The sequence below is a fragment of the Pseudorhizobium tarimense genome, from assembly GCF_022968135.1.
Classification (GTDB): Bacteria; Pseudomonadota; Alphaproteobacteria; order Rhizobiales; family Rhizobiaceae; genus Neorhizobium; species Neorhizobium tarimense.
Window position 1 is genome coordinate 1 of the sequence record NZ_JALJRA010000017.1, and the last position, 106,277, is coordinate 106,277.

General features: G+C 58.5%; 88 protein-coding genes, 1 tRNA gene and 6 pseudogenes. 47 read left to right on the forward strand and 48 right to left on the reverse strand.

Features of this window, described 5'->3' with window-relative positions:
* Positions 1-387 precede the first annotated feature (387 nt).
* From tcuA to MUU54_RS19085, 7 genes are all read left to right on the forward strand, one after another.
* On the forward strand, positions 388-1,827 hold the full coding sequence (gene tcuA, locus MUU54_RS19055; RefSeq protein WP_247245684.1) for an FAD-dependent tricarballylate dehydrogenase TcuA: 1,440 nt from the start codon (positions 388-390) through the stop codon (positions 1,825-1,827).
* Positions 1,824-2,960, forward strand: coding sequence for a tricarballylate utilization 4Fe-4S protein TcuB (tcuB, locus tag MUU54_RS19060; RefSeq protein ID WP_247245598.1), 1,137 nt, complete (start codon positions 1,824-1,826; stop codon positions 2,958-2,960). Before tcuA ends, tcuB begins: the two co-directional genes overlap by 4 nt.
* A gap of 238 nt (positions 2,961-3,198) precedes the next feature.
* Positions 3,199-4,332 (forward strand): AbrB family protein, encoded by a 1,134-nt coding sequence (locus tag MUU54_RS19065; RefSeq protein WP_247245599.1) that lies wholly within the window; start codon positions 3,199-3,201, stop codon positions 4,330-4,332.
* Positions 4,333-4,511: 179 nt separating this feature from the next.
* A complete protein-coding gene (locus MUU54_RS19070) occupies positions 4,512-5,567 on the forward strand; it encodes a type 2 periplasmic-binding domain-containing protein (protein ID WP_247245600.1) in 1,056 nt (351 codons plus the stop codon).
* Positions 5,568-5,642: 75 nt separating this feature from the next.
* Entirely contained in the window at positions 5,643-7,655 is a 2,013-nt protein-coding gene (locus MUU54_RS19075; RefSeq protein WP_247245601.1) for a tripartite tricarboxylate transporter permease, read from the forward strand.
* 12 nt (positions 7,656-7,667) lie between these two features.
* A complete protein-coding gene (locus MUU54_RS19080; protein ID WP_247245602.1) occupies positions 7,668-8,768 on the forward strand; it encodes a 4-oxalomesaconate tautomerase in 1,101 nt (366 codons plus the stop codon).
* Between the two features lie 49 nt (positions 8,769-8,817).
* Complete coding sequence (locus tag MUU54_RS19085; protein WP_247245603.1) at positions 8,818-10,500, forward strand: thiamine pyrophosphate-binding protein; 1,683 nt, start codon at positions 8,818-8,820, stop codon at positions 10,498-10,500.
* A 51-nt stretch (positions 10,501-10,551) separates the two neighbouring features.
* On the opposite strand, the gene MUU54_RS19090 is transcribed toward MUU54_RS19085, so the two are convergent.
* Positions 10,552-11,493 (reverse strand): LysR family transcriptional regulator, encoded by a 942-nt coding sequence (locus MUU54_RS19090; protein WP_247245604.1) that lies wholly within the window; start codon positions 11,491-11,493, stop codon positions 10,552-10,554.
* A 65-nt stretch (positions 11,494-11,558) separates the two neighbouring features.
* Here MUU54_RS19090 and MUU54_RS19095 point away from each other — a divergent pair, with 65 nt between their 5' ends.
* From MUU54_RS19095 to MUU54_RS19115, 5 genes are all read left to right on the forward strand, one after another.
* Complete coding sequence (locus MUU54_RS19095) at positions 11,559-12,311, forward strand: sulfite exporter TauE/SafE family protein (protein WP_247245605.1); 753 nt, start codon at positions 11,559-11,561, stop codon at positions 12,309-12,311.
* A gap of 421 nt (positions 12,312-12,732) precedes the next feature.
* Positions 12,733-13,407 (forward strand): TetR/AcrR family transcriptional regulator, encoded by a 675-nt coding sequence (locus MUU54_RS19100; RefSeq protein ID WP_247245606.1) that lies wholly within the window; start codon positions 12,733-12,735, stop codon positions 13,405-13,407.
* Between the two features lie 22 nt (positions 13,408-13,429).
* On the forward strand, positions 13,430-14,359 hold the full coding sequence (locus MUU54_RS19105) for a TAXI family TRAP transporter solute-binding subunit (protein WP_247245607.1): 930 nt from the start codon (positions 13,430-13,432) through the stop codon (positions 14,357-14,359).
* Between the two features lie 27 nt (positions 14,360-14,386).
* A complete protein-coding gene (locus MUU54_RS19110; protein WP_247245608.1) occupies positions 14,387-16,327 on the forward strand; it encodes a TRAP transporter permease in 1,941 nt (646 codons plus the stop codon).
* Between the two features lie 12 nt (positions 16,328-16,339).
* The gene (locus tag MUU54_RS19115) at positions 16,340-17,212 is read left to right on the forward strand and encodes an amidohydrolase family protein (protein ID WP_247245609.1); all 873 of its coding nucleotides are present in this window, start codon (positions 16,340-16,342) and stop codon (positions 17,210-17,212) included.
* 144 nt (positions 17,213-17,356) lie between these two features.
* Here MUU54_RS19115 and MUU54_RS19120 read toward each other — a convergent pair whose 3' ends face one another.
* From MUU54_RS19120 to MUU54_RS19140, 5 genes are all read right to left on the reverse strand, one after another.
* Positions 17,357-18,661, reverse strand: coding sequence for a TRAP transporter large permease (locus tag MUU54_RS19120; protein WP_247245610.1), 1,305 nt, complete (start codon positions 18,659-18,661; stop codon positions 17,357-17,359).
* Positions 18,658-19,158, reverse strand: coding sequence for a TRAP transporter small permease (locus MUU54_RS19125; protein ID WP_247245611.1), 501 nt, complete (start codon positions 19,156-19,158; stop codon positions 18,658-18,660). Before MUU54_RS19125 ends, MUU54_RS19120 begins: the two co-directional genes overlap by 4 nt.
* Before the next feature lie 6 nt (positions 19,159-19,164).
* Positions 19,165-20,145 carry a TRAP transporter substrate-binding protein gene (locus tag MUU54_RS19130; protein ID WP_247245612.1) on the reverse strand — a complete coding sequence of 327 codons (981 nt, stop codon included), beginning with the start codon at positions 20,143-20,145 and terminating at the stop codon, positions 19,165-19,167.
* Positions 20,146-20,228: 83 nt separating this feature from the next.
* Entirely contained in the window at positions 20,229-21,425 is a 1,197-nt protein-coding gene (locus MUU54_RS19135; RefSeq protein ID WP_247245613.1) for a LysR family transcriptional regulator, read from the reverse strand.
* On the reverse strand, positions 21,410-22,315 hold the full coding sequence (locus MUU54_RS19140) for an NAD(P)-dependent oxidoreductase (RefSeq protein WP_247245614.1): 906 nt from the start codon (positions 22,313-22,315) through the stop codon (positions 21,410-21,412). The genes MUU54_RS19135 and MUU54_RS19140 overlap by 16 nt, the downstream gene beginning before the upstream one ends.
* A gap of 152 nt (positions 22,316-22,467) precedes the next feature.
* Here MUU54_RS19140 and MUU54_RS19145 point away from each other — a divergent pair, with 152 nt between their 5' ends.
* Genes MUU54_RS19145 through MUU54_RS19160 form a run of 4 tightly spaced genes read left to right on the forward strand, consistent with a single transcriptional unit; the run spans position 22,468 to position 25,933 of the window.
* Positions 22,468-23,217: a PIG-L deacetylase family protein gene (locus MUU54_RS19145; protein WP_247245615.1), complete on the forward strand. Its 750-nt coding sequence runs from the start codon at positions 22,468-22,470 to the stop codon at positions 23,215-23,217.
* A gap of 11 nt (positions 23,218-23,228) precedes the next feature.
* Complete coding sequence (locus tag MUU54_RS19150) at positions 23,229-24,185, forward strand: VOC family protein (RefSeq protein ID WP_247245616.1); 957 nt, start codon at positions 23,229-23,231, stop codon at positions 24,183-24,185.
* A 1-nt stretch (position 24,186) separates the two neighbouring features.
* Positions 24,187-24,858 carry a 4-carboxy-4-hydroxy-2-oxoadipate aldolase/oxaloacetate decarboxylase gene (locus MUU54_RS19155; protein ID WP_247245617.1) on the forward strand — a complete coding sequence of 224 codons (672 nt, stop codon included), beginning with the start codon at positions 24,187-24,189 and terminating at the stop codon, positions 24,856-24,858.
* The gene (locus MUU54_RS19160) at positions 24,851-25,933 is read left to right on the forward strand and encodes a 4-oxalomesaconate tautomerase (RefSeq protein ID WP_247245618.1); all 1,083 of its coding nucleotides are present in this window, start codon (positions 24,851-24,853) and stop codon (positions 25,931-25,933) included. Before MUU54_RS19155 ends, MUU54_RS19160 begins: the two co-directional genes overlap by 8 nt.
* A gap of 365 nt (positions 25,934-26,298) precedes the next feature.
* Here the strand turns inward: MUU54_RS19160 and MUU54_RS19165 are convergent.
* Positions 26,299-27,255, reverse strand: a pseudogene (locus tag MUU54_RS19165) (IS630 family transposase).
* 479 nt (positions 27,256-27,734) lie between these two features.
* On the opposite strand from MUU54_RS19165, the gene MUU54_RS19170 reads away from it, so the two are divergent.
* Positions 27,735-29,405 (forward strand): carboxylesterase family protein, encoded by a 1,671-nt coding sequence (locus tag MUU54_RS19170; protein ID WP_247245619.1) that lies wholly within the window; start codon positions 27,735-27,737, stop codon positions 29,403-29,405.
* Positions 29,406-29,565: 160 nt separating this feature from the next.
* A complete protein-coding gene (locus tag MUU54_RS19175) occupies positions 29,566-31,218 on the forward strand; it encodes a carboxylesterase/lipase family protein (RefSeq protein ID WP_247245620.1) in 1,653 nt (550 codons plus the stop codon).
* A 272-nt stretch (positions 31,219-31,490) separates the two neighbouring features.
* Here MUU54_RS19175 and MUU54_RS19180 read toward each other — a convergent pair whose 3' ends face one another.
* The 5 genes from MUU54_RS19180 to MUU54_RS19200 form a co-directional block, all read right to left on the reverse strand.
* The gene (locus MUU54_RS19180) at positions 31,491-32,621 is read right to left on the reverse strand and encodes an SMP-30/gluconolactonase/LRE family protein (RefSeq protein WP_247245621.1); all 1,131 of its coding nucleotides are present in this window, start codon (positions 32,619-32,621) and stop codon (positions 31,491-31,493) included.
* A 171-nt stretch (positions 32,622-32,792) separates the two neighbouring features.
* On the reverse strand, positions 32,793-33,533 hold the full coding sequence (locus MUU54_RS19185) for a transporter substrate-binding domain-containing protein (protein WP_247245622.1): 741 nt from the start codon (positions 33,531-33,533) through the stop codon (positions 32,793-32,795).
* Positions 33,530-34,282 carry a hypothetical protein gene (locus MUU54_RS19190; RefSeq protein ID WP_247245623.1) on the reverse strand — a complete coding sequence of 251 codons (753 nt, stop codon included), beginning with the start codon at positions 34,280-34,282 and terminating at the stop codon, positions 33,530-33,532. The genes MUU54_RS19185 and MUU54_RS19190 overlap by 4 nt, the downstream gene beginning before the upstream one ends.
* A gap of 11 nt (positions 34,283-34,293) precedes the next feature.
* Positions 34,294-35,478, reverse strand: coding sequence for an NAD(P)/FAD-dependent oxidoreductase (locus MUU54_RS19195; RefSeq protein WP_247245624.1), 1,185 nt, complete (start codon positions 35,476-35,478; stop codon positions 34,294-34,296).
* Entirely contained in the window at positions 35,475-35,666 is a 192-nt protein-coding gene (locus MUU54_RS19200) for a rubredoxin (protein WP_247245625.1), read from the reverse strand. The genes MUU54_RS19195 and MUU54_RS19200 overlap by 4 nt, the downstream gene beginning before the upstream one ends.
* A 113-nt stretch (positions 35,667-35,779) precedes the next feature.
* On the opposite strand from MUU54_RS19200, the gene MUU54_RS19205 reads away from it, so the two are divergent.
* Positions 35,780-36,688, forward strand: a complete 909-nt coding sequence (locus MUU54_RS19205; protein ID WP_247245626.1) for a LysR substrate-binding domain-containing protein — start codon at positions 35,780-35,782, stop codon at positions 36,686-36,688.
* 28 nt (positions 36,689-36,716) lie between these two features.
* On the opposite strand, the gene MUU54_RS19210 is transcribed toward MUU54_RS19205, so the two are convergent.
* From MUU54_RS19210 to MUU54_RS19245, 8 genes are all read right to left on the reverse strand, one after another.
* Positions 36,717-37,892, reverse strand: coding sequence for an MFS transporter (locus MUU54_RS19210; protein ID WP_247245627.1), 1,176 nt, complete (start codon positions 37,890-37,892; stop codon positions 36,717-36,719).
* A 37-nt stretch (positions 37,893-37,929) separates the two neighbouring features.
* A complete protein-coding gene (locus MUU54_RS19215) occupies positions 37,930-38,886 on the reverse strand; it encodes a D-2-hydroxyacid dehydrogenase family protein (protein WP_247245628.1) in 957 nt (318 codons plus the stop codon).
* 75 nt (positions 38,887-38,961) lie between these two features.
* Positions 38,962-40,632: a peptide ABC transporter substrate-binding protein gene (locus tag MUU54_RS19220; RefSeq protein WP_247245629.1), complete on the reverse strand. Its 1,671-nt coding sequence runs from the start codon at positions 40,630-40,632 to the stop codon at positions 38,962-38,964.
* Positions 40,633-40,656: 24 nt separating this feature from the next.
* Positions 40,657-41,616: an ABC transporter permease gene (locus tag MUU54_RS19225; RefSeq protein ID WP_247245630.1), complete on the reverse strand. Its 960-nt coding sequence runs from the start codon at positions 41,614-41,616 to the stop codon at positions 40,657-40,659.
* On the reverse strand, positions 41,613-42,563 hold the full coding sequence (locus tag MUU54_RS19230) for an ABC transporter permease (protein WP_247245631.1): 951 nt from the start codon (positions 42,561-42,563) through the stop codon (positions 41,613-41,615). Before MUU54_RS19230 ends, MUU54_RS19225 begins: the two co-directional genes overlap by 4 nt.
* 4 nt (positions 42,564-42,567) lie before the next feature.
* Entirely contained in the window at positions 42,568-43,518 is a 951-nt protein-coding gene (locus MUU54_RS19235) for an ABC transporter ATP-binding protein (protein WP_247245632.1), read from the reverse strand.
* Positions 43,518-44,519 carry an ABC transporter ATP-binding protein gene (locus MUU54_RS19240; protein WP_247245633.1) on the reverse strand — a complete coding sequence of 334 codons (1,002 nt, stop codon included), beginning with the start codon at positions 44,517-44,519 and terminating at the stop codon, positions 43,518-43,520. Before MUU54_RS19240 ends, MUU54_RS19235 begins: the two co-directional genes overlap by 1 nt.
* 78 nt (positions 44,520-44,597) lie before the next feature.
* Entirely contained in the window at positions 44,598-45,962 is a 1,365-nt protein-coding gene (locus tag MUU54_RS19245; RefSeq protein WP_281433400.1) for a CapA family protein, read from the reverse strand.
* Between the two features lie 835 nt (positions 45,963-46,797).
* Here MUU54_RS19245 and MUU54_RS19250 point away from each other — a divergent pair.
* The 8 genes from MUU54_RS19250 to MUU54_RS19285 all read left to right on the forward strand — a co-directional run bounded on the left by MUU54_RS19250 (position 46,798) and on the right by MUU54_RS19285 (position 53,593).
* A complete protein-coding gene (locus MUU54_RS19250; RefSeq protein ID WP_247245635.1) occupies positions 46,798-47,514 on the forward strand; it encodes a FadR/GntR family transcriptional regulator in 717 nt (238 codons plus the stop codon).
* Between the two features lie 22 nt (positions 47,515-47,536).
* Positions 47,537-48,511, forward strand: coding sequence for a tripartite tricarboxylate transporter substrate binding protein (locus MUU54_RS19255; protein WP_247245636.1), 975 nt, complete (start codon positions 47,537-47,539; stop codon positions 48,509-48,511).
* A gap of 4 nt (positions 48,512-48,515) precedes the next feature.
* On the forward strand, positions 48,516-48,977 hold the full coding sequence (locus MUU54_RS19260; protein WP_247245637.1) for a tripartite tricarboxylate transporter TctB family protein: 462 nt from the start codon (positions 48,516-48,518) through the stop codon (positions 48,975-48,977).
* A gap of 8 nt (positions 48,978-48,985) precedes the next feature.
* A complete protein-coding gene (locus MUU54_RS19265) occupies positions 48,986-50,482 on the forward strand; it encodes a tripartite tricarboxylate transporter permease (protein WP_247245638.1) in 1,497 nt (498 codons plus the stop codon).
* Positions 50,483-50,494: 12 nt separating this feature from the next.
* Positions 50,495-50,992, forward strand: coding sequence for a 2,4'-dihydroxyacetophenone dioxygenase family protein (locus MUU54_RS19270; protein WP_247245639.1), 498 nt, complete (start codon positions 50,495-50,497; stop codon positions 50,990-50,992).
* Positions 50,970-51,734: an SDR family NAD(P)-dependent oxidoreductase gene (locus tag MUU54_RS19275; protein WP_247245640.1), complete on the forward strand. Its 765-nt coding sequence runs from the start codon at positions 50,970-50,972 to the stop codon at positions 51,732-51,734. The genes MUU54_RS19270 and MUU54_RS19275 overlap by 23 nt, the downstream gene beginning before the upstream one ends.
* 49 nt (positions 51,735-51,783) lie before the next feature.
* The gene (locus tag MUU54_RS19280) at positions 51,784-52,815 is read left to right on the forward strand and encodes a zinc-dependent alcohol dehydrogenase (RefSeq protein WP_247245641.1); all 1,032 of its coding nucleotides are present in this window, start codon (positions 51,784-51,786) and stop codon (positions 52,813-52,815) included.
* Between the two features lie 106 nt (positions 52,816-52,921).
* Entirely contained in the window at positions 52,922-53,593 is a 672-nt protein-coding gene (locus tag MUU54_RS19285) for an RraA family protein (protein ID WP_247245642.1), read from the forward strand.
* Between the two features lie 108 nt (positions 53,594-53,701).
* Here the strand turns inward: MUU54_RS19285 and MUU54_RS19290 are convergent, their stop codons facing one another.
* The 8 genes from MUU54_RS19290 to MUU54_RS19325 all read right to left on the reverse strand — a co-directional run bounded on the left by MUU54_RS19290 (position 53,702) and on the right by MUU54_RS19325 (position 62,035).
* A complete protein-coding gene (locus MUU54_RS19290; RefSeq protein ID WP_247245643.1) occupies positions 53,702-54,187 on the reverse strand; it encodes a Rossmann-fold NAD(P)-binding domain-containing protein in 486 nt (161 codons plus the stop codon).
* A gap of 15 nt (positions 54,188-54,202) precedes the next feature.
* Entirely contained in the window at positions 54,203-55,216 is a 1,014-nt protein-coding gene (locus MUU54_RS19295) for a DctP family TRAP transporter solute-binding subunit (RefSeq protein WP_247245644.1), read from the reverse strand.
* Between the two features lie 32 nt (positions 55,217-55,248).
* Positions 55,249-56,538 (reverse strand): TRAP transporter large permease, encoded by a 1,290-nt coding sequence (locus MUU54_RS19300; RefSeq protein WP_247245645.1) that lies wholly within the window; start codon positions 56,536-56,538, stop codon positions 55,249-55,251.
* The gene (locus MUU54_RS19305) at positions 56,535-57,065 is read right to left on the reverse strand and encodes a TRAP transporter small permease (RefSeq protein ID WP_247245646.1); all 531 of its coding nucleotides are present in this window, start codon (positions 57,063-57,065) and stop codon (positions 56,535-56,537) included. Before MUU54_RS19305 ends, MUU54_RS19300 begins: the two co-directional genes overlap by 4 nt.
* 54 nt (positions 57,066-57,119) lie before the next feature.
* Positions 57,120-58,133, reverse strand: a complete 1,014-nt coding sequence (locus tag MUU54_RS19310) for an L-dopachrome tautomerase-related protein (protein ID WP_247245647.1) — start codon at positions 58,131-58,133, stop codon at positions 57,120-57,122.
* A 134-nt stretch (positions 58,134-58,267) separates the two neighbouring features.
* Complete coding sequence (locus MUU54_RS19315; RefSeq protein WP_247245648.1) at positions 58,268-59,776, reverse strand: tripartite tricarboxylate transporter permease; 1,509 nt, start codon at positions 59,774-59,776, stop codon at positions 58,268-58,270.
* Positions 59,773-60,222 (reverse strand): tripartite tricarboxylate transporter TctB family protein, encoded by a 450-nt coding sequence (locus tag MUU54_RS19320; protein WP_247245649.1) that lies wholly within the window; start codon positions 60,220-60,222, stop codon positions 59,773-59,775. Before MUU54_RS19320 ends, MUU54_RS19315 begins: the two co-directional genes overlap by 4 nt.
* A 28-nt stretch (positions 60,223-60,250) precedes the next feature.
* A complete protein-coding gene (locus MUU54_RS19325) occupies positions 60,251-62,035 on the reverse strand; it encodes a thiamine pyrophosphate-binding protein (RefSeq protein WP_247245650.1) in 1,785 nt (594 codons plus the stop codon).
* Positions 62,036-62,282: 247 nt separating this feature from the next.
* On the opposite strand from MUU54_RS19325, the gene MUU54_RS19330 reads away from it, so the two are divergent.
* Complete coding sequence (locus MUU54_RS19330; RefSeq protein ID WP_247245651.1) at positions 62,283-63,755, forward strand: aldehyde dehydrogenase family protein; 1,473 nt, start codon at positions 62,283-62,285, stop codon at positions 63,753-63,755.
* A gap of 89 nt (positions 63,756-63,844) precedes the next feature.
* A complete protein-coding gene (locus MUU54_RS19335) occupies positions 63,845-65,125 on the forward strand; it encodes a LysR substrate-binding domain-containing protein (protein ID WP_247245652.1) in 1,281 nt (426 codons plus the stop codon).
* On the opposite strand, the gene MUU54_RS19340 is transcribed toward MUU54_RS19335, so the two are convergent.
* Entirely contained in the window at positions 65,085-66,092 is a 1,008-nt protein-coding gene (locus MUU54_RS19340) for an NAD(P)-dependent oxidoreductase (protein ID WP_247245653.1), read from the reverse strand. The genes MUU54_RS19335 and MUU54_RS19340 overlap by 41 nt on opposite strands.
* A gap of 184 nt (positions 66,093-66,276) precedes the next feature.
* Here MUU54_RS19340 and MUU54_RS19345 point away from each other — a divergent pair, with 184 nt between their 5' ends.
* From MUU54_RS19345 to MUU54_RS19355, 3 genes are all read left to right on the forward strand, one after another.
* Positions 66,277-66,918, forward strand: a complete 642-nt coding sequence (locus MUU54_RS19345) for a glutathione S-transferase family protein (protein ID WP_247245654.1) — start codon at positions 66,277-66,279, stop codon at positions 66,916-66,918.
* 24 nt (positions 66,919-66,942) lie between these two features.
* The gene (locus MUU54_RS19350) at positions 66,943-67,926 is read left to right on the forward strand and encodes a Bug family tripartite tricarboxylate transporter substrate binding protein (protein ID WP_247245655.1); all 984 of its coding nucleotides are present in this window, start codon (positions 66,943-66,945) and stop codon (positions 67,924-67,926) included.
* A 78-nt stretch (positions 67,927-68,004) separates the two neighbouring features.
* On the forward strand, positions 68,005-68,751 hold the full coding sequence (locus tag MUU54_RS19355; protein ID WP_247245656.1) for a class II aldolase/adducin family protein: 747 nt from the start codon (positions 68,005-68,007) through the stop codon (positions 68,749-68,751).
* A 437-nt stretch (positions 68,752-69,188) separates the two neighbouring features.
* Here MUU54_RS19355 and MUU54_RS19360 read toward each other — a convergent pair whose 3' ends face one another.
* Complete coding sequence (locus tag MUU54_RS19360; RefSeq protein WP_247245657.1) at positions 69,189-70,640, reverse strand: glycosyl transferase family protein; 1,452 nt, start codon at positions 70,638-70,640, stop codon at positions 69,189-69,191.
* A 263-nt stretch (positions 70,641-70,903) separates the two neighbouring features.
* Between MUU54_RS19360 and MUU54_RS19365 the strand changes: the two genes are divergently transcribed.
* From MUU54_RS19365 to MUU54_RS19385, 5 genes are all read left to right on the forward strand, one after another.
* Positions 70,904-71,824 carry a siderophore ABC transporter substrate-binding protein gene (locus MUU54_RS19365; protein ID WP_376742216.1) on the forward strand — a complete coding sequence of 307 codons (921 nt, stop codon included), beginning with the start codon at positions 70,904-70,906 and terminating at the stop codon, positions 71,822-71,824.
* A gap of 74 nt (positions 71,825-71,898) precedes the next feature.
* On the forward strand, positions 71,899-72,861 hold the full coding sequence (locus tag MUU54_RS19370) for an ABC transporter permease (RefSeq protein WP_247245659.1): 963 nt from the start codon (positions 71,899-71,901) through the stop codon (positions 72,859-72,861).
* A 28-nt stretch (positions 72,862-72,889) separates the two neighbouring features.
* Positions 72,890-73,816 carry an iron chelate uptake ABC transporter family permease subunit gene (locus MUU54_RS19375; protein ID WP_247245685.1) on the forward strand — a complete coding sequence of 309 codons (927 nt, stop codon included), beginning with the start codon at positions 72,890-72,892 and terminating at the stop codon, positions 73,814-73,816.
* Complete coding sequence (locus MUU54_RS19380) at positions 73,813-74,571, forward strand: iron ABC transporter ATP-binding protein (RefSeq protein WP_247245660.1); 759 nt, start codon at positions 73,813-73,815, stop codon at positions 74,569-74,571. Before MUU54_RS19375 ends, MUU54_RS19380 begins: the two co-directional genes overlap by 4 nt.
* Positions 74,572-74,621: 50 nt before the next feature.
* A complete protein-coding gene (locus MUU54_RS19385; protein WP_247245661.1) occupies positions 74,622-74,927 on the forward strand; it encodes a DUF2218 domain-containing protein in 306 nt (101 codons plus the stop codon).
* A 127-nt stretch (positions 74,928-75,054) separates the two neighbouring features.
* Here MUU54_RS19385 and MUU54_RS19390 read toward each other — a convergent pair whose 3' ends face one another.
* The gene (locus tag MUU54_RS19390; protein WP_247245662.1) at positions 75,055-77,166 is read right to left on the reverse strand and encodes a TonB-dependent receptor domain-containing protein; all 2,112 of its coding nucleotides are present in this window, start codon (positions 77,164-77,166) and stop codon (positions 75,055-75,057) included.
* Between the two features lie 494 nt (positions 77,167-77,660).
* On the opposite strand from MUU54_RS19390, the gene MUU54_RS19395 reads away from it, so the two are divergent.
* Together MUU54_RS19395 and MUU54_RS19400 are read left to right on the forward strand one after the other, a co-directional pair.
* On the forward strand, positions 77,661-77,909 hold the full coding sequence (locus MUU54_RS19395; RefSeq protein ID WP_247245663.1) for a hypothetical protein: 249 nt from the start codon (positions 77,661-77,663) through the stop codon (positions 77,907-77,909).
* A 321-nt stretch (positions 77,910-78,230) separates the two neighbouring features.
* Positions 78,231-78,774, forward strand: a pseudogene (locus MUU54_RS19400) (polysaccharide biosynthesis/export family protein).
* Positions 78,775-78,958: 184 nt separating this feature from the next.
* On the opposite strand, the gene MUU54_RS19405 reads toward MUU54_RS19400, so the two are convergent.
* On the reverse strand, positions 78,959-80,185 hold the full coding sequence (locus MUU54_RS19405) for a GNAT family N-acetyltransferase (protein WP_247245664.1): 1,227 nt from the start codon (positions 80,183-80,185) through the stop codon (positions 78,959-78,961).
* An 873-nt stretch (positions 80,186-81,058) separates the two neighbouring features.
* Between MUU54_RS19405 and MUU54_RS19410 the strand changes: the two genes are divergently transcribed.
* A complete protein-coding gene (locus tag MUU54_RS19410; RefSeq protein WP_247245665.1) occupies positions 81,059-82,489 on the forward strand; it encodes a hypothetical protein in 1,431 nt (476 codons plus the stop codon).
* A gap of 38 nt (positions 82,490-82,527) precedes the next feature.
* On the forward strand, positions 82,528-83,967 hold the full coding sequence (locus tag MUU54_RS19415; RefSeq protein ID WP_247245666.1) for an oligosaccharide flippase family protein: 1,440 nt from the start codon (positions 82,528-82,530) through the stop codon (positions 83,965-83,967).
* Between the two features lie 375 nt (positions 83,968-84,342).
* Here the strand turns inward: MUU54_RS19415 and MUU54_RS19420 are convergent, their stop codons facing one another.
* The 3 genes from MUU54_RS19420 to MUU54_RS19430 form a co-directional block, all read right to left on the reverse strand.
* On the reverse strand, positions 84,343-85,284 hold the full coding sequence (locus MUU54_RS19420) for a glycosyltransferase family 2 protein (protein WP_247245667.1): 942 nt from the start codon (positions 85,282-85,284) through the stop codon (positions 84,343-84,345).
* 24 nt (positions 85,285-85,308) lie between these two features.
* Positions 85,309-86,277 (reverse strand): NAD-dependent epimerase/dehydratase family protein, encoded by a 969-nt coding sequence (locus tag MUU54_RS19425; RefSeq protein ID WP_247245668.1) that lies wholly within the window; start codon positions 86,275-86,277, stop codon positions 85,309-85,311.
* 75 nt (positions 86,278-86,352) lie between these two features.
* On the reverse strand, positions 86,353-87,528 hold the full coding sequence (locus MUU54_RS19430) for a glycosyltransferase (RefSeq protein WP_247245669.1): 1,176 nt from the start codon (positions 87,526-87,528) through the stop codon (positions 86,353-86,355).
* Between the two features lie 246 nt (positions 87,529-87,774).
* On the opposite strand from MUU54_RS19430, the gene MUU54_RS19435 reads away from it, so the two are divergent.
* Positions 87,775-88,575, forward strand: a complete 801-nt coding sequence (locus MUU54_RS19435; protein ID WP_247245670.1) for a hypothetical protein — start codon at positions 87,775-87,777, stop codon at positions 88,573-88,575.
* A gap of 24 nt (positions 88,576-88,599) precedes the next feature.
* Here MUU54_RS19435 and MUU54_RS19440 read toward each other — a convergent pair whose 3' ends face one another.
* On the reverse strand, positions 88,600-89,967 hold the full coding sequence (locus MUU54_RS19440) for a glycosyltransferase family 4 protein (RefSeq protein WP_247245671.1): 1,368 nt from the start codon (positions 89,965-89,967) through the stop codon (positions 88,600-88,602).
* A gap of 224 nt (positions 89,968-90,191) precedes the next feature.
* Positions 90,192-92,483, reverse strand: a complete 2,292-nt coding sequence (locus MUU54_RS19445; RefSeq protein ID WP_247245672.1) for a GumC family protein — start codon at positions 92,481-92,483, stop codon at positions 90,192-90,194.
* Between the two features lie 338 nt (positions 92,484-92,821).
* On the opposite strand from MUU54_RS19445, the gene MUU54_RS19450 reads away from it, so the two are divergent.
* Positions 92,822-94,021, forward strand: coding sequence for a GNAT family N-acetyltransferase (locus tag MUU54_RS19450; protein WP_247245673.1), 1,200 nt, complete (start codon positions 92,822-92,824; stop codon positions 94,019-94,021).
* A 126-nt stretch (positions 94,022-94,147) separates the two neighbouring features.
* Here the strand turns inward: MUU54_RS19450 and MUU54_RS19455 are convergent, their stop codons facing one another.
* Positions 94,148-94,507, reverse strand: coding sequence for a VanZ family protein (locus tag MUU54_RS19455; protein ID WP_247245674.1), 360 nt, complete (start codon positions 94,505-94,507; stop codon positions 94,148-94,150).
* A 156-nt stretch (positions 94,508-94,663) separates the two neighbouring features.
* Here MUU54_RS19455 and MUU54_RS19460 point away from each other — a divergent pair.
* Positions 94,664-95,858: pseudogene (locus tag MUU54_RS19460) on the forward strand (GGDEF domain-containing protein).
* An 87-nt stretch (positions 95,859-95,945) separates the two neighbouring features.
* Here MUU54_RS19460 and MUU54_RS19465 read toward each other — a convergent pair.
* Positions 95,946-96,737, reverse strand: coding sequence for an alpha/beta fold hydrolase (locus tag MUU54_RS19465; RefSeq protein WP_247245675.1), 792 nt, complete (start codon positions 96,735-96,737; stop codon positions 95,946-95,948).
* A gap of 144 nt (positions 96,738-96,881) precedes the next feature.
* Here MUU54_RS19465 and MUU54_RS19470 point away from each other — a divergent pair, with 144 nt between their 5' ends.
* The gene (locus tag MUU54_RS19470) at positions 96,882-97,349 is read left to right on the forward strand and encodes a MarR family winged helix-turn-helix transcriptional regulator (RefSeq protein ID WP_247245676.1); all 468 of its coding nucleotides are present in this window, start codon (positions 96,882-96,884) and stop codon (positions 97,347-97,349) included.
* 17 nt (positions 97,350-97,366) lie between these two features.
* Here MUU54_RS19470 and MUU54_RS19475 read toward each other — a convergent pair whose 3' ends face one another.
* Together MUU54_RS19475 and MUU54_RS19480 are read right to left on the reverse strand one after the other, a co-directional pair.
* Complete coding sequence (locus tag MUU54_RS19475) at positions 97,367-98,155, reverse strand: SDR family oxidoreductase (RefSeq protein ID WP_247245677.1); 789 nt, start codon at positions 98,153-98,155, stop codon at positions 97,367-97,369.
* Positions 98,152-98,481, reverse strand: a complete 330-nt coding sequence (locus MUU54_RS19480) for a nuclear transport factor 2 family protein (protein ID WP_247245678.1) — start codon at positions 98,479-98,481, stop codon at positions 98,152-98,154. The genes MUU54_RS19475 and MUU54_RS19480 overlap by 4 nt, the downstream gene beginning before the upstream one ends.
* A gap of 93 nt (positions 98,482-98,574) precedes the next feature.
* Between MUU54_RS19480 and MUU54_RS19485 the strand changes: the two genes are divergently transcribed.
* Positions 98,575-99,483: a LysR family transcriptional regulator gene (locus MUU54_RS19485; protein WP_247245679.1), complete on the forward strand. Its 909-nt coding sequence runs from the start codon at positions 98,575-98,577 to the stop codon at positions 99,481-99,483.
* Between the two features lie 431 nt (positions 99,484-99,914).
* On the opposite strand, the gene MUU54_RS19490 is transcribed toward MUU54_RS19485, so the two are convergent.
* Positions 99,915-99,989: transfer RNA gene (locus MUU54_RS19490), tRNA-Thr, on the reverse strand.
* Positions 99,990-100,491: 502 nt separating this feature from the next.
* Between MUU54_RS19490 and MUU54_RS19495 the strand changes: the two genes are divergently transcribed.
* On the forward strand, positions 100,492-101,103 hold the full coding sequence (locus MUU54_RS19495) for a sensor histidine kinase (protein ID WP_247245680.1): 612 nt from the start codon (positions 100,492-100,494) through the stop codon (positions 101,101-101,103).
* Positions 101,104-101,165: 62 nt separating this feature from the next.
* Here MUU54_RS19495 and yghX read toward each other — a convergent pair whose 3' ends face one another.
* From yghX to MUU54_RS19520, 6 genes and pseudogenes are all read right to left on the reverse strand, one after another.
* Positions 101,166-102,053, reverse strand: coding sequence for a YghX family hydrolase (gene yghX, locus MUU54_RS19500; protein ID WP_247245681.1), 888 nt, complete (start codon positions 102,051-102,053; stop codon positions 101,166-101,168).
* 278 nt (positions 102,054-102,331) lie between these two features.
* A pseudogene (locus MUU54_RS25080) lies at positions 102,332-102,451 on the reverse strand (DoxX family protein); the annotation flags it as partial.
* 146 nt (positions 102,452-102,597) lie between these two features.
* Positions 102,598-102,816 (reverse strand): annotated as a pseudogene (locus MUU54_RS19505) (antitoxin VbhA family protein); the annotation flags it as partial.
* A 198-nt stretch (positions 102,817-103,014) separates the two neighbouring features.
* On the reverse strand, positions 103,015-105,672 hold the full coding sequence (locus MUU54_RS19510; RefSeq protein ID WP_247245682.1) for a nitrate reductase: 2,658 nt from the start codon (positions 105,670-105,672) through the stop codon (positions 103,015-103,017).
* 1 nt (position 105,673) lies between these two features.
* The gene (nirD, locus tag MUU54_RS19515; protein ID WP_247245683.1) at positions 105,674-106,003 is read right to left on the reverse strand and encodes a nitrite reductase small subunit NirD; all 330 of its coding nucleotides are present in this window, start codon (positions 106,001-106,003) and stop codon (positions 105,674-105,676) included.
* Between the two features lie 10 nt (positions 106,004-106,013).
* Positions 106,014-106,277 (reverse strand): annotated as a pseudogene (locus MUU54_RS19520) (hypothetical protein); the annotation flags it as partial.

A 106,277-nucleotide genomic window follows, 5' to 3' on the forward strand; every position in this document is an offset into this window, starting at 1 on the left:
TGAAGCTGTCGAGAGATTTGGTCACGGAAAACCCCGCTGATATTAAGAGCCAACACGCGCGTGCGGACGCCTATGCATACTGCACATCAGGATGCGCGTACGACCATTTCCGCTGTCCGCACGAGAAGACATTGCCTTCAGGTTGGGCGCAAAATGATAATCACGCCGGCCGCTGGCGTGGTTGCGAACATATAGTCCATTGCCGGATTTTTCGCCAGTGCGAAGCATCCAGTTGCATACTGCTCCCTGACGAGGGCTGCTTCGTAGCTGGAGACGTCCACCACTGCGTTCCCCCACCCGTCTGCTGCCTTTCCTAGTTGACTTCGGAAGCATCAGAACCTAATCACTGTATACAAATGGATGCAATACAAGTTGGCTGGTCACGTCATGATCGACACCTCGAAGCACTATGATATTTTAATCGTTGGCGGCGGTAATGCGGCGCTATGTGCCGCCATCAGCGCCCGGCGCGGCGGTGCTTCGGTGCTTGTCGTGGAAGCTGCGCCGAGATTTTATCGCGGCGGCAATACCCGCCACACGCGCAACATGCGCTGTGCCCATGATAGCGCGACCGAAACACTCTCCGGTCCTTATTATGAAGATGAGTTCTTTGAGGACCTGCTGCGCGTGACTGGCGGAAAGACCGACGAAAAGCTTGCGCGAATGATGATCGCGGAATCGAAGGATATGCTAGGGTGGATCGTCGAGCAGGGAGTGCGATTTCAGCCCTCGCTTGGCGGAACTCTCAGCCTCGGGCGCACCAACTCCTTCTTCCTCGGTGGCGGTCGGGCGATGCTGAACGCTCTTTACCGCACTGCTGAAGCGCTCGGGGTTGACGTGGCCTATGACGCCGAGGTCGTCGGACTCGATATTCAGGGAGGGCGGTTCAAGTCGGCCAAGGTTCGGCACGAGGGCCAGGAGTTTGTCATCCGGGCCAAGGCCTTGATAGCTGCCTCCGGTGGCTTTGAAGCGAATATCGAATGGCTCAAAGAAGGCTGGGGAGAGATCGCTGAGAACTTCCTCATCCGAGGCACGCCCTATAACCGCGGCACCGTCTTGAAGATGCTAATCGACCAGGGCGTACAGCAGATCGGCGACCCTACTCAGTGTCATGCGGTTGCTATCGACGCGCGCGCTCCTAAGTTCGACGGTGGGATCATCACTCGTCTCGACTGCGTCGTCTTTGGGGTGGTGGTCAACAAGCATGCTGAACGCTTCTATGACGAAGGCGAGGAAGTCTGGCCCAAGCGCTATGCAATCTGGGGGCGTCTTGTCGCGGCACAACCTGACCAGATCGCGTACATCATTTTTGATTCCCGCTCGCTGGATTTATTCATGCCCTCACTCTTCCCGCCGGTTAGAGCCGATAGCCTCTCTGACCTAGCGCACAAACTTGGTCTCGAGGAAGGGACCCTCAGCCGCACTTTGAGCGACTTCAACGCCGCGGTTCAACCGGGGACCTTCGATCCCGCTATTCTGGATGATTGTCGCACGCAGGGTCTGGCGCCGCCAAAATCCCACTGGGCGCGCAGGATCGAGTCAGCTCCCTTCTACGCCTATCCTGTCCGGCCTGGCATCACGTTCACCTATCTTGGGGTCCGAGTAAACGAGCAGTCACGAATGGTAATGGCCGACGGCACAGCAGCCGATAACATGTTCGCCGCGGGCGAAATCATGGCCGGTAACGTGCTCGGCCAAGGCTATGCTGCTGGCATCGGCATGACGATCGGCAGCGTGTTCGGCCGCATCGCAGGCCGTGAAGCGGCCATCGAAGTTCAGTCCCCCTCGTCGTCCTCCCTGCAGACCGCATCCCTGGAGTTCGCATGAACATTCACGCTCTCGTTGAACCCCGTCACTCCAGTGCCACACTGGAGGAAGCCGACAGGCTGATGACTGTATGCAACTCCTGTCGCTACTGCGAAGGCCTGTGTGCCGTCTTCCCGGCCATGGAAATGCGCCGTTCGTTTCTTGATGGGGACCTTAATTATCTGGCAAATCTCTGTCATGGCTGCGGCGCCTGCCTGGCAGACTGCCAGTTCGCACCACCCCACGAGTTCAATGTCAATGTGCCGCGAACTCTGGCGAAACTGCGCGGCGATACCTACCAGGCATACGCTTGGCCGCGGCAGTTCTCCGGCCTGTTTGAGCGAAATGGCCTCGCAATCAGTTTAATCGCAGCGCTGTCGGTAGCAGCGTTCATTGCAGGATTTGTTGCCTGGACCGACCCGGCTGTATTGTTTGGCGTTCATGTGGGCCCCGGTGCATTCTATCGGCTGATGCCGCACAACTTGATGGTACTGATCTTCGCGGCAGCGTCACTCTACGCCGTAGTGTCCATTGCGATGGGGATTAGGTTGTTCTGGACGGATATTGGCGAGCCCGCTTCCACCCTGCGGCAGGGGAGTTCGATCTGGCAAGCGGTAAAAGACGCATCGACCTTGCGTTATTTGGATGGCGGTGGCGTCGGCTGCATGAACGAAGATGACAGGCCGACAGACAAACGCCGCCTGTACCATCACCTGACGTTCTACGGTTTCCTCCTCTGCTTTGCAGCGACCTCTGTAGCAACGGTCTATCATTATCTCGTCGGCCGTGAGGCGCCCTATTTCTGGTACGACTTGCCGGTCATCCTAGGTACGATCGGGGGAGTTGGCCTCATCATTGGACCGGCTGGTCTGCTTGCGACAAAATGGCAGCGCGATCCCCTACTTCTCGATCAGTCACGGATGGGAATGGATGTTGCCTTCCTGGTCATGCTCTTCCTGACGAGTGCGACCGGACTGCTGCTATTGTTCTTGCGTGCGACGCCGGCAATGGGACTGCTTCTGGCGGTCCACCTGGGTGTGGTCTTTAGTCTCTTCATCACCATGCCCTATGGCAAGTTTATGCATGGGATCTATCGGTTCCTGGCACTGGTGCGTTATGCAAAGGAAAGGCATCAGATGGAGGCGGGGAGCTGAGGAGGCGTACGCCCTGGTCTGCAGTTAATGCGGCCAGACCCGTACTCAATCGGGCGCCAGCCAGCATCAAGACGCGGCGGCCTGAGCGTTGCAACCAGGCGGTTCTAATCCCCTGATCATGCATCGGCGTGGGCAGACCTGGGTCGCCTGCGATCTTGTGATGCGTCAGTCTTGCCCGCCTTCATTGCGTACGCATCGTACGCATCGCGGTCAGCAGGCATGGCACAGCTGCCTGGAGATGAATCCCGAGGTCAGTTTTCTACTTCTCGCCGTGCATCCAGTCGTATACGCTCGGATACATATGACTCATAAATCTGCAATCTTCCCTCCGCGTCTCTGGCTACGTCGTTTGTTCACTCTCGGACTGGCGCTAATCGGCACAGGCGTTTTCTGGAGCCTTTGCCTGCCGCTGCCGTTCCTGTTCGGCCCAATGTGCGCTTGCCTCGTGGGCGCCTTGTTGGGCGTACCAATGAAGGGAGTAAAGCCAGTCTCGGATGCGGCGCGCACCGTGTTGGGGGTCGCGGTCGGTGCTTCGCTGACGCCTGCGGTGATTGATCAGATCCCGCAGATGCTGGGTTCAGTCGCCTTTATCCCGCTGTACATCGCGCTGATAGGTGTGGTTGGTGTGCCCTATTTCCATAAGATCTGTGGCTTCGACCTTCCAACCTCGTATTTCGCCGCCATGCCTGGCGGGCTGCAGGACATGGTATTGCTCGGACAGGAGGCAGGCGGGAACGTGCGGGTCTTGTCGTTGATCCACGCTACGCGTGTCCTAATTATCGTCAGCTTGGTGCCTCCCATCCTGCTTTATCTCTTCGACCGGCCCTTGTCGCATCCGATCGGCGTGCCGGCCGCTGATCTGCCGCTGCGAGAGCTGGCATTTATGGGATTGGCCGGTCTGGGTGGCTGGAAGCTGGCGGAACGGGTAGGACTGTTCGGCGCAGCTATTCTGGGCCCGATGATCGCGACGGCCGTGCTGTCGCTGACAGGCATCATCGCCCATCGCCCCCCCGCTGAAGCGATCCTTGTTGCCCAGTTTTTTATCGGCGCAGGCATTGGTGTGGGCTATGTCGGCGTCACCCTGCTCGAACTGCGCAAGATCGTGCTTTCTGGTGTCGTCTTCGTGGTGATTCTAGCCTTTCTTGCCGCCGGCGTAACCGAGGCCGTCGTTTATCTCGGCATTGCCAATCCCGTCGAAGGGTTTCTTGCCTTCGCACCGGGCGGACAGGCAGAAATGACGGTCCTCGCCATCGTCGCCGGCGCGGATCTAGGCTTCGTGGTGGTGCACCATCTCCTGCGTATCACGTTGGTGATCCTGGGCGCTCCGATATTTGCGGCTGTCCTCGGCTTGCGCGAAAAGCGCGTTAATTAGCCGCAAATTTCGAATTCGAAAAATGCATCTGATGTTTCTTTAAATGCATTTGAGTTATTACCAAACCCTTGTCATGCTTCCCTGACCGGTTGGAGGATGAACCGGAAACCCTTGCGGCTCAACCTCGCAAGTATCCATCCAGGGAGGATTAAATGACAAGATCATCATTCACCGCACTTATGGCCGCAGGCATCGTCGCGGCGGCAACCCAAGTTGCCACTGCTCAGGACTTCGCGGGTAAAACCATTGACTTCACGATCCCGTTCTCCGAATCCGGCGGCTCTGCCCAGTGGGCCAACTTCTTTGCGCCCTTGCTGTCGAAGGCCCTGCCCGGCGGACCGACAGTCGTGGTGCGATATCGACCCGGTGCCGGATCCACCGCAGGCGCGAATTGGTTCCAGGGAGAACAGGACAACGCCAGTGGACTGTCGATCTTCGGGGACTCCGGCTCGACGAAGTTCCCATACCTCTTGGGAGATCCACGGGTGCGTTACGAGTATGCTGATTGGCAGCCGGTTCTGGCCTCTGCAACCGGCGGCGTCGTTTACTTGCCGCCCGCTCTAGGTGAGCGCTTCGATGGGGACATGGATGACCTCAAGGACGAAGCCTATCTCTATGGTAGTCAGGGCGCCACGACACTTGACCTCGTGCCGCTTCTGGCCTTCCGTATGCTGGGTTTGAAGGTCGATCCGGTCTTCGGCGTCGAAGGTCGTGGCGATGGCCGTCTGATGTTCGAACGCGGCGAAGCCAACATCGATTATCAGACATCCTCAGCGTATATCGCCAACGTGCAGCCACTTGTTGATAACGGGTCCGCCGTACCGATCTTCACGTGGGGCGCGCTTAACGAAGCCGGCGAGATCGTACGTGATCCGACCTTCCCAGATATGCCAAGCTTCAAAGAAGTTTGCGAAGCCACAGAAGGCTGCGAAACCTCTGGTGTTGCATGGGACGCATACAAAGCGTTCTTCGTCGCAGGCTTCGCAAACCAGAAGACCATCTTCCTGCCCAAATCCGCCCCTGCAGAGGTGGTGAATGCCTATACCGCCGCTCTGAACGACATCGTGACGGCCGACGGTTTCAAAGAGTCCGCGAACGAGGTGTTGGGAGCTTATCCCCAGCTGACGGGAGCCGCCGCCGTCGAGGCGACGAAGCAGGCAACTGCCATTACTCCGGAAGCCAAGCAGTATGTCCTGGACTGGCTGAAAGAGGATTACGGCATCACGATGGAATAAGCTTCCGCGCGTTCAGAACCTGCCTCGCCCACGCTTTGGGCGGGGCTTTTTCCCAGATGGCAGGCGGAGACCGTCGTGAGCACTTTTACCGATGCACTGGCCAATTTGGGTCAGGCCTTTTCCCTTATCACCCAGCCGATGCAGATGCTCTACTTGACCGCTGGCGTCTTACTAGGGCTGACAATTGGTGTGCTGCCCGGCCTGGGTGGTATCGCCGGTCTCGCGCTGCTTTTGCCGTTCCTCTATGGTATGGACCCGGTCGCCGGCTTGGCGATGATGGTCGGCTTGTTGGCCGTTATTCCCACGTCCGACACATTTTCGTCTGTGCTCCTGGGCATTCCAGGCTCCTCGGCCAGTCAGGCGACGGTGCTGGATGGCTTTCCACTAGCCAAGCAAGGTCATGCGGCGCGGGCCTTGGCCGCCGCATTTGCGTCCTCTCTATTTGGGGGATTGTTCGGGGCTTTGATCCTGACATTCTTTATCCTGATCGCTCGACCCTTGATCTTGATGTTCGGCCTTCCGGAAATGCTGATGATCACCATCCTCGGCTTGTCGATGGTCGCCATCCTGGCGGGACGCATCCCACTGAAAGGGATCGTTGCAGCCGGACTGGGATTGATGTTTGGTACGATCGGTGCCGCTCCTGCTGGCGGTAGCCTGCGCATGTCAACCTATGATCTGCCTTATCTTGTCGACGGCTTCCAATTGGTGATCGTGGGCCTTGGTATCTATGCGGTACCTGAAATCGTCTCACTGTTGCGACAGGACCGGGCGATCTCTGAGGGTGGAACCCTTGGTGATGGCTGGGCCCAAGGGGTGAGGGACTGGTGGAAGCATCGTTATCTTTCTGCTCGCTGTGCCGTGATCGGCGTGATGGTTGGCGTCATACCCGGTCTCGGCGGTTCTGTCGTTGATTGGCTTGCTTATGGCTCTGCGGTGCAAACCGCCAAGGATCGCTCAAAGTTCGGCCAAGGCGACATCCGTGGCGTCATTGCCCCCGAAAGCGCCAACAACGCCAAGGAAGGTGGAGGCCTGGTACCGACATTGATCTTTGGCATACCTGGTTCTGGCTCGATGGCGGTGTTTCTAGGTGGTTTGGCGCTGCTCAATATGACGCCAGGCCCACAGATGATCCGCAACGATCTCAACATTACCTATACGATCGTCTGGTCCCTTGCCCTGGCCAACGTGATCGGTGCCGGTCTGTGCATATTTCTGTCCAAGCCCATTGCTCGCATGACCACGGTGCGATTCACCATTATCGCGCCGTATCTCTTCATGATCATCGCCTTTGCCGCTTTCCAATCCCGCCAGTCGGCGTTGGACCTCGCGGCCCTCGTTGGCATTGGGTTTCTCGGCATCCTCCTACGGCGTTTCGACTTCTCGCGCCCAGCATTCCTAATCGGCTTCGTGCTTTCAACACAGGCGGAAATCTTCGTCAATCAAGCGTATCAGGTTGCTGGCGCGAGGTTCCGCCGCGGCTTTGCAGATGGCATGGATTACATTCTGTCGCCGATCACCATCTCCTTGCTCCTGTTGACTGTGGTGTCCGTGGTCGTCGGTATCCGTGCCTCTAAAAATATTCGCGAAAATCTTGAAGCCCCCACCACGACCAAGACCGCACCGGCAATATTTCTAGGCGCGGTCATTATCTACCTGGTCGCCTCGACCATTGACGCCTGGAACGTGAGCCGCCTACAGGACAAGATATTCCCATTGACGATCGGCCTGGTGTCTCTGGCCGGCGCATTGGCATTGGCAATCCGCATGTGGCTCAGGCCGGCTAACGACGATGTCTTCATCGACATCGAACGCGGCGAGGACGGACAAGCGCCGAAGGATCTCTGGTCGACCTTGGCTTGGTTCGCGGCATTGGTTGCGTTGACCTTTGTTTTCGGACTGTTCATCGCACTCACGATGTTCCTTCTCGCCTTTTTCCGCACCCGTTGCCGCTTCGATTGGGGTCGCACGACATTTGCGTCGGCAATGGGTCTGGCCTTTATCACCGGGCTGGCGTGGGTGCTGGGCCGTGATCTGCCGCCCGGCTTGCTGCAATCTATGTACGACCTCCCTTGGCCCCTTCTGTAAGGCACCTACCCTATGACCCAGACTGCAATTCCTTATCTTTTCTTACGCGGCGGCACATCACGCGGGCCCTACTTCCGGCGAAGTGATCTGCCGCAGGATCAAGAACACTTGGCAGAGGTACTGATGGCCGTGGTCGGCGCAGGACATCCTCTGAACATCGATGGCATAGGCGGCGGCAACGCCGTCACCACCAAGGTCGCGATGCTTTCAATTTCCGCTCGCGACGATTGCGACGTCGACTACTTCTTTGCTCAGGTTGCCGTTGAGAAGCGGGAGGTCGATTTTCGCCCGACCTGCGGCAATATCCTTGTCGGCGTGGGTCCCGCGGCGATTGAGATGGGACTTGTCCCGGCGCAGGATGGGGAAACCACCGTGCGCATTCATGCGGTTAATACCGGTGCCGTGGTCGAGGCCCGCGTCAGAACCCCGGCCGGGCGTGTCTCCTACGACGGCGATCTAGCGATTGCTGGCGTGCCCGGCACCGCGGCCCCGATTCCATTGGGGTTTATGGAAACCGTGGGCTCTGTCACTGGGGCGCTGCTGCCCTCAGGCAACCTTCGCGACACCATCGAAGGGATCGAGGTCACCTGCATGGATGTTGCGATGCCCGTCATGATGGCCCGCGCTGACGCGTTCGGCTTGACCGGCTATGAAAGCCAGGCCGAGCTCGACGAGAACCGAGAATTCTACTCCCGCGTGGAGGCGATCCGCATTCGGGCCGGCCAGCTGATGGGCCTGGGCGACGTAACCAAGTCTGTGACCCCTAAGGTCACCCTGCTTGCCTTGCCGCGAAATGGCGGATCGATCACCGCACGGTATTTCATGCCGTGGTCCTGCCATCCCTCCATGGCAGTCACCGGCGCACAGTGCATCGCCACCTGCGCGATCCTGCCCGGCACGGTTGCCGAAGGACTGACATTGGGTCTTGAGGGTCGCGGAAGCCCTGTCACCGTCGGGATCGAGCACCCCTCCGGCACCTTCGATGTGCGGGTCGATTTCAAGAGTAAGGATCAGGGAATCGAGATTCTCTCCGCCGGAGTGGTGCGCACTGCCCGCCTATTGGCGCGCGGCGAGGTCATGGTGCCCGAAGCCGTGTGGTCTGGCGCTGCTTGATCCCGATAGCTCTCGCCGGGTCGTCACATTCAAAGGATCTTTTTTGCCAATGACGCATCATGTGTTTGAATCCCTCGCCGACAGTTTTCTAGCGGAAGGCATCGACACCTGCTTTGCCCTGTTGGGCGATGCCAACATGAATTGGGCCACCGCACTTGCCGACAAGGGCGTGCGGATGATTTACGTTCGTCACGAACATTGCGCGGTGGCCGCCGCGACCGCATATGCCCGCAAATCGGGCGGCGTCGGGATCGCCACAGTGACCTGCGGCCCCGGCCTGACGCAGGTGCTGACCGCCCTTCCCGCAGCCGTGCGCGCGCGCATCCCGTTGGTGATCTTCGCCGGCGAGTCACCGCTGGGTGTGGCATGGTATAATCAGGCAATTGATCAGGCCCCCTTCATTGTTGCAACAGGCGCCCGCTATCGTCCGCTGCACCACGTCCCGCGCATGGCAGAGGCAATCCGCGATGCCTTCGCCGAAGCCAAGCAAAGCCGCTGTCCGGTGGTGGTTGGTGTGCCCTTTGATCTGCAGGCCAAAGTTCTGAGTGAGCCGATGGCGTTGCCGGCCCCGTCGGATGAAATACTGCCGCGCCCAGGTCCAATCGTACCGCATCCTGACGATCTCGCTGCCGTCGTAGCCCGGATCGATGCGGCGCAGCGCGTTGTGATCATGGGTGGACTAGGTGCCGCCGCCGCCTCGGCCGCCCCCGCCTGTCAGGCCCTCGGAGAGCGGCTCGGCGCATTGATGGCCACTACCCTACCTGCGCGGGGGCTATTCCACGGTGACCCCTTTTGCATCGGCATTGCGGGAGGCTTCTCATCGACCCTTGCCCGTGCCCTTCTGGAAGAGGCGGACCTGGTGCTGGCGTTTGGTTGTGGCCTTACTCAGCACACTCTGGACAAAGGCAAGCTGTTTCCAAAAGCGCAGATCTTGCAGATCGACATCGACCCACAGGCGATTAGCCAAGGAATGGTGCCCGCTACGGCCTACCTGCGTGGTGATGCACGCCTGTGCGCCGAGGCCTTGACGGAGGCGGTGCAAGTCAAGCCAGGTTGGCGCAATCCGCGGTTGGGCAGGGCAATTGCAACCGCCCCATCAGACACGGCGACCTTCCCGCCGGAACCAGATGCGCTTGACCCGCGTGATGTTGTGAAAGCCCTTGATGCGACTCTGCCTCAAGACTGGCAGATGGTGAATTCTTCGGGCCATTGCTCGTTCTTCTTCGCGCATATGAACCGGCCTTACGAAACCTTTCTGACAATTCGGGAATTCGGCGCGATCGGTAACGGTGTATCCTATGCCATGGGCGTCGCTGCCGCCCGGCCTGGCGATACCGTGGTACTGTTTGATGGCGACGGTTCCTTGCTGATGCACATGCAGGAACTGGAAACATACAACCGCCACGGCCTAAACATCCTAATCTGCGTTTTGAACGACGGCGCTTACGGGTCCGAAATCCACAAGCTGCGCGACGAGGGCTTATCGGAGGCCGGCGCCGTTTTTGGCCGAACCGATTTGGCCGCCATCGCGCGCGGCTTTGGCATCAGCGGCATCCGGATAACCGATCTTACTGACATTCCAGAACGCGTCGCCGAATTTGCCCGCACCGGCGGGGCGGCGGTGTGGGATTTTCCAGTATCAGACCGAGTCGCTTCACCAGTGATCCGACGCGCCCATCCTAATGGCCATAAGGGGATCGAGAAGCCCGTGATAGTGGACGCGCTGCTGTGACCACATCTGCCGCGACAGCAGTCGGACCGGCCGGGTCCCGCCTCGACCACTTCAATCACGAGGCCGACGCAATCGATCGGCGCTGAGATTGACATGGCCGCGAAACCGCTCCAGCATCTCGGCCTCGACCTGGGTCATCAGGTCGTTGGCCAATACCGGCAACGGCACGCCTCGACGGGTAATAATTCCCAACTTGCGCCGCAGCTGCACACCCTTGAAAGGGCGCGATACCAACTTCGGAGGCGCCATAGCGATGGCACTTTCGGGCAGGATCGTCACGGCCATTCCCGCCCGCACCAGTTGCAGCGCCATGACGCCGTTCTGCACCTCGAATTGCCAGTTGATCTTTTCGCCCAGCGCCCCGAAGGTCGCATCCAGCAGTTGGCGGTTTTTCGACTGGGACCGAATCCGCGCCAACCGCAATCCGACGATGTCATTTACCGTCACATACGCGCGCTGCGCCAACGGATGATCGTCACGCACGAAAAGATGGTAATCCTCCTCGACCAACGGCCAGAGGCGCAGGTCCGGCAGTTCAGCGGCGACGATGGTGACGCCAAATGCGGCCGCGCCGCTGCGCACCGCCTCGGAAATCTGGTTTACCGGGATGTCCAACAGTTCGAAGGTGCTATCCGGCAACCGCGACGCCATGGCGGTCAGCACCTGCGGCAACAGCACGTTGGCGATCGACGGCAGGCAGGCGAAGGTCAGCTGCCGCGCCTGCCGATGCGCGCCTGTTCGCACCGATTGATACACGTCCTGAAGCGAAGTCAACAGGGTACGCGCCTCAGGCAGCAGACCCTGTCCGATGGCGGTCAACGACACCTCCCGGCTCGACCGAATGAGCAGCGGCGATCCGATGTCTTCCTCAATCTTGCGCAGCCGGTGCGACAGGGCAGCCTGCGACAGGTGCAGCGCATCGGCCGCCCGCTGAAACGAGCCGTACTCGGCGATGGCCACGAAAGCCTCCAGCCCCAGATAATCAACACGCATGGCCCATCCCCCAGATCTCCGCTGAAGGTTTAAATTATGTGTTCGATGGTCAGGAGCAAGGCGCGATGATCCCTTCGCTGTTTCTACCCGATGGTATGACCGAGACAGTTTTTGGCATCCTCGTCGGATCGAGCTTCATATCATCGCTTATTACCGTCGCCTTCGGGATCGGGGGCGGTGGTATCTTGCTAGCGGTGATGGCTACCCTCGTTCCTCCCGCCGCTCTTATCCCGACCCATGGGGTCATTCAAGTTGGCTCAAACCTTGGCCGTGCCATAATCGTATTCAAGCACATCTTCTGGCCAGCCATACCGGCCTTTGCTGTCGGATCTATAATCGGAGCCGCTATCGGTGGCTCAATCGTCGTCAACTTGCCTCCCGCCTTGGTACAAATTGGCGTCGGTTCATTTGTTATATGGTCAGTGTTCGCCCGTCCGCCAGAAGGGTTGCGGAACTGGCCCCTGTTGGTTGGCGGCATTTCAAGCTTCCTGACGATGTTCTTTGGCGCAACGGGGCTGTTTGTGGCAACGTTCACGAAATCGCATAAGCTTCCGCGCCATTCTCATGTCGCCACCCATGCGACGCTGATGACTGTGCAGCATGGGGTGAAGTCGATGGTCTTCGGCCTTCTCGGTTTCACGTTTGCCCATTGGTGGGCTTTCATCATCTCCATGATGTTTGCCGGCCTGGCGGGGACCTTGGTAGGCAAAAGCCTTCTCAATAAGATCGACGATCGCCGCTTTCGGTTCATGCTCGATGCCGTCTTGGTCATTTTGTCGGCACGCTTGATCTATGCTGGCTTCAATGGATTATCCTGAACGTCCCCGCGCCGCACCGCATTGATACCAAGCAACGTTAACGCGAACGATGACTTTTTGTTCAAGATCCTCGGGGAGCCGGCTAGTTGCGATTGCTTTATCGGCGGTCATGAACTTATCAACTCTAACAATTATCCTATCACAGCTTCTCCGCCGCCCTTCTTCCTGCACTTAGTATGATGCGCAACATCTTAAATTTGGAGGGCTCATCTCGAGTGGCAACAAACGGGTTCCGCTGGGGGAAGCCGATCAGCGGCAATCAAACTTCCGGTTCCCCCTGGCCTCGTCTCAAACGAACGTCGTTGCCTGCCTCGCCCAGTCGCCTTTCATTAGAAACGCAGCTTTTCGACAACAGACCGGTTGACACCTTTCCCCACTTACACAAATGTACAAGAAGCAGGTACAAGAGAGCGAGCCGCTTATGCGAAAGAACGTCAAGGAGGCACTTCTGGATGCGGCGGTTACGTTGTTTTCGCGTAGCGGATATAATGCCGTGTCTTTGCGCGATATCGCCAAGGAGGCCGGCGCTAACCTCGGCAGCCTGACCTATCACTTCGGCTCCAAGGCCAATCTGCTGAAGGAAATCTACGCGCGGCACACACAGCCGATGAACGCGCGCCGCCTGGAGTTGCTGGGCGAGGCGCGGCGGATTCGTGATGCCGAGGATCGGCTGGCGGCCATTCTTCGCGCTTATGTGGTTCCTGCCTACATCTCGTCGTCAGAAGGTGATGGCGGGGGTGCTGAATTTACCCGCATGAGGGCCATCCTCTCAGCGGAAAGCAATCCGGACGCCAAGAAGATCATCGCCGACGCCTTTGACGACACAAGCCGTATCTTCATCGAGGCAATCGCGGAATGTGTACCGGGTGCGCCCCAAGAGGGGCTCGTCTGGCGAAGCCAATTCCTGCTTGGCGCCCTCTATTATTCGCTGATCAATCCCGAACGAGTCACCCGCTTGTCAAATGGACAGGTCGACGGGAATGACCGCGATGCGGCAATCGAACAACTTGTTCAGACGGCACAGGCCGGCTTCAGCGCTCTGGCGGCCCAACATACTTCGGTTAAGGACGCGATCCCGGAGCAACGCATCAACTAAGCCCATCATTGGAGGAGGAAACATGAAATTAAAGAGATTCATCACCGCTGCCAGTTTGTCGGTGGCAGTTCTAGCTGCGCCGGCGATGGCGCAAGAGCGAATTTCGATCGGCACAGGCGGCACCGGCGGCCTGTTCTATGTCATCGGCGCAGGCATCGCCGAACTCTTAAACAAGCACATGCCGGGCACGACCGCTCGTGCGGAAGTCACAGGCGCATCGGTCGAGAACATTCGCCGTGTTGCGGCTGGTCAAATGACCTTCGGACTCTCGTCCTCCTCTACACTTTATGAGGCGAGTGCCGGTGAAGGTCCCTTCGAAGAAGCGTTGCCGGTTGCCGGAATGGCTTATCTTTATCCGGCCGTGCTGCAGATTGCGACTCTTAACAGCAGTGGCATCGAAACCATCGGCGACCTCGCAGGCAAGCGCATCAATCTTGGGCCGCCCGGATCAAATTCGGCCGTCCTTGCACAGCGTCTGCTTGAGGCCTACGGCGTGTTCGACGCTGGCAATGCACAGTTCCTCTCCTATACCGAAGGTACGGCAGCCCTTACCAACGGAACGATCGATGCCGCTGTCGTTCTTGCCGGCGCACCAACGGCTGCGCTAATTGATCTCGGGGCACAGGAAGAGATGCGCCTGCTCTCCGCAGAGCCGAGCAAGGTCGAGAGCATGATCTCGCAATACCCCTTCTACCAAATCTACGAAATCCCCGCCGGGACATATACGGGCCAGACAGAGCCCGTTGTGGCAATCAATGATCCGGCGACACTCTTCACGGTCAAGGAAGCGGACCAGGAGACGATCTACAATGTCTCGCAGGCAATCTTTGATCATCTCGATGAACTGGGCCAAGTCCATCCTCAGGCAAAGGCGATCGCCATTGCAACGGCACCTAACACGTCGGTGCCCCTCCATCCTGGTGCCCAGCGCTACTTCGACGAAAAGAAGTAACCCCCGATCCTCGAGCGGATAAAAGCAATGCATGAGATCTTCATGAAGCTGCGGCTGAACAACACAGCCGCAGGTCAGACTGAAACCACCATAGTCTCGCTCCTATACGGCGCGCTCGCAATCCTGGTGACAGGACTCGTCGTCTACGGCGCCTTCTATGGTGGCATCACCGCACTGATTCTCCGCTCGGCCTTCCTTTCCGCAGTGGCAGCCGCCGGCCTGATCGCAATCGGTGTTCGGCGCGACACTTTCGTCGTTCGTTCCATCTTCTACGCGTTGGCGATCGTCGCATTGATTCCGGGACCGTATCTCTGGAGCTCCTACCTCGACATCATCATGCGCGGGGCGATGTCGACGCAGACGGATCGCTATATCTTCGTCGGCCTTCTGGTTGCGGTCCTGGTGCTGGTCCGCTTCTCCATTGGCTGGGCTCTCCTGGTTCTCTCGGTGCTTTCGCTTGCCTATGCCTACTTCGGCTACCTGATACCGGGCAAGTACGGTCACGGCGGCTATGATCTGGCGCGGTTAACCTCTACTCTGCTTCTTTCGACGGAGGGCTTCTACGGCGTGCCGATGGGGGTGGCCGTGGAATACATCTTCCTCTTCGCGCTGCTCGGCACCTTTTTAATGAGGATTGGCACCGGGGAGGTCTTTGTTGACATCGCCCGCGGCCTCACCGGCCGCATCCAGGGCGGTCCGGGACTGTCGGCGGCTTTGTCCAGCGCACTTCTGGGGACGATCAATGGCAGTGCAGTTGCCAACGTCGTCACCACAGGTACCTTCACCATTCCGCTGATGAAGCGGGTCGGCTATTCCCCAGCCCTGGCCGGTGCGATAGAGGCGGCCGCCTCTTCTGCAGGGCAGATCCTCCCGCCGATCATGGGCGCAGCCGCCTTCCTGATGGCAGAGATCATCGGAGTCCCCTACAGCCAAATCGCGATCGCCGCGCTCGTACCGGGTCTGCTTTACGTGCTAGCACTCATGGTGTCCGTGCGCCTCGAAGCTGGGCGGCTGGGACTTGCCGCGGACAGCGAGGGCGGCCTGAAGTTGTTCTGGCGCACACTCCTGCACCGGGGCTATCTATTGCTGCCACTTGTCGGACTGGTCGCGCTCCTAGTCGGCGGCATGACGCCCACTCGGGCCGCCGTCTACTGCCTGGTCTTCGGCCTGCTGATCAGCCCCTGGCGGGCAGACACTCGCGTCGGCCCCGTCGGGCTCTGGCTCGTCTGCCGTGACACGCTGTCCTCGACGCTTCCTATCGTTGCAGCGGTCGCAGCAGCGGGCATCGTGATCGGTGTTCTAAACCTGACCGGCATGGGTCTTATGCTTTCCAGCCTCATCTTAGAGCTCGGTGGCGATAGCATCTGGGCTATCCTCGTCCTGACCGCTCTTGCGTCCTTCGTGCTCGGCATGGGTTTGCCAACGTCCGCTGCCTACCTCCTCCTGGCGGTGCTCGTCGCACCAGCGCTGACGCGGCTAGGTCTGCCTGCAATCTCGGCGCATATGTTTATCTTCTACTTTGGACTGGTATCCGCAATCACCCCGCCTGTGGCTCTTGCAGCCTACGCTGCTGCGAGCATTTCCGGCGCCGACGCCAATGCCACCGCAATGGAATCGATCCGCCTTGGTTTCGTGAAGCTGCTCGTTCCCTTCCTATTCGTCACTATGCCGGGCATCTTGATGATCGGAAGCGGCGCCGAGATCACGCTGGCGATCATCCTGGCGACGGTAGCCGTCGCCACACTCACAATAGCTTTCGCAGGCTGGTTACAGCGGCCACTGGCTTGGATGGAACGCGGGGCATTCGTCCTGGCCGCCGTGTTGATCGCCTGGCCGACGCCCGTCACGGCTGTCGATCCTATAACAGTTTGCGCACGCGGGGGCGGTCTGCTGATCGCCGGAATTCTGGCGTGGCGCATCATCAGTGGCGTTTCCGCCGAGTCCAGCTCACCGATTTCCACACAGTAACAGAGAACGAGAATGTCCAAACTGGCCCTGCCCTTCCACCCGAACCCGAAGAAGCCGGATCTTGCCCTTCCAGCCGGGGCATGTGACGCGCACTGCCACGTCTTCGGGCCTGCCTCCCGCTTCCCCTTTGCTCCGAGCAGCACCTACACGCCCGTGGATGCACCGAAGGAAAAGCTGTTCGAGCTTCATCGGCATCTCGGCTTTGAACGCTCCGTCATCGTGCAGGCCAGCTGCCACGGCACGGATAATAGTGCCATGGTCGACGCGCTCATCGCGGGCGGGTCAAAGTATCGCGGTATTGCCATGGTCGAACGCAACGTCAGCAAGGGCGAGCTACATCGTCTTCACGAAGCTGGCGTGCGCGGCGTCCGCTTCAACTTCGTGACGCACCTCGGTGCGCCTGCAGATCATGATGCCACCCGCGAAATAGTGGAAAAGATCAGGCCGCTGGGATGGCACGCCGTCGTGCACTTCGACGCATTCCGTCTTCAGGAACTCGCCCCCTTCCTGCGGGAACTCGGCCTGACGCTGGTGATCGACCACATGGGTCGTATCGATGCCGCGGCCGGCCGCGAACAGCCGGCCTTCCAGCTGCTTCTGGAACTATTGGAGGACGACCGGTTCTGGGTCAAGGTCAGCGGGTCGGAGCGGCTGTCGCGCACGGGTCCTCCCTTCGAAGACGCGGCGCAATTTGGTCACCTCTTGGTTGAGCGCTTTCCGGACCGGGTGCTCTGGGGTACGGACTGGCCGCATCCAAACATCTATCAGAACATGCCGGACGATGGAGCGCTGGTCGACCTGCTGAAGATCATAGCACCGGAGCAGACCCAGCTTCAGGCCCTATTGGTAGATAACCCGACACGCCTCTACTGGCCGGCGGGCTAAGCGTAAGCCAGCCCAAAAACACCTCGCGCTTTCGTCCCCATCTTATGAACATTGCTACTGAAACATAGAGGTCGTGACGTCATTGGTTGCGCAGCTTGTGATTCTGCGCAACCATCTGCCGGGCATAGCCTGGTTGCGAAGGCCTCAGCCGAACATGGTATTTGGGAGAAACAGGGCGATCTGCGGGAAGAGAATAATTAGAAGTAGTGCTACGATCATTGCAAGAAGGAAGGGGAAGACCCCACCAAAGATCGTGGTAAGAGGAATGTCGCCGGCAACACCTCTGACGACGAAGACGTTCATGCCAACGGGAGGCGTGATCATACCCATCTCGATGACGATGACCGCGACTACCCCAAACCAGATTGGATCGAAGCCGAACTGCATCATCATGGGGTAGACGATCGGAACGGTTACGACCAGCATGGCGAGCCCATCCATGAACATGCCGAGCACTACGTAGGCGAGGATGATCAGCGCCAGCGACCCATAGGCGCCGAGGCCGAGATCCTGCAGCGCCGCCCCAAGTACGGCCGGGATGCGGGTGACCGCGAGGAAGGGATTTAGAACATTGGCGCCGATGACGATAGCATAAAGCATGGCAGAGGTTTTCAAGGTGTCCTCCACCGCTTCCCAGAACGCAGATAACGTGATCGAGCGAGTGACGAAGGCCAGGAGGATGACCAGGACTGCGCCGATGCCTGATGCCTCGACGGGCGTAAATGCGCCGACATAGATCCCGCCGATGGACAGTACCATGACGCCCAACAGCGGCGCCGAACGCTTCACGGTCGAAAGCTTTTCCTTCAAGCTCATGACATGCCCGCGCGGTCCAGCCTCAGGGCGCATCGTGCAGACAAACCAGATGACGACGATGAAGAGCGTCGTGAGCAGTAGGCCAGGCAGGATACCGGCCATGAACAGCCGTCCGATCGATTGTTCTGTCAGGATGGCATAAAGGACGAAGCCCGTGGACGGAGGTATCAGGAAGCCCAAGGTCCCGCCAGCTGCGATCGCACCGGTGGAGAGACCTGGTGCGTAGCCCAATCTGCGCATCTCGGGCAGAGCGACCTTGCCCAGCGTCACGGCCGTTGCGACGGAGGAGCCGCAAACCGCGGCGAAGGCGGCGCAGGCTAACACCGACGCCGAGGCGAGCCCACCACGAAGCCGGCCGACCCAAGCATAGGCTGCATCGTAGAGACCGGAGCTGAAACCCGCTGCAGACGAGACATTCCCGAGCAGGACGAACATCGGCGCCACGATCAGCGAGTATGAGGCGACGGCGGCATAGCTTTCGGTCACGAGAACCCCGCCCGCCGACCTCAAGCCTTCCAACATCCACATGCCAAAGAAGCCCACGATCATCATCGCAAAGGCTACCGGCGTGCGCAGCAGCATGAGAAGAAACAGGCCGCCGATACCAACTAGCCCGACGGTAACTGATGTCATTCTTTCTCTCCAGAGACGATGATCCGGAACAGCTCGACCGCATAGACCATGAGGCAGAGCGCAATTCCGGCCGCCAGTATCCCGTAGAATGGCCAGATCGGCAGGCCAAGCATATTGGTTGTATCTTCGTATTCGTAGGCATCCAACATCTTGCTCCAGGCGCGATCCGCCAGGATCGCCAGAACAATGCCGGACAGGACCCGCGCCAGCACGTCGCCAATCAGCCGGCCCCATCGACCTAGCAGTTGATCGAAAATGTCGACACGCACGTGCGCTCCTTGCAAAGTCGCGTAGGGAAGAGCCAGCATGACTACGCAGACCGCCGTGAGCTGGATGATCTCATCGACTCCAGTGATCGGACTGTTGAAGAGGTATCTTGCAAGAACGCTTACCGTAATAACCGCCATCATGAACAGGAGGCTGACGCCGGCAAGAACAGAGAGCAGCCTAGGGGCGCGGCCTGCCTGCCGCGCCCCCCGAAGATTAAGTCCGCTCATGGCTTGTCAGTCCGCCTTCAGCGCTTCAACAATGGTCTTGGCCTCGCCGCCGGTCTCTTCGACGATCCGAGCAGCGACCTGTTCGGCTGCCTCATTGAAAGGCGCAGCCTGCTCGGGCGCGAGCCGGATTACCTCGTGGCCCTCCATTTGACCGAAGGATTCAATACCGTCAGCGGCTACGCGGAGCTGGGACGCCTGACCGTTGAGTGAGGCCTGCTTGCCGGCCTCCTCGACCACCGCCTTCTGCTCGTCGCTCAGGCTATCCCAGGCGTCGCGATTCATGACGATGAAGAACGGGGAATTCGTCGTTTCCATCCCGAGCGTCACGAATTTTGCAACTTCGCCCAAACGGAAGGCCTTCGTTGCGGTGCCGTCGATCATCGCAGCATCAATCACGCCCGTCTGCAGCGCATTGTAAACATCGCTGACAGGCATGGAGACTGGCGTCCCACCCCAGGCCGCGACGAGCTCGCCTGAGTTACGCGACGGAACACGGATCTTCATACCCTTGATGTCGTCGATCGTGCGTATCGGTTTCGTCGCACTATAGATGATGTTCTCAGCCGACGACCAAAGTGCGACCAGTTTGACGCGCTTGTACTCAGGCTGAAAGAGATCAATGTTCTTCCAAATCGTTTCTGTCCCCGACTTTTCCTCCAGCACGCCCGGCAGTTCCGCAAGCAGCGTCAGCGGGAAGGTTGACGCCGTATACCCGGGCAGGCTGATCGAAAACTCGGCAACGCCATCAACGGCACGGGCATATTGCTCCGTCGGACCGGCACCCATTTCGCCGCCGTTATAGACCGTAACCTTGACCTCACCCTTTGTGCCCTCCTCGACCGCCTTCGCGAACGGCTCGAATGTGCTGGCGACATAGGGGTGCGTCGGCGCCATATAATTTGCGAACTTGAAAGTCTCCGCCTGGGCTGCCGAAGCCATGAGGCCAGCGGCCAGAGCTGCTGCTGCAAGTTTCGTGATCATGTACATCTAGTAATCCTCCCTCAAGATTGGCTACTGCAGGGAGTTTCAGCTGCACGGAAGGAAAAGACCAATTAGAAAGCAGCGCCGCATCATAAGGACAAGCTATATCCTTCATCCAGATGCTCCGCGACCTCCTCAAGAAGATCCATGATCTTCTGTTGCGGTCGCGTGGGACGCCAGCCGGTTCTGTAGGTCAGCCCGATAGGCCGAACATGCTGGGCGGTCTCGAACGGCAGCTGAACAAGAAGGCCCTGATCACACTCGGGTCTTGCCTGGACTTGCGATATGCAGCCCAGATGATCGCTCTCAAGCAGCAGTCCTCGCATAAGCAACAAAGAGCCGGCCTCGATGAGGCGAGACGGAACCCTGCTGCCGGCATCGGAAAAGAAGGTCTCAAACTGACTCCGCGTCGGCGTCCCCTGATGTGGCACGACCCACGGATATCCTAAGAGGTCGCCGATGCTGATGGTCTGCTGCGCCGTCAGGGGATGACCCGGACGGGCCAGAAGGGCAAGCCTGTCATCGAAGAGAGGAACCTGGACGATGTCGGCGATTGGCGCCGGGTCCCTCAGGGCGCCCACGAGAAGATCCAGGCTGCCTCTGCGCAGATCGCCCAGCAGGCTCTGATACGGGCCATCGATCACCCGAACTACCATCTCCTTGTAGAACTGGCGGAACCTTGCCAGTGCCGATGGCAGAAGCACCGAACGCGCCAAAGGCATGGCGCCGATGACAAGCGATCCCGCTTCCCCACCATCAAGTTCGGCAAGCTCTGCATCCGCCTGATCGAGTTCATAGATTGCCAGCCGGGCAGCCCGCGCGAACGATTGGCACAACCGTGTCGGAATGATGCCGAAGGCTGTGCGCTCAAAGAGGGTGCGGGCTGCCTCCTGTTCGATATGCGTGACCGCGCGGTGCACTGTCGGCTGGGCCAATCCCAACTGTCGAGCCGCAAGGGTGAAGTTCTCACTCTCGCTAACTGCGACCAAGGCCTGCAACTGCGCATAGGTCAAAGAGGTTCGCAGACGGGGGGAAATCGAAACGGAGATGGGATCCAAGAGGGCGAAGGCGCTGTCCACGCGCCTTAACAGGATCTCGGCGCGCGAGGTCGGGAAGAGCCCGGTCCTGCTGCGCTCGAAGAGGGCGCCCCCCGCCTGGAGCTCGAGCTTGTTCAGGGCCTGCGTGACCGCAGGCTGGGAGACATGCCATTTTTCCGCGGCCAGCGTGACCGACTTCAACTCTGCAACCGCAGCGAAAAGCCTGAGATGCCTCAGGTTTCTGGACATGCTAGCCTCGCGAGAAGCGCATCCGAGCGCTTCGCCAAATCATCGGTCCCGGGATTGAGATCGAGGGCCGCTACGGTGCGTTGCCACTCCACTGTCCCGCGGCTCATCCAGTCGGGCAGCCCGAATGCCCGCAAAGTGACACAGACCTCCTCCACCTCGGCGGCCCGTCGCCCACCGTGCACCATCATCCGCTCCAGGTTGTAGGAGCCCCGCGCGTGCCAATCGATCCCGGGATCCGAAGCCTGAAGGGATGCCAGAACCGCCTCTTCGACGCCGGCACGGCGTGCCGCAAGCAAGCATTCTGCCGTCAGTGCCTCCAGCCCCTTGATGATCACGGAGCGCAGCATCTTAACGCTCGACGCATCTCCAACCCTGGAACCGAGAACTGTTGGCCGCATGTCCAGTGCTTCGATCGCTGCGGCCGCCTCTTCTGCATGGGGGCCGGAGAGGAGAAGGGGAACCTGGTGACGTTTCGGGTACACCGGCGCCATCACCGCCACGTCGACATAGCGGCCGCCAGCCCGTTCGATGACTTCGGCCGCCTTCTGCTTGGTCTGCGGCGCACAGGAATTGCCATCGAGCCACAACGCCCCGCTCGGCAGATGCTCGGCGCCGGCACAGGCTGCCGCGAAGGCCTGGTCGGCAGTGACCAGGCAGAAGACGAGGCCTACGCGATCCAGCGCCTGGCCCATCTGCTTCATCGGGACGACGCCGGCTTCGCGACATCGCTCCAGGACCAGCGCTGCGGCCTCGGGATCCGCCAGTTTTACGTCATAAGCGCCGACCTCCGTCGCCTCCGAAAGCTGCCATCCCGATGCAAAGGCATGCGCAGCCTCTCCAAAGCCGACGAACGCCAAGGATTTTGTAACTCCAGCACTGGCTTCCCTCATGAACTGACTCCTCCTGCAAGTAGGTTGATGTTTGCACACGCTCGATGCTGCCGCTACAATCTATAGCTACAGCTTATGACGATGAGCAGCTTTTTCATTTGCTCCTGGAAGCCTGGCAAGCGATCTTCCCTGCAGTTTCAGGAGGAAGCACTATGCCCACAAGTACCAGCACCGCCCCGAAGACAGCTCTTGTCATCAGCGCTCATGCCGCAGATTTCGTCTGGCGCTGTGGAGGAGCGATCGCGCTTCATGCGCAGCTCGGCTACAATGTAACCGTCGTCTGCCTGTCTTTCGGCGAACGGGGAGAGAGTGCAAAGCTTTGGAAGCAGGAGGGTATGACGCTGGACCGGGTCAAGGAGGCGCGTCGCGCCGAAGCCGAGCGTGCTGGCGAAGCCCTTGGCATTCATGATCTCGTATGCATGGATCTGGGAGACTACCCGCTCGAACTCAGCCGCGACGACAAGAATTCTCTGGTGGATGTGATCCGAAAGGTGCAGCCCCGCTTCATGTTAAGCCACTCCCAGTACGATCCCTACAACACCGACCACATGTACGCGACGCAGGTGGCGCTCGAGTGCCGCATGATCGCCCAGGCCTGGGGCCACAATCCGGGCGAGAAAGTGTTGGGCGCGCCGCAGCTCTATCTCTTCGAGCCGCATCAGACGGAGCAGATGGGGTGGAAGCCGGATACCTTCCTCGACATCACGCCTGTCTGGGAAAAGAAGCGCGCCGCCATCGAGTGCATGGAAGGCCAGGAGCATCTGTGGGAATATTACACGCGCGTCGCGATCAACCGCGCCAACCATTTCAAGCGCAATTCCGGCGGTCAGTCCGGCGGACGCGACTGCAAATATGCTGAAGGCTTCCAGTCCATCTTCCCGCGCACGGTGGATGAGCTTTAGGGGAGGCTTTCATGGAGCAGTGCTTCGACATCGCCCATCTCGGTCACGTGGAGATGTACACGGACCGCTACGGCGAGAGCCTCGACTTCTTTACGCGGGTTTACGGGCTCAAGGTTTCGGCCGAAGATGAGACTTCAGCCTACCTGCGGGCATGGGACGACTACGAGTTCCACTCCCTGAAGCTGACGCGCCACCACCAGACCGGGATAGGCCATGTTGCCTATCGTGCCGCGTCACCCGAGGCGCTGAAGCGGCGTGTGGCGGCGATTGAAGCCTCTGGCTACAAGGTGCACGGCTGGGTGGACGGGGATCTCAGCCATGGTCGATCCTTCCGCTTCGAGGATCCCTTCGGCCACGTCTTCGAGATCTATTGGGAGACGCAATGGTACGAGCCGCAAGTTGAGGCCGAGCGGGCAGCACTTAAGAATATGGCCTCCGCTTTCACGGGTGCGGCGCCGCGTCGCCTCGACCACCTGAACCTCTTATCGAGCGATGTCACCGAGTTTCGCCGGTTCATGGAAACCTGCCTCGGCTCCCGGGTCACGGAGATGATCCAGCTCGACAATGGCCGCATCGGCGGCTGCTGGTTCACGGTCAACAACAAGACCTATGACCTGGCATGCACGGAAGAACACGCTGGCGGGGCAGGCAGGCTTCACCACGTCACTTATGCAACGGACCAGCGGGAGGACATCCTGCGTGCCGCCGATATCTTCCTGCAGAACGGCATCCATATCGAGACGGGGCCGCATAAGCACGCAATCCAGGGCACGTTCTTCCTCTATGTCTGGGAGCCAGCGGGTAACCGCGTCGAATTGGCCAATGCCGGCGCCAGGCTCATCCTGGCCCCCGACTGGAAGCCCGTCGTTTGGACCGAAGCCGACCGTAGGAAGGGCCAAGCCTGGGGGTTGAAGACCATCGAGACCTTCCACACGCATGGCACGCCCCCGGTCAAGAAGGAGAATTAACATGGCTGTTGTCGTTCAGAACATCCAGCGGGCGGACGCCGCTATCATCGATCGTCTCGCCAAGGCAGGCGTCGCGACCGTTCATGAAGCGCAGGACCGGCGCGGCTGCCTGGCCTCATACATGCGCCCGATCTATTCTGGCGCCCAGATCGCCGGCTCGGCGGTGACCATCTCCGCGCCTCCGGGGGACAACTGGATGGTGCATGCGGCAATCGAACAGCTGAAGGAGGGGGACATTCTTGTGCTCGCGCCAACCTCCCCTTGCGACAACGGCTATTTCGGCGACCTATTGGCCACCTCGGCACAGGCAAGGGGTTGCCGTGGTCTTGTCATCGATGCCGGCGTACGCGACGTGCGGGATCTGACGGCGATGGGCTTCCCGGTGTGGTCGAAGGCTGTGTCCGCACAGGGGACGGTGAAGGAAACCTTGGGATCGGTCAACGTGCCGATCGTGTGCGCAGGTGCGGCGATCGAGGCCGGTGACATCATTGTCGCCGACGATGACGGTGTCGTGGTGGTCAAGCGTGCCGAGGCCGCGACGGTGGCGGACGCCGCCGACAAACGCCTGGCTGCTGAAGAGGCAAAGCGCAAGCGGCTGGCAAGCGGTGAGCTTGGGCTCGACATCTACAGCATGCGCGAGCGGCTTGCAGAGAAGGGGCTGAAATATGTCTGATCCTTGCTCCAACGGTATTCCGTGCCTGTGGATGCGCGGCGGCACCTCCAAGGCTGCCGTTTTCCTTGCCTCCGACCTTCCGGCCGATCCCAAGGAGCGCGACGCCCTGCTGTTGGGGGTGATGGGCTCTCCCGATGCCCGGCAGATCGACGGTATCGGCGGCGCTGACCCGCTGGCCTCTAAGGTTGCGATCCTTTCGCCGTCCACGCGGCCGGATGCCGACATCGACTACCTGTTCCTTCAGGTCTTCGTCGACCAGCCCGTGGTGACTGACGCGCAAGGGTGCGGCAACATTCTTGCGGCCACCGGACCGGCTGCGATCGAACGAGGACTGGTAAAGGCCCAAGATGCAGTCACGCCGGTTCGCATCCATATGCTCAACACCGGAGAGGTCTCGCTGGCGCAGGTATCGACCCCCGGCGGCAAGGTCACTTATGAGGGCGACGCTGCCATCGATGGCGTACCAGGTCATCACGCACCCATCCCGCTTTTCTTCCAGAACACGGAAGGATCCATGTGTGGCGCTCTTCTGCCCACTGGCAACGCGCGTGACGTGGTGGAAGGCTTCGACTGCACGCTGATCGACAACGGTATGCCGATCGTCATCCTGCGTGCCGCAGACTTCAAACTCACAGGCAAAGAGGATCGCGAGGCGCTCGATGCCGATACTGAGCTGAAGGCGAAGCTGGAAAAGATCCGCCTTGCGGTAGGTCCCCTCATGAACCTCGGCGACGTGAAGGAGAAGTCGGTTCCGAAGATGACACTCGTCTCACCACCCCAGAACGGCGGGACCATCAGCACCCGGAGCTTCATCCCTCACCGATGCCATGCATCGATCGGCGTCTTCGCAGCCGTCAGCGTTGCGACAGCCTGCACCCTTCCCGAATCCGTCGCCGCCGAGGTTGCGAATGTGCCCGAGGACGAGCGCTTTTTGGTGGAGCATCCGACTGGTGCAGCGGAAGTGCTTGTACGCCGCGACAATCACGGAGCGATCGAGGGAATCGGGACGCTGAGGACGGCCCGCAAGCTGATGGAGGGACGCGTTTTTCCGGCACCTCTTCACAAGAGCAATTGAGCAAAATGAGGGTCGCGATCGCCATGAGGCGTGGAGGCCGTCATTAAAATTAGCGCAAAACGCCGAATTATTTGTACGACGTCGAATGGGCGTGAGCCGAGCCAGGCCGGTGCTCGCTAGCAGCTGTTGATGCGAGGTCAGCCAGGCAAGCCTGATCTGAGAACGGGAGTTTGGAAGGAAACAGCCAGTTTCACTTACGGCATCGCCTTACCATCTCATGCCAGCTTCAGCCACCCGGGGGCGGGCTGGCAGCCCTCCTCAATTCGCATTCACCAGAGCTGCTCTTATGAACCCACTGCCACAGGTCGCCCCCTTGGTGAAGATGGACCCCGGTGCCTTGCTGCAGAAGCTAGAGCAACGTACGATTAAACGAACCCATATCCTGCGGCCGAGAAGTAGTTTCGACATTCGTGGATGTCGAAGAGGTTGCAGATGGATCCGAGTGCCTGCGAGAGGGCATCGAATGTTCTGGCCGCGGCCCCTCTCAGATGGGCTTTGATCTTTGAGAAGGCCATTTCAATCGGGTTCAAATCCGGCGAGTAAGCTGGGAGAAAAAGGAACCATGCGCCGACTTGTTTGAGGATATTTGCTGCTCGCGTGCTTTTATGAACTCGCAGATTATCCAAGATGACAACGTCGCCAGGACTGAGGGTCGGAACAAGTTGCGTTTCGACATAGGTGTCGAAAATTACGCGGTTCATTGGCCTGTCGATGATCCAGGGAGCAGTTAGTCCGAAGCATCTCAAGCCGGCGACGAAAGTCTGTGTCTTCCAGTGCCCGAACGGCGCGTTCATGACCAGGCGTGTTCCACATTGAGAGCGGCCACGCAGCCTCACCATCTTCGTATTCACAGAGGTTTCGTCAAGGAAAACAAGCCGCTGCGGTTCGAGTTGCATTCTGGGTTGGCGCTTTCAATCCAGAACTCTCGGGCTTCTCGCACATCTTTACGTGCGCGTTCCGCTGCCATCAGCTGTTTTTTTATATGTGAAGCCCTGCAATATCAGGAAGCGAGACAACGAAGATGGGGGGATAATAATAGCATGTTCTTTCTCGAGACGTCGGGCCAGCTCAGGCATGGTAATATCTGGCTTCGCCTCGACCTGGGCGACCAGGAAATCGCGATAGGGTGATAGCTTTCCACTACCCGGTGGCCTGCCTTGCCGCGCGGGGGCTATCGTCCCCGTCCGTTCATGGCGCTGCATCAGTTTGATTGCGGAGCTGTCGCTGATCGCGAAATGGCGCGCTGCGGCGCGGCAGGACTGGCCAGCAGAAACCATCGTAACAACACGTTGGCGAAGATCAGCAGAATGAGATTTGCCCATGCGATTCACCTCCAAATAGAAGGGAATCACAAACCAGAGCCCAAAGAAACCCCTTCCGATTCCTAATTCAGGACCGATGCTCTAGTGGCCGCAGGCTGCAAAGCGTCCACGGGAGAGGTCTCGCTGGCCGACACCGCCGCCCGCTTTCAAGTCAGAGTGGACTTGGTACATGGGAACCATTTCCTACCAAGAGCGATCGCTCTATCGGTCATGATGGAGCAACCAGCCCGAGACATAGCCCCTCCGAAGTTGAACGCCTCAACAGGATCTATTCCGGCCAGGCGGCAATACCGCAATAGCCACAAGGCATATCAGCTATCTAGTCAGCAGACTTGCCGATTCCTGGTTGGATGCATCAAAATGTGCTGCCTGCGACCCGACAGGCGCTTTGAGAACTGAGCAAATGTTGAGGGAATGGGGCAGGATCCGCCATACGATGCCGAAGCGGCCATGGAACTGGGCCAGGGGGATATAACGAAATGCAAAGATGCCCGAGACTTCCAAGAACAGTCGCAATAGCCGCCTTGGCGCGGGCTCTCGCAGCCGCCGCGTTTGGGCTCGGGATGACGCAACTTAGTGAAGCAGCTCCGATCGAAGTCGTCGACGTGACGGGCGGAACGGTTCAAGGCATTCCCAGTGACACCCGGGGTGTCAGCGAGTTTCGAGGAATTCCTTACGCCGGAAATGTCGGTGGGGAGAACGCTTGGAAGCCCGCTCCCCCCGTAACGCCATGGACTGGCACCATGACGGCGGGAAGCTGGGGCGACAGGATGCTACAGGATCCCGGATCTGAATCCGGCCAGCCACCCGTATCATCCGACGGTCTCAACCTCACGGTGTGGACACCCGCAGAAACGAAGGATGCCAGCCTACCGGTTTACATGCTCATTCATGGAGGGGCCAACCGCCTGGGCTCCTCGGCAATGGCTGACATCTATGATGCAGAACTGGCGGCACAGGGTATCGTTGTAGTCTCCGTGCAGTACCGGCTAGGGGCGCAAGGTTTTATGGCGCTGCCGGAAATGGAAAACAGCGGCCCCAACGGCGCCAAGGGAAATTTCGCTGTCCTGGATCTGGTCGATGCGCTCGAATGGATCCGCGACAATATTAGCGAGTTTGGCGGCGATCCTCATACCGTAACCATCGGCGGTCAATCCGCGGGCGGGGAAAACGCGGTTGCTCTGCTGCGAACCCCTCTCGCCAAAGGCCTTTTCCGCCGCGCCTTCATCCAGTCGAGTTTCACCGGGTTCCTCCCCGGCAAGATAAAGAATTTCGCTTCGAAGGCGCAGCACGATCAGGCTGCAGTCGACGAGGTTATGGGGGCACCAACGACCTTGGTCGATTTGAGAGCGATCGATGAGGCCAAGTGGCTGGCCCCATGGAAGGATGGCAAGGAGTCGCTTTTCAGTCTCCTGGCGAGAGCAACCGGCGGCGGCCAATTCTTCACCATTGATGATCATGTCTTCACCGAGGACTCGGTCAATCTGCTACAGCCCGGTGACTTCGACGGACTGGACATCGTTATCGGCCAAACGGCCGATGAATATACGGGTCTCCGCGGCGTTTCTTCCATGACGGAAGACGAGCAGCACGAGGCGCTGCTGAACTTCATACGCGAGTATCAAGTGGGTAACGTAGATCCCACGATTTTCCCGCTATATGCCACGGATGACCCGGTCGAGGCGTCGCGTCTGGCCTTGCGGGCGATCAACGACTACATGTTCCAGTACGTGCGGATTGGAGCAGAGATTGCCAAGGCGAATAGTCCAGCTTCCAACATCTACCTGTACTATTGGGATCACTGGCCGCCGGGCAAGGACCAGGGCCTCAAACGCGCCTACCATGCTGCGGACCTGTGGTACTGGAACGGCTCGCTTCGCGAGGGAGCGAAGGACCAGAGGCCCTGGAGCGATCCGGACTTTCGTATGAAGCAGATGGCAATGACTTACCTAGCCAACTTCGTGAAAACCGGTGACCCGAACGGTCATTCGGTGCCGCACTGGGAACAGGTCAGTGGGGGCTCCGACAACGGCCCTAGCCGGTTCCTGCGCCTCCATGAGGGTGAGGCTGAATTGCGCACTCAGACTATCTACCCCACACGCGACGGTTACATGCGACAGGTTATCGAAGAAGGGATGGCCAAACGATAATGAGATCTACCGAACTTCCTGCTTGCAGCACCATTCTGAGGATTGAAGTGCCGGTAAGGTAGCTCAGTTCAAGGTAATCGACGGAAAAGGAGGAGTTTCTATGTCGATATCATCAAAGAAGATTCGTCGTGGTACGACCCGGCTACTTGTCGTGTGCGCCATGTCGTTCACGCTGGCCTTGGTGCTCGCCGAAACGTCACGTGCGCAGACCGGCGGATCCGACAAGGAGACGCCGCTCGGTGTTCTCAGCGTGACCGGCGGCAAGGTGCAAGGCATCCCGACCGATGTCGACGGCGTCACCCTTTTCAAGGGTCTTCCCTACGCCGGTCCAGCCAGCGGGAGGGCCCGGTTTGGCGCCCCGACCCCGGTCAAGGCTTGGGAGGGTGTGAAAACCGCCGACACCTGGCCTGACCGATCGATGCAGTGGTCGGGGATCAATCCGACCGGTGAGTTCTGGGGTGACGAGTTCTACTATGACCAAGCCTATCTGCCCCCAATCAGCGAAAACGGTGCCGCGCTGAACATCTTCACACCGGCAAAATCTGGCGAAGCCAAATTGCCTGTCTATTTGTGGATCCACGGCGGTGCGAATGCCCACGGCTACGGATCGGAGATGGAATTCTGGGCTTCAAAGCTGGCCGAGAAGGGGATTGTGGTGGTGACCGCGCAATACCGTCTCGGGGTGTTTGGCGAGATGGCGCTCAAGGAAATAACGGCGGAGAATTCGGAAGGCTATTCCGGCAACCAGCGCGATCAGGACCTGATTGCGGCGCTTCACTGGGTTCATGACAACATTTCCCAGTTTGGCGGCGACCCCCAAACGGTCACAATCGGCGGTCAATCGGCCGGATCGCGCAATGTGTATGGCCTTCTTCGCGCTGCTCCCGCCAAGGGTCTGTTCAAGCGGGCGGTGATGCAATCCACGTTTCGTATCGGGCCGGCAGACGAGGCACCCGCGGACGAGGCCGAGCAGGAGAACGCTGCCGCCCTCGAAAAGATCTTCGGCAAACCGATGAGCCTTTCCGACCTGCGCGCCTTGCCCGCCGAACGCTTTTTTCAGCCCGTCAGCGCCACCGACGATCGGCTACTCTACTACGCTCTGCGCAGCGCCATTAACGGCGACACGATAGACGGCAAAATGATCACGGAAGAATCCGTCGATCTCATGCGTGACGGCGCGCTTGACGGCATTGACATTCTAACCGGCGCCAACGCCGACGAGCGCACGTCGCTCGACGGCGGTCCGGAGAAGACACTGGCAATCGCCGAATATGCCGCATGGATGGAGGACCGCTACGGACCTGAATGGCAGAAGGTCTATCCAGCGGACGATCCGTCGCAGGCCTACCGACTGAAGCTGAGGGCGGGGGCCGATGAAGTCTTGGCCGAAGCGATGATTTCCGCCCGATACGCGAAGAGCCACAATAGCAACAACAATGTGTGGGTGTATTACTTCGACAACCCTCCGCCCGGGCGCAACTCTGAATTCTACGGCTCGTTCCATTCGTCCGAACTTTGGTATTACTTCAACTCACTGCGCGACATCGACGGTCAGCGGCCCTGGACTGAAAAGGACTATCGAATGGCCGACACCATGTCGTCCTATCTTGCCAACTTCGTGAAGACCGGAAACCCCAATGGCGATGGTCTGGCGGAATGGAAGCAGCCGGAAGACGGACCGGAGATGATGCGCTTCAACGACGGTTACGCATATCCCGTGTCGACGACGCCTTACCCTACACGGGATGAACTGAATCGCGAACTTGTCTTGAAGCGTTATGGACTCGATGCTCAAAGGCTCAATCGTCCCTGAGGAACAACGGACCCTCGAGCCGCATCGGGCCTGCCAACCCAATGCGGCCGTTTTTGTTGTCGAGGATCATGGCCGGCAACTGGTCCCCAAGAGATCTTTGCGATCCCGACAATACGGCCGATGCAGCAGCCGCTCAGCGTCGATCTCATGAGTGAAGAAAGCTGACGATCCGGATCATCTAACCGCGCGACGCTTCCCTCACGAGGCACGGATCTTGATTTGAGGACCCGCGAACGCAGAAGGTCGCGGGCAAACTGTCATCCTTGTAACGATCAGCCGTTGAGAGAATCGCCGAGCTTGATCCCGGCATACTCTTGGGGCAGCTTGATCGCGTAGATCTTCCAGGGCTGCTTGATCATGTCAGTTTCGTTGCCAAAAAGCCGTGTCCGCCTGGCCTGCGTCACCGGCAGATAGAGTGTCCGGTCCAAGGTCATGAACGTGCCGTCCGGGCTGATGAACTCCTCGTCGGATGTCAAAACCGCAGACGTTCCATCCGGCGCGAGGATCGACACACGCTTGTTATCGAGCTCCGACAGATAAAGGTTGCCTAGCGTATCCAAGCAGCAGCCTCCGCTGCGAGGAATACCGGCGTAGTGCTCGACCTTTTCGGCCAGCTGGTCGTCAGTCAGGCTCTCATTCCGAATATCAGCGGTGCGGATCTTGACGAAGGGACCCGTGGGGGCGGCGGCATACAACCACTCACCGTCTTTGCTGACCTCGATCATGTCGATCTTGGGAGTCTTGTGGTTGCCGCTCTCGCCGCCTGGCGCGACGTTGGCCTGCATCTGCGGGTAACCCGAAAGGCGGCGCAAAGTCTTGCCAGTCTCAAGGTTATGATAGATCAGCGCCCCGAGACCTGAGTCCGTCACATATACATGCGAATCAAACACCCGAAGGTCGTTCATCTTCGCCTGCTCTGGCAGTATGTCCTTGTCCCAGGCGATGACCTTGAGCACCTTGCCGGTCTCAGGGTCCATTTGAACCAGTTTTTGAGCACCCGGCTTAGGTTCAGACAATTCCTTGGGATAGCTGTCGGCGCGCAGGCCACCCTGATCGACTACCCAGAGCGTATTGTCCTTGAAGATGTGTATCGAGTTTACGTAGACGAACGATTCCTTGCCATCATCGCCCGGCTTCCAGTCGTTCCAGCCGTTGCCTGGAAACGGCACTGCTTCCCCATTCGCGGCTCGCTTGGCAAGGCTCGGCGTTATGTCGTGATCTGGATAACGCGGAAGGCCAAAGAACATGTGGCCTTCGCTGGTAAACGCCACCTGGTTGCAGAACCAGGGCGACGTCGCGGCGATTTCATGTGGCACCTCGTCTGCCAGGGCGCTCGGCGTCCACTTGCCGAAGGCAGCACCGGCCACCGTCATTTGTAAGAAGAATCGTCTGGAAACACTCATAATTTCCTCCCTTAGAGTGTACTCGATTGACACGCAGTCATGCTCCCAGAACCGAGACGTGTTTGAACACGTGGTCTTGGGGCAGGAAGATCATCCAGATTCGTGTGTCGAAGCAGTCCCGCGGCCGCGCCGCGCCGGTGCAGGCTGCTTCAAGGGCTCCTTATCGGATCATCAATTCTCACCGGATGGGACAACCGCGCATGCGGCCGAAATCCCATGGCGTTCAAGTATTTCGCCCACGCGACCTGAACGGGCCATGTCGGAAACGAAATCACGCAGATATTGGGCCGCATCCGGCCGCCCTACCGGCATTCCCATCGCCTGCAATATCTCCATGAAAGGAGGATCTAGGACGCGCGCGCCGGGGCGCTTCTCTGCTTCCAGCTGCATGACATCGCGAATGCCAGCGATGGCCGCCACCGCGCCTTTGTCCAGCGCCTCAAGAGCCGCGTGAACATCGGCAAAGACCACAAGATGTTTCGATCCCGGCTTGCGTGAAAGATCGAGCGTATAGGCGCTGCCTTCAACCGACCCGACCGGCAGCCCGTCGGCGACCAGAGTGTCTGCATCGGGGACATCACAATGCGGCGCGGCAAGGTAGCTTCCTTCGATCCTAATATAGGGATCGGTGAAGGCAATGGTTTCAGCGCGCTTGGGATCGACGGCCAGGAAGCAGATGTCAAAGCGGTCATAGGCGGCATTGTTTGAGACGTCTATTGCACGCTCGTAGTGGATGAACTCCAGTTCAAGTTCTAGCCGTTGCGCAAGTGCTCTTGCCAGATCGACGGTGATCCCGTAGGCATCGCCTGTCTTGTCGCGCGAAACAAGCACACGGTTGCCATGGTTCAGCGCCACGCGCAGCCGCTTGTACGGGGCGAAGGCTGCACGCAGTGCGTCCGACACCATCATCATGACTCCCCCAGTTCTCTCATCCAATCATCCCAGACCGGGAAAACTGAGGCCATGACTTCGGCGCCTTTGCTTCCGGCTTCAAGCTTTATCGGCGCATCTGTGTGGGCCACCCAGATCAATGACCAAGGCTCGTATTCTTTGCCTTCGTGAAGGACCGAGCCATTCATGACGATAATGAAGTAGCCGCCAGTGCCTTCAGTCGCCGGTCCGTCGACACTCTGCTCAGCCCCAAGGCGGATGACCTTCACGGTCATGCCTTCGTCTCCCGGCATCTCCTCCATGACAGTCTCGACCACCGGCTTTTCAAGGTGCGCCATGACGGGGGGAATGGAAAGCACCACCTTGGATGAGACCCGGTGGCGTCGCTTGGTCGGCTTGAGAAGGTCGCGCACATTCGGCGTTGACAACTTTACCAGCCCCGCATCTGTTTTTGGGCGCAAGGTGAGATAGCTCATGCCCTGCTCCCCGGCGATCAGCGGGCCGTATCCTGTGTGGTGGTCGGCGTAATGGGCAGTGATAGTTGCGGCGTCATCTCGCCCGATAGTCCCCGAGCCCGCCATGAAGATCTGAAACTGGTCGACGATGTGGAAGTGGCTGTCGAGCTGCATATTCGCGCTCATGTCGATACGGAAGGCCTGAAGGTCCTTTGCCGGTACATCGGAATTTTTTCCGAACAGATTGACCTTCCACCCTTTCCCGCGCTTAAAGCGATCGGGCTCTTTCTCAGCGTATTGAACAGCTTCCATCATTTGGCTCCCATTTAGTTCGAACAGTTTGCGATCAGACTCGCGTCTCGGGGGCTCTCGATCTCTCCTATACGAGAGACTGCCGAAGAAAAGGATCGTGCCGCATCCAGGGCCTGAACTGCAATCAGCCGTCCATCCTCGACCGCTCGCAACAGGAGTCCACTTTCCTCGACCTGCTCGAGATGTGTCTTGCACCCCGTCTTTACCGGACCCGACATCTGCAGTCGGATTTCTCCCTGGGTCGACCAAAGCCGAAGCGGTACGTTTGGGGGCGCGGCTACGCCCGTAATTGCCGCGGCGACAGCCTTCGCCTGCGCTTGGCTCGCAGCGACACTTTCGTGGCGCTCTGATCGTCCTGAGTTGCTCCACCGGGCGCAGTCTCCCAGCGCAAAGATTACCGGATCAGCGGTTCGGCCCTGCGCATCGGTCTCTATCCCATCGCTGCAGGCAAGGCCCGCCTCCACGGCGAGATCGCAGCGCGGGCTGCTACCGACAGCAGCCACTACAAGGTCCGCATCGATTCTCTCACCGTGCTCGAGCGTGATGCCCGACGAACCGACACTGGCAACCCGCGCATTCAAGCGGAAGTTAATGCCGTTGGCGGTGTGCCGCTGAAGCACCTCCTCGGCCAAGGGAAGATACAGGCTGCGCGCCATTAACTGACCGGCTGCTTCGATAACAGTAACAGCCGCCCCCAATGCACAGGCCGCCGCCGCGACCTCCAATCCGATAAGCCCGCCACCGATCACGACGATATGCCGTGCTCGACGCAACCTGACGGACAAGATCTCCCAGTCCGCGCGCACGCGCAAGGTTATGGCGTGGCCTTCTGGATCGATCGCTTCAGGGAGTCGTCTCGCATCGGCTCCGGTTGCGATGATCAAGTTTTCGTAAGGCAGGTTCTCAAATGACAGGCGGACCTGGTGCAGGTTCCGTTCGATGGCGACTACAGATGAATTCAGTCGAAGATCAATGTCGTTTTCGGCGAAGAAACCTAGCGGTCGAAGATCGCGCGGCACAGGCATTTGGCCGGAGATACACTCCTTGGATAGATGCGGCCGGTGGTAGGGCAAGGCCACTTCATCGCTTATCAGGGTGATAGGATGGAGGTATTCCAGCTTTCGCAGTTCGGCTGCGACTGCCAGTCCGGCATGCGATGCGCCAATGACCACGACGCCCGGATGACGATCCCTCTTCACGAGACCAACACCATGTCGAATTCGGTTTTCGCCGCACCGCATTCCGGGCAGAACCAGTCGTCAGGGATGTCTTCCCATCGTGTCCCCGGCGCGATCCCGCTGTCGGGGTCACCTTCGGCTTCATCATAACGCCAGCCGCACAGGATGCATTCCCAAACTCGAGCCGCAGCCTCGCCATTGTCGGACATATAGCCTCCCTCGCTTGATGTTCTCAATCTACAACGGGCACCTTGTCTATTACTATTGGCGATGCAATTGTATCAGATATGCCGCTCTGGCATGGCCTCATTAGGTGAATTCGATGGATATCCGACAGCTGCAGTATTTTTCGAGGGTCGTGGAAATGGGCAGCTTCAGCCGCGCGGCTGCCTATCTACACGTCGCGCAGCCGGCCCTCAGCCGACAAATTCGGGCACTCGAGATCGAGCTGAAGGAATCTTTGCTGATTCGCAACGGGCGTGGCGTCACACCGACGGAGGCAGGAGAACGACTGCATGGACATGCCCGCGGCATCCTGAAGATGTTAGCGCGGACATACGAGGACATGGAGAACGCCCGGCAAGGTCGAGCAGGTTCCGTATCGTTGGGGATGCCTACGTCTCTGTCAAACTCGATCTCGCTTCCACTGATCGGCAAACTGAAGAACGAACTGCCAGACGCGAAGGTCCATATCCTCAACGGGCGCTCCAACCAGATCCAGGAATGGATCCTATCGGGACAGCTCGATATGGCCGTGCTATTCGACGCCCCGGCCTCACCCATGCTGGAAATCCACGAGGTACATGCGGAAAGCCTTCACCTTTATGAGGTTCTTCCTGAGGAGGAGCACGATGTCATTGGTCCGGATTTTTCGCTCAATGAGCTTGCCGAACTTCCGATCATCATCACCAGCCGCCCAAATCGGGTGCGCGAATTGCTTGAAAACGCGCTTGCGCGCGAGGGACACAAACTGCTCGTTGAATGCGAGCTGGATTCGCTCGAGACGACGTTCCAGATGATCCAGAAGGGCATGGGTGTAACGGTCGCGACACCCCGTTCTCGCCGCACAGTGAACTCTGCAGCAAAGGGACTGCGCATGCGCAAGATAGTCAAGCCCGAAATACTGCTTAAGGTCCAGATCGTGTTGCCGGTTCGCCGACTAAACAACCGGCTTCACGAAGCAGCGTTCGAACTGTTGTATGGTCTATGTTCCGATCTTCTGAGGCCTTAGGACAGCGCGCTGCATACGAAGCTCACCTCTAGCCGCCCGTGCGCTCGCGCAGCCATAACCCCAATACGACGACCAGCAGGAGCACCGAAGCAACGCTCACAGCGGCGGGCAATCCTATCCGGTCGGCAAAATAGCCAATGCCTAAAGCCCCAACGGCCGGGCTCGCGCGCGCAATCAGGCCATGGACGCTGAGGACTCGTCCCCTCAAAGCGTCGGGTGTCGATAGCTGTATGAAGGTCTGGGTCCCGACCAGACCGCGGGTGATGGCGGCTCCAACAAATGCGGCCGCGGGTAAGGCAAGGACAACATGCGGGGCATTTGTCAGCACTGCACCCGCCATCGCCCCTGTCCCCCACCATACCAAAACCTCCCGCAGCAAAGGCGCTGTCTCGCCGTTTCGAACAGTTAGACCCGAGATCATGGCCCCAAAACCTGCCGTCCCCGTCAGCACCGCAAGCCCGATCGTCGCATCCTGGAATGTCTGAGCCGCAATGGCGGGAACCAGTTCAAGCAATGAACGAAGACACACCCCACCTAGGAAAAGGACCACCAGCAGCATCCGTATCTGCGGGCGCTGCCCCACATAGACGAAGCCCTCCAGCATCAATGCGAGGAATTTCCCCCGTGACGGCTCCTCCTCGCGCGGCTTCAACTTAAGTCGCAAGAGCAGTACGACGAAGGCCGAAGTGACGACCGCGTTCGCCACGAACACCCAGATGATGTCCAATTGCGTGATCATCACGCCAGCAATGGCAGGCCCTACCATACGCGCCATGTTCACGTTGATTGAATTGATAGCCACGGCGACCGTCATGTCCTCGCGCGCCACCATTTGCTGGACCATTGCCAACCGGGCGGGCTGAACGGCAGCCATGAGAGTACCCTGAAGGGTGACGCAGGCAATCAGCGTGACGATGTTAAGCTGGTCGATCCACAGCAGTAAGGCCACCACCAAAGCGAGCGCTGTCGACATCATTTGCGCGACGATATTCTGGTGCATCCGGTTCCAGCGATCGGCTGCAACGCCGGCGAACGGACCCACTACGATCACCGGCATCAAGTCTCCCGCAGCCAACACGCCAAGTAGAAGTGATGATTGCGTCCAGTTCCAGATGAGCCACGCACAGGCGATCTTTTGCATCCATGTGCCGATCAACGACAGCCCGTTGCCAGCAGCGAAAAGCCCGAACTGTGTCGTCAACATAACCCGGATTGGCGCCGGCAGTGACGTGATTCTCATCTCAGGAAACGACGCGGATGGGTGCACCATCCAGGAAGGCAAGAATGTTTTCTTGTGCGAATTCGTAATAGGCCGTCAGCATTTCGCGAGTGAAATAGCCGAGATGGGGGGTCAGCACGACGTTGTCGAGAAAGCGCAAGGGGTGGTCGGGGGGAAGTGGCTCGACTCCGTAAACGTCAAGTGCGGCGCCCCTGATGCGACGTTCGCTCAGTGCGGCAATTAGCGCCTCCTCATCCAGCAGTCCCGCACGGGCGGTATTGATCAGCATCGCGTTGGGGCGCATCGCACTGATCGCCTGAGCATCGATGACACGCTGCGTGGCGGGAGCCAAAGCTAAGTGCAAGCTAACTATATCAGACGTGGAGAAAAGTTCATCCTTAGCCAAGCGCCTAACCCCCGCCTGGGCCGCACGTTCATCCGTCAGGTTCGGCGACCACGCAACGACGTCCATGCCGAAGGCCAAGCCGATCCTCGCCACATCTTGGCCCAGCCCTCCAAGTCCGACCACGCCCAGACGCTTATGTCGGAGCGTGGTGCCGACACCATGCTGCCATTCTCCAAGACGCATGTGACGATCCTCAAAGGGAATATTTCGTGCCAGCGAGAGAATCAGCCCCCAGGTCAGTTCGGTCACGGCTCCTGCCCCTGCACCCGAAACGGGAGTGTTCGATACAATTACGCCCTGCGCACGCGCGGCCTCCAAATCGACCGTGTCGTAACGTTTGCCGGTAACACACAAGAATCGGAGCTTGGGCAGCCGTCGGATCAGCTCGGCAGGGAATGGCGTACGTTCTCGCAACGTGCAGAGGATGTCATATTCGGCCAAGGTAGCCGCCGCCGTCTCGATGTCAGAAAAAGGTCGATCGACAACATCAAGGCTTGCCTTCCTTTCGACAGGGCTCCAGTCCACCAACCCGCGCGCTACATTGAGATAGTCGTCCATCAGGGCGATCTTCATTGCACTCCCCTTGCAGAAAAAAGGCAGCGGCCCCATTTCGGGAGCCGCCGACAAACGCTTGCTAATGCGCGCCTCTCATTCGCGACGCCATTCCTTGGCCCAGATCATCAACGGATCATAGGTGTTCATCCTGAAATCCTTCAGATCTGGGGTCGAAACGTACGCTTCTGCGTAAAAGTACAGTGGCAGCATCGGGAGATCTTGGGAGAAGATGGACTGGATCTTGGCCCACGCATCTTTCTGCGCCGCCGGCGAAAGGGCCTCGCTGAATTCCTCCAGGGCCTTGTCCATTTCAGGATCCGAGTAGCCCGAGAAGTTGTTCCCAACCCAGCTGTTGTCGGCAGTCGGAATCCTGTCCGTCGCCAGCGCGATGGCAGGAGAGGTCGACGGCGAGAAACGGATTGATGACATGATCAGCCCGCTGAACTCGCGGCGTCGCGACAAGTCGCCGTTATATTCCTGAAGTGGGACGAAGCTCGGCTTGATTTCAACGCAGATGTTCTTCAGTTGGTCCTGAATGATCAGCGCAATTTGCTCTCTGGTCTGGTTGCCCGCGGTTGTCGCCAACTCAAGTGCAAGGCGGTCACCGTTGTCATTAGTGCAAATCCCGTCGCTCCCAGGCTTCCAGCCGGCCTCAGCGAGGAGCGTACCAGCCTTTTCCGGATCGAAGGCGTAGGCCTCTATGTCATTATTGTAGAAGGAGCTCCTGTCGGACAGGAGCCCATCTGCAACGGACTGCTGACCATCGAAAAGAACAGTGGTGATCGCCTCGCGGTCGATCCCCAAAAGCAGAGCCTCCCGGACCTTCTTGTCCTTCAGGATTGGGTTATCCAGATTGACTGCTATCCGCTCCAGGTTTGTACCGGGGGTGGTGTGGTAGGCGAGTTGGTCACCGCGCTGCTTACGAACGTCCAGCATCTGCGAAAAGCTGATGCCGCCGGGACTTACCGGCACGGCGTCGATCTCGCCGGAGAGCAAGTTCTGCACCAATGCAGACGAGTTGTTGCGATAGCTCAGCGTGATCTTGTCGAGCTTCGGTTTGTCGCCCGGCCAGTGTGGATTTGGCTCCCACGTCAAACGCGTACCGATCTGATACTCTTTAAGGAGATATGGCCCGTTCCACAGGCCGGCATTGGTTGGATCAGTGTTGTATCGCGTTTGCTTTACATAACTGTCGCTGTCCGGGTTCTCGGTAAAGACAGGCCCTTCAATGTGTTCGGGAAGTATATGGTCCCACGAGGCATAGCTTGGAGTGACTTCCGGCAAATGTAGCGTGAAAGTCTGATCATCGATGATCTCGACCGTTGTCGCCCTCGTCCATGGATTGAAGGGCGAGAAGCCGATGTTGGGATCGTTGGCCATCTTCAGTGTGAAGGCTACGTCCTTTGACGTCACCGGCTCGCCGTCTCCCCATTTCAGTTCATCCAGCAGCGTGAAAGTGACCGCCATGCCCTTGGTGCCGTCTGCATTGTCCACAAACTTGGCGGCGCCATTCTCGATTGACGGAAGCTCCTTGCAAAGGACGCAGATATTTTCCCCGTCCGGATTGAAGGCGGTCAGGGGCATCAGACCGTAATTGACCTGCAGCCGCTTTGTATTGTTGACCTGTATGAGCGGATGGAAGTTGGTCAGGAACTGGAGCTGTCCGACCACCAGTTGCGACTTGTCAGGCTGCGCCATTGGTGCTGACGCTCCAAGAATCGTCGCCGCCAAGGCAAAAGCTGTAAACAACTTGTAACGCTTCATTTTCTCTCCTCCTACAAACCTTGTTTAGTCTTGTTTACCTTCAGCTTCGGCGCGGGGATCGAAGGCATAGCGCACTCCATCCCCAATGAAGTTGACGGCCATGACGGTGGCGAAGATCAGCAGACCCGGGTAAACGGCGAGCAAGGGCGCTGATGTAATAAGCTGCTGGGCGTTCGTCAGCATGTTACCCCATGTTGGCGTGGGCGGAACTATCCCGAACCCCAGGAAGCTCAGCGTCGATTCCAACAGAATGACCCGACCGATCGTGAGGGTCGCGGCCACGATGATTGGCGTCGAAATATTCGGCAAAACGTGGATAAAGACGTTGTACAAACGCCCCGCTCCGGAAATCTGCGCGGCTCGCACGTAGTCTCGGTCACGCATCTGGATGGTGCCCGCACGCGCAATCCGCGCCATGGTCGTCCAGTCCACTAATGAAATAATGATGACGATGCGCAGGAAGATAAACCAGGGTGCCGCAGCTTGGTCGTTGCTCATGCCCAATTTTGTGAGGTCGAGCGACCCAAGGACGATCAAAAGTGGGATTAATGGTAGCGCCACCAGAACGTCGGTGACACGCATCAGAAAGCCGTCGACCCTGCCCCCGATGAAGCCAGCCGACACACCGATGGCGATGCCGATGATCGACATTAGGAAGGTCGTAAAAACGCCAACCGCGAGCGATACTTGGCCACCGTACATCAGGCGGATCAAAACGTCGCGCCCCAAATCATCAGTGCCGAGCAGATGCTGCGAGGATGGCCCCTGAAAGCGATACAGCAGGTTGGTCTTGTTAGGATCGATGTCCAGGTAGAGGCTCAGAGGCCAGGCGAGCAAGCAGAAGACGATCAGTAGCGCCATGAATGCAAGCGAAAGGGTCGCCAGGCGGTGGCTACGGAACTTATCAAAGCGCAGCTGCCAGATAGACTGCGCCGCCGGCAGGGGCATGCGGGGAAATTCCTGATGGCCTGATACGTCGGTCATAGCGTGATCCTCGGATCGAGAAGGGCGTAGCAAAGGTCGGCTACCAAGTTCGAGACGAGGACCACGGTGATTGCCAGCAAAAGTCCGATGAGAGCCAGATTGAAGTCGGTGTTGGCGATCGCATCGAAGATCATTTTGCCCATGCCGAGCATTCCAAAGATGGTCTCGATCACAAGCGCTCCCGAGAACAGGTGACCGAAACTAAGTGCGAGAACTGTCACCATCGGGATCAACGCATTGCGCAGAGCGTGCCGAACGATCACCGCCCTTTCGTCTAGTCCCTTGGCGCGTGCAGTGCGGACGAAGTCGGCCGAGAGAGTCTCGATCATTGCTGCGCGCACATAACGGATGAGCGGACCGACGTGAAACATCACCAGGACAGCAACTGGAAGGACGAGATGCTGTGCTTCTTCCAGGAAAGACGCATCATTGCTCATCGGGACACCTGAAGCCGGCAGCCAGCCGAGCGTGACCGAAAAGAGGATGATAAAAAGAAGTGACACCCAGAAGTTCGGCAGCGAAATTGCGGCGAAGGAGAAAATTCCGATGGCTGAATCCAGCACGCCGTTTGGCCTGCGCGCTGCAAGCGACCCCAGCAGGAGCGCCAGCGGAACGGAAAACAGCAACGTCAGTCCAAGCAGTTTTGCAGTCTGAAGCACGGCCGGCGCCAGAACGGCCATGACGGGGCGAAAATACATGGTCGAATAGCCAAGATCTCCCTGAACCGCAGCCGAAAACCAGTGCCAATAGCGCAATGATAGCGGTTGATCGAAGCCGTAGAGTTCACGCATGCGTGCCATGAGCTCAGGCGTCAACGACGGATTTCCTTCAAACATATTGTCGATGGGGTCGCCAGGCATGAGGCCGATCAGCACGAACAGCAGAAAGGACATGACAATGAGAACCAAAATCGACTGAAACAGTCTCTTGAGCGAGAATTGAAGCATCGGATCAGTCCTTGTAATGGCAAGCGGCAAGCTGACCGGGGCGTCCTGGTGCCGGCTCTAGTTTCGGCCGAACTTTGGCGCAATTCTCCCGCGCGCGTGGACAGCGCGTGTGGAAGACGCAGCCGGAGGGCGGATTAAGCGGAGTTGGAATTTCTCCCTTCAGCGCATGGCCTTTTTGTCTGCGTCCGCGCCCAATTCTTGGCACGGCTTCGAACAGCGCCTGCGTATAAGGATGCGACGGCTTGGAAAAAATGTCATCGGCCGATGCCACCTCCATAATTCGGCCAAGGTAAAGTACCGCGACCTGGTCGGCGATGTGTCGCACGACACCAAAGTCGTGGCTGATGAAGAAATAACTGATTCCGTATTTCTCCCGGATGTCGTCCATCAGGTTCAGGATCTTCGACTGGATTGACACGTCGAGTGCTGATAGCGGCTCGTCGCATACGATCAGTTCCGGATCACCGATTAGTGCGCGGGCAATGGCGATACGCTGCCGCTGCCCCCCAGAAAACTGGTGGGGGTAGCGATTGGCGGCGTCAGCCGGCAACCCCACCTGTTCCAGCACTTCCGCAACCTTCGCCCGGCGCTCCTTCCTTGCAAAGGCCGTTTCGCCAAGCCGCAAGGGTTCGGCGACAATGTCCTCAACCATCATTCGGGGATCGAGGGCCGAGAACGGATCCTGGAAGATCATCTGGATCCCGCCACTGCCACGTTCACTCTGACGCTGCGGATTGAGGCGAATGGCTCCCGAGGTCGGCTTCCTGAGACCGGCAACGGAATAGCCCAATGTCGATTTGCCGGAGCCGCTTTCGCCTACGATGGCAAGGGTCTTGCCGCGCTGGAGCGACAGCGTCACGTTTTCCACCGCGCGCAACGTCAGCCCTGGCTGCATAAAGCCTTGTCGCAAGGGGAAATGCACCGAAACGTCATCTATTTCGAGCAGAGGCTTCATCAGTTCACCTTTACGCAGGCAACGAAGTGGCCGGGAGCGACTTCGCGCAGGATCGGTTCCGCCGCACGACACTCATCCGAGGCAAGTGGGCAACGAGAGGCAAAGCGACATCCTTGGGCGGGCTGCACGCGCAGGCTGCCATGGATCACATGGAGGCGATCCACCTTTCGGTCCGGATCGGGCAGAGTTTGAATCAGACCCTGCGTATAGGGGTGGAGCGGCTGGTCGAACAGCTGTTCGGAGGTCGCGTATTCGACGCCGCGGCCGGCATACATAACCAGGATCTTATGAGCCAGTTCGGAAACAACAGCGAGGTTGTGGGTGATGAACTGGACCGCCATCCCCGTTTCTTCCTGCAATTCGATGATCAGGTCGAGTATCTGTGCCTGGATCGTCACATCGAGCGCGGTCGTGGGTTCATCGGCCACGAGCAACTTCGGACGGCAGGCGAGCGCCATAGCGATCATTGCGCGTTGACGCATTCCGCCGGAAAGCTGATGCGGAAAATCGCGAGCGCGCTGTGCCGGAGAAGGGATGCCCACTGCCTTGAGCAGGTCGATTGCGCGGTCAAGAGAATCTCGCTGCCCAAGGCCTTCGTGAACCTTGAGTACCTCGGCGATCTGCTGGCCTACCGACATCACAGGGTTCATGGCGGTCATAGGCTCCTGGAAGATCATCGCAACTTCGCGTCCGCGCAGATCCCGCCACTGCTTTTCGCTTTGCTGCAGGAGATCTCGACCTTCGAAACCAATCCTACCGGTGACCCTTCCCCGACCGGGGACGAGACCCATGAGCGACAGGGAGGTCATCGTCTTGCCGCACCCGGATTCTCCAACCACGCCCAAGGTCTCCGACTGCGCTATTTGATAGCTCAAGCCGGTGACAACGGCGTTATGCCCCCCTCCCTTCGTGGGAAATGACACAGTAAGATCATCCACCGACAAAAGTGGAGCGGTCTGTGCCTCAGCGTTCAAACGCAGCGTGTTTGCCACGAATCCCATTCATACTCCTCCTCCTCCATCGGAATTCCAATCCGCGGTAAACGGTCCGCCCCTCACGAGGGGGCGGACAAGTCTTGCTCAGGTCAAATCAATGACACCCACGCCGTCACGGATGTCGATCGTAGTTCCATAGGCCTTTGACAATTTCTGGTACCGCGTGAGAATGCGGACTGCATCCTCACCCCTGGCCAGCATCGGGCGGCCCTCCGTGAGAGGATGCTCGCCACTACCCGTCCTGCGATGCAGCTGTGCCTCGCGCGTCGATTCGCGCCCCAGCTCGACCGGGTGCAGATACAGCTTCGCTAGCGTGTTGTTCTTCATTTCCGCCTTAAGCAGACATGAGCCCCACCACGTCTCGTTAGAGCTATCGAGGCCCGGATGCAACGGATGCAAGGCGGGATGCAGCGTGTTGAGACGGTCCATGTCATGGCCCCAGGCGTCATAGCTGTCGTAGGGCACACGCTGCAGGAATTCCGAGTTCGCCCAGAAGTTACCGATCCCGTAGATGATCGGCTTGCCTTTGTATATCTCGATCCCGAGGGTGCGGTGCCAACCGTGACCGACGTAGATGTCGGCGCCGCCATCAATCATCGCACGAGCGAATTCTTCGACAAAGCGCGGCGGTGTGTCACCACGAGGACCGTCGGCAACGGAGAAATGGTGCGCAACAATGACCAGATCGGACATACAGCGCGCTTCTTCGACCGACCGAAGATTTCGCTCCAGATCGCGCGGATCGCACTTAGAAATGATCTCGCAGCGCTCGCCCTCGACGAAACATTCCGGATCGCCCCATTGCTGGGCGCCGGGAATGAGGAACCCGAACGCCCCCTCCGGTCCATGCTTGGGCGGCTTCACGATGTTGAGCTTTTTAGCGAAGTCCTTGAGGTTCGCCATGGTCTGTGGGTCGACCCGGAATTCGAACGTCAGCCTCTGGGGATTGACGCCGGGGCGGGCCATCAGCCCACCTTTCGGATAGTTTGCCCACATGAAGTGTTGGTTGCCCGACGATGCTGCGACGAGGGAGACGCGACCCTTCTTCTTCTCGACGAAGGCCGGTTCCGACGCACGTTCCAGGTCTGTGCCGGTTCCGGCAACGGCGATGCCCGCCTCTTTCATATGGCGCCTCGTGGAGACGAGCCCCTCCGCGCCAAAGTCGAAGCTGTGATTGTGAGCGTTTGACATGATGTCAAACCCTGCCCAGCGAAGGTCCTGCGCAACCTCCGGCTCACTCATCATGAACGAACCGATGCCTTGGCCGCGGGCAGGCCATTTCAATTCTTCCAGGGTGCCGAAGTTCATCTCAAGATGACCATAGGCGACATCGGCATCCTTCAGGAGATCCCAGACTGCAAGAAACTCCGGTTCGTCGTGCATAGAGAACGGCCGGCAAACCATACATTCTCCCGCAAGTGATACTCGCCAATCGCCTTTTGCCGACATCTAGATACTTCTCCTCTTGAAGCGAACAATCAAGTTAAGCCTCGGACGAGGGGGCAATGAGTGCGCGTGACGCCCCTGCCCCCGTCCGTCAGGTCCGCGTGTCTGATGGAGCATTTGTAGAGGAGGCCGCGTTATGTCACTACATCAGGTGCCGACCTTTCAGTTATGCCAAGTCGGCATATGTTCGTGAGCTAGCCGCCACACGACGACAACACCAACCACCAACTGCTTAGTCGCTCGGACGAAGTCGCCTGTAACGGTCAGCGTTGAAGTCTGGTCCTCGAAGCGAGGAGAATGGCGCCAAACCGGCTCAGGGTGCGAAACAGCACCTTCTAATTCCCGCTTATTGATCCCCCGGATGTCGTGCCGGTCCATGCCGGCAGCTGATATTCAAGACGTGTTGGCGTTGGATAGGGTCCGCACATCTACCCGTTCAACGTGAGGCGACAACACACAGACATCGCGAGGCCTCGAAGCACGAGCTTTACGCGTCGAACTTCGTCCGACCGAGGTCGCTGAGAAAGATGCCAAAGAGGGCGAGTACCCAAATTGAAAGGCGCCGATGTGCTCCGTGATGGGGAGATTATCGGCCTGCTCGGCCGAGAAACCCATCCGGCGCGGCGGACTCGCCAGCCTCAGCATCACAGAACATCAATCGACTGTCCAAGACCGGTTCATTCTGCACCTCCCGCCGAACTTGTAAAATGAGGATTGACAGATCTCGATATAAATCGGCCTTCAAGCGTTTAGCATGAGGATTTGCACCCATCACCCCTCAACTGGCTTGACATTTGTCAGACATATTAGGATATAAATCTGACTATAGGAGGAGCACATGTCTGGCAGCTCAAGATTACGTCGTTCCGACTCAGTCCTCGAGTTGTTGGGTGCGGCGATAGCCGGTGGTCAATTCGAGGCTGGGCAACCAATCCCAACCGAGGCTGACCTTGCGGAAGTTTATCAAGTGGGACGGTCATCCGTTCGCGAAGCGATATCCGCCCTCGTTAGCCATGGAATGCTTCGGGCCGCTCGGCGGCGAGGCACCGTGGTTACAGACCGCGTGTACTGGAACACACTAAACCGGGACGTCCTCCGCTGGCTGATGAACAGCAAGGCGCAGATGCCAGGCATTCTGCAGTCTATCGACGAAGCTCGCAGAATTTTCGAGCCAGCATCCGCCGCGCTCGTTGCCAGCAGAGCAAATCGGCGCCAGTTGATCGAAATCGAAACAGCATACGCAAGAATGGAAGATGCGGCTGAGCGGGGGGACGCACAGGCGGCAATTCTGGCCGATCGTGAATTTCATTATGCGATCCTGAAGGCCACCGGCAATCCAATATTGGAAGCTTTCGATAGCGCGCTGGACAGCGTTCTGGGCCTGCTTTTCAGCGTTACAGCGAACCATATGGAAAATTTCCGCGCCAATCTCGGCAATCACCTCGCGGTTCTGGAAGCCATCCGGATGAAAGAACCGGAGCGAGCCGAGGGCGCGATGATGGACACCATCAACTTCACGACCAACAAGTTGAAGACGGCAAAGCTCATTAACTAGGGCATCAAGGAGGAGACAACCGATGCTGACAAGACTAGCGACCACCGCGGCTACAATTTTCGTGCTTTCGGGAGGCGCGGCTTTGGCCGAGTACCCAGAAAAGCCAATCAGCCTTATCGTCCCCTGGGCCGCCGGTGGAGGTACGGATGCGGTCGCTCGCGTTCTGGCCGAAGGTCTAAAGGAAGAATTGGGCGTCGCCGTCAACGTCGTCAACAAACCTGGTGGAGGTTCGGTCATCGGCCACTCAGAGATGCTCGCCGCGAACCCAGATGGTTACACTCTTGGTTTCGGAACCGCGGAACTCGCAACATTCTACTGGGCTGGCCAGGCTAACACCAAAGCTACCGACTTCAACCCAATCGCACTCGTAAACTTTGATTCCGGCGCCTTCCACGTCTCGACCTCTTCCAAGTGGAGCGACGTGAAGGCCGCGCTTGAGGATATCAAGGCACAGCCGGCTGGCACTTACAAAGTCACCGGAACGGGGACGGGAGCGGCTTATCACCTTGCCTTTGCCGGCTTCCTGAAGGCGAACGGGATCGACCCTCTGGCGGTGACGCTCGTGCCGTCTCAGGGAGCGGCTCCGGGGTTTCAAGAACTCGCGGCTGGTGGCGTTGACGTGGTTCTCTCCTCCCTACCTGAAGGCACCGCCATGATGCAGGCCGGTAAGTCCAAACCGCTTGCCGTCTTCTCCGAGGAACGGATCGCAGCCTTCCCTGACGTTCCTACAGCCGGAGAAGCCACTGGTACGCCCTTCGCAGGGGGCACCTGGCGCGGCGTCGTAGGACCCCAGGAACTGGATCCCGAAGTCAAGAAAACCCTGGAAGAGGCGGTTCTGAAGGTCGCAAACTCTGAGGACTTCAAGACATTTATGAACGACAAAGGCTTCGGCGTACGCGTTCTCGATTCCGCAGCTTTCGGCGGATTCCTGGCTGAACAGCATACACAGGTCGGCGTCATCATGAACGACCTGGGCATCGCTCAGCGCAAGGAGTAGTCTAGTGCGCCTGCCGGATTTCTGGACTGGTCTCATCTTCGCGGCGATAGGCGTCGCAATCGCCGCTTACGCCCAGACCTTCCACGTGCCGGCGGGCGCCGCTTCTCCCAAGCTATTGCCGACTATTGTCGGGAGCTTCATGGCATTGTTTGGTGGCCTGATCGCGCTTCGGGGTTGGCAGGAGACAAAGCAGGTTGCGCTGCCCGGATGGCTCGCCGCCCCTCGCCAAGTCATTCTTGTCGTATTTCTGCCTGCCGCCGTTTTGGCTTTCGGCCTACTGGCGCCTGTCGTCGGTTCCACAGTGATGGCGGTAACGATCCTGACCTTACACAGCATTCTCTATGGAATTCGTCCCATTTATGCATTGCTTCTCGGCGTCACCCTAGGGACATTGGTAACCTTACTCTTCATTCACGGCCTCGGAATTCCCTTGCCTGCCGGTCTAGTCGAGGAGTTGTTCTCGTGACTGCAGTATTGGACGGCCTCGCCCTCGTGATGCAGCCGGACGTGCTGCTTACGATGTTAATCTCGGCCGCGTTCGGTTTGTTCGTCGGGATGGTGCCCGGCCTCAGTGCAACCATGGCCGTGGCCTTGCTGGTGCCCGTTGCCTTCACGCTTTCACCTGTGGCTGCACTGGCAACGATCATCACCTGCTCGGCAATGGCCATGTTCGCGGGAGACATTCCCGCCGCCTTCCTTCGCATGCCGGGCACGCCTGCCTCTGCCGCCTACACCTATGATATGAACGATCTTGTCCGGGCCGGCCGCACCGGCGACGCACTTGGCATGTCGCTCGTTTCATCCGCTCTCGGCGGCATCCTAGGCGCTATCATCCTGATGTTCGGAGCGCCGCTACTGGCCGACTTCGCCATCAATTTTTCGAGCTACGAGTATTTCTGGTTAGCCCTGCTTGGACTCTCATGCGCGACATTGGTGGCCGGTGATGACGCACTTAAAGGCTGGCTCTCCCTCACAATTGGGCTGTTTCTTTCCGTCGTCGGCCTGGACTTCGTAACCGGTATTCAGCGCTACACCTTTGGCATCACCAACCTGCAAGCGGGGGTTGGCTTCATCTCTGTGATGATCGGGGCCTTTGCGTTATCTGAGCTGTTCAGGAAGGCTACCACATCGCATCAAGCCCACCCGAAACCCCGCCTCGACATCACCGAAAGGCCGCTTCCGAGGCTCAATTCTCTCTGGCAGCAACGCAAGCACATTGTGAGGGGCGGGATCATCGGCACCCTCATTGGAGCGCTGCCGGGTGCAGGCGCGGATATCGCCGCGTGGGTAAGCTACGCCATCTCGAAACGTTTCGCCAAACAGCCAGAGCTCTTTGGGCGTGGCTCTGCTGAAGGTGTCGCAGGGGCTGCTACGGCCAACAACGCGGCGCTCTCAGGCTCCTACGTACCAACGCTCGTATTCGGCATTCCGGGAGATTCAATCACGGCGATTGTCGTCGGAGTGCTCATCCTGAAGGGCATTCAGCCCGGCCCCCTGGTCTTCGTCAATTCGGCGGACATGGTCAACGCGATCTACATCGTATTTCTGCTCGCCAACCTCATACTCGTGCCCCTCGGCATCTTGGCCATCTATCTTGGTCGGACCGTTATCTCGATTCGCGACGCAATCCTTTATCCGGTAATCCTTCTCCTCTGTCTGTACGGTGCCTATGCGGTAAGCAACAACATGTTTGAGCTCTGGATCGTGCTTGGCATCGGGATCCTTGTCTGGATCATGCAGGAGAACAATTATCCCGCCGCTCCGCTCATTTTGGGCCTAGTGCTGGGACAGGTGGTCGAACAAAACTTCATGTCTTCGCTGATAAAGGCGGACGGGAACTTCATCAACTTCTTCAATCGGCCAATTGCCGGCGTGCTCGGTATCCTCACCCTCGTCGTGTGGTTCTACCCGATTGTGACCGGCGTCGTAAAAAAAATGCGCAGCAACGAACCCATCAATGATGAGACCTGAGAAAGGCAGAACATGTACAAGTTTATGAAGGGCTCGACCCACGAACTCGCTTCTATGGAGATCGCGATCAAAGCGATCCCTGATGATCCTAGGGTCTGGGTTCCTCAGGCACCGGATGTCTACTTCAGACCAATGTTTCTCAACACGCTGACAGGCCAGTGGTGCAACCTCTTGAAGGTAACGCGCTCAGGCATTCTGTCGCGCCACGTGCATCCCGCACCGGTGTTCGGCATGGTGATGAAGGGCAAGTGGCACTACTTTGAACACGACTGGGTGGCCGAAGAAGGTTCATTCGTGTTCGAACCGCCGGGAGAGATTCACACGCTTAACGTGCCCGAAGACTGCGACGAGATGATCACCTTCTTCAACATCTCCGGTTGCATGGTTTACCTTGACAAGGAAGATCGCCAGATCGGTTATGAGGACGTCTTCACAAAGATCGATATGTGCCGCGCCCACTATGACAACGTTGGACTCGGAGCAGACTATGTCGACCAGTTCATCCGCTGACACCGCGGCATGGGCGCGCGAGTGGCTCGAAGGGTGTGGCGTCCTTGTGACCGGCGGGACCGGCGGAATCGGTGGCGCGATCGCCGAATGCTTCCGTGATGCCGGCGCCAAGGTCGTCGCGACAGGCGCAACGGATGCGGAATGCGAGACTGCCCGCGCCAGTGACCTTCAGCGCTCGATCGACTACCAGGTCCTCGACGTGCGTTCGAACGCGGCAGTCAGGGATCTGGTCAATGGTCTCAACGAGGTTCACGTCGTGGTCAATTGCGCTGGCATTATCCGCCGTGGCCACGAGCGTGACCCAGATGTCTTCGATGCGGTTGTCGACATCAATCTCAACGGCACGATGCGCGTGTGTGAGGCCGCGGTGGACCACCTCTCCGCGACCGGCGGATGCATTATCAACATCGCGTCCATGCTGAGCTTCTTCGGCGGCGGACTGGTGCCAGGGTATTCTGCCTCCAAGGGAGGTATCGCTCAGTTGACGAAGTCACTGGCGATCGCCTATGCGCCGAAGAACGTGCGCGTTAACGCAATCGCACCCGGCTGGATTGCCACGCCATTGACGAGAGCTTTGCAGGAGGATCCCGCCCGTGCCGGCCCCATCCTCGCGCGCACGCCGATGGGACGATGGGGTAAGCCCGAGGACCTGCGTGGAATTGCCCTCTTCCTAGCAAGTCCTCATGCGGCCTTTATGACGGGAACAGTCATTCCGGTGGACGGCGGTTATGCCGTCTGCTGATCAACCGTCCGGCTGAGGCCGCAATCCACCCCCCTGTAAGAGTGACATCATGCGTGCAGTTGTCTACCGCGGCCCAAAGGAACTCACTGTCGAGGAACTACCTACTCCGCGGGGGGCAGGAGCTCTCGTCGAGGTTGAGGCGTGCGGCATCTGCGGCACAGATCTCACCATCTTCGCCGGCAAGCATCCGCGGGCGCAGCCAGAGCTTGTCCTGGGCCATGAATTCGTGGGCAGGCTTGCCGAGCCAGTGCCTGAGCGTGGACTTGCCGTCGGTGCGAGGGTGGTATGCTACCCGCTCATCTCCTGCGGGGAATGCGATCCTTGCAAGAACGGCATGGAACATGTGTGCGACACGCTGCGTCTGATAGGAATCGACAGCCCCGGCGGAATGGCCGGTCGAGTGAGAATCCGACCCGACGCGCTCTATTCAGTAAGTCAGGAAACGCCTTCTGTCGTCGCGGCACAAGCGGAGCCTCTTGCCGTTTGCGTGCATGCAGCGAACGTTGCCGACATCACGGGCCACGAAAGCGTCGCTATCATCGGCGCTGGACCGATTGGCGTCACACTTGCGATCGCTCTGCGCCAGCGAGGCGTCCAAAACATCCTGCTTTCCGACACAAGCTTGAAGCGAGTCGAGGTCGCCCGTGAACTCGGGTTTCAGGCCGTGGAAGCCGGAAGTGATCTGTCCGCCCCGGCCGATGCTGCTGAGCGCGTCGGCTTCGACGTCGTATTTGAATGCGCCGGGGCAGGACCTGCTGTTGGGCAGGCAATCGCACATACCCGCACCGGCGGAAAGATCGTGATGGTTTCCATTCACAAGTCGCCACAGCCGGTGGACCTGCAGGCGCTTTCCTTTAGGGAACTTCGTATTCTTGGAACGCGTGTCTACACCCGCGACGAGTTCCAGCAGGCCATCGATCTCCTGCCTTCGCTGGAGGCAGACCTTACCAGTTTGGTGTCCCGTGTGATCGACATGGAGGAGGCACCGGCCACTTTCGACCAGCTATGCGCAGGAGCTGCCGATCTCAAAGTCATCGTCAGGAACAGTTGCGGTAGCGACGCCTCGGCTGAATTCGGTTGAAGCCCTGACACGCTCATCCCGGCAATGCCCGGCGACGCCAGGGCATTATCCACCATCGTCGCACCGCCCCAAGGGACAAGCGCAAATTGTCATTCAGGAGAACTTCATGCTCAAAATCTTCAACGAGTTTCAGCGCCGGCCAGACTTACTGGCGCGGTTTGACGACGTAATCAGCTGCTATTCCGCCTCCGCGGTGTTCGCCGACGTGCAGTACCGGACAGGCGTGATGGACAGTGGCATCAAGCCCGCGTTCCGGGCCAAGGTTTGCGGACAGGCGATCACCGTGCAACTTTCAAAAGGCGACCTTGTCGACCCCCTCAAGGCCCTGGAGATGGGCCAGAGCGGCGACATTATTGTCGTTGATGCCGGCGGAGACACCGACACATCTGTCTGCGGTGGCCTAATGGGTGGGCTTGCGAAGAACCGTGGCATTCGCGCAATGATCGTGGATGGAGCAGGCCGCGACACGGATGAGCTGGAAGATATCAACTGGCCGATCTGGACACGTGCGATTACCCCGCGCGGCACACACACCATGTTTTCGCAGCGGAAGGACGAGCTTTCGATCAATGTGCCAATTGCTTGCGGCGGTGTGGCGGTTAATCCCGGCGACTTCATCGTGGCGGATCTGATGGGCGTCGTCGTTATTCCGCTGGCGAGGGCCCAAGAGGTCGTCGAACTCGCAGCCGAACAGGCGGACCGGGAGGCGAAGACGCGTACCTGGGTTCAGCAGGGCAAGACGGTTGAAGACCTACTGAACGAATTCGGTCGAATATAATAAATGAAGGCTGGACGTACATGCGTGCACCAAAGGCGTCGTTGCCAACTGCAATGATATAACCCGTTTTAGCACCCTGGCGTGCTACGGCAATGATCGCGTTAGATGCTATCCGGCCATAGCCAACCAGCCCATGGTGCCACCACGCAGACGGTAGATGGGTTGAGAGCGCGCGACATTCCATCGCCCCTTGCGGACATCCTTGTCGCGGCTAACTATCCTGCGCGCTACCGTGAAGAGCAGAGCGAGTGCGCGGGTCGCAACCTCCTCGACCCCATAATCAGGAACGTTTGCGACGTAGATGCCGCGCCGCGCCGCTTCATCACGATCGATGTTATCAACGCCGACGTCGTAGCGGACAATTGTCCGACACGCAGGCATTGCAGCCAGCGCAACCGCATCTACAGGACTCTCCCTCACCATCACAGCGTCAGCGCCGATGACGGCGCGCCGAACCTCTTCGACGCGCCCGTGGCAGGATCTCTCCACGACGTGAGCACCGAAGGAAGCCAGAGCGGCCTGCTCTATCTCGACTCCCCCGTATCCTTCATCCAGGACGACGACGAGAGGGCTATCTCGGTGCATCGCGTTCATCTTTTCCGCCTCCCCTTACTGACTGCCAGCCGCTTCGGCTTCAGCTTGCAGGAGCTTTTCCACCCGCTCAGCACCCACCGCCTCTTCCAGGTGCTTGCGCACTGCCGGCTGAGCGAGTTCGCGGAAAGCAGCAATCTCTTCCTCCGTCGGCACGTAGACCTCCATACCGACGTCAGTCAGCGTCTTCTCGGCAGCGAGGTCGGTTGCCCGGGTCATGTCGCGGTGGATTGTGCGAGCTTCCACGACGCAAGTTTCGACCGCCTGCTTCTCGGTGTCGCTAAGGCCCTGATAGAAAGCGTCACTCATCAGATAGGCATGCAGGCTGTAGACGTGCCCGTCCAACGTCACATACTTCTGGCTCTGGTACAGGCTCGCGGCCATGATGTTGGTGACACCATTCTCCTGTCCATCGACCGTGCCCTGTGCCAGCGCCGCAGGCAGTTCAGCCCAGTCGATAGCCGAGGGGCTCGCGCCGAGGCTTTCCATCAGGGAGATGAAAACTGGCGCCGGCTGCACGCGCATCTTCAGACCCTGCATGTCCGCCGGTGTCTTGATCGGGTGCTTCGAATTGGTGAAGTGCCGGATGCCGTTGTCAGCATAGGCCAGGAGACGGATACCGGTTTCCTTCAGCATCTCATCAGCAAATTCCTTCCCAAATTCGCCATCAAGAACTTTGTAAGCCGTCTCATGGTTCGGGAAGAGATACGGTAATGCGAATACGTCGAACGGCTGGTAGACGCTGGAAATGCCACCATCGTGAACGACGGCGAGTTCAAGTGTGCCGAACTTCAATCCTTCAAGAGCCGTCGTCGCATTCCCAAGCTGACCAGCGGGAAAGATCTGCACATCGATCGAACCGCTTGTCGCCTTCTCCACACATGCTTCGAAGGCAAGTGCGGCCGCGTGCTTTGGCTGGTCCTCTCGGCCCGGCTGGTAGTGTGTGTATTTGAGAACCTTGGCCTGCTGCCCAACGGCGGAACCGGCCAAAAGTGTCAACGCTGTGGTTGCGATCAGTATTTTTTTGAACATCTCTCTTTACCTCCTGATTGAGAGTTTTGCCTTCACCGGCTGTAGCCAAACAGATTGGGCAGCCAAGTCGTGAATGCGGGGAAGAAAACAATCAGCGCGAACACCAAAAGTTCTGCCATCAGCATCGGAATGATTGCACGAGCCAGCGTGAAAATCGGTATCTTTGCGACAACCGTCACGACGAACAGAACAGCGCCAACCGGTGGCGTGATCATCCCAATCGTCAGGTTGAGGATCACCACCATCGCAAAGTGCAGCGGGTCGATGCCGGCGTTCTGAGCTAACGGCGCTAGTATCGGTACGAGAATGATCACCGCTGGCAGCGTATCGAGGAAAAGTCCGCAGATGAGCAGGAAAAGCGATACCACGATCAGCAGTATGGTCGGCGACAGACCCCAACTGGCGATCGCCTGGCTGATCCCCTGAGGGATCTGCAGAACTGTCAGCATGTACGCGAAGATCGTCGCCATGGAAACGACGAGCAATACCGCGGAGGTCATGATTGCAGTCGACACGAGAATGCGTGGGATCTGGCGGATCGAGAGCGTCCCGATGACAAACCTACCCACGAGAAATGCGTAAACAGCTGCAACGGCGGAGGCCTCTGTGGGCGTAAAGATGCCGCCATGGATTCCGCCTAGAATGATTGCCGGCATCACGAGCGCCGGGAAAACCTTCCAGGAATCCTTCAGGAACTGCGCCCAGGCGGGGCGCGCCATCGGGAACGTATAGTCATTGCGTCTGCTCAGCCACCAGTTTACCGCCAGCAATGACATACCCAGCATCAAACCGGGCACGATGCCTGCCAGAAAGAGTCCGATCACACTGACACTGTTGTCTGTCAGGGCATATATAATCATGATGATCGAAGGTGGGATGATTGGCGCAATGATCGCACTGGAGGCTGTTAACGCCGCCGCATAGGGTGCGGGATAACCGGCTTGTCGCATCATCCGAATGATGACGGATCCAGGCCCAGCCGCATCGGCCAAAGCAGAGCCACTAATTCCGGCCATGAAGATCGCCATTATGACATTTGCGTAGCCGAGGCCACCCCGGACATTGCCAATCAACTGGCAGGCGAAACGAACGAGCAGATCGGTGATCCGCCCACCTGTCATTAACTCCGCGGCGAGAATGAAGAAGGGGACGGCCATCAGTGGAAAGCTGTCGATCCCAGTGAAGAGTCTCTGCGGCACCAGCATCGGAGAGTATGTCCCACCCCAAAGAAGGGCTGCAAGTCCGGCACCGCCCATTGCGATCGAGACTGGGATGCCTATCACGAGTGCGACGACAAAGACGCAGATCAGAACGAAGGTCATACGCCTAGCCTCTCTGCAGTCGGCTCATTGACTGGCTGTTCATCCGCACCAGGAAGATGTGGGATACGGTCGACGTAGGGTCTGAATCCGAAAAGGAGATGGATGGCGGCGAGGAGGCAGCCAATTGGCACCCCGAGGTAGATGATTCCCAGCGGGATCCCAAGCACGGGCGACGTCTGTGGCATGGCGAACTGGGCATAGGCGAGGCCGTACCAAGCAACGCTCAGAAGGAAGAGTAGTATCATGGCACCGAGAATAAGGCGTACTCTGACAACGACAGTTGGGGGAAGCATGTCTTGAACCACTTCCACCGCAACATGGGCGCCAGCACGCAGAGCAAGACCAGCACCAAGGTATGCAACCCAGATCATCATGTAGCGCGTCGACTCTTCCACCCACGGCAGAGAGATTCCGACGAAGTAACGCATCACCACGTTCGCGAAAACAAGGATGGTCATCACCAGCATGAGCAAACCGATGACGATCTTGTTTGCCCACACAAAATAGAAATCAGCTTTCTGCAGCATTTGTTCCTCCCCCCGGGATGCCGCGCCTGGCCGCATCCGGGTAGCCTGCTTAGTTCAGGTAAGGTTCCGCTTTGGGTCCCACTTCAGCACCCCATTCAGTTGCAGGGCCGTCAAGTAGACGTTGCCGTCCTCGTCCGCTGTCAGGCCATCGGTGTTGGAAGGGAGAACGGTCTCAACCCGGACTGCCGACTGCAATTCTGCCTCCGAAACCGTTTCGTCCTGGAGAAGCGCCGTCGGAAGTGAGTAGAGCTTCTTGCCGGCCAGATTTGTCCAGTAAAGAGTCTGTTTGTCGCCAGATAGGCCCACTCCGTCCGCACCGGCGCGCATCCGTCCATTCTTCAGGACCGGCCTGCCATTGATCGTGAAGCTGAAGTGGGGCTCGTCATTGGTGAAGGTTGTGGCATTCAAGACGCGCCGGGCACTGTTGGTGCTCTTGTTGTGAACGATTAGGCCACCGCACAACGGGTCGCTGAAGATGCCGCTATCCGTGATGTAGGCAAAGCCTGCATCATTATCGACAACAACGTCGTTCAAGAAGGAGCACGTCTTGTTCGAAACATCTGGTGCGAATGCCAGGCGCTGAAGCTCCCGGCCGCTGTTGACATCCCAGTGCGCGAGCTTTTTGTCCTGGTCTCCGGAAGGCGCGCCAGCGACGTGGCCCTGATCAAGGATCCACATCACGTCATTCTCATCGATCTCGGAACCGACTACGGCCTTCAACCGGTCAGGATTGTTGATTTCATTGAGCGCTTCAGAAGGAAATGCCTGTAGTTCGTAGCCATCGCCTGTTTTGACGAGCTTCGACACTGTCGCGAGGATTTCAGCACCACCGCAACGCGCTGTGGTTACGTACATATTGCCGGCAGAGTCGAATTTCAGACCCTGCACCAGTGCCTTCCCTTTGAGCTTGCTCGCGTCCCACCGGCCAGCGATAGGCTTGTCCTCAACCGCATAGCTCAAGCTGTTCATCCGCGCGACGGGCGCTTCTGTTTCACCTTCTGCCGCGGCGCCAGATGAAAGCATCATCGTGACGCACAAAGCAGCGGTCCCCACCTTCAGAATTATCATGTATCCCTCCCTCCCAAAGGCGCCTAGGAAATCAGCCTCCGAACTGCTACCTTAATACGATTGAGACATCCACAGACACCACCTATTCAGAGCTCTAAGGATGCCGGCTGGCGGCCATGTATCGAAAGGAATTCTCACTCCACGTTGGGCTCGACCGCAGGGCTGGGCTCGATGGAACGAATTTTCCGAAGACTGGTCCAAACAACAGCCGCCAGAAAGAGACCGACCATCGTCAGGTTCACCGGACCTGAAAAAAGGTGAAGCAGGTCTCCATCGTTCAGCAGCATTGAACGCCGGAAGTTTTCCTCCAGCATCGGCCCTAGGACAAAACCCATGAGCACGGGGGCCACCTCGAACTCGAGCAGGCGCAAGACGTAGCCACCGAACCCGAACAGAACCAGCAGCCACATGTCAAACAGGCTGTACTGTAACGTGTAGATTCCGATGCACACGAAACAGGTGATGGCCGGAAACAGCAGTGTGTAGGGGATCTTGAGCAGCCTTACCCAGACGCCGATCAATGGAATGTTGAGCAGCAGAAGGAACAAATTACCGATCCAGAAGCTCGCGACGATTGCCCAGAACATCTCGAGATTCTCTCGCATGAACTGGGGACCTGGAACGATCCCGTGCATCATCATCGCTCCTAGGATGATCGCAGTCGTGGTGGTACCTGGTATCCCGAGTGCGAAAGTCGGAATGAACGCAGTCTGCGCCGCCGCGTTGTTTGCGGCTTCAGGAGCCGCGACTCCTTCGACGACCCCGGTTCCGAAAAGCTTGGCTCGCGGCGATAGCTTTTTCTCGACTGCGTAGCTAAGGAAGGAAGCAAGCGCCAGGCCGGCCCCAGGGAGCGGACCGACAATGCTGCCTATTGCTGTTCCCCGAAGCGTGGGGACCACTGATCGCACGGCATCGTCTCGCGTCGGCAGCAAGGACCGCATCGTGATGCGGTCGCGGATATGCGGGGCTGTATGTTCGGTGATGGACCAGATGATCTCTGCCACACCAAATAAACCCATGGCGAGGATGATGACACTGATGCCGTCGAGGAGATCGATATAGCCCATCGTGAAGCGACCCAAACCTGTCTGGATGTCCGCACCGACGAGACCAAGCAGGATACCGATCGCCAGCATGGCCAGGCCCTTCAGCGCGCTGCCGCGCGTGATCGTTGCCGCAAGCAACAGACCCAATAGGATCGCGACGAAGTATTCGCGGCTCTGGAACTTCATTGCGAAGGCGAGGAAAAGGGGCGTTGCCCCCATGAGGAGCAAAACACCCAGAGTGCCGCCCACAAAAGAGGCCGCCGTGGTAATGAACAGGGCAACACCCGCCCTCCCCTGCTGCGCCATTGGATAGCCATCGAGGCAGGTGACTGCATTGGAGGGCGTGCCCGGCAGATTAAGCAGGATGGAGGCCGTCGACCCGCCATATTCCGCCCCGTAATAGACGCCAGCCAGCATGATGATCGCCGCCGTTGGGTCAAGGTAGAAGGTGATCGGCAAGAGCATGGTGATCGCGGCCAGCGAACCAATGCCTGGCAGGACCCCGACCGCATTTCCGACCAGCACCCCAAAGAAACAGTAGAAGAGGTTTGAAAAGGTGAACGCCGCCAACACGCCGTCAATGATAGGGCCGGTCATAGCGGGATCCTTGCAGCAGGGATGGTCATTCCAAGCCCGACGCTAAAGACGAGCCACCCGAAAACCGCCATGAACATGGCCAGCCACACTGTTCGCTTCGAGACTCCCTGGCGAGATCCGAAAGCTGCGATAAGAGTGACGACGAAGAGCGTCGGCATCATACCGAAGGATTTGATCATGAGCGTGAACGAGATGACTGCTGCAAGCACCGCAGCCGGCGCGCGATAGGATGCCTTGATCCTCGAAGGAACCCTATTCCGCAGCGAAAGGCCGCAGAGGACAAGGCCGATCATGACCGAGACGACTGCCACAGCTGCTGGAAAGGCTCCGGGGCCTGTCAGACCGGGATCGTCGGCGAGAAGCTGTCCGGCTTCCAGCGCAAAGGGCAGGCTGATGCCGATGACAATGAGGCCTCCCAAGAGGTTCGGCTTGTTTATTGGTCTCATTCTCTCCTCCTCGGCGCCTCGCCAGCCACTACCCCTGCCGGTCAGCGTAGCCTCCCTCGACAAGCACATCGATGAAGACACGCCCGCCGGCCTTGACCCGTCCAATGGCCTTTGGAAGAAGCTCGATGAGCGCCCGCTCGTCCGTTACGGGCCCGTATGCATCGAAGCCCTGTGCACGCGCTATCGCTGCGTTGTCCACGGCGGGATCGATCCGCTGTCCAATCCACTTGTTCTCCACTGGCCGGTCCCGTTCGATAGCAACCCGCTCCTGGTGAACCTCGTCGTTGAAGTAGGAACGGTTGTTGGCAACGATGAATAGGACCGGAACATCCATGTGCGCGGCCGTCCAGAGCGCCTGCATACCGATGGCGAAGTCGCCGTCTCCTATGATTCCGACCACCATCCGGGCGTGATCTTTCAGAGCGAGCGCCGCTCCGACCGTGTGACCGGGACCGCTGCCCACGGTTCCGCCAGCGTCCTTCCCAAGAAAGGAAAGCGGATGATCGAAGTCACAAGCCAGCGGGGACCACCCGAAGGGCAGCCTCGCGAACGTAGAGGGAATCCCCTTCAAGGCAGATGTCACGATGAAAGAGAGATCCGCCACCCGCATGGGCCTATCTCCGAGTGGCTGCTGGCGACGTGACGCGGCCGCCACACCCCAATGGGGCCCCTCCGACCGCCTGTCGGGCACAGCATCCGTGCCAATCGCCGCGAGCAACTGGCTTACAACCTCATCCGGGTCGGCAAGCACGGGTATGTCGACCGCTGCCAGGGCCTGATGATCGGTCGACCAGCCATTCGCGAGATAGCCATCCAGGGATACGTTCGCGATGCGCGCTCGGATCGGGGCTTGTGTTTGGCTGCCTCCGCTCCTTGCCGAGAGAAAGCCCGCAAGATCGTGCCAGTCGAAACTAATCACGAGGTCCGCCCTTGCGAGCAATTGGCACTCCGCCTCCGTCGGGCGTTCACCCACCGGCGGCAGAATGTGAGAGGGGTGCATGGTTGGGAACACTGCTGCCGCGTGCAGGCCGGACAAGACTGTTGCACCGGTCCTTTCCGCAAGCGCCACACGTGCTCCCCAGGCGTGAAGGCTGCGGCTGCCTCGGCCGAACAGGAAAACCGGATTGCTGGCACGACCGAGCGCGGCAATCAACGCGTCAATGGTCTTCGGCGTGGCTCCCGGCGGCTCTGCCGGCTTGAAGCGTTCGACGGGAGGTATAACAACTGGCTGAGTAAGCTCCGTTTCCTGAAGCGTTCCGTCGAGGCAGAGATAGACAGGCCCCCTCGGCTCGCTTCGCGTGATCTGATCCGCGCGAAGCAAGGATTCCACCGCAGCTTCAGCCGACGCCGGAAGGTCGTCCCATTTTACGAAGTTGCGGACGAGCGCCCCCTGATCTCGCGCCGTGTGGACCCAATCTATCCACGGACGGCGCCGATGCGCATCCACCGGCCCGGTGCCGCCGATCACCATCATCGGCTGGCGGTCGCACCACGCATCAAAAATACCCATGGCTCCATTCAGGAGGCCGACATTGGCATGCAGGGCAACGGCCATGGGGCGACCGGCGGCACGAGCATAACCTTGTGCTATGAAGACGCTCTGAACCTCGTGGAGGCACATCACGAGCGTAGGCCCCCGGTTGCCCAGGTGATTGACGATGCTGTCCTGAAGACCCCGAAAACTTGAGCCGGGAACGAGGGCCAGATAGTCGTAGCCAAGGGCGCGCAATCCGTCAGCAATGACGTCGCTCCCCCATCTCTTCTCGAAGGATACGCATTGGCCGGCGGCTTGCTTGGATACAGGGTTTGTCATTCATTCTTTCCATCGAGGCTGAGCTACCGGTGCTACAGCCTGAGGATTAGACAGGCCTGGATCAGAAACAAGCGAGCTGATGGAAAACTAATAGCCAAGACAGCATGATGGATTGCCGGCGCCTGCCTTGCGTCCATTGTTATCGGGCAGCACCCAAATCGAATTTGCCCGCTTTACCGTTCGCTCCTTACCGTCGACGTGACTGATCGGCCCGCCTGGGCGATGCCAGACTGCGAAAGGACTAAAAGTGAGTATCCAGGGCCTGGACTTTGACCTCCACAAAGCACGCAACCTTATCGATGGCGAACTGGTGGACGCCATCGATGGCGCACGATACGACTCGATCAATCCCGCCGACGGCTCCGTCCTCGGATCGGTTCCCAGAGGGAAGGCTGCGGACGTGGATCGCGCTGCCGCGGCAGCTGAGCGCGCGCAGCCGGGCTGGGCCGGGCTGACCGTACCGGAACGAGCCGCCTATATGCGACGGCTGTCGGCGGCACTGCGTAACCATGCCGACTCTATGCTGGATATCGAGGTTCGCGACACCGGCAACACGATAGGTGAGATGCGCCACGACATCGCGAATGCAGCCAATCAACTCGAATACTATGCCGGTCTTGGCTACGAGCTGAAGGGCGACACCATCCCGGCGACGCCGGGCAATATCCACATGACCGTTCGGGTGCCCTATGGAGTCGTGGGCAAGATCGTTCCCTTCAATCACCCGCTGATGTTCGCCGCAGCAAAAATCGCAGCTCCCCTTGCTGCCGGTAATACCGTGGTTGTGAAGCCTGCGGAACAAAGTCCTCTTTCAGCCTGCTATCTGGCCGAACTCTGTGCGGCGATCTTTCCACCAGGGGTGGTCAATATCGTGACGGGATTCGGCAGCGAGGCCGGCGATGCGATCGTGCGCCATCCCCGCATCAAACGGATTGGCTTCATCGGCTCGGTCGAGACGGGAATGCTTATCCAGCGCCGGGCCGCAGAAGTGGCCATCAAGCAGGTTTCCCTCGAACTCGGCGGCAAGAACCCGATGATGGTGTTCCCGGATGCCGACCTCGATAAGGCAGCGGCGGCAGCGGTGCGCGGCATGAACTTCGGCTGGCAGGGCCAATCCTGCGGCTCAACGAGCAGGCTCTTCCTTCACGCGGATATTCACGACAAGGTTCTTGCTGATGTCGTCTCTCGAATTCAGGCCCGAAAGATCGGCGATCCGCGCGACCCAACCTCCGAAGTGGGCCCGATCAACAACAAGGCCCAGTACGAGAAGGTCCAGCGCTTCGTCCGCGTGACGCTCGAAGAGGGGGGCAAGCTCGAGACCGGAGGCCGACGGCCCGATCAGTCAGATCTGCCTCAAAGCGGCTATTGGTGGGAGCCGACCGTGTTCTCGAACATGCGCCCGGAGATGACCCTTGCGCAGAAGGAGGTGTTCGGCCCTATCCTGGCTATCTTCAAGTGGACTGACCTCGACGAAACCATCCGGATCGCCAATTCGCTCGAATATGGCCTGACTGCTTCTGTCTGGAGCCAGAACATCAACACCGCACTCACGACGGCCAGACGCATCGATTCGGGATGCATCTGGGTCAACGGTGTTGGCACTCATTTCCCTGCAGTTCCCTTCGGCGGACGCCGCAACTCGGGCACGGGCAGCGAGGAATCCTTTGCCGATCTTTTGAGCTATACGGAAGAAAAGGCGATCAACATCCTGCTCGGTTGAGACGTCACCCGGGGAAGCTGCCAATATTGCTAGGCGCGTGGCGATTATCAAAGTAGACTTGCGTCAGGCAGCATTTTGGGAGGAATGGCTTGTCGGTCCCAACCTTACCTAACCTCAGGCACCTGCGCGCCCTGAGCCTGACCGCACGCCACAGCAGCGTCAATCGCGCTGCCGCGGAAATCTGCCTTTCTCAACCGGCTGTCACGCAGGCGATCACGAAGCTTGAGGCAGAGCTCGGAACGTTCCTTTTCGAGCGAACAAGCAGCGGGATGTTTGTCTCCGACTTCGGCACGATCATCATCAATCGCGTTGACAGGGCCTTAGAAATCCTGGGGAAAGCCATCGTAGCGGCGTCCGGGGGAAGCCCGGATAGCCCGCCGCGCGATCCGTTGCGGCATATCACCACCGCACAGTTGCGGGCGCTGATGGCTTTCAAGGACTGCGGCAGCTTTGAATCCGCTGCGAATGCACTGAGCATTTCTCTTCTCTCCATGCAGCGGACTGTGGCCGCGCTAGAAAGAGTCGTTGGTGCAAAGCTCTTGCTGCGCTCGGGAAGGGTCCTTCTTCCCTCGGCTGCAGGCGAGATACTCGCCCGTGGCGCGAAGCTTGCTGCTCGCGAGATCGAGGTGGGAACTGAAGAACTCGAAAATCTGCGCGGGTACAAGACCGGTCGGATTGTCATAGGCTCGATGCCGCTGGCACGGGTCGATCTCGTGCCGCATGCCGTCACTAGCCTACTACGCTCCTTCCCGGATATCAGCGTCAGGATTACAGAGGGTCCATATGCGTCACTGATCGCAGCCTTGCGTAGCGGCGACTCCGACATGGTGGTTGGCGCCTTGCGGAATACGGAGACGTACAAAGACATCGAAGAGCGGCTGCTGTTTGATGATGCCCTGTCCGTGGTCGTCAGAAGCGCGCACCCGCTTTGTCGCTATGAGAGCCTGTCTCTCGCAGACACGATCGGTTACCCGTGGGTGGTCCCGCCGACCGGCACACCGACCCGGGACATTTTTCACAAAGCTTTCCGTTCAAGGGCTCTCATGGAGCCAAAGCGACTGGTGGAGGTCAGCTCCAGCGTCTCGCTGCGCGCCTTCCTCGTAGAAAGTGACCGCATTGCCTTCGTGTCCCGGCGCCAGTTGCACTACGAAGAGCACCAGGGGCTTGTAAAGGTGCTGCCCATCGATCTGCCCGAGGCTCACAGGCCGATTGGCGTAATGTTGAGGCGCGACTGGAAGCCGAGCGCCGCCCAGTCTGATCTTCTCACTCTCCTGAATGCTCCCAAAGGCGCCGCCGATTCGCATTCCCAAGTCATCTCACCCGTGGCCGTCAGAAGAACTCGAACGGGTACCTCCCTGGCACAGGGATGAAGTTGTCCGTCAGGCCGTCGATTGCCGTAACACCCATATGCCAGCGTGCCTCGACTGAGCTTGCCCCAATATGAGGTGTGGAGATCAGGTTTGGAAGCCTGAGGAGGTCATCCTCTGACGTCGGCTCCTCTGCAAAGACATCGAGCGCCGCCGCCGCAATCCAGCCTTCCGACAGGGCGCGGTGAAGAGCCCTTTCATCAATGATTCCGCCTCTTGCAGTATTGATCAGCACGCAGTCCGGGCGAAGGCTTCGCAACCGGCCCAGGTCATAGAGGTTGCGGGTCGTCGGGTTTAGGCCCAGATGGATCGACAACACTTCCGATCGAGCTGCTAATTCTTCCATATCGACCTGTTCGACGCCATGATGGACATAGAAGTCAGACCGATCCTTGTTGTCACAGCCCAGCACACGACATCCAAAAGGCTGCAGCAGGCGGATAAATTCCTGGCCAATCTCGCCTACTCCGTGGACGCCGACGACACGGCCGCTCAACTGACGGCCAAGTCTTGTAAGCGGTCTTTCGCCGTTGCGCATGGATAGGTTGCATTCCATGACATGCCTGAGAGCCGCCATTGCCGTACATAAGGCGAGTTCGGCAACTGCCCTCTTGTTGACACCTGGTGTCCAACCGAGACGCACTCCATGTTTGCGCATGGCGAGTGGATCGATCTGGTCCAGGCCCACCCCGAGCTTTGAAACCACCCTCAGGTCCGGGAGGGCTGAAAGGACGCGATCGTTGATCTTCTCGAAGGAAACAATCGCCGCATCGTGACCACGGAGGTAGGCGATGGTCTCCTCTTCCGACCGATAGTAGATGTCGCCTTCCACATTCACCTTCGCGCCCGGATAGCCTTTCTCCAGGCGAGCAACCAGCCCGGGGTGTTGTGCGAAGGAGACTGCCGGAACCGCCACCCGACTCACGGGAGGCAAGCCTGCAGAGCGATCCTTGATCCGCAATTCTCGCATGAACTCTCCTCCCCCAGATTGGCTGACCGCGGTGGGGCCTCATGGTGGACCAGGTCCTGAACCGAAACCAGATTTGACGCCAGGCAGTCATATACATCTTATCTAACTGACAGGAATTCGAATTGGGGCAGCAGCACGAACTTGGGCATGGTTGGATGTAGAGCAGCCGGCGCGGGAGCTTCGCTTGATCGACCTTTACACTTGGAAGACGGCAAACTGCCAGAAGGTCAACATCGCGGTCTGTGAACTGGATCTCGAGGTAGCGGTTCATCCGGTGGACATCAATGCCGGTGACCAAAAGGCGGTCCAGTTCCTGGCGATCAATCCGAATGCAAAGGTGCCGGCAATCGCAGACAAGACCGCGGGAGTCACCCTCTCAGAATCGGGCGCCATACTTCTATACCTGGCAGGCAAGACAGGACGCCTGGTGCCGCAGGATGAGCCGAGTGCCTGGCGCGCCAGGCAATGGATATTCTGGCAGATGTCCGCTCTTGGACCGACTGCCGGGCTGGTCACTCATTTTCGGCAAGATCGCACACGAGGCGACTACGCGCTCACCCGCTTTTCGGCGGAGCTCTCCCGGCAGTTCAAGCTCCTCGACCTGACCTTGAAGACAGACGGCTTTGTTGCCGGAGACTATTCGATGGCCGACATCGCCATCTGGCCATGGATTGCCCGCTTTAAAAGATCGGGGATGGACCTGGAGGACTTCCCGAGTCTGCTGCGGTGGTACCGCGAAATCGCCCAGCGACCAGCGGTGAACGCAGGGTATCGAATGCTGAACGCCAGCGCTGCGATACCTATACCCGCTGAGACGGCGGTTTGAGAAAGCAAATGAACGGAGGAGAACATGCCTGTGAAGAGAGTCACGAAGAGGGCCACATCCGGCCTCGTAATGCTGGGACTTACACTGGGACTTGTCGGCCCAGCCAACGCGCAAGAATATCCCAACCAGCCCATAAAGTTTATTGTGGGTTTCGCCGCCGGCGGCTTTGCCGACAGCATGGGCCGCGTGATTGCCCAGGCCATGTCAGAAAATCTGGGCCAGCCAGTGGTCGTGGAGAACCAGGGTGGCGCGGGCGGCAACATTGCCGCTGCCAATATCGCTGCGGCCCCAGACGATGGATACACGGTGCTCGTCACGACCGCCGGCATTTCCCTGACCAAGGCTTTGGGAACAAAAGTCGAGTATGACCTTGCAGACCTGACGCCAGTTGCGATCCCAGTTTCTTCACCGGAGGTTCTGGCGGCAAACCCACAAGTACCTGCGTCCAATCTTGCCGAGCTGATAGAATGGGCAAAGGCGCAGGATAAGGTGACGCTGGGCTCCGCGGGCAAGGGAACAAGCTCGCAGATAACTACCAGCTACTTCCTCAACGAGGTGGCCGGGCTCGAGAATGTCGTGGAAGTGACCTACCAGGGCGGCGGACCGGCCAATCAGGCGGCGATTGCCGGGGAAGTCAATCTAGTTGGCTCATCGAATTCCGCCTACCCATTCATCCGCGAAGGTCTCCTGAAAGGACTGGCAATCGCCGATACGACCCGGCACGACGCCATCCCGGATGTCGGTACGTTCAAAGAGCAGGGCTTCGATGGTGTCATTGCGTCGTCATGGGTCGGGCTCTTTGTGCCGGCCAGCACGAATAGCGAAATCGTCGAGACATTGAACGCGGCAGTGAACAAGGCCCTCGACGAACCTAATGTCATCAAGAGCTTTCAAATGGCAGGCGTGAAGACGGAGAAGCGGGATGTAGCAGAGACGAAGGCGTTCTTCGAAGAAGACATCGCCTCGTGGAGCAAGATGGCCTCCGCTGTCGGCGGCACCTCCAAGTAAGTTGAGGTTCAGTCAATCCTCCAGCGGCCGGCGGGAGATCCGCCGGCTGCGAACTGCACTTTATCTATCGGAGTAATCATGAGCGACTTGCCGAAGAAAGGGCGACACGTTGAACCGGGGCGGCTGGCGGATCTCGCCGCCGCCAGCCGCATCCTTGCCGATCATGGCGTCGTCGATGGCTTCGGTCATGTCTCCATGCGTCATCCTGATGCACCGGACCGTTTCCTGATGTCCCGTTCTCTCGCACCGGCCCTGGTCACGCCGGCCGATATCCAGGAATATGATCTGGATTGTACGCCGACGAGAAAGGATGCCGCCAACGGCTTTTTGGAGCGGTTCATCCACGGAGAGATCTACAAAGTCCGCCCGGACATCCATTCGATCGTCCATAGCCATTCGCCGTCGGTAATTCCGTTCTCGCTCGTTCGCCAATCCATGCGCGCCATGTTCCACAACGCGGCCTTCCTTGCCACAGAGGTCCCCGTCTTTGATATCGCCGAAGAGTTCGGCCCGACTGACATGCTGGTGTGCGATTGCCCTAAGGGAGCGGCGTTAGCGCGAACGCTTGGCAGGCGGGACGTGGCTCTCATGCGGGCTCACGGTTCTGTCGCGTGTGGCCCCACGCTTGAAATCGCGGTTTTTCGTGCCGTCTATACCGAAGTGAACGCCCGCATTCAGCACTGGACGCACTCGCTCTGCTCAAAGGGTGCTATCGCAGCGCTGACGCCGCAAGAAGGAGATCTCGCAGATGGCCCGAACAGAACAGCGGGCATGCGGGCCTGGGATCTGTGGCGGACGCAGGCAAGGGACAGATATGGCTGGTAGTTTCTTCTGGCACCTTTGCCCGACGTCCGAGCCCCCTCTCGAGAAGTTCAAGCGCGTTCGGACGGATCAAGAGGAATGCCATCTGCATGACCGGAGCCGTTCACCTTTGAAGCAGCGAGCATCATTCATATTTCAGCCAACTTCCGCCGCAATGAGGCCAGCCACGCCCACACCCGCTTGGAACAGGTCCGCCTCAAGAGGCGTGCACTCATGCGACACCCTTTCGGAGAGGAAATTTAAAAAACCAACGCATCCGAGGTAAACCTGCGGGTCGTCTGCAGCTCCTCCGTATGCTGCAGCGCTACCTTTCTATGAAGGATTGTGGAGTTATTGGATGGCGGACCACAAGCAGCCGTTCTTCATCCCGCTACCGGGCTTGGCCGAGGGGCTGGAGCTGCGCTTGGGGGGGAGCCTGACCTGGTTCTTTGTCATCCTTCTTAGCGCCCGCGCTTTCGCCAATGATCCGTCGCCTGCTTCAAACAATCGTCGAACCGAGCCCCAGGATCACCGGAGACAGAGAGCAAAGCAGCCGCCGCTGTGTAGATGATCGAGGCCTCTGCAAGATCATCACGGGCCGCGCCTGACCACACCGCCTCCCAATATTCTCTCTGGCTATAGCCGCTGCTGGGCAGTCCACTGCCTGGTACCTCGGGCCGTACCGGCACGCGCTCACTAATTTCTCGTCCGTCGAAGATCCGTGTCAGTGTCGTTGCCCGCGTCGGATTTACCTGGGCGAAGCTGCGAACGGAACTCGCTACCGTGACGCGCTTCATGCCCAAGAGCTTAGCCACGTCAGCATAAATCAGCCGCGATGCGCCTCCCGGCGAACCCGCCAACGTGGCAGAAGCACCGAATGGGTTGATGAGCGGCAGGACGTTGTGAAGCGGGGTACGAGTCTCCAGGAGCGGGTGGAGATTGAGGATGCTCTGGGTTTGGGGCGCAAAGGCAGCGAGAGGAACATAAGCGATGTTGCTAGCGTTGAGCGCCGCGGACACGTCAGAGGACGAAAGGCATACTGCGATCCCGGCTCTTTCCGCTGCTTGTTCCAACTTGCCGCTGTCGCTACCGTTTCCAAAATGGCCATGCATGACGACGCGATGACCGGCCGCCGCAACAAGCCTTGCCGCATGAACGAACCAGGGCGGCCTCTTCCATCGCGGCGAGACATAGACAGGCCAGTCCAAATCAGGCCGAAGGCAAGGCCCGACTGTGGACGCCGCCACCTCACGGATGGCTCGCACGAAGCCAGCAAGTTCCAGGGCTGTTGGCCCACGATATTGAAGCGTCATCAAAAGAGCGCCCAGCTGCACCGGATCCGCCTCTCCTCTCAAGATGATGGCGAGCGCGTCGCGTGCTTCCTCGACGTCCAAAGTGCGGCTCCGGCCGGGCCCCGGCGATGTCAAAGCGATGTATTTCGCGAGGCGTCGTTGAGGCTCTTCGTTATCTCCGATCCCGGCAATCCGCCGAGCGATGCCCGAGTGGGTCGGGGCCGCTTCGAGATGCTCACCACGGGTGACGGCAAGCGGCGGCGGCGCGACCTTCGATGGCTTTTGCCATCCATCCGAGCGATGTTCGATTGGCGCCGGGACAGTGGGCTTCCTTGAGGTCCACCCTTCCCCTTGGAGAAGAGCCTCCGCCTCCTCCGCCAGTGCACGGACCCTTAACCTTAGCGATTCAGCAAATGGAGTTGGCCGCAAACCACGACCGGTCCGGATGAAAATCGGGTCATCGAAAAGATCCCTAAGTTCGCCCAGCATGCGACTGACAGACGAGACCTGCAACTCCAGACTGGCCGCGGCACCCGTGACGCTTCCCTCTCGTAGCAGCGCGTCGAGAGCGAGGAGAAGCTTGATCTTGCCAATTGGTGGGGGTCTGAAGTCAGTCGTCATTAAACATAATCATCTCTTCGCACCAACCACAGGCACAGATCGCCAGCGAAGTGGAAGATGCTAGCGATGTCGCGCCTATCAAACCTTCTAAGTTTTCTCAACTTTTCTTTTGAAGAGCCTACTAATTTGCGCTAATCGCAAGTTAGAACGGCTACAGAAAAGATGAATTGACCATACGTGCAGCCCATCGATAACTGGCTTTATGTACTCAAGTTATCTTGGTCGGACCCCTTCGACCGAGTTTGGAGACGATCATGTCCGCAATGCCCAAAACTCTTTCCCTTGCTCTCGCCGTTGCCGGTGTTGCTCTTGCCTCCCATGCGATGCCATCGGCTGCTGCCGCAGAGATTGTCGTCAAGCACAGCAAAGGTGAAACGACACTGTCGTCGACGCCGCAGAAGGTGCTTGTTTTCGACATGGCCAGCCTCGACACCCTCCACACCTTAGGTGTGGAGGTAGACGGCGTGCCCTCCGGTACGAAGCCCGACTACCTGTCCAAGTATTCTGGCAGCGATATCCTGAACATCGGCTCGCTTTTTGAGCCGGACTATGAAGCGGTTAGTGGCGCAAAGCCCGACCTCATCATCGTCGGCGGTCGCTCTTCCGCCAAGTTCGAGGATCTGGCAAGGATAGCTCCGACGATCGACATGACGATCGACCCGACCCATTACGTGGAGAGCGCGAAGACCAACGTTGAGACACTTGCCGAGATCTTCGGCAAACAGGCTGAAGCAGATGCCGCTCTACAAAAACTTGACGCTTCGGTGACTGCCCTCAAACAGAAGGCGGCTGCCGCTGGCAAGGGCCTTCTGATTCTCACTACCGGCGGGAAGATGAGCACCTACGGTGCCGGCTCCCGCTTCGGGGTCCTCTTTACCGACTACGGCATTCAACAGGCGGATGAAACCATCAAGGTGGGCCAGCATGGCCAGCCGATTTCCTTCGAGTACATACTGGAAAGGAACCCCGCCTGGCTGTTTGTCATCGACCGGGACGCTGCAATCGGACGCGACGGACAGGCTGCGGCGAAATTTCTCGACAACGAGATCGTCGCGCGAACGACCGCATGGAGAGAGGACCAGGTCGTGTACCTCGACTCTACCGCCTGGTATCTTGTTGGCGGAGGCCTCACCGCGATGCAGAACACCGTCGATCAACTGACGGAGGCGCTTGACGCCAAGTAATCAGCTCAGTTGAACATAAACGGCAGCAATCGGCTCCTCGGTTGCTGCCGCTCTGCATTTCTCATGGTGACCTCGTGAAGCTCTTTGTTATTGCCCTGCTGGCTACCACTGCCCTCGCAGTCGCTAGCTTGTTTGTCGGCGTTAGCGAGATCTCCTTCTTTGCCCTCCTCAGCGGCGAGAGCAATGAAAAGATGCTTCTGGTACTGGGGGAAAGCCGCATTCCGCGGACCGCGGCATTGATACTGGCGGGCGCCGGAATGGCCGTTGCCGGGACTATTATGCAACTGCTCTCCCGCAACCGCTTCGTCGAGCCATCGACGGCAGGCACGGTGGAGTCCGCGAGCCTCGGCATGCTGGCGGTGCTTCTTCTTGCACCAGATCTTCCGGTAATGATGAAGATGCTGGTCGCGGCCCTTTTCGCCTTGGCCGGCACGGCTCTCTTCCTCGGGATCCTGCGGCGTGTGCCGCTACGGTCTCCTGTCCTGGTTCCTCTTGTGGGTTTGATGCTTGGCGGCGTAATCAATGCCTGCACGACCTTCTTTGCCTACCGCTATGATCTCATGCAGGCGATGGGGGCATGGACTAGCGGCGACTTCTCTGCAGTGCTCCGAGGGCGCTATGAAGTCCTGTGGCTGGCACTGGCACTGACCGCTGCAGCCTACTTCGCCGCGGACCGTTTCACCGTGGCCGGCATGGGCAAGGATTTCTCGACCAACCTAGGGCTGGACTACCGCAAGGTGGTGGCTCTGGGCCTCTTGATCGTCTCCATGGTAACGGCATCCGTGGTGGTGACTGCCGGAATCCTGCCGTTCATCGGACTGATCGTCCCCAATCTCGTCAGTATGGCGATGGGTGACCGTCTGCGCCACACCCTGCCATGGGTCGCTTTGAGCGGAGCGGTGCTCGTGCTCCTCTGCGACACGATCGGACGCGTTATCAACGCGCCTTACGAAATCCCGGTCGGCTCCATGCTTGGGATCATCGGCAGCATCTTCTTCCTCAGCATGCTGTTGCGGAGGCGATCCCGTGCGGCATGAAAGGAAACGTTCTTCAATCGTCACCCTGATGGTTATCGCGGCGGTCGCAGCTACCGCCACCATCGCCTTCATGACGATCGGTGCACGGGGCAACTGGAGCTTCGTCCTGCCCTTCCGGGGCGTGAAACTCCTCGCGCTGGCCCTGGTGGCGTATTCCATCGCAGTGTCAACAGTACTCTTCCAAACGATTACCAACAACCGCATCCTTACGCCGGCAATCATGGGCTTCGACTGGCTTTACATGCTTCTGCAGACGCTTCTCGTCTTCGGGCTCGGAGCCGCCGCAACCTCCGCCATCGATGTGCGCCTGATGTTTGTCGTTGAAATCGGTACGATGCTGGCATTCTCGCTTGTGCTCTACCGTTTTCTATTTTCGGGTGCGGTCCGGGACCTGCATCTGCTGCTCCTGATCGGCGTCGTGTTTGGCACCTTGTTCCGCAGCCTGTCCGGTTTTCTTCAGCGGCTGATCGATCCCAATGACTTCGTGGTTCTCCAGGATCGGCTGTTTGCGAGCTTCAATGCTGTCGATCCCAATCTACTGATGATCTCCGCGCTGATGGTGGTGGGAGCAAGCGCGGTTGGCCTTCGCATCTTCCATACCTTCGATGTAATGTCGTTGGGACGCGAGACGGCGATTTCGCTAGGCGTGGACCATCGGCGGATCACGATGACCGTGCTGGCGCTCGTGGCGATATTCGTTTCGGTCTCCGCTGCGCTGGTTGGCCCTGTCACCTTCTTCGGCCTTCTGGTCGCCAATCTCGCCTATATCCTGATGCCGACCGCCAAGCACCGCTACGTGCTTCCGGCGGCGATCCTGCTTGCCGTCATCTGCCTCGTCGGAGGCCAGACGATCCTTGAACGCGTGTTCGCCTTCGACACGGCACTGTCGATCGTGATCGAGTTTGCAGGCGGCCTTTTCTTCATCTTCTATCTTCTCAGGGGCCATGCCCGATGATCGAATTCTCCGGCGTTACGAAAGTCTATGGCAGCACAACTGTTGTGGACGACGTAACCGCGCAACTCCCCAAAGGTGGCATTACCTCCATCATCGGGCCTAACGGCGCCGGCAAGTCGACGCTTCTGTCGATGATCGCCCGCCTGATCCCTTGCGACCGGGGCACGGTGCTGGTGGACGGATTGGACGTTGCTAGAACCTCTGGCGAGACACTAGCGCGCCGGCTTTCGATCCTGCGCCAGGACAACCACATGACGGCACGCCTGACCGTGCACGACCTGGTTGCCTTCGGTCGCTACCCCTACAGCAGGGGGCGCATCACCGCAGACGATCAAGCCCATATCGGTCGCGCACTCGGCTATCTTGGATTGAATGACCTTGGTGACCGCTTCCTGGATGAACTCTCCGGCGGGCAGAGGCAGAGAGCGTTCGTCGCCATGGTGCTGTGCCAGGACACCGATTACATGTTGTTCGACGAGCCCTTGAACAACCTCGATATCCGCCATGCGGTCGGGATGATGAAGCTGTTGGGGAACGCTGCGAGGGACTTCGGGAAGACCGTGGTCGTCGTTCTCCACGACGTCAACTTCGCCTCCTGCTACTCAAACCACATCATCGTCATGCGGGACGGCAAGCTGTTCCTGCAGGGGTCGCCGCGCGAGATCATTCGTTCCGAGACCCTCGAGCAGACCTATGGCTGCCCCTTCGAGGTCCAAGAACTAGGAGGCAACCGTATCGCTGTCTACTACACGTGACTTCCCTGACCGACTCCGCCTATACCGACGTTACTCAACAGAAAGAAGATATGATGACTGCACGAAACGTCCGCGCCGCAAGCCAAACAAGCATTGCGACTGAGCATGCCAGTAAATATCTGCAGCAACTGTGCAAACATTTTGCTCACAAACGTCCTGTCACATTCGACGAAAGAAACGGTCAGATCAGCCTGATGACGGGAGAGTGCAATCTTCGTGCCGAAGACGCCTCCTTGCTTGTGCGCGTGGAAGCCGAGGAGGCTTCACAATTGCCGCAGCTCGAGGATGTCGTGGTACGCCATCTTGTCCGCTTCGCCTTCCGTGAGGAGCTGAACGTCGAATGGACGCAGGGTTGATTGCGCCTGCCGGCAGCAGCATAGGCAAATGCTGTGAAACTCCGCCGCCGAAACTGCGGCAGAGCTTTCATCTTCGCTGAAGCAGCGGACCAGCCTGACCTTCAAGTACCGGCCACTGTTAGCTGATTTAGAAGGTCTTGGTGAGACTCAGCCAGAACCGCCTGCCTTCAACGAGGGTGTTGAAGTCCGTTTGCTCGATCTCTTTGTCCAAGAGGTTGTAAACGGCAGCATTCATCGTGAAGCCCTCGCCCACGTCGTATTTGGCGCCGATATCGAATGTCGCGTAGGCATCGTACTTGCGCCCTGGCTGGCCGTTGATCGTCACCGGGTCGCCATTAGTCCCGATACGTGCGCCTGCGGCTATTTCTTCACCGTGATAATTTCCCGACACCCAAGCCTCCAGTCCCTCGACGGGGGTGACCCAGTCGAGCCTCACGTTCGCCATGTGCTCCGGCGTCCGCGAAAGCGGGAAACCGGCAAAGTCGCCTGTCTGCTGCTCCGAATGAGTATAGGTGTAGCTACCGCGGAAAGTGAGATCTGGGGTTGCGTACCACGTAGCCGTCAGCTCGACGCCCTGAATGACGGCATCATCGATGTTGTAGCTGTACCAGAGCCGGTAGTTCGGATCCTCCGACCAGCGCACTGGCGTGCCATTGCTGTTGAGCACCAGCGCGTTACTGATCTTGTCCTTGAAGTCCGTGTAGAAATAGGTCCCGCCAAGAACGAAGTCTCCGTGCTCCCAAACTGCCCCCGCTTCGTAGCTGGTACTGGTTTCAGCCTCCAGATCGGGATCGCCGATAATCACACCACAAGTGCCACTTGGGCCATAGGAGCAGCCGCCCCCGCCGGTCGTCATCGCGTATCCAGGAGCGATCTGACGGATGTCTGGTGCGCGGAAGCCGGTGGAGACGCCTCCCTTGATGCTCAATTCCTCGGTAGCATTCCAGACGCCGTAGATTCGAGGCGTGATGTTCTCGCCGTATACCTCGTGATGGTTGAGACGCACGCCCGTCGTCAGCGCGAAATCGTCGGCAATCCTCCACTCGTCTTCTACAAAAAGCGCCCATTGGTCGACGCTGAAGGTCTCGGTGACGCCGGTGCGGCGACCGGGGTTCTGGTCCGAAAGACGGCCCTCCAAGTACTGCCCTCCGGTGACCGTAGTATGTTCCCCGAGGAAATCGAATGGAGTGGTGAACTTGCCGTCGATGACAGTGTTGCGGATCTCCGGGGCGCGCGGATTGCGCACATACCGGTCCGTTGCAGGATCGTAGTTGTAGATGGTACGTTGGCCCCACTCCTGCTGAATCGAGAATTCGGAGGTCGTCGGACCCCAACGGCCGGTGTGGGAGAGAGACCAGTGATCGCGGTCGTGGTGAGGTTCGGTTCCGTCGTCGCTTGCTTCCAAGGTGTTGTCGGGCGTCGCATGTCTTTCGATGCGGCTGAGCCCGCCCTGGAGGTAGATGTCGTGGTCCTCGTTCGGCGTCAGCGTCAGCCGTCCGGTGAGGTCGCCTTCCTTCGCGCCGGTGATGCCACTGAGAAGATCGTCCTCGCCTCGCCTGTAGCCGCGTCCCCAGATCTGCAGGCCCAACGTGTCCCTCAGGATTGGCCCATTGGCATAGAAGGAAACCTGACCGCTATTACCGAACCTGCTGTGTTGTTGCAGCGTGGCTTCCGTCGTGACGCTGCCTGACCAGACATCGGACACTTTCCGCGTGATAATGTTGATTACGCCGCCCATCGCGTCCGAGCCGTAGAGGGAGGACATTGGTCCACGGACAATCTCGATCCGCTCGATCGCAGCAGCCGGCGGGATAAAGCTCTGCTCAAAGCCGGAGCTACCATTAGGACGAGCATCGCGCGTACTCTGCCGCTTGCCGTCGACAAGGATCAACGTATAGGTGCCGGGGAGGCCTCGGATATAGATATCCTTCTCGTTCGCCACACCGGTTACCGCCACCCCCTGAACCTCTCGAAGTGCATCCGTCAGGTCCCGAAAAGCGCCTTTCTCCAGTTCTTCGCGCGTCACGACGGTTATGCTCGCCGGTGCATCCCTGACGTTCTGTTCGAAGCCGGATGCCGTTACCACGATTGTTTCAAGAGCCGCTTCCTCGTCCGTCTCCTGCGCCGACGCGTACCCAGCCACGCCCGCAATCGTACCCGCAAGAAGGATCCGAGCTGATGCTGCCCTTCCAGCTCTGCTCTTGCACCATGCACGCTCCAGATCCACCGCCCAGACCATCTCTATTATTGCCCCCGTTAACTTGAATTGGATAGTGTACTTTTAGGATCACAATCTGCGGCCAACAATGAGCCTGTTTTAGAACCAGTCTAAATGCACGAATAAGCAAATGAGATCCGTTGGAGTTGATGTCAGTCGGACCGTTTGGGACGGCATCTTCAAGCAGATCGCGTTGATTGAGGACTCAGCGCCCCGACTCCATCGCCATGGTCGTGTCGATCGAGTCACCCCTGCGGCTGTTTGAATGACGAAGGAGTTCCTGCGCGGCAGGTTACGGCCGGACTGGGCACATGTGTGGGGGACGGCGAAGCGCTGATACTGTTGGACCAGGCTCCCTGGCTGCCGGCTGAACCAAGGCAGCAAGAGAAGAGGCTAGATCAGATAGAATTTGCATCTATGGACCGCCGGCCACCGCATTAACCAGGCTTTGAGGGACAACTTGCAATGTCTCAAGCCTACGAATTACGATCATGAGCTATCAGTGGAGCCGTCGCATGAGCTTTGTCCTTCAGAAGCACCAGCACTACGTCCTCGACACAGTCTCTGCATATCAGGCAAAAGTGGAGGAGATTGAGAGCGACATTCGCCTAAGAGCGATGTCTAATAACGCGCCTGATGCCGAACTTGCACTCCTGAAGCGACTTAAAGAGGAATGCGCTGCAGGGCTCTACCGGTACCAGAATCTTAAGGAGGCATTCAAGGCAGTTGTCGTCGGAGAAAGCGACCTTGCCACAAGGTCATAGCCCCCGGGGAATTAGGAACGTCCAGACATAACGGCCTTTTCCAATCAGGCTGCAGACGAGAGTCAGCGCAGGTCGATTTAGCCAAGGTGACAACGCCAAGCGATGTACCAACCGTTACCAGTAGAGCGTTCCGTATCGGGTGCTGCCTACCTCTTCGGCGCGTGGCTGCTCTTACTATTCCAGGCGAGCCGGCCAACGCGTGCCTAGGATGATTCGACATATGTTGCAGCTTCATTAACCATGATGGGCCGATACTTCGGCCCATCAATAAGTTCTGGAGCCCGCTACACATGGTCGCCACCCGTCAACCGCGCCTGATTGATGCTGGCACTTGTCTTGGGCAGCGGCGTCTCCGCCTGCGCCACCCACGAGCCTGCGCCAAGATCTTTTGAACAAGCAGCCCTTCACCCCTATCGACTTGACAGCGGCGACCGCTTGCGGGTGACGGTTTTCAGACAACCCGCCCTTTCGACTACATACTCAGTAGATCAAAAGGGGCTTCGTTGCCTTCCCCCTGATTGGACACGTGGCTGCGCGCGGACAAACGCTACCAGCGCTTGAAGGTGCAATCGCCGCTCGCCTGAAGCAGGGCTACCTGCGCGACCCTGATGTCACAACTGAGATCGACCGCTATCGTCCGGTCTTCGTCATGGGCGAAGCCGGACGATCTGGCCAGTATTCGTATGTCCCGGGCATGACAGCTCAAAACGCCGTGACCATCGCCGGTGGCTTCACCCCGCGGGCCAACCATCGCGACATCGACGTCACCCGTAAAATTAACGGCAGAGTCATTACCGGCCGCACTCCAACCTCGGCCCCTGTGCTCGCCGGGGATATCGTCGTCGTTCGTGAGCGCTTCTTCTGATCGTCAACGGAGGGACAGCGGTCGTCGGAATCGCGAAGACAAGCGATCGGCATCGAGCGCTCGGACCTTGCGATCAATAGAGCGCAGAAGGGCGGTTCAATACGATTTCCTAGAATACAGGACTAGCGTTGACGATTCCACTCGCTGAGATTTGCACCAGCGTTCCATTTTTTGGGAGCAGATGCTACGTCTTTGCGCCCCCGTAGGAACGGACCCAGCGGCCCATATATTCTCTTCTGGACCTGTTCAGCTGCCGTGCTAGAAGCCGCAGTTTCTCCAGCTGAACCGTCAGGACATAAAGATTGTGCCTCGATTCGAGCTCTAGCAGCACATTAGATAGCCCAAAACGGAGCGGCCAAAAGCGCGCCATCAAAGGATGGCCGGGCGGAGCGCACGAGTCTGCAGACTGTGCTTCGCCACGACGGAATGCTTCGGTGACCTTCAAGACCAGCTGCGAGCCCGGCGAGTTTCTTGCATATCTATCATTGAAGGAGATCTTTGTGTACCAGGCATGATCACCCGTTATGTAGGTTATCGATGACGCGATGGTCGTCTCTCCGATGCGCAAACGATGGATCCGCAAACGTTCTTGCTCTGCATATGCCTTGACCGCATTACGCATGAACATCGCTTCCGCAGCCGATTGCGGAATTGCTGTTCCGATGCGTCCCTTCCAGCCTGTCGCCTCAAGCTCGAAATACTCTTCAAGGGCTGGCAGAATGTCTATGACTTTATTCAACGTTTCAAAGACTATCGTGCCATCTTTCTCGAGCCGCCGATACTCCTGCCGGAGCTTGGATCGACTACCCGCCGACAGCGTGTTCAGCGGATCGTCCCTTTCCCCCCGCTGCCACATTGCTCGCGCGTGGCATTCGAACAAGGCCGTGCGCAGTCCAAGCTGCGCGCAGTGGTTCTTTAGCGGTTCAGAGAATGCGCCGGTGTCAGGGACAAGCGGCAGCCATACGCGACGCGGTAAGCCAGGTACAATTCTTGGAAGGGCGAGGAAGCAGCGTAAGGCAGCTGAATCATGATCCCGGTGGATCAAAGGCACGCCCAAGGCAGAAAAGTTATGGTGCCACCCAATCATCGCGCGAAGCGGCAAGCCCCACCGCTTAGATGAAATCAGGAAAGGCCATGCAAAGACGAGCTCTCCATCGCTCGTGAAGAACAGCGCCACCTTCACGCCTTTGCCGAAGGCATGGGCGGCCGCCTGTGCGAAGTCCGCCTCGTAGAACAGGTTCGGCACAAGCGCGTTCCTGCCGAGGCCCCGCCACTGCTCAAGCACTTGTGCTTGCAGTGGAAATTCCGCGATAGCCACGACCAGCCCAGTCTCGTGATGAGCATGGGTGGAAACGCCAAGTTCCGGTTGGCGTAGCGGCGCGTCGGCACGCGCGATACCACTGTAGTCCATCAACCAACTCCACTATAACCAGTCGTTATTAAAGCTAAGAGCAGAAACCGGCCTTTCAGGAAGGACATGCGCCCGGTTTAACCATTTTCACGGCAACCTAAAGTACGGCCTTGAATCTGACAACACGATCCACAGGACGCAGTTTCGCCTCTATTAATATTCGGACAAGTTTATTGGGAGAGTGTCCGTTGCGGATCTGTCGCAGCAGGGCAAGGATCTGCTTATTGACGGATCCGATACCATCAGCAGATGAGCCATACAATCGACGGCAAAAGTCTCCTTCTCATCTCCATTACGAGCTCCTTTATCGCCTGACCCTCGGTTAAACCGGCCTCCTCTCGTCGCTTGCGCTTAATCCCCAGATCTGGCTTCAGCGCTTTCATTGGGAAGCTTGGCACGGTTCCAGATCCGGCTATGCTTTCAGCATTGCTTCGAAAAAGGGCTCCGCCCTGCGCACCGTCGACCTTACTCTCAACGGCCGTCGGATCTTCGTCCTGGCGTGCATGCTCCGCACCGACGCGGTGAACGATCCGTCACACCACCTTCACGAGTGTGGCGCAGTCGTCGCGGTGCCTGGTCGCGAAGGATCGGCGAAACGTTCTTGTCCATCTCCTCGATGGAGCGAGCAACAGGAAATGCGTCCTTTTGGCGATAACAAAGATCCTCCACATCCATTGAATGCGAGTTAGGAATATTCGGGCAGCATGGAAGCCTCAGCTCGCGACGAACACAGTCCTTTCTGCTGGCACGATAGAGCCCGTCTACTCGTCTCTGATCCTCGATCTGAGCGTTAGCAGGTTAAGCAACAATTCAGGAGGATATGGTTTTGTCGCTTTGAAAGCCCGCTCGAGTTTCGCCGCCAATGAGAATAAGATGAACCTGCTACCAATTTTGTTGTTTTGGGTGCTTTTGCTCGTCGCAATCACCATTCGGGGCCCCTTAATTTTCTATCTTCTGTTCTGCTCGATGTCCTTCGGATCGTTGTCCGTAGTTCCACCTGAGCTGACGCAGGGGCTAAGCCTAACGCCTCCACCGATCATTGCTCTGGCGATCATCGCGATGTACGGCGGCGGCGCCAACGGGCTGCCCCGGCTCTTGGACATCGCTTTGCGACCGTCGCAGTGCCTGCTGCTCTTTCTGTTCTGGGTAGTGGCCGTGTGGGTAACACTGTTCATGCCACGCATCTTCGCAGGATCCGTGACCATCATTCCAATGCGTCTGGAAGAGGCAACCAGCGGCGTCGGCCTTTATCCAACGCAGCAGAACATATCGCAGCTCATGTATCTGACGATCTCAATCCTCACCGTGCTCGCCTGCGCCCTGGGGCTCCGGTCGCCACGGACGCGCCAGCACGTACTCGTCGCCATGTGCGCCGGCGGCGGCATGGTCGCGCTGACAGGATGTCTGGACCTGGTAGGATTGGGCCCCTACCTCGACGTGTTTCGCACCGCGACGTACGATTATTTAACGGATGTCGAGATTGCCAATGTCAAACGGGTTGTGGGGTTGATGCCTGAAGCTTCAGCCTACGGTTCGCTCGCTGTGGCATTTCTTTCGGCAATCTACTTCTTCCGCCGAGCGATCGCCTCCCCCTGGATCCGCCTCTATGCGACGCCCTGCCTCATCGTCTTGCTTACAGTTTCTGCTCTACTTTCGACATCGTCAGCTGCCTATGGGGGACTGGCTGTATTTGGTTGCGCGGCGGCGATCGAATGGCTCTGGCGGCTGCTGACCACCGAGAAAGGAAGCGTCGCTCGTGAGGGGCTGCTTGCGGAGTTTTGGTCGCTTCTGATTGGCTCCAGCGCGGTCTATCTCCTGGCGGTTGCCAACCCCTCGCTGTTCGACCCCCTTGTGGAGCTGGTTGATACGATCATCTTCCAGAAGACGGCTTCAGACTCCTACGAGGAACGAAGCATGTGGACGGCCGTTTCGCTGGCGGCCCTCGTCGATACCTGGGGATTGGGGGTCGGGGTGGGCGCAACACGTGCATCGAACGGCGTTGTGGCCGTCTTCAGCAATTGCGGCGTGATCGGCGGATTGCTGTTTTATGGATTCATACTTCAAACGTTTTTGCGCAAATCGCCTGCCAGCGTCCAAGTGGATGAAGCCATCCTCACTGCTACGCGTTTCTACATGCCGCCTGTGCTCATCATGGGCACCCTCGCCGGCACTTCGGCAGATTTCGGAACAATGAATGCCTGCATCTATGGGATGGCGGCTGCACTATCCTGGCCGGTTCCGGCTGTTAGCAGCGCCCTCCCTGCCCCAGAACGCTCTTCTCCCGTTCAACAAGCTCCTGTCTGATGTCTCAACCTCCGGACGCTCCCCTTTCTGAACGAACAATGCGCGCAGGGCTCTGGACTGTCGGCGCGCGTCTTTCATCTCGGCTCCTGGATTTCCTCACGCTGCTCGTTCTGGCGCGTTTCCTCGGACCTGCGGATTTTGGGTTGGTCGCTACGGCGATGACGGTTATCTTCATTGTCGAGGCCATTCTGGAGCTGCCGCTTGCCTCCGCTCTCGTTCGCCTTCAGCATGTCACCGCAAGTGCTTACAGCACCGCCTTTACGCTTGGCCTTCTTCGGGGCTCGTTGATAGCCGCTATCCTGGCCGCTGTGTCTCTCCCGCTAGCCTCCTTCTATGGTGAAGGAAGGCTCGCCCCTTTGATTTGCACCCTGGCCCTTGCTCCCGCACTTCGCGGAATGATCAGTCCCCGCTTGGTCGCTTTCGACAAGATGCTGGACTTTCGCCGGAGGGGGCTGCTGGAGCTTTTCGGGAAAGCGACGGCTGCTGCGCTCGCCATTGCTATTGCCACTACGACCGGAAGCTACTGGGCGATTGCTGCCGCCACGATTGCAGCTCCGGCCGTGATGATGTCGTTGTCCTACGTCATGGCGCCGATGTGGCCAAGGCTGACGTTGGCGGACTGGCCTCTATTTTCGCAGATAGCGGGCTGGAACTTCGTTTCACAAACCCTATCCGCGGTGAACTGGCAGATCGACCGGATTTTGCTGCCGCGATATGTAGATACCGCCTCCTTTGGCCGCTTTGCGGCGGCGAACGATCTTGCTTCGCTTCCCTCCCAGGCAATCGTCGCTCCCGCCATGGGCCCACTGATGGCGGCGTTCACGGCCGCGCGCGACAACGGTCATCTAAAGGAAGTTTACCTTAAGAGCAGCGCGAGCCTCATTCTCGTTCTTCTGCCGGTCCTCTTTTTCATCGCCACGTTCGCTGGCCCGTTGATCAAGGTGTTGCTTGGGCCGCAATGGGAGGCCGCCGGCCCGATCCTCGCAGGCTTGGCATTCGCGGGCCTCCTCGCGTTGCCTTCCATTCCCATGCTTCCTCTCGCGCTCGTCATGGACAGATCGCGCGACCTCGCTACTCGTTCATTCGTCGAACTTATTGTTCGCGTTCCCCTAACGCTCATCGGCATCATTATGTTCGGAATTCCCGGGGCGATCGTGGCGAGAGCCGGCAGCGCTATCGCGGTATGCGTCTCATCGCTCTCGTTGACAAGAGCCATGGCGAACATAGCCATACGGGACCAACTGGCCGTGGCGATCCGACCATTACTGGCCATCGTCCCGGCAAGTTGCGTGCTGTTCCTGTGCAAGAATTACCTTGGCTTCGACGAGACGCTCTATCGTGACTTTCTCGCATCGGGCTTTGCATACTGTCTAACCTATGCGGCCTCCATTCATGTTTTATGGCTTTTGGCAAAGCGTCCCAGCGGAATAGAAGCAACCATTGTAGGGATCGCATCAGCCTACCTACGGCGGAGGTAGCTTGCTCCTCCGCCGCCTACGTTTTCGATGAGGGGCTCCATGAAGGATTAGCGCCGTGGTATTCGTGAATGACCAGGCTCTCTTGCCCCTTCCCTTGTCGCTGCATTGCAGGTTGCAGCAGTCCCGGAGGGAAACTGGTTGTGCAGGCGATTTCGGAGGCTACTGGCCGAAGCACAAGGCCTATATGGCCGAGTTGGGAATTGATGACTCCAGGAACTACTTCAACTCAGGCGTCCTGGCGTTCCGTCTCGATACATGGCGGGAAATAGCGCCCCGTGCGCTCGATACTTTCCCCGCCATTCGGAGCGCTCTCTCTAGCATGATCAAAGCGCCCTGAACGCGGTCTTCACCGGTCGATTGGAACCGATCTCGGTTCTACATATCAAGGATTTTCTTAGGGTTGATTCGCCCCGTCAGTAGGTCTTTGAAGGCGAGGAAATTTCCCAACAGTCGCCCACGCCGATCCACCCATGGCTCCGGCCGGGCGCTTTTCGCCAGATTGGCGGCGAAGTTCCTGACAATACCATCCCAGGCCTGATACCGGGACATGTTGCCTTTGCGGTGGATGTGTATCCTGTTGGCAACCTGAGAGTAGCCGAGGCGTTTTCCAGGGCTGCGTCCGGCCTTCTTCGTTCCCATGTGCACGCCCCGTAATTGGGAAGCCCTGACGATCTTGCCGTGGGCCGCAAGTTGTCTGGAGAAGTCCAAATCTTCCAGCCATGCGTAGAGAGGCAGATCTTCGTCAAAACAAACGCCAAATCGTCGCACGGGTGCCATACGGATGGCCATGTTACATCCGTAGCCGTTGAAGATTGGCTCCACCGCCGGCGAACCCGCGAACTCGTCCGTTTCCAGGATTTCCAACGCCTCGTGAAATTCCAGCCCCGCCCCCTGTGCGCCGTCCTCGATCATGTGGCCTGTCGCGACCATGATGAGAGGATCCATTGCGAAGAGCCTCTCCACCTCTTCCAGATAGTTGGCCGCGGGAAGGAAGTCGTCATCGAAGAAGACCATGATATCGGCGCTCGAAGCGGCCACCATGGCATTGCGTTGATGAGACGATCCGATCGAGCCCTGCACAACCTGAACCGTCCCGCGGTAGAGTGACAACCCCTGCATATCAACATCTTCAGGGCGGGCGGGGCAGACGAGGAGCTCATCGGCCCCGCGTATCTGACGGTCAAGGACCGAAATCGTCTGAGCTAGGATATCGCGCCTGCCTGCGGTGGCGATGGCAATGGCAATGGTCGAACTGCTCACAATCGAGTTTCCTGCGTTTCTGACATCGCCACTTTCCCGTCTGCCATGCAGCCGCATCTTCGACCCCCACACCTTTCAAGGCTAAACAAAACGTCCCCCACTTTCGCTGTTCCATCGTTCCAGGGCTGACGGCAGCTTACCCTTTACGGCCAGCCCGGCCGCTTCCAGCCAGCCTGGCACGACATCCGTCGACCGAACGAGCTTCGTTACCCGATCAGGATGAATACCAAGCCCTAGCGCTGAAAAGGGACGCAGGACCTTCGCGGCATAGGCCACGGCGGTGCGTGGAACGAGGAAGGTCCTCGCCTCATGCATATGCCGTTCGCGAAAGGCTTCGACAATCTCCTCTAACGTGTAGCGGTCGGGATAGCAGGCGTTGAAAAGAACCAGCCGCTCTTCCTGCTGCTCCGAGAATCGCAGCGCATCCAAGAGGTCTTCCACGTAAAAGCATGCTTTGATGGTGTCCTTACGACCCGGGTAGATGAAGATGCCTTTCTTCAGCAATTTCGCCATTCGGGTAAAATTGCCGCCCTCTCCGGCTCCGAAGATAACAGCTGGTCTGCAGATAACGAGGCGACGCCGCTCGTCCTCCTCCATCCAGGCAAGCTGAACGCGCTCTGCCATGAATTTCGAGCGGCCATACGGCGTGTCAGGCGCCGGCGGCGTACTCTCGTTCTTTGTTTCCTCACCTGCTCCGTAAACTGAAATCGAACTGGTGAAGGTGATTTCGTAAACGTTAAGCCGTCGTGCGAGTGCAGTGATCGAAGAGGCACCTAGAATGTTCGTCTGGTAGTATTCATGATCTTCGTGCCCGGGCGTCGTGTGTACGGCAGCCAGGTTATAGATGCGACCAACAGGTACGCCCGGATCGAAGCCGGAAAGATCACGAACATCGGCATGGCGATAGATGACGCCGTCGCACCGCTCACGCGACGGCCTGATATCGACGGAGATTACACTGCCGCCCTCTGCCACGAGCCGGCGCACCAGATGCGTTCCGATGAAGCCTGAGCCGCCAAAGACGAGTGAATGCATGGGTACGTCTGCCATAAAAAGTGCCTTCCGAGACAATACGAGGCAAAGTTCAGCCTCGTTCGGTCAACCAGGAATTGGTATGAAAGCCTGCTAATCGACCAGCGCTTCCTCGCGCTGAGGAACAAGGTCAATGCGCACGTCTCGCATCTCTTCTTCAGACATTTTCCGTCTGGTGGTCTCTGTTAGCGACCCAGTCACGCCACCAAGGAATTGGCGCAGCTCCGCTTCGAAACGGCTAGGCACGAACCTCATAGCGTGAGCCCGGATCTCGGCTGGGCTGAAACGGTCCTGTTCTTTCTCGAAGGTTGTCAGCGCCACCATCAGCGCCTCCACAGTCTGCTCATGGAAGAACAGACCTGTCGTTCCTTCCACGACCGTCTCAAGCGCCCCACCCCGCCCAAAGGCGATCACTGGACGACCGCATGCCATTGCCTCAAGTGGCACGATCCCGAAATCTTCGACGCCCGGGTAGAGCAGCGCACGGCAACCGGCAAGGTAACTTTCCATCTCCGCATCGGAAACAGCGCCGATGAAATGAACGGTGGGACCAGCTATTTGCTTGAGTCTGGTTGAAGCACCATCACCGACAACAACCAGTGGCAGGTTCATCTTGGTGCAAGCCGCTACCGCCAACTCAATTTTCTTGTATGGCGTGATTTGTCCCGCACATAAATAGTAATCCTTCGATCCGGGCGTAATCTGGAAACGGGCGACATCCACGGGTGGATGGATAACCGTCGCCTGTCGCCGATAGAACTTCATGACCCGCTTGGCCACGTACTCAGAATTTGTCACAAAGTGGTCGACGCGATGTGATGTTGTAACGTCCCACTGCCGCAAGATGGGCGCTGTCAGCGCAAGCACTGCGCGCGCTAGCCTGCTCGAACCCGCCATGTACTGAGGGTAGAGGTCCCAGATGTATCTCATTGGAGAGTGGCAATAGCATACATGAACGGCATCTGGTCTTGTGATCACGCCCTTGGCTGGGCCGGCCTCGCTTGAAATCACCAGATCGTAGGCGGTCAGATCGAGAGACTCCAACGCATGAGGCATGAGTGGGAGCATCTTTTGATAGTGTTTGCGCCCGCCGATATTTTGCAGGAACGACGTCGTCAGTTTGTGGCGCTTGAGTTTGGCAGACAATTTTTCCGGGTCTGCGACCAGGGTGAAGATATCGGCATTAGGGAAGATGTCGCAAAAGGTCTCGAGGACCTTCTCTCCACCGCGCATGCCAACGAGCCAATAATGTACCAAAGCTACTTTCACGGCGCACCCCACTAGACTTATCCATGGCGCCTTTCCTAATCCCACTGCCGTATAGATCCCGCTAAATATGTTGGTCTACTTTTCACTGACTGATTCAGATTCTGTTTTTGAATTCGCTTTACCTCTTGATGTCGTGGGAATGATCATTCGTTTCCCGCCTTCGGAGAACTAAGCAAGTGCTGTCGCGGACGAGATCTAATGCGGGAGGAGACCCCTTTGCACGAGCCAGAGCGTGGAACAACAAGAATGGGCCTGAACGACTTCAAGGGCTGCGTTATCGTAGTGGCGCATCCCGACGACGAAATCTTGTGGGCCAGCTCGCTCGTGGCATCGGCACGGAAGATCATCTTTTGCTACGGCAACACGCCGGCCAGCACGAAGGTGAGCAAAGGCAGAGAGGCGCTGGTGCGAAGCTTTCCGGTGAGTACCGTAGTCAGCCTGAATATCACGGAGTCCAACACCTATCATACGGCAAACTGGCACAGACCGGTCGAGACGCCCTTTGGCATTCGTTGCAGCCGCAACAGCAAGGCTTATGCAGACAACTTTGGCCTGCTGACGGAGGCCCTCAAGGAGCATCTGGAAGAAGGAGATGTCGTTGTCACCCACAATCCATGGGGTGAATATGGACATGAAGAGCATGTTCAGGTGTTTCGGTCGGTATCACAGATAAAGCAGCAACGGGATTTCCGTCTGTTTGTGACAGGCTATGTCAGCGACAGGGTTATCAAATTCATGGAACAGAACACACTGCGTATAGGCCTCGCTACTGCCCTCCTTCCTACGGACAAGGATCTTTGTGCCATTCTGAAGCGGCACTATCAGCAGCATGATGCGTGGACTTGGGACGATGCGTACGAGTGGCCTCACCACGAGGGCTTCTATGAGGTGGCGCACCCGGATGCGCCGCTGGATTGCAGCAGGAGAACCAAGTGCTCGATGCCAGTCAATGTCATCTGGCTCGATGGCCGGCTGCCGATCTGGCGGCGGCTACTCCGCACGCTGAAGCGGCGACTGTTGATGATTCCCTACATTTTCGCCCGATGAACAGAGTAGCGTGAACCTGCTAGTCTAGGCCGGCAGAGCGGCGGGTCGAGGCGAAGTCGCGAGCACTTCGTTATACAGCCGAAGAAGAGCTTCCATCCACCCCCTCGGCGAGTTTGCCAGCATCAAGCCGCTTTCAAACGCCCTTTCGCTCATCGCCTGCATTTCATCTGATGATGCTTCAGCCATTTTTCGCAGGGCGGCTGCGAACCTGGAAATGTCCTGCGTGTTGCAGGCCACGCCAATTCCGCATTTGACGACCTCATCCGCAAGAAAAGCCATTTCTGTAAGTACGAGAGGTATCCCGCTTCCGGCGGCTTCTGCAGCGACAAGGCCAAACGGCTCTGGAAGACGCGATGGGATGACCAGCGCGCGCGCATTTCCGATCAATCCGCCTACTTCCTGCTGGTTGCGCCAACCATGAAACTTTACCTCCGGATACTGCGCCTCAAGCTCGGCCCGCATCGGCCCGTCACCTATAACCTCTATCGGAACGTCGGCAAGTTTCGCCGCAGCAAGTGCATCCTGCGGCCCCTTCTCCTGCTCAAGGCGGCCAATGAAGAAGATGGTCTTGTTGCGCTCTACCCTTATGCGTTCCTTGACGAACGGCATGACGGGATTCCTGATCGTCTGCATTACATCCTGCGGATAGTTTGCCCGCAACAACCCCCGAGCCATTTTCTCATGGATGATGACGATCTTGCCCCAAGGCACTCCCTTCCCCATGGCGGCAAAAAGCCTTGCCTGTCGTGCGACACGCCAAAGCTTCTGTCCATAGGAGCGCCGATCGCAATTTGTTCCGATACAGCCAAGCCCAAGTGGTACTCGCAGGCATTGCTTCTCTTTCCGATAGTCCATGAACGCGCCGTTGGGGCAAGCATGGAAGGAATCATGCGCGTGGATCACCGTGCGCGCTGCAACCTTGCGGAGCGGAAGGAAGATCGAAGGAGACAGTATTTGGGACCAGGTATGCACGTGGTAGACTGTGCCGGGTGTATCATGCCTGTCGATCCATTTGGATATCGAGGCACTCGCCGTTTTGTTGTCGATCCCTCTCGCAGCAGCGAGCAGCGGATTGCCTCCCAACAGGGGCTGTTGCCCCAGTTTGACGACGTCAACCCCCAATTCAACGAAATCCGGATTGTCTCCGCTGTCGCCGACGATCATCGTGACGGGAATGCCTTCGGCTCGCAAGAGCCGCAGCAACCAAAGAACGAGCGTAGCAGCCCCCCCTCGCGCAAAAGAAAAATCATTAATCAAGACGACGCGCGAAATCGACGGACCGAGCAGGTTGATTACCATAGGCTCATCTTTCGAGGACGGCCGATTCCCGGTGTTCGCCTCTCTAGCAATGCTTGCGCCCACAACGTCCATCACACCTTCATTGATACGCATGAGAGCTCCTCGGACGTCACGTAGACTCGATCGCCAACGACTTCCGACGAGATATTGTTCTGATAGTGCTAATTTGGAATGAAACCGGTAGCTGCGCTGCCGAAAGCTCCCAGAATTATCGAACACATGCTTAACAAAGAGCGCACCCCGGGCCGTGCGCAGTACTGACGTCCGGAACCGATCGAGGCGATACAAGGATTCCTGCTGATGGAGTGCCTGCTTTATCAGCTAGCACGAGGAACATCATCTTGTTCATCAGCAGTGAAAAGCGGTTCGATAGGAGAAAGGCCGCGCCGCGTCAGAAGAGACATGGCTGGCTCCACTTCCCGAATGTCCGACTGGCTGCACATCAGGATGAACTTGGCTGAGGCCGCCTCCACCTCCGGAATAGATCTATAACGGTCAACGGTACCGGCATAGACGATGACAAGGTCAAATCTATCGCCGCTGTCGTTCAACCAGTCGATCAAAGTCTCGGGCTTCGGTACTAGGTCAAGCAGGCTGCCTACCCGGGCAGGTGTCTTCGCCGCAAGCGGTGGCCGACTCTGCCCTAGTGGCATCAGCGAAAGCCCCTTGATGTTGAAGAGGTCGATGAACTCGCCTTCGATCCTTCTCAGTGAGATCGCGTTTAGCAATCCGGGCAGCCGCGTTGCGGAGGCGAGCCGCGTGAGGTTTGCATCAGTCTCTGCATCCACCAGCAGGATGTCTTCTCCAGCCAGGGCGATCCCGCTCGCCAAGAGAATCGCGTCTTCGGGTCCGCTATCGTGCTCCTGCGTCGAAAATAGAACAACGCAATGGTTTGTACGCCCACGCGCGCTGCGGATCAGTGTCCGCCCGGCCTCGAGCAGTCGCGCATCTCCGATCGATCGGGTCGTATGGCTATCAGGACCAACAGTTGTCGAAGGTTCCTGTCCCGGCAACATGCCGCGAAACATTCGCCATAGCTGTCTTTTGGTGGTAGGCGCTCCTTCGGTGAACTCCTCTCCGGAGGACCGTTTCCCAATGCCGTCGTCGGCGACATCCGGCGGTCGAGATGGGCGACCTTGAGCCAGGGCGACGCCGCATCCAAATAATAATCCTAAGACCGTACCGCCGGCAACGATCAGCGACCGCCGGGGGCCGCTCTTGCGTAGCGGTATCTGAGCAGGCGAGATCACCTGAGGGTGTTCGCTCAGAGTTTGCTCCTGACCCGCAAGCTGGCGCGTGCGCAGCAGAAAGGTTTCATAAACTGAGCGGTCGCTTGCGAGCTTTCTTTCGAGCTCGCGCAGGCGCACCATCAACTCGTCTGTTTCGTTTAGCCCGGCCTTCAAGGTTTCCAAGTCCCGCCGGAGCAGTTCAAGCTGGCCTTTCAACTTCTCGCCGTTTCGGGTGAGCGAGATCGCGAAATCTTCCAGCTGCTTATCAAAAAGCCCCGCGATCGTCCGTGTTCGGACTACGGCATTGCGCAAATAAGGGTGACGATCGCCAAAAGAGGACTGCAATACCGTTTGCTGCTCCAGTGCAGTGAGATAACGCGTCCGCAACTCAATAATTGCCGGGGTGAGCGAGGAATCCGGAGTCAAACGCAGATACTCGGGGTTCGACCGTGCAAGAGCCAGCTCCGAGATGAGTGCCTCGTTTTCCGCGATGCTCGCTGAAACCCGGGAGATTTCTGTGTTGGTTTCGCTGATCTGCTGCTCGACGGTCGGCCGGCCCGCCACGTCGACAAGATTGTGTTCCGCCTTATAGGCCTGAACCGCGCGATCGCCGTCTTCCACGGCCTTTTCGAGACTCGCCAGTTGGACCGACAGGTCCGCGGTCGCCTGCCGCAGGACGCCCGTGTTCATAGCAATGCGGGCCTCGATGTAACTCTCGGCAATTGCGTTGGCGATACGGGCGGACTTAACGGGATCGCCGGTCGTCACCGAGAGGTCAACGACAAAACTCGCCTTGTTGAGATTTGCCGTGATCGAGCGCTGCAGCGCCTCCAGAGCCCGCTGCGCTCGCTTTTGCGCATCTGACTCATATGGCTCGGCCGCCCCAAATTCGGGATCATCGGCCAAGCCTTCCGACTTTACCACCGCCGAGAGGACTTTGACTGACGTCAGGATGAATTGCTGATTAAGAGCGCGGGCTTCCGTGGCTTGCGTGCCGCTATCAATCTCGCTTTCCACGATGCGCGATCCCTCTGGGTCGACGAGGATGCTTGTTGTCGAGGTATAGTAGTTCTGAAGCAGGAGTGAAAGGCCAACGGAAGCGACGCAGAAAACTGCGGCTACTGCGCCGATCTTCAGGAAACAGTTGCGCAGCACGGACAGAATATAGGCGAACTCGATCTCGGGAATGCCGTCGGATTGGAGCGTCCCGCTAGCATGGCGCCCCGGATTGTTCTTACCATCCATGTTCAATGCCGCCTGTTCATCCCGTAGCAAAATGACCCTTCGCCTTTGGGACTGAAGGTAAGTCTGGTGTGTAAAGATTTCATTTACCCTATCGCCAGGACGGATCCGGAAGCGATGGCAGCAGGTGAAAATCAACGCGCATTTCGATCAGGGCACTGCAACCAGTCGATAGCGGGTCTTTATTCGATCTAGAACGTCCTTCGTCAGTTTTAGCGCGCCGTTGAAGCCCACCGGATAGCGGCGGACCGTCATCCGCTCATGAACCTGCAGCGCAAATGCTTTGCCACTCCTCAGCAACGCCTAGAAGCTTATCGACGGTGATCCCCTCGGCGGCGCAGGCCCGGAAGGTTGATAACCTTCGCCACTCCCCGGAGTGAGACCCTAGGTAGAAGAAACGTAACCATTCCCTGCCAAGCTGTTTCTGCTCATCGCACCAAGGTGCAGACCCTCTCCAGATCATCTGAGGCCGCGGAATGAATCATTTGAGCTCCATAGAGCCGCGATCGCGGTTCAACTTGGTCGCACGTCGACATGAGAAGCTCGAAACCATCGAGGGTCTCTGGCGGGCAATGTCGGCCGAGGGCACAACGACAGCCTTTCAACAGATCGAGTGGGTAAAGGCAGTCTGCAAATGCCTGTTGGAGCCGGCTTGCGAGACGCCATTCTTCGTCGAGATATCTGACGCGCACTCGGCCAAGACGCTGATGCTAATGCCGTTCGTTCTCATCCGGAAACGGAACTACAGCGCGATAGAATATCTGGGAATGAACGTATGCGACATAAGCGCGCCTGTTCTGGGATCTTTGGACGTGTCGCCGCAGAGCTTCGGCCAAACTCTCTGGGACGCCCTCGCATCTGTTCTTCCAAAAGCTGATTTTGTTCACATCGATCATATTCCTACGTTCATCCAAGAGAGGCCAAACCCACTCGCGTCGCTTCCCGGCATCCGCGCTGGGGCCAAGCGGAGCTATGACGTAGCGATCGACGGTGATCCCGAAACAATAGTGAACCGCCTGGTGAACAACCAGACGCGCCGAATTCTAAAGACATCTGCACGACGAATGGCCGAACGCGGCCAAGTCAGCTTTGTTGCTGCCAGCACTGAGGCGGATATCGACACTCTTTTCCCGGTCATGGTCTCGCAGCGCTTGGACCGTTTCCGCGAACTTGGTCGATTTGATTTCTTGGAAAAACCAGAAGTCCAGGCCTTCTATCGCAATGCTGCGATGGCAAGCCTTGGTGGCCGTGGGCCGGCACAGTTGTTTGGTCTCTCAGTCAACGGTGAGTGGATTGCCACAACCTACACCCTTGTCCATGCGAACACGATACATCTGGCAATCGTCACGATGGCAGACGCTTCATGGCACCCTTGCTCACCTGGAATGGCCAATATCGCTCACTATGTCCGCTGGGCACGCGAGCAGGGTATAACTATGGTCGATTTCTCTATCGGAGATTTGGCGTACAAGACTGGCTTTGGCGGGCAACCAAGAGACAGGTATACCTTCTGGAAGCCACTGACAATCAAGGGACGATTTATCGTGAACATTCGACATGGTTCGGCTCGTCTCAAGCAGGCGATTAAGGACCATCCGGCGCTGTCTCACTTTACTCGGCGAGCCATTCAGCTTTACCGGGGCCGAAATCAAAGTCACGGCCAACCGCTGACTTGACGTCAGACGCGGATCAATGCTCATCTCTGTGAAGCGGCTCGCTTACGAGGGACACTCCCGGAGGACCATCATCAGTCTTCGGTGGCGGCTCTGACAGTTTAATGCGCCTGGTTAGCTTGCCGTCCCCTATCTTGGAGCACGAAGTACAATGTGCCGCCGTAGTTGATTGCCCAGCCCACCTGCCACGGAACCAGCTCCCGCGCCGAAGGCCTCGATGGGAGCATCCGCTGCACTGGGATGGCGGGTGGAAGATAGGTACTGGAGCAGTTCGATCACTGCCCCGCTCAACATCATCGCAGTAGCAGTGAGCAGCCAATGACGAGGGAAGGCGACCACGAACAACATCGCCATCACTGCGTATGCCCCGACCCAATCGATGGTCACCGACACGAGATCATTTGGCCGCACGTCGATAGGCGACACGGTCATGAACAGGACTGCGCCCAATGAGAGCAAAGCGATGATTTTCAAAGTCCGATCAGTCATTGTATCGACATTAGACAAAGGCGTTTTGCGCTACAATGCTGATTAGGTTACATATGAGAAGGGGATCGTGCCGCTGTGCCCCGGAGCTCCCCGACGAGCATTTTCTGCCTTGTTGAAGTTCTCAACAGGTCACCAGGGCTCAGGAACTTTCGGAAACTGTCGGAGACGGATGGCAAGGAGATTGACCGCCTCCTTGCTGGAAGAACACGCGAGGTTCGGCAGAGCCCGCAGCTAATGCGGCAGTTTCGGGAGCGGCAGTGGCCGCAAACGTCGAAGATCGTCCGGGCCTGGATGATTTGGGTGGTGGTGCTCGATCTCTTGACCCTGGCTGTCAACGCGGCTTTGCTTCCGGCAGAGCCCGTGAGGCGAATGCTCGCTCCCGCATCTATTCTCATTCCCGCAGCGCTGGGCGCTGAGCTTGTTCTCCGGAGCCCCCCTTTATGGATGGAAGGCGCCGCCATCCTACTTGGCGTGCCTTTGATCTTGTTGCCGGTCGCGTTGGTCGGCGTCTCGGCTGGAGGAGAATTCTAGGAGCGTCATCTGACGATCATGTTGTTTGTTGCCGTGACCGCCATCATCATTTTTCCGGTTCCCTTCTCCTGGACCATGAGCATCGCAGCCTGCGCACCGGCCTATTTGTGTCATTCCAATTGAACAATCCCGCGATCGGAAGGGTAAGCGCCTTGGCAGACGCACTTTTCTTCGCCGCTGGTGTCTTCGCAACTGTTGCGGCCCGTCAGACGGTAAACATCCTGGCGTACAAGACGTTCCTCCTTGTGCTCCGGGATCGAATGCGCCTTGATGAACTGACGGAAGCGAACGCTCGCCTGGAGCTGCTAGCACGGACTGATCCCCTGACGGCTATCGCCACCGCCGCTGGATGATCGAGACGCTCAATCGCCTGTGGACTGGCGAGGGAGAGCAGACGCGAGGAAAGGCCATCCTGATGTGCGATGTTGATCACTTCAAGCAACCTAATGATAGCCTTGGTCATGCCGAAGGCGATCGTTGCCTCGCCAAGGGCCGGCATCATCCAGAGCAGCCTCCGTGACGAGTGCGATCAGGCCGCTCGCTATGGCGGAGAAGAGCTTCTAGTGCTGCTTCGAGATACGGATGAACAGGAGGCTGCCGTCGTTGCGGAACAAATCCGCAGTCGTGTTGAAGCGGCGTCCTTGCCCAATCCTCAATCCGCCACTGGCTCCTACGTCACCGTCAGTATCGGGATCTCGGTAACCCTGCAAGAGGACCCATTGATCACCGCAGACACCTTTCATCGGCAAGCAGACGAGGCGCTCTATAGAGCAAAGCAAGGGGGCGTAATCGGGTTTCGATTTACCGCAGCGAGCATTAGGCTGGAGCATTCTAGCGGTAGCGCAAGTTCACCAGCTCGCGTCGTCGGAGCAGTGAGCACTGCCTAACGACGCTGCTGGATTCGGCACTAGTTCTTCGTCGAGACGGCTCTGGCGGCCTGATCAATGATATCGGCTATGACCTTTGGCTGGGTCATGAACAAGGCATGGCTTGCCGACACTTTGGTGATCTGCGCCTTGATGCGCTCTGCCATATGGATCAGCATGGCCTGATCGAATGCCTTGTCTTCGGTCGCTATGACAGCCCAGCTAGGCTTCGTCCGCCAAGCAGCATGTTCCAACTTCGTGGCGAAGGCGGACATGTTGATCGGCACCTGGGCATCTCTCATCAACGCAACATCAGCGTCACTAACGTCATGCGCGAAGCCAGCTTTGAACTTTTCAGGGCTGACATAGCCAAAACCATCTTTCGTGGTCTCGATCACGAATTCGGATGCAGGCGCGAATCCTTCGTATTGTTGAGCCGTTGTTTCTCCGGCATCAGGCGAGAGAGCTGAGACATAAACCAGTCCCGCGACCTTTGCATCGATGCCTGCTTCGGTGATGACCGTACCGCCCCAGGAATGTCCCACCAAAATGATCGGACCATCCTGACGCTCAAGCGCCCGTCTGGTGGCGGCGACATCATCTTCGAGAGAGGTTAGCGGGTTTTGGACGATGGTGACGTGATAGCCCCGCTTGGTGAGATTATCGTAAACGCCCTTCCAGCCGGAGCCATCAGCAAAAGCGCCATGGACGAGCACGACGTTCTTGACGGACTGACTCTTGGGGATGGTGTCGGCAGCGTTCGCCGATGTTGCAGTGGACAACGCAGCGGCAGCTGCGATTGCGGCAATGGTGGTCGTGGTTTTGCTTCTCATGGCTTTTTCCTCTTGGTTTCAACGGTAACTATTATCGCGATATGTCTAAGCTGTCAGACTTCCATTTGCTCGTCAACATAATTCTTATCGCTATATTTCTTTTTGCGATGTCTTTTGTTATATGAAGCTAGACAGGAGCCTCGAATGACCAAGCGCCACAACGATCCCCCGCCGCTGCAACACCAGCTGTGCTACGCGATTTACACTGCGGGCATTGCTATCCAACGAGCCTACAAGCCTCTTCTCGATGAGCTGGGCCTGACTTACCCGCAATATCTCGTGCTCAACGTGCTCTGGAGCGAAGACGGGCAAACCGTGGGCGCGATTGCCAACGCTCTCGCCCTTGAATCCAGTACACTGACGCCGCTTTTGAAGCGCCTTGAGAAGTCCGGCCTGCTGCGCAGGACACGAAACCTGAGCAACGAGCGGCAGGTGTTGATCGCATTGACCGACGAAGGACGTGCCTTGCAGCACAAGGCAGGCTGTCTCAGCGACACCTTGCTTGCAGCCTCAAGCCAGACGCCACAGGAATTAGCCACCTTGAACCGTGACGTCCGTCGCCTTCGCAACGCGATCTATTCTGAGATCGGCGGGTGGGACGCACCCGCCTGATCGAAATGTGACGCGACTCAGACGGTCGGAACGGTGCCGCCGTCAATGACGAATTCCGCGCCGTGGATCGCGGCGGCGCGATCTGAAGCCAGGTAGGCGATGAGGTCGGCGACCTCATGAGGGTCGGCCGGGCGCCCGATCGGGATCCCGCCCAGGCTGTCAAGAACCACTTGCCTTGCGTCCTCGATCGTGCCGCCATTGGCTGCCTGCAGGCGCCTCAAAAGATCGACCGAAGACTCGGTCATGATCCAGCCGGGCGAGACGATATTGACCCGAACACCTTTCGGCCCAAGCTCCTTGGAGATGGACTTGCTGTAGGTTTTAAGCGCTGCCTTGGCGGAAGCGTAGGCGGTAGTGGCCTCCGGCAAGGGAAGGACTGACTGAATGGAGGTAACGTGCACCACAGCACCGCTGCCACGTTCGATCATCTGAGGGATCAGGAGGCGATCAAGGCGGACGGTAGCCAGAAGGTTCAGGTTCAGTTCGGCCAGCCAGTGGTCGTCCGTCAGCGCGACAAACCCGCCACCCGGTGTCGACGATCCACCGATAACGTGAGCCAGAATGTCGACTCCGCCCAAGCGCTCGAGCGCCGCCTTCGCCAAGGTTTGCGCGCCCTCCACCGTTGTCAGGTCCGCCTGGATGAATTCGACCCCGGCAACGGGTTCTGGCGTTCCACGGGCAGCGGTGATGACTAGGGCACCGCCTGCCAAAAAACGGTGGACGGTGGCGCGGCCTGCTCCCTTGGTACCGCCACTGACGAGCACGCGCTTGCCTGCGAATTCTGTTGAATCGGTCTTGATGCTCATGCCGTGATCTCCAGGGTCTTGATGGCATCATTTTCAAGCACGAAGCAGTAGGTGAAGCGTATTGGGCTGCCTGCGAAGTCGCCATGAGCGGGGCCTTCGAGGATAACCTGATCATTCTCGTGCCGAACGGTATCAGGCATGAATACCGCCTTGACGGTGATAACTTGCTCTTCCAGCAATGACCGAAGTTCCGCCTGCCCTTGGTATTGGCGTCCATTGTCCAGAACAACCGCGCCCGCTGTGAAGGGCTTCAGCATCGCGTCCATATTGAGCTGAGCGTTTGCCTCGAGATAGTCGCCAATGGGTTTGGGTAGTGCTGCCATCATCTGTGTTCTCCTTTGCTGACGTAACACCTATCATTCGACTATTACTCTAATAAGTGGGATGAACTTGCATGCAGTGATGAAGGAAACGGGACAATGGAGCGAGCGAGCCTAAAAGAACTTGAAGCCGCTATTGCAATCGCACGGCGGGGGACATTCCGTGCAGCATCAATCGAGCTGGGAGTGTCGACCACTGCACTCAGTCACACGATAGGCAGGCTTGAGGCGGCGCTGGGGGTACGACTCTTCAACCGCACCACGAGAAGCGTTTCGCTGACGGACGCTGGTCGCATCTTCATGCAGCAGGTTGCCCCGTCGCTTCAGGACCTCGAGGCCGCTCTGGAGGCGGTTCGCGAGCAGCGTGAAACGCCTTCCGGAACGATACGCATCAACGCAGCGCCGTTCGCGGCGCGCGCCATCATCTCCCCTCTCGTGCTCGAGTTCCTGCGCCGTTACCCCGACATGAATGTCGATCTCGTCACCGAAGGGAAAATGGTCGATATCGTGCGGGACGGGTTCGACTTGGGCGTCCGCGTTGCAGGCCTTGTTCCCAGTGAGATGATCGCTGTTTCGCTCGGCAGTCCTCAACGACATGCTGTGGTCGGTTCACCTGCATATTTTGAGAAGCACGGGATGCCAAAGGTCCCTCCGGATCTCCTCACTCACAGTTGCATTCGTGTCCGTCTGCCTGATGGCTCCTTGTATCGCTGGCGGTTCGAAAAGGACGGGGAACAAGTTCAGATAGATGTGCACGGCCGGATCACACTCGACGAGGCCAGCCTCACGCGAGCTGCTGTTCTCGATGGCACAGGCTTAGGCTACGTCTTCGAACAAGACGTTCTCCCTGACATCGAGGCAAGACGACTTGTCCGGGTACTGGAAGATTGGACGCCACCTTATCCCGGGCTTTGCCTATACTATCCCGGACGCAGAAATCTATCGGCCGGTGTCAGAGCTCTTCTTGAGCTAGCTCGGGAGCTTTCACGTACGGGTGATCCGGCCTAAATCATGAACGGTCCGCTCGCAGTTGAAGGGGGGTACGAACCATCAACCGCGTAATCCCAAGGAGGTGCCCTTCTTCGGGATCACACTCTGGTGATGGAGCTGGGATGATCATGCGGAGGAGGTAGAGTCTCCGTCTTACTGGCAGGCCTGAGGGTCCGCCGACGGGAAGCTGATCGACCAGTTGGGACCTTGTAGTAGCCTTTCCCGGGATGATTTATTCCGAGAATGTCACCGCCTCGTCGAGTTCGGACGCGTTACATGCTTTGCGAGAATAGCAAGCGCATCTCCGACCTAAAGCGCCTTCTCGACTGACTTCGTCGGCGATGTGAAGCTGATCCGTGGGAAGTGTCTCGACATGGCTGTGATCTAGGCGCGTGAGCAATCCCGACAAGTTCCCTTCATCGGGCTGAGCGTCGTCTTCAAGTCGGGAGTGGTGCCCTCGCTCAGGAATTGAACCTGGATCTTCTACGAACGAAGCAGCTGCTCTATCGTTGAGCTACAAGGGCAACAGGCACGCGCAAGCATGTCGCACACTGAAGCTCTCACCACAACCGCGACTCAGCGCGATGGTTAATCGACAGAAGGAAGAGGACTAACCTTGCGACCTTGGATAGGAGCTGGAGCGGCGTGAGGGCGTCAGCTGAATACTGTTTGGTTTGTGAGGAGAGGAGTCTCGGACAGACGAACCTACCGGTACCCCAGCCGCCGCGACATCATGACAGAACTTGAGGAACTGCTGCGGGGAGCGTGATGACGTTTGCAAGCAGTTGGATGCACGGCTGTCCTGAACATCGACAACTTCAAGTACATCAACGATCACCTCCGTCATGCGTAGGAGACGCGCTTCCGACGGACTACGCACAGACACTCTCCAACGTCATGTCCGCAAGTCGTGTCAATGCCGCGTGGACTTTCCCCAGAAGGGGGCCGACGGAGGTGAGGCAGGTTACCGAGGCTTTCAACGAGATGGCTCGGCGCCTAACAAAATTGCTGAGGGAGCGAGCGCAGATGCTCGCTGCCCTCGACCATGATCTGCGCTCACCGATTACAGCGATGCGGCTACGGGTAGATATGCTTGAGGATACCGACTCGCGGCAACGACTGGAAATCTGCCTCGACGAGATCCAGTCGCTGGTGCAGGCAGCGCTAGCGCTCGCCCGCGGAGCGTCGACCGGCGAACCTCGCGTTGCGATCAACCTCCATGACCTTCTCCACGGGCTAGTTTGCGACCTTATCGAAGCGGGGGGCAAGGCAACACTTGACGCGCCAGGTAACATGTCATTGATGGCTCGGCCGGATTCCCTCAAGCGCGCTCTGCGCAACGTCGCCGAGAATGCGGTGCGCTACGGCAACACGGCAATCATCCGCGCCTTAAGCCGTCAAAATTACGTGCAGATCGAGGTCGAGGACAACGGTCCCGGCATTGAAGTGGCTAACCGTGAGCGGGTTTTCGAGCCTTTCGTTCGGCTCGAAACGTCTCGCAGCCGCGACACAGGTGGCTCCGGTCTTGGCCTCTCAATTGCCCGAACGATCATCGAAGCCCATGGTGGCAGCATCAAGCTCAAGGAGGCCACAGCCGGCGGCGGAACCTGCGCAATCGTCCTCCTGCCAGTGCTCTAGGTCAAATGGACAGGACTTTTTTGTCCACGGGGAGCACGCAATGCGCTCCCCGTGGTGCGATGTCACGTCAGGTGTCGATTGAACCACTCGATCGTCCGTTCCCAGGCGAGCTTGGCTGCCGCCTCGTCGTAACGTGGTGTGGAATCGTTGTGGAAGCCGTGATTGACACCAGGATAGATGTAGGCTTCGTAGGTTTTGCCGGCCGCCTTCAACGCAGCCTCATACGCCGGCCAGCCCTCATTGATACGGGTATCGAGCTCAGCATAATGGATCAGCAATGGCGCTTGGATCTTCGCGACGTCTTCGGGCCGCGGTTGGCGGCCATAGAAGGGCACTGCCGCGCCCAGTTCCGGATAGGCAACTGCCGCCGCATTGGAAACTCCGCCTCCGTAGCAGAAACCGGTGATGCCGACCTTGCCCGTGGTCATGTCCGACTGCATGAGGAACTCAACAGCGGCGAAGAAGTCGTTCATCAGTTTTTCCGGATCGACGGCCTGCTGTAGCTCGCGCCCCTTTTCGTCATTGCCGGGATAGCCGCCAACGGAGGTAAGACCGTCGGGTGCCAGGGCAATGAATCCTGCCTTGGCGACGCGCCGCGCAACATCCTCGATGTATGGGTTGAGCCCCCGATTTTCATGGACGACGACAACGCCAGGTATAGCACCCGTCGCCTTTGCCGGCCGCACGAGGTAACCCCGAACATCACCGTGGCCTTTCGGTGAAGGATAGGTGATATATTCCGCCACAATGTCGGGATCAGAGAATTCTACCTGCTGGGCCAGAGCGTAGTTTGGGCTCAACGACGAAAGGAGCGCGGCCGCAGTTAGGCCTCCAACTGCGAATTTTCCGGCGCGCTCCAGAAAATCTCGCTTGGTGATCTTTCCGTGTGCATAGAAGTCGTAGAGTTCAAGCAGTTCCTGGGGAAAGTCTTCCGCGGTGAGGCGTTTCATGGCTGATCCTTTTGTATTGCGCGCTAGTACTTTAGCGGACACGGTTGGAATCCGCGTTCACATTTTCGATAGCGCGCGCACGGCGCTGGGAAATATTCGGCCGGGCCTCGCGTCTAGAAAAGATCGTTTGGAAGAACCAAGCTTTCTCGTGCAAGAAAAAACACGGCCTAACCTGTCACCTGTTAGCGCATTCCGGCCCGGACGGCGGTCGGCTCGAAACCGCCGCGGAAAACTAACCGTAGCAAGCCAGCCGCGGTGAAGCGGCTTCTTCTCCAATATCAGCACGTACGGTTATCCATAGAGAGAGCTCCCGCGCCCGTTGTGACTAATGCTAAAAAGACGAAGCAGAATAATATTGCTGCGTCGCAGGCGAAGGCCATGTGTCCCGCGAGCACGAAGGTTGTTCTCGGCCGCAAGGCGTTCATGATGAAAATTGCGGCATTATTCGGTGAAGCGTCCAGACAATCGGGGCGCCGGGTCAACCGGCTCGATTGAATGCAACTGGAACGATGGGCTAACGTGTTGGCATCGGTATACCACTTCATCATGGGCGAAGCAAAATTGTCTTAATGGACCGCCCTGCTGGGAAAGGCGGCTGCATCGCTTTGAAGAGAATGATCAAGCCCGGTAAAAGGGGGGCGAGCAGCTCTCGGCGCATTTCCTCGGAGGTGCTCTCTCCCGCAACGTAGCGAGCCATTGCTTCTTTCAAGACCGGATCGCCTGTGTAACCCGCACGCATGTTTGCGGCACGAGCCTGATCGGCAGCCTTCTTCTGGCGAAAACGTTATCGTCCTTTGCAGGCGTGCCGCGTCAGAAGCAAACGGTGCAGCACTATCGTTCGCGCTCTAAGGCATGTCGCAACCGACCCTCTTCTAACGCTTCAGAGACCTACGAGAAGGCTCTTTCCCTGCAGCGCCAGAAGAGGTGCACCTGGGCTAGGGGGCTCGGTGGGGCGGGCGCTTCATCCAGCAGCCGCCGCAAGACATCCATCTACAATATTCCTGATTTCGGCGCGGCAAGAGCCGCAGTTCGTTCCTGCATTTAGCGCCTTGCCGATGGCCTCAACGCTGTGACAGCCACCGCGCACGGATCCGAGGATCTGGTTGAGTCCCACGCCGAAGCACGAGCACACGGTGGCGCCAGAATCCGGCATGTCCGCACCTGGCCGACCGGCCACGATCGCCAAGCGGTTGCGCAGGTTGGCGTGCTCGGTCTTGAGCTGCGTGATCACCCAGTTGCGAGCGACGGCAACGGGTTCGCGCGCCAGAAAGAAGGCCGCGAAAAGCCGGGTGCCATCGAAGAAGGCGAACCTGACATCGCCGGTCTGCGCATCCGTATAGCCGATCGGCTCAATCCCATTGGGAATAGCGAAGACGCGGCGGCACCAGCTCGCCCAATCTTCCGCTGGCGCGGCGAACGCCAGATCCAGCCGCCAACCGCCTTCGGCCTTGGCGAGCGCCCAATAGCTAGCATCCTGTCCAGCGGGTTTCGTCTGCGATAAAGAGAATGCGTAGTGCTTCACCTCGAAGCGCCGCACCGAAATGGCGACGTTCTTCGAGGCCGGCTGACCGGAAAATTCGTCAGTGGTCGCGGGCACGACTGTATTGATGCGGGCCCTGGCGGCGAACTGATCATTCCAGTGGATGGGCATAAAAATGCTGCCGCGCGCCTGGCGCTCGGTGATGAGGGCGCGCACGATCGCCCTGCCCTGCTGGCTTCTGATCTCAACGAGCTCGGCATTGCCGACGCCGATCTCCATCGCATCGCGCGGGTGAAGCTCGGCGAAGGGTTCTGCAATATGGGACGACAATCGCGCACTTTTGCCGGTGCGCGTCATAGTGTGCCACTGGTCGCGGACGCGGCCGGTGTTCAACGTGAAGGGGTAGTCGGGCCTGGTGCGGTCGGTTTCCCTCGGCTTCACCGCAACGAAGCGCGCCTTGCGGTCGGTGTGGTAGAAGCCGCCGTCGGCAAAGAAGCGGGTTTCGCTATTCACCTGTCCGGCAGGCTGGGGCCACTGGAAGGGCGCGATCTCGTTATAGGCATTGATCGTAAGGCCGCCATAGGCACCGATGTCGAAGTCCCGAGTGCCGGCGTTCTCGAACGCGGAAAGGGCAGCATGCTCGGAAAAGATGTCCGCCGGGCCCTCATAGGCGAAGGCCCGCCCAAAGCCCATGCGGCGGGCGACTTCGGCAAGCTGCCACCAGTCAGCCTGTGCCTCACCCGGTGGATCGAGGAAAGCACGCTGGCGAGAGATGCGGCGCTCGGAGTTGGTAACCGTGCCGCTCTTTTCCCCCCAACCAAGTGAAGGCAGAAGGACATGGGCGTGGCGGGCGGTATCGGTTTGCCTGAGGATGTCGGAAACGACGACGAAGGGACATGCCCTGATCGCCGCCTCGACAGCGTCGGCATCCGGCATCGAGACGACAGGGTTCGTCGCCATGATCCAGAGCGCCTTGACGCGCCCGTCTGCCACGGCGCGGAAGAGATCAACAGCCTTTAGGCCGGGTCTTTCCGCGATGGCCGGTGAGCCCCAGAAGCGCTGTACCCGGTCGCGGTCTTCAGCATTCTCGATCGCCATATGGGCCGCAAGCATATTCGCGAGCCCGCCTACCTCGCGACCGCCCATGGCGTTCGGCTGTCCCGTTAGGGAAAACGGCCCCGTGCCTGGCCGGCCGATGCGGCCGGTCGCAAGATGACAATTGAGGATCGCGTTGACTTTGTCGGTGCCCGAGGAGGATTGATTGACTCCCTGGCTGTAGCACGTGACGACCTTTTCGGTCGTCGTGAACAAGCGGTAGAACTCGCGAAGCTGCATGGAGGGAAGCCCGGTCCGCTCCAGCACCTCGCCGAAGGAAACGCAGCCGGCAACCGCGAAGGCTTCGGCAAAGCCCGACGTGTTCGCCGCCACATAGTTCTGATCGACGGCGTCGTTGGATACGAGATGCGAGAAGAGGCCAGCGAAGAGCGCCACGTCCGTATCCGGTCGGATTGCCAGATGCAGGTCAGCGATGTCAGCCGTCATGGTACGACGCGGATCAATCACGACGACTTTCATGCCCGGTCGATTCTCCTTGGCGGCCGCGAGGCGCTGATAGAGTACGGGATGGCACCAAGCGAGATTCGAGCCGGCAAGGATGACGAGATCGGCGAGCTCCAGATCCTCGTATACGCCGGGCACCGTGTCCGCACCAAAGGCGCGGCGATGGCCGGCGACGGAGGAGGACATGCAGAGCCGGGAATTGGTGTCGATGTTGGCGGAGCCGAAAAATCCCTTCATCAGCTTGTTGGCGACGTAATAGTCCTCCGTCAGCAGCTGGCCCGAGACGTAGAACGCCACGGAGCCGGGGCCGTGCTCTGCGATCGCAGCGGCAAACTTGTCTGCGACAAGGTCGAGCGCGTCGTCCCAGGATGCCTGCCGGCCATCAATTTCAGGGTGAAGGATGCGGCCGTCGAGATCAATCGTCTCGGCAAGCGCCGAGCCCTTCGAACAGAGCCAGCCATAGTTGGAAGGATGTTCCGGATCTCCTTTGACGGAGACGGCGCCCTTTCGCGTGACCGTGGCGATAACCCCGCAGCCGACGCCGCAATACGGGCAGGTTGTGTGAACCTTCTTTTCCATCCTATTCGGCCGCCACCATGAAGCTTTCGAGCGCGATGAACAGCGCACCGTTGTCTTTGCGGAGCGTGATCGTCTTGACCGCGCCTTCGTCCGCGCCGACCGCCTTGCCGCTTTGCAGCGAGATCACCCAGTTGTGCAGCGGGCAGGTCATGGCGGCGCCATGCACGATGCCTTCCGATACCGGCCCACCCCTGTGCGGGCAGTGATCTTCGAGGGCGAAGATCTCGTTTTCCCCGGTGCGAAACACGGCGATCTTGCCCTGCGGAGTCTTTACACAGCGGGCGCCGCGCAGCGGGATGTCGTCAATGTTTCCGATGGCAATCCAATTCATGTTAGACCTCCTATTCCGCTGCCTGCGGGTAGCCGACCGTCGCCAAGGGCTGGAATTCGTGCTTGTCCTTGCCGGACACCCGCTCCGACCACGGATCGACCTGGGCGAATTTTCTGGGAGAAGACGAAGCGATCGAAATAGCTGCGGCGCTTTTGCGCATCGTCCATGATCTGCCGGCGGACCACATGAATTTCTCGATCCGGATCCCAAGCCCGGTCGAATCCTGGGTGCCGAAGCGGCACCAGTCGGTGCCGACGCAGGTCTTCACTGTCCT

What these genes read in the sequence shown, in the direction of transcription:
- MUU54_RS19100 (WP_247245606.1), top strand. Translation starts at nt 12,733, where the DNA reads ATGCGAAAGAACGTCAAGGAGGCACTTCTGGATGCGGCGGTTACGTTG.
- MUU54_RS19475 (WP_247245677.1), bottom strand. Translation starts at nt 98,155, where the DNA reads ATGAGCATCAAGACCGATTCAACAGAATTCGCAGGCAAGCGCGTGCTC.
- MUU54_RS19205 (WP_247245626.1), top strand. Translation starts at nt 35,780, where the DNA reads ATGGATATCCGACAGCTGCAGTATTTTTCGAGGGTCGTGGAAATGGGC.
- MUU54_RS19210 (WP_247245627.1), bottom strand. Translation starts at nt 37,892, where the DNA reads ATGTTGACGACACAGTTCGGGCTTTTCGCTGCTGGCAACGGGCTGTCG.
- MUU54_RS19235 (WP_247245632.1), bottom strand. Translation starts at nt 43,518, where the DNA reads ATGAAGCCTCTGCTCGAAATAGATGACGTTTCGGTGCATTTCCCCTTG.
- MUU54_RS19340 (WP_247245653.1), bottom strand. Translation starts at nt 66,092, where the DNA reads ATGCGAGAATTGCGGATCAAGGATCGCTCTGCAGGCTTGCCTCCCGTG.
- MUU54_RS19160 (WP_247245618.1), top strand. Translation starts at nt 24,851, where the DNA reads ATGTCTGATCCTTGCTCCAACGGTATTCCGTGCCTGTGGATGCGCGGC.
- MUU54_RS19085 (WP_247245603.1), top strand. Translation starts at nt 8,818, where the DNA reads ATGACGCATCATGTGTTTGAATCCCTCGCCGACAGTTTTCTAGCGGAA.
- MUU54_RS19270 (WP_247245639.1), top strand. Translation starts at nt 50,495, where the DNA reads ATGTACAAGTTTATGAAGGGCTCGACCCACGAACTCGCTTCTATGGAG.
- MUU54_RS19290 (WP_247245643.1), bottom strand. Translation starts at nt 54,187, where the DNA reads ATGAACGCGATGCACCGAGATAGCCCTCTCGTCGTCGTCCTGGATGAA.
- MUU54_RS19175 (WP_247245620.1), top strand. Translation starts at nt 29,566, where the DNA reads ATGTCGTTCACGCTGGCCTTGGTGCTCGCCGAAACGTCACGTGCGCAG.
- MUU54_RS19245 (WP_281433400.1), bottom strand. Translation starts at nt 45,962, where the DNA reads ATGTCGGCAAAAGGCGATTGGCGAGTATCACTTGCGGGAGAATGTATG.
- MUU54_RS19360 (WP_247245657.1), bottom strand. Translation starts at nt 70,640, where the DNA reads ATGACGACTGACTTCAGACCCCCACCAATTGGCAAGATCAAGCTTCTC.
- MUU54_RS19425 (WP_247245668.1), bottom strand. Translation starts at nt 86,277, where the DNA reads ATGGCAGACGTACCCATGCATTCACTCGTCTTTGGCGGCTCAGGCTTC.
- MUU54_RS19070 (WP_247245600.1), top strand. Translation starts at nt 4,512, where the DNA reads ATGGCCGCAGGCATCGTCGCGGCGGCAACCCAAGTTGCCACTGCTCAG.
- MUU54_RS19465 (WP_247245675.1), bottom strand. Translation starts at nt 96,737, where the DNA reads ATGAGAAGCAAAACCACGACCACCATTGCCGCAATCGCAGCTGCCGCT.
- MUU54_RS19090 (WP_247245604.1), bottom strand. Translation starts at nt 11,493, where the DNA reads ATGCGTGTTGATTATCTGGGGCTGGAGGCTTTCGTGGCCATCGCCGAG.
- MUU54_RS19470 (WP_247245676.1), top strand. Translation starts at nt 96,882, where the DNA reads ATGACCAAGCGCCACAACGATCCCCCGCCGCTGCAACACCAGCTGTGC.
- tcuA (WP_247245684.1), top strand. Translation starts at nt 388, where the DNA reads ATGATCGACACCTCGAAGCACTATGATATTTTAATCGTTGGCGGCGGT.
- MUU54_RS19380 (WP_247245660.1), top strand. Translation starts at nt 73,813, where the DNA reads ATGATCGAATTCTCCGGCGTTACGAAAGTCTATGGCAGCACAACTGTT.
- MUU54_RS19105 (WP_247245607.1), top strand. Translation starts at nt 13,430, where the DNA reads ATGAAATTAAAGAGATTCATCACCGCTGCCAGTTTGTCGGTGGCAGTT.
- MUU54_RS19325 (WP_247245650.1), bottom strand. Translation starts at nt 62,035, where the DNA reads ATGACAAACCCTGTATCCAAGCAAGCCGCCGGCCAATGCGTATCCTTC.
- MUU54_RS19095 (WP_247245605.1), top strand. Translation starts at nt 11,559, where the DNA reads ATGATCCCTTCGCTGTTTCTACCCGATGGTATGACCGAGACAGTTTTT.
- MUU54_RS19320 (WP_247245649.1), bottom strand. Translation starts at nt 60,222, where the DNA reads ATGAGACCAATAAACAAGCCGAACCTCTTGGGAGGCCTCATTGTCATC.
- yghX (WP_247245681.1), bottom strand. Translation starts at nt 102,053, where the DNA reads ATGAAACGCCTCACCGCGGAAGACTTTCCCCAGGAACTGCTTGAACTC.
- tcuB (WP_247245598.1), top strand. Translation starts at nt 1,824, where the DNA reads ATGAACATTCACGCTCTCGTTGAACCCCGTCACTCCAGTGCCACACTG.
- MUU54_RS19510 (WP_247245682.1), bottom strand. Translation starts at nt 105,672, where the DNA reads ATGGAAAAGAAGGTTCACACAACCTGCCCGTATTGCGGCGTCGGCTGC.
- MUU54_RS19485 (WP_247245679.1), top strand. Translation starts at nt 98,575, where the DNA reads ATGGAGCGAGCGAGCCTAAAAGAACTTGAAGCCGCTATTGCAATCGCA.
- MUU54_RS19170 (WP_247245619.1), top strand. Translation starts at nt 27,735, where the DNA reads ATGCAAAGATGCCCGAGACTTCCAAGAACAGTCGCAATAGCCGCCTTG.
- MUU54_RS19390 (WP_247245662.1), bottom strand. Translation starts at nt 77,166, where the DNA reads ATGGTCTGGGCGGTGGATCTGGAGCGTGCATGGTGCAAGAGCAGAGCT.
- MUU54_RS19125 (WP_247245611.1), bottom strand. Translation starts at nt 19,158, where the DNA reads ATGAGCGGACTTAATCTTCGGGGGGCGCGGCAGGCAGGCCGCGCCCCT.
- MUU54_RS19200 (WP_247245625.1), bottom strand. Translation starts at nt 35,666, where the DNA reads ATGTCCGACAATGGCGAGGCTGCGGCTCGAGTTTGGGAATGCATCCTG.
- MUU54_RS19415 (WP_247245666.1), top strand. Translation starts at nt 82,528, where the DNA reads ATGCGCGCAGGGCTCTGGACTGTCGGCGCGCGTCTTTCATCTCGGCTC.
- MUU54_RS19355 (WP_247245656.1), top strand. Translation starts at nt 68,005, where the DNA reads ATGAGCGACTTGCCGAAGAAAGGGCGACACGTTGAACCGGGGCGGCTG.
- MUU54_RS19225 (WP_247245630.1), bottom strand. Translation starts at nt 41,616, where the DNA reads ATGACCGACGTATCAGGCCATCAGGAATTTCCCCGCATGCCCCTGCCG.
- MUU54_RS19185 (WP_247245622.1), bottom strand. Translation starts at nt 33,533, where the DNA reads ATGATGATGGTGTCGGACGCACTGCGTGCAGCCTTCGCCCCGTACAAG.
- MUU54_RS19140 (WP_247245614.1), bottom strand. Translation starts at nt 22,315, where the DNA reads ATGAGGGAAGCCAGTGCTGGAGTTACAAAATCCTTGGCGTTCGTCGGC.
- MUU54_RS19280 (WP_247245641.1), top strand. Translation starts at nt 51,784, where the DNA reads ATGCGTGCAGTTGTCTACCGCGGCCCAAAGGAACTCACTGTCGAGGAA.
- MUU54_RS19455 (WP_247245674.1), bottom strand. Translation starts at nt 94,507, where the DNA reads ATGACTGATCGGACTTTGAAAATCATCGCTTTGCTCTCATTGGGCGCA.
- MUU54_RS19440 (WP_247245671.1), bottom strand. Translation starts at nt 89,967, where the DNA reads ATGCGTATCAATGAAGGTGTGATGGACGTTGTGGGCGCAAGCATTGCT.
- MUU54_RS19220 (WP_247245629.1), bottom strand. Translation starts at nt 40,632, where the DNA reads ATGAAGCGTTACAAGTTGTTTACAGCTTTTGCCTTGGCGGCGACGATT.
- MUU54_RS19295 (WP_247245644.1), bottom strand. Translation starts at nt 55,216, where the DNA reads ATGTTCAAAAAAATACTGATCGCAACCACAGCGTTGACACTTTTGGCC.
- MUU54_RS19405 (WP_247245664.1), bottom strand. Translation starts at nt 80,185, where the DNA reads ATGGACTACAGTGGTATCGCGCGTGCCGACGCGCCGCTACGCCAACCG.
- MUU54_RS19130 (WP_247245612.1), bottom strand. Translation starts at nt 20,145, where the DNA reads ATGTACATGATCACGAAACTTGCAGCAGCAGCTCTGGCCGCTGGCCTC.
- nirD (WP_247245683.1), bottom strand. Translation starts at nt 106,003, where the DNA reads ATGAATTGGATTGCCATCGGAAACATTGACGACATCCCGCTGCGCGGC.
- MUU54_RS19190 (WP_247245623.1), bottom strand. Translation starts at nt 34,282, where the DNA reads ATGATGGAAGCTGTTCAATACGCTGAGAAAGAGCCCGATCGCTTTAAG.
- MUU54_RS19375 (WP_247245685.1), top strand. Translation starts at nt 72,890, where the DNA reads ATGGTTATCGCGGCGGTCGCAGCTACCGCCACCATCGCCTTCATGACG.
- MUU54_RS19230 (WP_247245631.1), bottom strand. Translation starts at nt 42,563, where the DNA reads ATGCTTCAATTCTCGCTCAAGAGACTGTTTCAGTCGATTTTGGTTCTC.
- MUU54_RS19285 (WP_247245642.1), top strand. Translation starts at nt 52,922, where the DNA reads ATGCTCAAAATCTTCAACGAGTTTCAGCGCCGGCCAGACTTACTGGCG.
- MUU54_RS19275 (WP_247245640.1), top strand. Translation starts at nt 50,970, where the DNA reads ATGTCGACCAGTTCATCCGCTGACACCGCGGCATGGGCGCGCGAGTGG.
- MUU54_RS19315 (WP_247245648.1), bottom strand. Translation starts at nt 59,776, where the DNA reads ATGACCGGCCCTATCATTGACGGCGTGTTGGCGGCGTTCACCTTTTCA.
- MUU54_RS19145 (WP_247245615.1), top strand. Translation starts at nt 22,468, where the DNA reads ATGCCCACAAGTACCAGCACCGCCCCGAAGACAGCTCTTGTCATCAGC.
- MUU54_RS19250 (WP_247245635.1), top strand. Translation starts at nt 46,798, where the DNA reads ATGTCTGGCAGCTCAAGATTACGTCGTTCCGACTCAGTCCTCGAGTTG.
- MUU54_RS19110 (WP_247245608.1), top strand. Translation starts at nt 14,387, where the DNA reads ATGCATGAGATCTTCATGAAGCTGCGGCTGAACAACACAGCCGCAGGT.
- MUU54_RS19395 (WP_247245663.1), top strand. Translation starts at nt 77,661, where the DNA reads ATGAGCTTTGTCCTTCAGAAGCACCAGCACTACGTCCTCGACACAGTC.
- MUU54_RS19385 (WP_247245661.1), top strand. Translation starts at nt 74,622, where the DNA reads ATGATGACTGCACGAAACGTCCGCGCCGCAAGCCAAACAAGCATTGCG.
- MUU54_RS19180 (WP_247245621.1), bottom strand. Translation starts at nt 32,621, where the DNA reads ATGAGTGTTTCCAGACGATTCTTCTTACAAATGACGGTGGCCGGTGCT.
- MUU54_RS19120 (WP_247245610.1), bottom strand. Translation starts at nt 18,661, where the DNA reads ATGACATCAGTTACCGTCGGGCTAGTTGGTATCGGCGGCCTGTTTCTT.
- MUU54_RS19135 (WP_247245613.1), bottom strand. Translation starts at nt 21,425, where the DNA reads ATGTCCAGAAACCTGAGGCATCTCAGGCTTTTCGCTGCGGTTGCAGAG.
- MUU54_RS19115 (WP_247245609.1), top strand. Translation starts at nt 16,340, where the DNA reads ATGTCCAAACTGGCCCTGCCCTTCCACCCGAACCCGAAGAAGCCGGAT.
- MUU54_RS19365 (WP_376742216.1), top strand. Translation starts at nt 70,904, where the DNA reads ATGCCCAAAACTCTTTCCCTTGCTCTCGCCGTTGCCGGTGTTGCTCTT.
- MUU54_RS19480 (WP_247245678.1), bottom strand. Translation starts at nt 98,481, where the DNA reads ATGATGGCAGCACTACCCAAACCCATTGGCGACTATCTCGAGGCAAAC.
- MUU54_RS19155 (WP_247245617.1), top strand. Translation starts at nt 24,187, where the DNA reads ATGGCTGTTGTCGTTCAGAACATCCAGCGGGCGGACGCCGCTATCATC.
- MUU54_RS19080 (WP_247245602.1), top strand. Translation starts at nt 7,668, where the DNA reads ATGACCCAGACTGCAATTCCTTATCTTTTCTTACGCGGCGGCACATCA.
- MUU54_RS19495 (WP_247245680.1), top strand. Translation starts at nt 100,492, where the DNA reads ATGCTCGCTGCCCTCGACCATGATCTGCGCTCACCGATTACAGCGATG.
- MUU54_RS19410 (WP_247245665.1), top strand. Translation starts at nt 81,059, where the DNA reads ATGAACCTGCTACCAATTTTGTTGTTTTGGGTGCTTTTGCTCGTCGCA.
- MUU54_RS19065 (WP_247245599.1), top strand. Translation starts at nt 3,199, where the DNA reads ATGAATCCCGAGGTCAGTTTTCTACTTCTCGCCGTGCATCCAGTCGTA.
- MUU54_RS19435 (WP_247245670.1), top strand. Translation starts at nt 87,775, where the DNA reads ATGGGCCTGAACGACTTCAAGGGCTGCGTTATCGTAGTGGCGCATCCC.
- MUU54_RS19310 (WP_247245647.1), bottom strand. Translation starts at nt 58,133, where the DNA reads ATGATAATTCTGAAGGTGGGGACCGCTGCTTTGTGCGTCACGATGATG.
- MUU54_RS19240 (WP_247245633.1), bottom strand. Translation starts at nt 44,519, where the DNA reads ATGGGATTCGTGGCAAACACGCTGCGTTTGAACGCTGAGGCACAGACC.
- MUU54_RS19215 (WP_247245628.1), bottom strand. Translation starts at nt 38,886, where the DNA reads ATGAAGATCGCCCTGATGGACGACTATCTCAATGTAGCGCGCGGGTTG.
- MUU54_RS19305 (WP_247245646.1), bottom strand. Translation starts at nt 57,065, where the DNA reads ATGCTGCAGAAAGCTGATTTCTATTTTGTGTGGGCAAACAAGATCGTC.
- MUU54_RS19255 (WP_247245636.1), top strand. Translation starts at nt 47,537, where the DNA reads ATGCTGACAAGACTAGCGACCACCGCGGCTACAATTTTCGTGCTTTCG.
- MUU54_RS19350 (WP_247245655.1), top strand. Translation starts at nt 66,943, where the DNA reads ATGCCTGTGAAGAGAGTCACGAAGAGGGCCACATCCGGCCTCGTAATG.
- MUU54_RS19450 (WP_247245673.1), top strand. Translation starts at nt 92,822, where the DNA reads ATGAATCATTTGAGCTCCATAGAGCCGCGATCGCGGTTCAACTTGGTC.
- MUU54_RS19420 (WP_247245667.1), bottom strand. Translation starts at nt 85,284, where the DNA reads ATGCGGCTGCATGGCAGACGGGAAAGTGGCGATGTCAGAAACGCAGGA.
- MUU54_RS19300 (WP_247245645.1), bottom strand. Translation starts at nt 56,538, where the DNA reads ATGACCTTCGTTCTGATCTGCGTCTTTGTCGTCGCACTCGTGATAGGC.
- MUU54_RS19150 (WP_247245616.1), top strand. Translation starts at nt 23,229, where the DNA reads ATGGAGCAGTGCTTCGACATCGCCCATCTCGGTCACGTGGAGATGTAC.